Source organism: Agarivorans gilvus (assembly GCF_001420915.1).
GTDB classification, from domain to species: domain Bacteria; phylum Pseudomonadota; class Gammaproteobacteria; order Enterobacterales; family Celerinatantimonadaceae; genus Agarivorans; species Agarivorans gilvus.
Map to the genome: position 1 here is coordinate 4,127,243 of NZ_CP013021.1, position 115,343 is coordinate 4,242,585.

The following is a 115,343-nucleotide window of genomic DNA, read 5'->3' on the forward strand; positions in this document are numbered from 1 at the left end:
GAATACCCTCGGCGCTGTAACCAAAAATATAGCCAGATTCGCCGTACTCTAAACTTTTTAAAATAGGCAGTGCTTGCTCTAAGGTTCCGCCAGCTTCGTAGATGCTAGCAATAGAAGAGTAGGCTAATTCCATATAAGAGCGTAACTCTACTTTCTTTAACTTTAACATACTTTCATGAGTTGCTTGTGATTGCTCATGACTGAGTTTTTGGGTTTCTGAGGTGGTGAGCCATAGGATGATAATGGCAAAGACAAGTATGGGTGCTATCGATAGTAAGAGTAGCCGTTGGCGAATAGTTAAAGACATAGAACTGTTCTCAAATTAATTATAATTTTAGTTTTTACTTAAGTGTAGACTGCATTTACTTTGATAAATTGGTCGCTGCTAGTGTGAACTGGTAAATGTGATCAAGCTTTGTTTTAGATGGATTTTATAGTGGCTTTTTAGAGGGGATATTTTGTTGCCAAATCTTGGCCGGTACAATTTCTAAGGCCGTTTTATAGCCAATGTTGAATAAGCGTAGTTTGGCATCATCACTCAAATGAAAATCAACCGGAGAAGTATTTCCAGTGTTGACCACTATCGTGCGATGCCAAAACTTTTCGTTAACGTACTCGCGGGATATGGTAGTCATGAAGGTGCGAATTAGTAGCGAAATATAAGCGGCTAAGGGGACAAAACCATTGGTTTGCACCGGTCTAATGTCATTATCACCGCGTAGTCGAAAACAAATAACTGGAGTACCATCTTCGGCCCAGTCTTGATGAAGTGCATCTTCAGAGAGAATACTTCCATCTACCATGAGATGCTCTTGGTAGGGCTTAAAAGAAAAGATCAGTGGAATGGACATGGAAAAACGTACCGCCCTTGAGACTTTTTCATTAGGGGTTTTTAGCGCGTCAAACACGACCGGAGAGCCAGAGCGAACGTCGGTTGCTACAATATGCAGCTGCATCGGTAATTGGCTAAAGGTAACTCCCATGAGTAGCTCGTCGATCCAAGCTTCAAACTTGTCTCCCGAGCACAAGCCTCCGTTACGCAGTAGGCTAAATAAGGAAAAACCTTTGAAACGTTCAAAGTTGGTATCTAAGGCGATTTGTTTGATTTGCTGAACATCCATACCACTAGCAAATAATGCGCTAATGATGCTGCCTCCAGATACACCAACGATGTGAGAAAATTCGATTTCCAGCTCTTTTAAGCCGGCCAAAATACCGATGTGCGCAGGTAAGCGAGTGCCTCCTCCGGCAAATATAGGCACTAAAGATCTTAAGGCTTGGCATTGCGTCGTGCTGTTCATAATAAGATGATAGCCCAAGAGTGTCAGTGATGATTAAACGGCTTGTCTGGATAGACTAATTTTAGCGGATTTATGGCATTGCGGCTTGAATAAGGAGGCCCTTTGAGAAGTATTAACGTTTTCTACAAAGTCTTGTATTGCTTAACGTTCAGCAGCCTCCTTTGTTTTAGTGCTTATGCGCAATTGCCGGCTTGTAATAATCAACAGTTGAGTTATCAACCGGCCTTGTCTACGGATCTGCAAGCTTTGCCCAATGTGGATGATTTCTCGGTATTGGTATGGAATACCTACAAAGGACAAAAAAGCACTTGGCACCAACAATTAAGCCATTTAAGTCGCAATGTTGATTTCATGCTGTTGCAGGAAGTTAGCCAACGGCAAATTAATGTTTGGCCTTTAAGTGAACAGTGGTTTCGTTATCAAGCCAAGGCTTTTGAATGGCGTGGTGACCAACTAGGCGTGATGAATCTAGCCAAATTTGCCAGTGCTAAAAGCTGTTTAGTGCTAAGCCCAGAACCTTGGATTAGGTTACCTAAGTCTGCTTTGTTGCAGCTTTATCGCTGGGGCGATGAAGAATTGTTAATCATCAACGTACACAGTATTAATTTTACTTTGGGTGATGAAGATTACCAACAGCAGTTAACGCGATTGCAGGTATGGCTTAGCCATTACAAAGGGGCGGTGATTTTAGCGGGTGACTTTAATACTTGGAGTGAGGGACGTCTAGCGGTATTACAGCGGTTTGTTAGGAGTTTGCAATTGCGCGCCGCCCGTTTTGAACCGGATTTGCGCAGTCACTTTTTTGGCAAAACTTTAGATCATGTGTTCTACCGAGGGCTGGAGCTTAAAGCCAGCACCAGCATTGCCACTGATGCCTCAGATCACAATGCCTTAGTGCTGCGTTTAGGCTTTGTTAAGCACTGACCTCTGCCACGTTGACGTATAGTTTAAGGGTTTGACCTGGTTGTAAGTAATGGTTCTTATTGAGGTCGTTCCACTTTAATAGATCGGCGACTGATACTTTGAATTTTTGGGCGATGCGGGATAAGGAGTCACCACTTCTTACTTTGTAGGTGACGCTTTGAATATAGTCTTTGGCGACTTTTGACTGCTGCCAAATGACCAATTTCTGCCCCGGCTTTAAGGTGTCGGCGGGGGCCATGCCATTCCATTTAGCAATGTTGCGGTGATTCACTTTATAAGCTTGGGCGATACTCCAAAAACTATCACCAGATTTAACCGTATACTCAAGTTTGATATTGCCGCGAGGTTTGTTTTGTTGGATGGCCAAACGTTGGCTTTGACTTAAGGTATAAGCACTTTGCTTGCGCGACGATACTGGCACTAACAAGTGCTGACCGATACGAATAGTGTTGTTGCTAAGCTGGTTTAGCTCTCTAATTTGTTTGCTGGTGGTATTGTAGCGAGAAGCTATCACGCTGAGGCTGTCGCCAGACTTAACCTTATAGCGAGCCCATTGCATGCGCTCTTGTTTCGACAGTGAGGCCAGCGCCAATTCAAAATTAGCTACCCGTTTGCTGGGGATAAGCAAGTAATGCGGGCCATTAGGGGCCGTTGCCCAGCGGTTAAAGCCTGGGTTTAACTGATGAAGTTGTTTCAGTTCTATTTCTGCCAGTTCGGCCGCCAGCGCTAAATCTATTTGACTGTAGGTATCCACCTTTTCAAAGTAGGCTTGGTTGGCAATGGCTGGGATCGTGAGCTTATAGCTATCGCGATTTTGCAGCATTTTACTTAGCGCCAATAACTTCGGTACATAGGCGCGGGTTTCTCTGGGTAGGTCTAAAGACCAAAAGTCGGTGGCTTTACCGGCTTTTTGGTTGGCTCTAATGGCCCGTTTGACCCGACCCTCGCCAGAGTTGTAGGCGGCTAAGGCGTGTAGCCAGTTTCCGTCAAAGAACTTATGTAAATATTCTAAATAGTCTAAAGCGGCATGTGTTGAGGCATAAACATCGCGTCTGCCGTCATACCACCAGTTTTGCTCTAGGCCAAAACGCTTGCCGGTTCCGGGAATAATCTGCCACATACCTGCCGCTCGCCCATGTGAATAGGCAAAGGGTTGGAAGGCACTTTCAACTATTGGTAGCAGGGCTAATTCCACAGGCATTTGGCGTCGCTCGAGTTCTTCAACGATGAAGAATAAATAAGGTTCCGCTCGCTGTGATACCCGAGTCATGTAATCGGGGTGTTTTAGGAACCAATTTAACTGAGCTTGTAGCCGTTTTTTGTTTTCAGGCAAAGGCAAATTGAGCTGGGCTTCGATGCGCTGCCAAACATCATCGTAGACTATCGGTTTTGGGCTTGGCTTAGCTTCATTTTTAACGATTGTTTCAATTTCGCTGGGTTCTGCAATCGGCGATGGGCTAGGGGCTAAGTCTGTTTCGGGCGCGACTAAGGGCGTGTAATCCACCTGTTCTGACTGGGGGGAAACGAGTTGGCAAGCGCCCAGTAATAAAGTTAAAAGGCCAACAATGAGCGCTTTCATGATTTTTCCATCGACGATAAATGTAGGCTTCATGGTATTGAGCGAAAGGGGCTTTGGCAAGTCAGAAGCTATCTTTCCATGATCTCAGGCCCGCGAACACGGCTATCTCATTGTTTAGTGGTTGGCTGCTGTGTATTTCTACCGCCGCTTTCACGCTGGCCTTATCACAGCGCAAGAAAGGGTTCACTGCTAGTTGTTGCTCTAAGGAGCTGGGCAGGGTAGGTAGGCCAGATTGGCGCAGCTTGCTCACCTGTTTTTGGTAAGCCAGTAAGGCCTGATTTTCTGGTTCAACCGCTAGGGCGAACTGAACATTGGCTTGAGTATATTCATGGGCTGAATAAATTTGAGTACTTGGCTCAAGAGCTTTGAGCTTGCTTAATGAGTGGTGCATCTGCTCGGCGCTGCCTTCAAACAGACGGCCACAGCCAGCGGCAAACAGGGTATCACCAATGAACAGTTGCTGGCCGCTCAAATAGGCCACATGGTCTAGGGTATGGCCTGGAACATCGATAAGCTCAAATTGATGACTTAAGCCTTCTGGAGTGATTTGCTCACCCTCGGCCACTCCCTGATGGGGAAACGGATAAGAGCCGTGTTTAGGGCCGTAGACTTTGGCTTGTGGATAGCTGCTTAATAGCGCTGTAACACCGCCGATATGGTCGGCGTGATGATGGGTGATTAATATCGCAGATAGCCGACAGTCCATGTCGTTTAAACGTTGTTTAACAACTTCTGCATCACCCGGATCGACCACCACGCAAGCACTGGAGTCGGGCTCTTTAATTAACCAAATATAGTTGTCGTTAAAGGCAGGAATATGGAGGATTTGCATTATAATACCTCTGTCGTTAAAGTCGATGACACATTATTGCCTTAACGGCGGTAGATTGGTATGGGGAATTAATGAAACCGGCGAAAATTCGTGACGTCATTGCGAGCCCTGATTTTTGGCAAGAGTTGCCATTGGGTGATTGGTTGATGGAGCAGCAACAGAGTTTGCTGGACCAATATTTACCCGTCGCCTTTGGTTACCACATGCTAAAAATCGGTAATTTAAGCGCTCAAGTGAATTGTCATGCCTCAATGATTCGCCACCAATTAAACGTGGCGCCACAAGGGCACTTAATTGGTTTACGCGCACTGCCAGAGCAACTGCCGTTTCAAGAAAGCAGTATCGACCTGTGCTTATTGCTGCATAGCCTAGATTTCTCCAAAGATCCTCACCAATTGTTGCGTGAAGTTGAGCGAGTGTTGACCGCCGATGGCTACCTGATTGTTAGCGGCTTTAACCCCTTTAGTTTGGTAGGGCTGCGTCGCTACTTCCCTTTTCGCAAACGAGGTTTGCCTTGGTCCTGTCGTATGTTTACCCCTGCGCGGGTGAAAGACTGGTTACACTTATTGGGCTTTGAAGTGCTAAATGATGAGCGCTTTGCCTATACTTCGTTCGTTAATAGTCGCCCTGCGCCACAGTGGTTTGAGCGTTGGGGCAAGCGTTATTTTCGGCCCACTGCTTCTGCTTATTTGATTGTTGCTCGTAAACGCCGTGCTCCACTCACTCCGGTGAAAAAGGTATGGCGAGTCAAACAGCGCATTCAGGTTCCGTCTTCAATCGGCGGTTAGCTCAACTCTTCGTAGACTTGGTCTATTAAGGTGGCATTTTGTGTTGCCGCTTCGCGAGCCAGCAGATCTACGCGCTCATTTTCGGGATGACCGGCATGGCCCTTTACCCAATGCCACTCCAGTTGATGTGGCTGGCAAGCGGCATCGAGGCGTTTCCATAAGTCGGCATTTTTTACTTCAGCTTTCGCCGCGGTTTTCCAATCGCGCTTTTTCCAATTGTGGATCCACTGAGTAATGCCTTGGCGCACATACTGGCTATCGGTGGTGAGTATCACTTTGCAGGGTTGAGTTAAGCTTTCTAAGGCAACAATCGCCGCCAACATTTCCATTCGGTTATTGGTGGTAAGTCGATAACCTTGGCTAATTTCTTTTTTATGTTGTTGATAAACCAATAAAGCGGCGTAGCCACCAGGACCTGGATTACCTAAACATGAGCCATCGGTAAACAAGTGAACTTCTTTTGCCATATATTTGTTAAACTTGGGAAAGTAATGACGTAGTGTCGCATAGGAGCTGTTTTGAACCAAACTAAGAGTCACCGTTTAGTGGTTTTCGATACTGAAACAACGGGTATGAATGATACTGGAGGCCCGATTTATGAAGGTCACCGGGTGATTGAAATCGGTTGTGTTGAAGTGATTGACCGTAAACTTACCGGAAATACCTTTCACGTTTATATCAATCCGCAACAACTCATTGATGAAGAAGCCATACAGGTTCACGGGATCACCGATGAATTTGTGGCTGATAAACCTTTGTTCCGCGAAATAGCCCATGATTTTGTTGAGTTTATTCGTGGTGCAGAGTTAGTTGCACACAACGCGAACTTCGATATTAGCTTCTTGGATCACGAGTTTGGCCTAATGTCGCGGGCCTTAACTCAAGCAATGCCTAAGTGTGCCGATATTTGTACTATCACCGACTCGCTGTTAGTGGCGCGACGGGGTGAATACAATAAGCGTGAAATCCAGTTGGCAGGCAACAAGCCTTTGCCTTCGAGGAAAAACCTCGACTCTTTAAGTGACTATTACGGCGTTGACCGTTCTTCACGAACCTATCACGGCGCCTTATTGGATGCTGAGTTGCTGGCAGACGTTTTCTTAAAGATGACCGGAGGCCAGAATAAGCTCAACCTTAAACATAAAGGCAGTAGCGACGGCGTAGATGTGCGCCCAATCGATACTAACCGTCCACCACTTAAGGTGGTTATGGCAACAGGTCAAGAGCTTGAGGCTCATCAACAACGCTTAGATTTGGTAGAAAAAAAGGGAGGCCAGTGTCGCTGGCGTAATTAAATGATAAGAAAATGGCTATGTTTGCTGTTGCTAACGGTGGGGCTGCCGCTGCAGGCAACAACGATCTTCGAAAATCGAGATATCCCTTTAATCGACAATCGTTTCCGTTTAGATGAAAGCATCGATAAGGCGACCTTCCTTCTATACCGTTCAGAGGGGGCGCCAGCGGCCATTTTGGTTCGTCCTGATGGTAGTAAAATTTATGCTTGGGATGTGCCGGCCAATGTCAGTTGGCTAGAAACCGATGAATTAGACATTGTCACTATTGAGAAGCCAATGCGGGGGCCTTGGCAGGCGGTCGCTGAAAACAAAGGGCGCAACCGGATCCGGGTGCTTAGTGATATAGAGATGGAAGTAGATACCATTCCATATCAGCTATACCAAGGAGAGCGTTTAAGAATTACCGCCAGTCTCACTTCTAAGGGAGAGCGCATAGACTTAGAAGTCATGCTTCGAGAAGCCTTAATGAATGTGGCGATGCTACACGAGCAGTTGCAAGATGATCAAAGCATCGAAATGCGTCGCGATAGTTTAGGCAAATTCTATGATGATGGTAAGAACTACGATGAATACGCCAACGACGGAGTCTTCACCACGCATGTTCAGCTAGATATTAAGCCCGGTAAGTATGAAATGGTGGTTAGTACCCTAAATCAAATATTTACTCGAGCTCAGCGAACGCCTGTTTTGGTCTATCCTAATCCGGTTTCCATAGAGGTGATGTCGCCTAAAGACCAGCAGCGTGAAGCGCAAATGGCTTTGCTTATTGATACCGATGAAATCAAGCCTGAATCTGTAGTGATTAGTGGTAAAGTTTATAACAATGTGGGGTGGGAAGAGGCGTTTCAGGTGTACGGTGAGGGTGAAGAGTTTTCGGTTAACCTACCTACGCCAGCAGAGCAGGGGCGCTATCGGGTTATGGGCACCTTGCTGGCCACCACTATACAAAATCGTGAAATCGTCATCGACTTACCGGAAGAAGACTTTGTGATTTTACCTCCGCCGCCTCCACCGCAGCCGGTAGTCGAAGTAGTGGTAGTTGAAGAACCTGCCACTCCTTGGTGGTTGATAATTTTGCTCAGTGTTCTAGGGCTGTTGTTGCTTGTGGGTTTAGTCTTTGGCTTTATTTGGTGGCGCAAGCGTAAAGCCTATGCGGCAGCTCTAAAAGAAGCAAAAGCCGCTGCTAGCGAGATAAAAACCGCAGAACCTAAAATGGATGATGCCGATAGTTTACAGATGCCGCCAGAGTAAAAAAGCAGCGCCTTGGTTAAAAGCAAGGCGCATTGGCTAAAACATCGGCGGTTAAACAGTTTTTTAAAGAAATAAGACAATTCTTTGTTGACTCGTTATGGGCATAACCGTATTATCTGCGCCGCACCAGACGAGATGGTTCTGCGGAGTGGTAGTTCAGTTGGTTAGAATACCGGCCTGTCACGCCGGGGGTCGCGGGTTCGAGTCCCGTCCACTCCGCCAAGTCTGTTTTAGTCTGTGTGTAGCGTTTCGATGTAGCGGAGTGGTAGTTCAGTTGGTTAGAATACCGGCCTGTCACGCCGGGGGTCGCGGGTTCGAGTCCCGTCCACTCCGCCAACGACGAAACGATTTAATGCTTAGGAGTGGTAGTTCAGTTGGTTAGAATACCGGCCTGTCACGCCGGGGGTCGCGGGTTCGAGTCCCGTCCACTCCGCCAGCATTGAATAAAAATTGTGACTTTAGTATATGCGGAGTGGTAGTTCAGTTGGTTAGAATACCGGCCTGTCACGCCGGGGGTCGCGGGTTCGAGTCCCGTCCACTCCGCCACTACTAAACAAGGCCTCGTTAAGCGAGGTTTTTTTTGTGTCTGTAATCGGCTCAAGCCTAGCCCAATCAATCCTGATACTTTTCTCTTATTGCCATAAAATCGGCGAAATTATCTAACAGTAGATCGACCAGTTGCGGATCAAATTGCTGAGCGCGTTGCTGTTTTAAGTAGTCGATAATCTGTGGCTCTGGCCATGCATCCTTATAACAACGTTTACTGGCTAGGGCGTCAAATACATCGGCGATGGCGGTTAAGCGACCACTAAGTGGTATTTGCTCGCCTTTCAAGCCCTTAGGGTAACCACTGCCATCCCATTTCTCATGGTGAGAGCCGGCAATTTCGGCGGCTAGCTGCAATACTTCAATGTTGGATCCTTCCAGCATCTTCTCACCAATCGCCGCATGGGTTTGCATGATTTCCCATTCGTCGGGCTCAAGTTTACCGGGTTTATGTAAAATCGCATCGGGAATGGCCACCTTTCCCACATCGTGTAGCGGCGCTGCTAATTTTAGCTGTTCAATGATTAATTCGGGCAGTCCTAGTTGTTCGGCTAATAGTGCGGTAAAAAGGGCCACTCGGCGTACATGCATGCCTGATTCTTTGGAGCGAGTTTCAACAATTTCCCCCAAACGGTACAGCACTTCCTTTTGATTGGTCAGGATCAGCTCGTTAAGACGAATGTTTTCCAAGGCCACCACAATGTTTTCGCTGAGCAACTTGGTGAAATGGTGGTCTGCTTGGCTAAATGGGGCTGTGCGCGTGATGTAGAATAGCAGGTTGTAAGCACTGTTCTCACAGTAAATAACTAAGGCATTGTCGGCAAAGACGTGTTGTTTGTTGTTTATGGCTTCACTAAACAGTTGCTGCTGATGAGCGGGAAAGTCGCTAAGTTGTTGTGGCGTAGGTTTAGCCGGTTGTTTATCCCCTTGATAGGCTAATAACTGTAATTGGGTCTCATGAATTCGATAGGCATATTGCTCTACTTGGTAAATACAACTGTCCTCAAGGTTGAGCACCGCAGCTAGGTGCTCTAATACGCCTTCGACAAAGTTGAACAAGGCGTTTTTCTCGAAGATGCCTCGTGAGGCTTTAACTACTTTTTCCAAGCCTTTTTTATGTTTTTCTAAAGCACAGATGTCACGATAAGAACGCAGACTGGCACGGATTAGTGTGCGTAACTTTTGTGAAGTAAGTTCGGTTTTGTCTTTATAATCGTTGATGTCATAGTTATCTACCACTTCATCTTCTGGCGCCTGCCCTGGCTGCCCTGTGCGTAATACGATGCGCACGCTTTGGTTATGTAATTGTTCTCGAATATAACGCACTAAACATAAACCGGCGTCATCGGTCTCCATCACCACATCAAGTAAAATTAAGGCGATATCGGGGTGTTGTTTAAGCTGCTCTTTGGCCTGTTGTGCTGAATTAGCGTGAATGAACTGAATGGATTTATTATCGAAAACAAATTGTGACAAGGTCATGTTGGTGATGTGGTGAACCTCTGGTTCATCATCAACGATGAGTAGCTTCCATTGTTCCAGTAAGGCGCTGGGCTCCGGGGCTGCATCATCCAAGAGAAAAATGTCGTCACTCATTGGCTTTCCATGCTGAGATTTTTATCTAAGTAAAGAGTATTTTGGAAATAAATTCAACGCCTTGTTTTGCTTAACTTAAAAAAAAGCGAAGCTGCTCGCTTCGCTTTTATGGGCTTGTTTGGTCGCTGATTTAGGCTACCGAATCCAAACTGGAACGTTTGTCTTGGTTTTTTTCTGGGCGGTTTTCTAGTTGTTGGTGATCGAAGTCATCAACGTTGATGGCCGCTAAACGCCCTTGTTCGGTGCGCTTCATTAGCTGAGCCTCCTCAGGACTAAGCACCCCTAAGCTAAGACCTTCTTCGGCTAGTTTATCCAGCTGGGTGAAGGGGCGTTTTTCGCCTAAGGCCTGACACACCTTATCGTAAAGTGCTTCACTGGCTAATACGTCTTCTAGGGTCTGTTCTAGTTCGCCGAATACATTGCCCGCTACTCGGCTGTCAAACCGTCCTTGGCCTAGTCGCTCGCGGGTTTCGCTGGGTTGCTGCAGAATACGTGCAAGGGTGTGGTCTAATTGGTCACTCGGCGCACGTAGCGGCTTGCCTAGCGGGAATAATACCCAGTGCATAAATTTACCTACGAACTTGTTGGGGAAGTTCAGTAATAGCTCATCAAGAGCCGTTTGTAGTTGGAACAATGAGTCCTGCATGCTCCAATGTACTAAGGGCAAATCTTCGGTTTTTCGTCCTTCATCGTCGTAGCGTTTGAGCACCGCAGAGGCGAGATAAAGTTGGCTTAACATATCACCTAAGCGCGCCGATACCCGTTCTTTGCGTTTTAAGTTACCACCCAGAGTGCCCATTGCCACATCTGACAACAATGCTAGGTTGCTACTGAAGCGAGTCAGTTGCTTATAATAAATCGCGGTTTGGTCCGAATAGGGGGCGCTAATAAAGTTATTGCCACTAATGCCAAACCAGAAGCTGCGAACAAAGTTACTAAAAGCAAAGCCAAGGTGGCTAAAGAGTGCCTTATCAAAACTATGCAAGCCTTGGTTAAAGTCTGGATCTTGTGCGGCGGCCATTTCATTTAATACATAAGGATGGCAGCGGATAGCTCCCTGACCATAAATAATCATGCTGCGAGTGAGAATGTTGGCGCCTTCTACGGTGATAGCAATCGGAGCACCTTGATAGGCGCGGGCGAGAAAGTTTTTGGGGCCTAAGCAAATCCCTTTTCCGCCAACAATATCCATGGCATCTATACCAGCGCGTTGGCCGCGGTGGGTGAGATGGTATTTGACGATGGCGGAAATCACCGAAGGTTTCTCGCCTAAGTCGATGGCGCTTACGGTTAAATCCGAGGCTGCGCCCATTAAATAGGCGTTACCGGCTAGGCGTGCTAATGGCTCTTCTATGCCTTCCATTTTACCAATTGGCAGTTTGAATTGACGGCGGATCCGGGCGTAAGCACCGGTGGCTAGTGCGGCATTTTTAATCCCGCCAGTGGCACTGGAGGGAAGGGTGATGCCACGACCTACCGATAAACATTCTACCAACATGCGCCAGCCCTGACCGGCCATTTCTTTTCCGCCAATAATGAAATCAATCGGCACAAATAAATCAGTGGCACGTGTTGGGCCATTCATGAAGGGCACGTTTAGCGGGAAGTGGCGACGGCCGACTTCGACACCTTCAATGTCGGTAGGAATTAAGGCGCAGGTAATACCTAGCTCTTTTTGTTCACCCAACAAGCCATCGGGGTCAGACAGTTTAAAGGCTAAGCCAAGAATGGTTGCTACCGGAGCCAGCGTAATATAACGTTTGTTCCAAGTAATTCGCATGCCTAATACTTGCTCGCCTTGCCACTCGCCCATACACACTACGCCTGCATCGGGAATTGAACCGGCATCAGAACCTGCTTCTGGGCTGGTCAGAGCAAAACAGGGAATTTCTTTACCTTCTGCCAAGCGTGGTAGGTAGTGGTCTTGTTGCTGCTTAGTACCGTAATGTTGTAATAGTTCACCAGGGCCAAGTGAATTAGGAACCCCCACAGTACTGGATAATACTGCAGAAACACCTGCCAGTTTTTGTAATACACAGGATTGAGCGTAGGCAGAGAACTCTAGGCCGCCATATTGTTTCTTAATAATCATGGCGAAGAACTTGTGTTGTTTGAGGAAGTCCCAGATTTCCTCGGGCAGATCGGCCAACTCGTGAGTGATTTCCCAATCCCGAGTCATTGCACAGACTTGTTCAACCGGGCCATCTAAGAAAGCTTGCTCTTCTGAACTCAAGCGAGGGGCTGGGTAACTATGTAGTTTTTTCCAATCTGGCGCACCGCGAAATAGTTCGCCTTCCCACCAAGTTGTGCCTGCATCAATGGCTTCTTTTTCAGTGCGCGACATTTCCGGCATGATCTTCTTGAAGATCTTAAACAGCGGTTTAGAGATTAACTGTTGACGCAGCGCTTTAAAATTTAATCCGCCAATGATTAACAAATAAGCCAACCAAAATATTTGGCTAAAGGGGCTAACAAAACTATAGGCCACCAATAAACCAGTTAAGACCAAGCTAAAGGCCAGTAATGAAGCCCTGAAATAGGCTAATCCGCCCATTAACAGCAGCCCGGCAATTAGCGCAAAAAGTGGAAAGTAACTTTGCATCTGTATCTCCTTGAGTTTTCAAGAGGTCTGACCTCTTTGGTTTATTTGTAACGCAATGGTTAATAAATTTCAAGCTGTTTACAAAAATGTAACGCGCTTGTTTATGTAATGGATGATGAACAAAATGCAATTTGAGCCACACAGAACGCTGATCCTCGGTAAAAAAAAAGTTATAGTGTGGGGCTAATAAGCCTCGCCTAGATAAGTGAACTTAAATGAAAAATTTGATTGTTGAAGAGTTGCAAGAAGCGGCTCTGGTATTAAATGCCTTTATTGCTGATGAGAAGAACATTGCTGCGATTGAGCAAGCCGCACGTTTGTTAGCCGATAGCTTCAAGCAACAAGGAAAAGTATTGGCCTGTGGTAACGGTGGCTCACATTGTGATGCGATGCATTTCGCCGAAGAGTTAACCGGCCGTTATCGTGAAAATCGCCCGGCTTACCCAGCGATTGCGATTTCCGATCCTAGCCACTTATCGTGTGTTAGTAATGATTATGGTTACGAGTACGTATTCTCACGTTATATTGAAGGCCTTGGTCAGCCTGGTGACGTGCTGTTTGGCATTAGCACCAGCGGCAATTCCGGTAACATTGTTAAAGCGGTAGAAGCCGCCAAAGCCAAGGGTATGCAGGTGATTATTCTGTCTGGTAAAGATGGCGGCCAACTCGCGGGGCAAGCGGATGTAGAAATAAGAGTTCCGCATTTTGGCTTTGCCGACCGAATCCAAGAGATCCACATTAAAGTGATTCATATTCTTATCCAATTAATTGAAAAATACATGGCCGAATAAGGTCCGAGTGGTTATTCATTAGCTAGCGAGTAGTGGTATGTGTGAGTTATTAGGAATGAGTGCCAATGTTCCTACTGATATTTGTTTTTCGTTTACCGGCTTAGTTCAACGCGGCGGGGTAACTGGGCCGCATGTAGATGGCTGGGGAATTACTTTTTATGAAGGGAAGGGGTGTCGTAGCTTTAAAGATCCCGCTCCCAGTTGTAAATCTAAAATTGCCGAGTTGGTTCAGGCCTTTCCAATTAAAAGCCAAGCGGTGATTGGCCATATTCGTCAGGCCAATCGCGGCAACGTATCCTTAGAAAATACCCATCCTTTTACTCGCGAACTATGGGGACAAAACTGGACTTATGCGCATAACGGGCAGTTGAAAGGTTATCGCCAATTAGAGACAGGTTTTTTTCGTCCGGTTGGACAAACCGATAGCGAGCAAGCGTTTTGTTGGATATTGGAACAATTGCGCCTGAAGTATCCGCGTAAGCCGGCCAATATGCGCGCTATGTTTAAATTTGTTGCCAGCCTTGCCGATCAGCTGCGAGAGAAGGGCGTGTTTAATATGTTGCTGAGTAACGGTGAGTATGTCATGGCTTACTGTTCCAGCAATTTACATTGGATTACTCGCCGAGCACCCTTTGGTGAAGCGCAGTTGTCTGATGCCGATGTGACCATTGATTTTTGTAAAGAAACCACGCCGAATGATGTGGTGACCATGATCGCTACTCAACCTCTTACCAGTAACGAGCGCTGGCAAAAAATAGCCAGCGGAGAATATGTATTGTTCCGCGACGGAGAATTACAATAAAGTCAGAGCAATAAAAAAGCGCCAATGGCGCTTTTTTTAATTATTGGCGTAGCCACTGTCGGGCAACATCTGCCCATCTAGCCAAGCGCGACCCTCTTTCATTTCAAGCCGTTGCTCAATAAACCAACTTACCACTAAGGGGTAAATGGCATGCTCTTGAGCTTGCACTCTGGCGGCGAGTTCTTCAGCACTATCTTCTTCGAAAATAGGTACCTTGGCTTGCAGTACCACTGGGCCACCATCTAGCTCTGCGGTGACAAAGTGAACACTACAACCGTGTTCATCGTCGTTGGCATCAATGGCGCGCTGATGAGTATTTAAGCCTTGATACTTGGGCAGTAATGATGGATGTATGTTGAGCATTTTGCCTTTAAAGCGCTCAACAAAAGCTGGACTTAATATGCGCATAAAACCTGCCATCACAATTAAGTCTGCTTGTTGTTGTTCTATCGCATCGGCTAGCGCCAAGTCGTAGCTTTCTCTATCAGCATAATCTTTAGGATTAATAAAGACCGTGTTAATGGCTGCTTGTTGCGCACGTTCAAGGCCATAAGCATCGGCCTTGTTACTTATTACTGCGCTAATTGAAGCATTAATACGGCCTTCTTTGCAGGCATCAATAATGGCTTGCAGGTTAGTCCCTGAACCTGAAATGAGTACAACGATGTTGCGTGCCATTATCATCCTACTTAAATTCTACTTGGCCTTCGTCACCAGCAACATTTTCAATGTGGCCAATCTTCCAAGCAGTTTCACCGTGTTCTGCTAATAGGGCTAGGGCGGTTTCTACTTCAGCTTCAGGAAGGGCGATAACCATGCCTACACCACAGTTAAAGGTGCGGTACATTTCTTCACGCGCAACGTTGCCGTGCTCTTGTAGCCAATCGAATACTTGTGGCCATTGCCAGCTGCTTTCGTCAACTACGGCTTTTGCTCCAGCAGGTAATACCCGTGGAATGTTTTCCCAGAAACCACCGCCGGTGATGTGAGAAAGGGCATGAACTTGACACTGCTTAAGCAAGGCTAGTACCGATTTAACGTAAATTTTAGTTGGCGTTAATAAGGTTTCACCTAAGGTGCGCTCGCCTAACATTTGTTTAGTATCGGCGTTGGATACTTCCAAAATTTTGCGAATTAGCGAGTAACCGTTTGAGTGTGGACCGCTAGATGCTAAGGCAATAAGCGCATCGCCTGCGGCAACCTTGCTGCCGTCGATGATTTGTGATTTTTCTACCACACCAACACAGAAGCCAGCGATGTCGTAATCGTCACCGTGGTACATACCTGGCATTTCTGCGGTTTCACCACCAATTAGCGCACAGCCAGACTGCTCACAGCCTTGACCTATGCCTTTTACTACGTCGGCAGCGGTATCTACTTCTAGCTTACCGGTAGCGTAGTAGTCGAGGAAAAATAGCGGTTCCGCACCTTGTACAATAAGGTCGTTAACACACATGGCAACTAAATCGATACCAACGGTGTCGTGTTTTTCCAGATCAAGAGCAAGCCGTAACTTAGTACCTACGCCATCGGTACCAGCCACTAATACAGGCTCTTTATAACCAGTGGGCAATTGACATAATGCACCAAAGCCACCTAATCCACCCATCACTTCTGGGCGTTGCGTACGTTTACTTACACTTTTAATACGTTCTACTAATGCATTACCAGCTTCGATATCAACGCCAGCATCTTTATAACTCAGAGGGGTGTTTTGTTTGGTCACGGGATTACCTTGCAACGAACATGGAAAAAAATTTCGCGATATTTTAGCAGTGTTAGCGGCGCTGGAACAGCAATAAACGATAACTAAGACATTTTGTTGATTTTTGCTAACATATCCAGATTGAGGCTGAGCTACACTATTGGCTCGCAAATCGTTAAACCAAAGGAATAAAAATGAAAGTTGTTGAAGTAAAGCACCCGTTAGTTCGTCATAAAATTGGACTAATGCGCGAAGCGGATATTAGCACTAAGCGTTTTCGTGAGTTGGCTCGCGAGGTATCTGCGCTTTTAACCTATGAAGCAACAGCCAACTTGGCAGTAGAACAAGTAACGATTGCGGGCTGGAATGGCCCAGTAACGGTTGAACAAATTAAAGGTAAAAAAGCCACTGTAGTGCCTATTTTGCGTGCTGGTTTGGGTATGATGGACGGTGTGTTGGAACATATGCCTTCAGCTAAAACCAGTGTTGTGGGTATCTACCGTGATGAAGAAACCTTAGAACCAGTACCGTATTTCCATAAGTTAGTGGGGCAAATCGATGAGCGCTTAGCCTTGGTAGTTGACCCTATGTTAGCCACTGGCGGCTCAATGATTGCCACTATCGATTTATTAAAAGAGCAAGGATGTAAAGATATTGTGGTATTGGTTTTAGTAGCGGCCCCTGAAGGTTTGAAAGCGCTAGAAGCTGCGCATCCTGATTTGGTTCTGTATACTGCATCGATTGATGAAAAATTAAATGAACACGGCTATATTTTGCCTGGTTTAGGTGATGCCGGTGACAAGATCTTCGGTACTAAATAAACTGCTTTAAGCGGATTAGTTTTAGCTTTAGGAGAGTGTAGTGATTAAAAAGTGCTTGTTAGTACTAAGTTTAGCCTTGCTGAGTTTACCCCTTAGGGCCTCATTGCTAAGCGATTTATATCGAGTTGAAGCTACTGCCAGTGGCAATCAACAACAAGATCAACAACAAGCCTTTGAATTATTAATTCTGCGCTTAACTGGCGATCCCGCCAGCAAGGATGCTCCACTACTGGTGAAGGCGGGCAGTAATATTCAACCCTATATTCAGCAATTTTCTTATCGTGAAGACAGTATCTCGGTATTGTTTAACGAAGCTAAAATTAACCAATTGTTAATGCAGGCTCAATTGCGTTTATGGGGTAAACAGCGTCCCGACATAGTGCTGTGGTACGCTAACGAACAGGACTTTAACCGTCGCTTATTAGCCGACAGTTCACAGCAGTCTTGGTTGGAGAATGGCCGTAAGCAAGCGGCTTTACTCGGCTTGCCTATTCGTTTACCGGTAATGGACTTAGAAGATACCATGGCGGTAAGCGTAAATGATGTATGGGGCGGCTTTGATGGACCGTTATTGGCTGCTAGTCAACGCTATGCCACACCTTTGGTATTAAGTTTTCGTCAATATCTACAAGCTAACCAGTGGCAGATCCAGTGGCGCTTGTTAGATAGCCAAAGCCAAACTGTGTTAGACAGTGGTGTTGTGCAGGCTCCTCTAGAGCAAGTGGCCGTGGCTGCCATGAACGATGTGGGGGCCAGCTTGGCAGAGCGCTACGGTGTGGTATTAAGTCAAGGTGAACAAGCTGCCACCTTGGTGAGCTTTGCCCAGATCCACAATATGAATCAGTATGTGGAGTTGGAACGTTTTTTAAATCAGCAGCCCAGTGTCGCAAGTTTAACCTTACATCAAGTGAAGCAAGATGTGTTCACCTTTGAAGTGGAGCTGTTAAGCCCTTGGGAAGACTTAAAAGCTGCACTGGATATTGCTCCTCGGCTACAAGCAGATGACACACGCAGTAAGTACTATCATTTCCAATAGCAAATATTTCTCATCTTAATAGTGAGCTGATACAATGCCCGCAGTCTTGTATCAGCTTTAATGTATTAGTTTGAGTTTTTCCCCGCAATTATCACTTCCAGTACTGTTACCTGATGATGAAACCTTGGTGAGTTTTTACCCAGGGGATAATCAGCAGTTATTAAGTGCACTGCGTAATTTGGCTCTCGATAAAGGAGAGCGAATGATTTACTTGTGGGGCAGTGAAGGTTGTGGCCGTACTCATTTATTACATGCCAGTTGCACCGAAATGGCTGATATGGGGGCTGCTAGTGCTTATCTTCCTCTCGACATGCATGACGCTATGTCACCGCAAATGCTCGAAGGTTTAGAAAATATGGCCTTGGTGTGCTTGGATAACATTGATGCCATTGTGGGGATTAAAGCATGGGAAGAAGCCATCTTCGATTTTTATAATCGGCGTAAAGAACTCGCTGCAACCACCCGCTTAATTGTTACTGCTAGTGCTCCTGCTCCGCAACTCTCTTTTGCTTTGGCTGATTTACAATCACGGCTTAATTGGGGCGTCACCTATAAAGTTCATGAATTAGATGATGAACAAAAGCTTAGCGCGCTGCAGTTGCGCGCCGAACTACGTGGTTTGAAAATGCCTCTAGAGGTAGCGCGCTTTCTATTGAAACGTTTGTCGCGCGATATGCCAACCTTGCTGTCAAAGTTGAATGTGCTTGATCAAGCGTCCATTACCGCGCAGCGTAAACTCACAGTGCCTTTCGTAAAAGAAATATTGGAACTGTAAGTTTAAGATTTATCTTTAAGTTTCTTCAGGCCTAGGCCGAGCTCTTTGCCTCGGCATTTGGCGTATTGCAAAGCAAAGAAAAAAGCCAATAGCACCAATACTAATTCCACCGCGGCTAACCAGCGTTCTTGCTCTGATACCATTAACAAGGTCGTGCTATGTAATACATAGAGTAATAATACAAAACAGCTCCAAGCATAAGTATAAGGCTTGCCAGCAAGTATACCGCGTAGCGGAAACAGTAAGGGAAGCACCCAAAATATCAACATTAACGAGATATGAATGTCTACCGGTGGCGATAGCCATAGGTGCCAAAGCAATACCCAAGCCAGTAAGCTAAGGTAGGCGCTTTTGGCGGCGCGTAGTAGCGCCGAACTAGTCAGCTTAAACAATCTCTAGTACCTGCTCAGGTGGGCGACCAATACGCGCTTGCCCTTGCTTAATCACTATCGGGCGCTCAATTAATTTAGGGTTGGCATGCATGGCGGCAATTAATTGGGCATCGGTGAGGCTTTCATCGGCCAAGTTTAAGTCCTTATAAAGCTGCTCGCCGCGGCGCATTAATTGGCGAGGGCTTAGATCTAACATGGCGAGTATATCTGCTAGTTGTTGTTCCGAAGGAGGGTTTTCCAAATATAGAATCACTTCAGGGTCAATGCCTTTGTCTTGTAGTAGCTGTAGCGTTTGGCGGCTTTTTGAACAGCGTGGATTGTGTAATATTTTTATATCAGACATATTATTTCCTTGATTGAAGGCTTAGTTGAGTGATTCAAGCTCTTGTTCGGCCTGTTTAAATTGTTCTATTCTGGCTTGGATCCGAGCCTGTTCGAGTTTATTTTCAGTTAAGTTATAAGCGCTATGTAGCTCGTCGATGGCGCGGCGATAATCAGAATGTAAGGACAAATACTCAGCCTGTGCGACATGGCTGGCCGCCACATTGTTCAAACGCCGTTGGGTTTTGCTCAGTTGTCCCCATGCCAGCGCATCGTTGGGTTTATCTCGTAAATACCGGTCGAGGAGCTTGGCGCTTTCACTGAACTGGCCTTTTTCACTCAAGGCATAAGCCAAGTTGAGTACGATAACCTGATTATTGGTGTAGCGGGTTTGCGCCGCGCTTAAGCGTTGTATCGCAGCATCATAGTTTTTCATTGCGATATCAATATCGGTTAGGGTGTCGATAATAAACAAGTTATCTGGGTGAGTGGTGGCGAGCGCATCGATAATGGTTTTGGCTTCAGGATAGCGAGCCAAAGCAAACAAGGCTAAGGCTTTACCATATTCTGCCGCTTCCTTAATACGGTATTGTTTACGCTCTAATACCTGTTCATAATGGGCCAAAGCTTCACTTGGGCTCATGGTGCCATGGCGTACAATAATTCGGGCCTTGGCCATTTGAAAGGATAATGAAGGTGCGATGAAGCGGTGCGGATAGCGGTTAGCGCGGGCGCGCGCTTCACTGACTCGAGTATCGGGTAGCGGGTGAGTTATCAGCATTTGCGGCGGTTTGCTGGCATAGCGATACTTTTCAGATAACTTGCCAAAGAAGCTGCCCATGCCGCTGGGGTCATAGCCTGCTTCTGCCAGCGTTCTTAAGCCGATTCTATCCGCCTCAAACTCGTTAGCCCGTGTATAGTTAATGGAGTTTTGTATCCCTGCGGCCATGGTGGCCTGTAAAGCGGCAATCCCCGCTACCGGATTAGCGATACCCAGTAACAGCGAACCTAACATGCCGGCCATCGACAGGTTTTGGGCTGCCGCTTGGTTTTCAATGCTGCGGGCAATGTGTCTTTGTGTTACGTGAGCGATTTCGTGGGCAATCACCGAGGCAAACTCGCTTTCGGTATCGGCATATAAGAATAAGCCGGTATGAATTTTTACATAGCCACCTAAAAATGCGGCGGCGTTAATTTCGTTGTCGGTGACTAAGAAGAAATTAAATGGGGTTCTTACCTGGTCGGCTTTGGCGACCAAATGGTTGCCCAGCTCACTCACATATTCCGACAGTACCGGATCGTTGGTCATTTTACTGCTGGCTCGAATAATCCGCATGTAAGCGTTGCCGTAGATAACCTCTTTGTCGATAGACAGAGCTGATGCGCCGGCTGTGCCAATCTCTGGGAGTTGATTATTGGCAGACATCAGCGGCGTATAGAAGAACAACATGCTGGCAACAAAGTAGTGAGCTAGTCGGGTCATTTCATTCCGATAGGTTTGCTTTAGTATGGCGAGAATAACGCTATTTTGTTTGTTATTCAAAAGCTAAAAATTGAGTCCGAATGAATAGCCTGTAATAATGTCTTAGGTATTTTATGGTAATTAATACAAATGCTTTGCCTTGATTTGCAAGATCATGCTTGTCCCTACCCATTGTTGGAAAGCAAGCTCTGGTTAAAAACCGCTAAGGCGGGAGACAAGCTTCAGTTATTACTCGCTGATAGTGGGTCTCGCCGCGATATTCCTAAGTATTTTCGACGCTTAGGTCATGATGTATTGGTAGAGCAAGATAGCCGTGTATTTCGCGTCACTATTACCGCTAAGCCTAACAAGGATTAATGCAGTAACTATGTTTAAAGTCTTATCAAATTGGTACCACAGAACCTTTACCGATCCTGAAGCGGTGGCTATGGCCTTGGTGTTGCTGATTGGTTTTACCTTGATTTATTTTATGGGCGATTTGCTGGCCCCCTTATTAATTGCTTTGGTGCTTGCCTATTTGCTGGATTGGCCAGTGAGCTTTTTAGCCAATCATGGTTTTAGGCGCGGCTTGGCCAGCGCATTAGTGTTGTTGGTGTTCTTTCTAATTGCCACCTTCGCCGTATTACGGATATTGCCTACAGTATGGGGCAGGGGGTGAACTTATTAAGTGAATATCCGGTGATGTTAAATAGTTCGCAGCAATGGTTAGAATCACTGCCGCAACGTTATCCAGAATTCATCGATGGCGCCTTAATTGAAGCGGTGGTGAGTAATGTTCGCAGTCGCTTAATGGGGGTAGGCGAGCAGTTACTCCAGTCTTCGTTTTCTTCCATCGTTAACCTTGCCACCGTGATGGTATACAGCGTGCTGGTTCCCTTAATGGTGTTTTTCATGTTGAGTGATAAAAAGACCTTATTGGGCAGCGTATCTCGATTCTTACCTAATGATCGCCGCTTAATTGTGCAAGTATGGGCTGAAATGAATGGCCAAGTGGTCAATTACATTCGTGGTAAAGCCATAGAAATATTGGTAGTGGGCTGTATTAGTTATGTGGTATTTGCGGTAATGGATTTACGCTATTCCGCTTTATTAGCGGTATTGGTGGGCTTATCTGTGCTGATTCCTTTTATTGGTGCTTTTGCTGTGACCTTGCCGGTGGCCATGGTGGGCTTGTTTCAATGGGGAGTCAGTCCACAGTTTGGTTATTTGATTTTAGCTTATGGGGTTATTCAAGTAATTGACGGCAATGTCTTGGTTCCCTTGCTGTTTTCCGAGGCGGTAAACTTGCATCCGCTGGCGATTATTATGGCGGTATTAGTGTTTGGCGGTTTGTGGGGGTTTTGGGGAGTGTTCTTTGCTATTCCCTTGGCGACCCTAGTGAAGGCCGTCATCAATGCTTGGCCGCATCATAATGCTCAGCCTGAGGAGCAGAGCCCTCAGGCTTAAGGGCTTTATTGGTTTAAATAGTCGAGCACCACTTGATGGTGCTCTTTAGTTTTGAACTTATCGAATACTTTTTCAATCACGCCTTGCTCGTTAACTAAAAAGCTAATTCGGTGAATACCGTCGTATTCTTTGCCCATGAACTTCTTCAATCCCCAGACTCCGAATTGCTCGGCAACCGCATGATCTTCATCAGACAGTAAATCAAAGTTAAGCTGGTGCTTTTCTATAAATTTAGGCAGGCGTTTAACCGGATCGGGGCTCACCCCAAACACTACAGTATTGGCTTCAGCTAATTGCTCAATACTATCGCGTAAACCACAAGCTTGGGTTGTACAGCCGGGTGTTAACGCTTTAGGGTAAAAATACACCAGTACTTTTTTCCCGGCGTAGTCACTGAGTTTAATCCGTTTTTCGTCTTGGTTCGGCAAGTCAAATTGTGGGGCTGCTTCTCCAGCGGTCAACGTTTTCATTGAGTATTCCTTGTGGTGGCTAGTTTGACAAAATATGCAGATTAAATTGTTGGCAGCCCAGTTCTTGACACAGCTTGGCAAAAGCCTGCTCTATTATTTCAGGCTGATGTTCGCTGCTAAGTTTGACTTCAAACTCGGCGTGCAGCATTTCTTGCTGATCATCGGTAAACAAATTCGATTTCAATCCCATCATACTCATTTGATGATCGCTGATAAATTGCGTCACTTGGCTAATGACTCCCGGCGCATCGGGCAGGGTTAATTGTAATACTGCTGTATGAGAGTAATCGATTAACTCGTGTCGCGAGGTTTTCTTCAGCACGGTGAGCAATTGCAGTTCTTGGGCGCTAACCGGAAGGCGCGTTTCAATTTGAATGATGGCGTTGTGAGAGCCTGAAACTAGCATGATGAGAGTGAACTCTGAGCCAAACAAGGCCATTCGGCTATCAACAATATTGCAACCGCAACTAGATACCAGTTGGGTAAGCTGATTTACAATGCCGGGGCGGTTGGTTCCAACGGCAGTAACAACAAGGTGTTGACTCATATTTGTTTTTATTGATCCTGCAAGATTTTAACGCTCAGGATACTTGCTTCAAGCAGCGAATTCTAGCGCTTCACTTATTCTCTCCACTTAAAAGCGGAGTTTGTATCAAGCCCTGAGGGTTTTCATCTTGTGTTTATCAAGGTGGCTAAGTAGTATAGCGCCCTTACTCTGGATTGATTTTGCTTATTAAGATCGTTTACCAGTTCATCTTTATCTTGTTTGTAAATGTAGTGGGATATGCAACTAGTTTCTTTTCAAACGATGAAAATCGTAGTTTTGGGCAGCCTAGTGGCCACTCTAGCAGCGTGCTCCGATGGCGTAGAGAAGCGTCGCCAAGCGGAACGTAATTTTGATTATTTAGAAGTTTCACAAATTGAACCATTAAAAATCCCACCGGGTGTGACGGCTCCAGAGCAAAGCGCAGAATTTGTGATTCCGAACATTACGCCAGACAACCAAATGTTATTGGGTCCACAGGTAGATGTTCGCGCACCAGTTCAGGTGATTCCATTAATCGCCGGTAGCCGGATTGAGGACACTGAAAATGGTCTGATTTTTTGGTTCGATATTTTAAGAGCACAATCAGCCGCCGAAACCAAAGACACAATGATGCGCACCATTGGTGAATACCTCGCTTACCGTAAATCAGGTATTTTGAATCAAGACCCTCAGCAATCTTTGATTGAGTCGGACTGGTTGGTTGACCAAGAAGAAATTGAAGGCAGTATTTTCTTTACCGACAAAGTGGTTGAGCAACGCCAAAAATTTGCTTATCAACTTGATGTTAAGCCACATGGGCGTACCGCAGGCTTGAAGGTGAGCTTTGTTGATGCTCAGTTGTATCGTGATACCAGTGATTCGGTCGTTGAATTAGATGCTTTTGATAAACAGCGCTTAGCCGTTATTGAGCTAAATCGTTTGATTGGCTATGTCAGTGAGCGTCGTGCTGAGCTTGAAGCTCAGCTAGAAGAGCAGCGCCAACAAGCGAAATTGGCCACAATGAGTGAAGCTGAGAAAGAGCAGCTTTACGATGAGACGGTTAACTTATTATTAGTTAATGAAGGTGGTGCAGCCTACTACCGAGCCAAAGCAAATATGGAAAAAACCATGAAGCGCTTGCGAGTCGTATTGCCTTTGGCTGGCTTTACCATTACCGATTACATCGAAAACTCTGGTAGTTTGTATTTAACTTACGAGCGCCCACCAGAGCAAATTCTAGAAAATTATGGTTTAAGTACCATGCAGTTTGCTGAGAAAAACTACATCTTTACTGTGGGGTCAAATGGCGACGTAACGCAAATTACTTTAGCCGACGAAGAAGGCATTGTATTGAAGCCAAGCGAAGTGAAGGCCTTGTATCCTTATCTTGCTATCTTGATGAAGATGGGGCTAGATACTACCGAGAGCTTATCTCGTTAGCGCTTTCAACTGATAAAAAAAGGTCCCTGAGGGACCTTTTTTTATGCCTGAGGGCTAGTCAACAGCTAGTCTTGCTGTTTGTCTTGTTGGTCTAAGGCATCGGCTTTGCGATTGTTTTGCTCAATCTTTTTGCGCAGTTCAGGGCTGATATTAAACCGGCCCATGTGCTTTAGCATCATGATATTGCCAACAATAAACCCCAATACCAAGACGATAAGAAGAATTAGATAGGGTGTGCTCATGCGAACCTCGTCAGCCTGCTTATAAGTGGATAGCTTGTAAACTAATGTTTGAAATTAAACTCATAAACGCCACTGCTAGCAACAAAGCTGCGGGCGGCGCAGTTTGGTAAAACTGAGGACTTAACCATAACAGGGTTGCCGCGAGTAAACTGACGCTCATGATCACGAATTGCTTCACGGTTGCGGTTTGTTCAAACAATGCGGGGTTAAGCATCAAATAGCCACAAACAAGGATGAGACTGAGCATGGCCGCAGCGAGTCCGATTAAGGGCAGCAATCTATCGAAGCTGCTAAGCCGGTGTTTGGCTTTTACCAGCAGCCAGTGGGCGATAGCCGCGCCGCAGGCAAGGAAGCTAAATAACCATAAGCTGTGCTGAATGATAAGCCATAGGGCGGCCAGCAACAGTGGAATGGCCATTATCCACCAAGACTTAAGTGACAAACTGCGTTTTTGTTTTAGCTTATTGAGGCGATAGCATAAAAACCAGCCGACTAGGGCACTGGCGAATACTAGCGCCACTAAATAGGGGTTTTGCTGGCTTTCAAAGCCACTTAAACCTGCGAGGCTGATAAAACTCACCAAGGTGGCCAGTTGTCGCTGAATGCGCGCGCTCTGCCCTCGGCATAGCTGCCCCTTATGTAATACCAAGGCTAAGATCAGAAAACTAAGCGCGGAGCAACTGACTAAACTTACAAACAAGGTGGCATACAGGTTCGGCATTATTTCTCCGGTAAACAAATATTTCTTACGTATTGAGTCATGATCTGCTCAATGTTTTGCTCAATGCAGCTAAAGCCTGCTGCATTTGCCTCTTTTAAGTGCTGCAGAATTTGCCTCGCATCCAGTTCGGCCAGTAATTTCTCGCTACTGGGCCAATGGCTGAGGTGCCATGGTTCAAACTCTACTCCACCTTGAAAGCGTCGGTAAGGGTAGAAGAAGTGATAGTCTGCGGCGTTTGCTTGTAACCATTCAGACAGCGAGTTTTGGCAGCCGCCAATTGCATATTCTTGGGGACCAGCTGCAGAGTTTCTCCTTTGGGGAGCAAACTCGGATCGTAAAAATCGAAGTCTGTACCCCAATGATGGCGACTCGCACCGGGCAAGGCTGACCAACGCAAGATAGCCTGCATTTTTTGCTGGTCGCTGAGCTGCGTTATGTCTAGGGCCTGGCTGTTGGCGTCGAGGATGGGCCGTTGCCCACGCCATTTGTTATTCCAGATAGCCAATTGTTGATGGAAATCGCGATAGCCACTGTAGACTTGCAAGTCGAATCCAGCGGCCTTCGCGGCTAAATGTAAGTCGCTTAAGTCTTTAAGCACTTCTGGATGAACCCAAGCAAACTGCGGGTCCTTGAGCAGTTTGCTTGAGTCTAAGCCATACAGAGAAAGCTGTTTATGGGTTTGTGGCATGGTTACCTAATACATTTACCAACAGTTCATAATACATGTCGGTCAGTTGCTCTAAATCGGCCACTTTGACACATTCGTTGACTTTATGAATAGTCGCATTCACTGGGCCTAGCTCAACAACTTGAGTGCCCATTTTGGCGATGAAGCGGCCATCCGATGTGCCGCCAGTGGTTAATAACTCCGGCGCTTGTTTGGTTACTTTGCTGACCGCGTCGCTCACCGCGCTTAAAAAACTGCCTTCTTCAGTGAGGAAGGGCTGGCCGTTATACGTCCAATCCAGTTGGTAGTCTAAGCCATGGCTGTCGAGAATATTATGGACTCGTTTAACAATATCTTGGTCGGTGAGTTCGGTTGAATAACGGAAGTTAAACTGCACTGCCAACTCGCCAGGAATCACATTCGATGCACCTGTACCAGCGTGAATGTTGGCGATTTGAAAACTGGTTGGCGGGAAGAATTGATTGCCATCGTCCCAATGCATTGAGGCCAACTCGGCTAGAGCAGGGGCCGCTTGGTGGATGGGGTTATTCGCCAAGTGAGGATAGGCTACGTGGCCTTGAATACCTTTTACTGTTAAGTCACCGGTAAGTGAGCCTCTACGGCCATTTTTCACTACATCTCCCACTCGATGGGTAGACGACGGTTCACCGACTAAGCACATATCAATCAACTCGTTACGTGCTATTAGTGTGTCTACCACACGGGTTGTTCCGTTGATAAACGGGCCTTCTTCATCGGAGGTAATTAAATAAGCAATTGAGCCTTGATGATCGGGGTAGTCTGCCACAAAACGCTCGGTGGCTACTACCATTGCGGCTAAAGAACCCTTCATATCGGCGGCGCCGCGACCATGTAATACACCATCAATCACGGTGGGTTCAAATGGCGATGTATGCCACTTCTCGGCAGGGCCTGAAGGAACTACATCGGTATGTCCGGCAAAGCAAAATAACGGGCCGCTATTGCCTTTACGGGCCCACATATTGGTGGTGTCTTCGAAAATCATGGCTTCGATATTAAAGCCTAAGGGGCTTAAGCGCTCCGCCATCAGCGTTTGGCATTCACAATCTTCAGGGGTGACTGAAGGTCGGCTAATGAGGTCTTTTGCAAGTTGCAAAACGGGACTGTCTGACATGGTGCTTATGCTTCCGAAGTGAAAAGTTGTTGATAGGTATCGGCTTTAAAACCTAGTGTTAAGCTATCGTTTATTTGCAGTAAAGGACGCTTAATCATTGCTGGATACTCACTGAGCAGTTGAATTGCGGTTTGTTGATTAAGGCCGGCTTTTTGCTGCTCACTAAGTTGTCGGTAGGTGGTGCCACGTTTGTTAAGTAGCGCTTCCCATCCTAGTTGTTCACACCACTTGGAGATTTGTTCGCTGCTCACGCCATCTTTACGATAGTCGTGGAATTGAAATTCGATGTTGTGTTCGTCTAACCAACGGCGCGCCTTTTTAATGGTATCGCAGTTGGGAATACCATACATGATGATGTTGGTTGCTGGCATAGTGCTTCCCTTTTAATATTTTGGGCTAAGAATACCAGAGCTGAAGCAAAAGCTCATTGCCAATTGGGATTGTTTTGTAGCTGGTGGTGCAGATATGGGCAGGCAAGAAAAAGCCACGCCCTAGGGCGTGGCTTTGGGGGGTGGAATAAATCAGTTACTTGATAATAGTTAGCACTGGTGTTTCACCAATGGTCACCGCACCTGATTTTTTCACTAGCTCTTTGATTTCGTCCATGTTTGAAATAACAACAGGAGTCAATGTTGATTTTGCTTTCTCTTCTAAAACGGCTAGATCGAACTCGATGATAACATCACCTTGTTTTACTTCTTGGCCTTCAGCAGCGATGCGAGTAAAGCCTTCGCCTTTTAGTTCTACAGTGTCGATACCGAAGTGAACGAATAGTTCGATGCCGTCGGTAGACTCTAGTGAGAAAGCGTGATTAGTTTCGAAAATTTTGCCGATGGTGCCGTCACAAGGGGCCACCATTTTGTTACCACTTGGCTTAATGGCAATACCATCACCAACGATTTTTTCAGCAAATACAACATCAGGCACTTCTTCAATAGGAATGATTTCGCCTGATAGCGGAGCGATAATATCGATACCGCTTTTGCTTGAACTATCATCCGAAACCATTTTTTTGAATTTGTCGAATAGACCCATTGTGGCGCTCCTAAATTCTTAATTATTGTGCAATTGCAACTATCTTAACAGACCGAATTTTGTTTAACAAAAGTGTCAACTAGCGTGGCAATTTCGGCTGCTGTTGGAGCAGCTAAAGCTTGATCGGCTAATTTCTTTGCATCAGCATAGTTCGAATTACGGATCAGTTTTTTGATCCGAGGTATAGAAATGGCACTCATTGAAAATTCATCTAGGCCCATTCCCATTAATAACAGGGTAGCGGCTTCGTCACCGGCCAATTCACCACACATACCTGTCCATTTGCCTTCAGCGTGAGAAGCATCAATAACCTGTTTAATCAAGGTTAATACTGCAGGTGACATAGGGTTGTAGAGGTCGGAAATAAGCTCGTTACCGCGGTCAACTGCTAAAGTGTACTGAGTTAAGTCGTTAGTGCCAATACTAAAGAAGTCCACTTCTTTAATTAGGTGATGCGCAATCGCAGCTGCGGCTGGTGTTTCCACCATTACACCCACTTCAACTTTTTCGTCAAAGGCGATGCCTGCTTCACGTAATTCGGCTTTTAGCGTGTCTAATACGCCGTTTAGTTTGCGGATTTCTTCTACTGCAATCACCATCGGGAACATAATGCGAACCTTACCAAAGGCAGAGGCACGTAATAGTGCTCGCAATTGCGTGTTCATGATCTCTTCGCGGTCAAAGAAGATGCGAATCGCACGCCAGCCTAGGAATGGGTTCATCTCTTTGGGAAGATCTAAATAAGGTAGATCTTTGTCACCGCCGATGTCCATGGTACGAATAATCACTGGGTGACCTTGCATCGCTTCAACCACAGCTTTGTAGGCTTCGAACTGCTCATCTTCTGTAGGTAGTGAATCGCGGTCCATGAACAAAAATTCGGTACGGTATAAACCTACACCTTCCGAACCATTGCGGTGAGCGCCGTCAACATCTTTAATGGTACCGATGTTGGCACACACTTCTACTTGGTGACCATCAAGAGAAACAGCAGGTAAGTCTTTCAACTTAGCCAGTTCTGCTTTTTCTTCTAAGTAGCTTTGTTGACGTTGTTTGTAAGTCGCTAGTTGCTCTTCACTTGGGTTAATAATCACTTCGTTGTTAATTGCGTCTAGAGCAATAATATCGCCATTGTTCACTTGCTTAGTGATGTCGTTGGTGCCGACAATCGCAGGCAATTCTAGTGAACGCGCCATAATTGAAGTATGTGAAGTACGACCACCAATATCAGTGACAAAACCCAACACTTTATTTAAGTTAATTTGAGCGGTTTCTGACGGGGTAAGGTCGTTAGCAACTAGGATTACTTCATCAGTAATAGTGCTTAAGGAAACGATTTCAATTCCAAGAATGTTTTTGACTAAACGTGAGCCGATGTCTCTAAAATCGGTAGCGCGTTCTTTCAAATACGGGTCATCTAGTTCCGATAGCATTTGCGCATTTTGCTCGATAATCGTGCTGGTCGCTTTGTCTGCGCTCATTAAGCTGTCTTTAATGCAAGCTAGAATCTCTTCTTCTAACTCTTCATCTTCCAACAACATAATGTGGCCTTCGAAGATAGCTTCTTTTTCTTCGCCGAAGGTTTTACCTGCCATTGTCTTAATTTCTTCGAGTTGAGCCGATGTTTTTGTGCGGCCATCGAAGAAACGTTGAACTTCGTTATCTATTTGCGATGCTTCGATTTTTTCTTGGTTAATAACCACTTCTTGCTCGGCTAGAAGTAGTGCTTTACCAATTGAAATTCCTGGTGACGCCAGAATACCTGAAATCATAACCTGTACCTATTTGGTTGAACTGAATAAAAAGAAAAAAAACGACTGGCTTATTCAAGCTCATCCATTAATGCAACAAGCTTTTCAACCGCTGCGTTTTCATCAGCACCCTCGGCACGAATTACCACGCTAGTGCCTTTAGTTAGACCTAAGGTTTGTAGTTTGAATAAGCTTTTAGCGCTGGCTGATTTGCCGTTGCTTTCTACGGTGATGTCGCTAGAAAAGGCTTTTGCTTCTTTTACGAACTGGGCGGCTGGGCGAGTGTGAAGGCCATTCTCAGCAGTAATTACAACAGATTTTTCAAACATATTATCATTCCTCAATATTAATAATTATGTCGCCTAAAACTTGCTATAAGCTTAGACGTTTATTAGTAAAACGTTTTCGAGAAAAAAATAACGTAAAAATAGACTGTGAAGTTTAATCTACGTCAAATTTTCAGGTTAAGTTGTAAGGTGTTACTAATTATTACAAACGGCTTTTTTGTTTAACTATTTGTAATTATTGTATTTTTACTAATTTATCGACGTAAACAATGTATCTGTTTTGATACCTTGTGTTACAAATGGAAACATTATAAAAGCCGATATTTGGTGGGCTGGAGTATAGTTTTTGCGGTTTTATTACACAAGAGAATGATGTTATTTTTCTTAGAAAATTAAGTCCGAATCGCAAAAAAAAGCGACCCATCAATGGATCGCCCTTTTAAGTGCTTGTTTCGCTGTTTTATTGAACGTTTTCTTGCTCTGTGAAAATGTTTGCAAACAGTGCACTTGATAGGTAACGCTCACCTGAACTTGGTAAGATAACCACTATGGTTTTATCGGCAAATTCTGGCTTTTCAGCGATGCGGTTGGCCGCAACTACAGCTGCACCCGATGAGATGCCCGCCAAGATACCTTCTTCTTCCATCAAGCGTTGAGCCATGGCAATGGCGTCGTCATTGCTGACTTGTTCAACTAGGTCCACCATGTCTAAGTCTAGGTTGGCTGGAATAAAGCCAGCACCAATGCCTTGAATTTTGTGTGGTCCAGGGGTGAGTTCTTCACCGGCCTTAGCTTGAGTAATCACTGGTGAGTCAACCGGCTCTACCGCAACTGAAGTGATTTTTTTACCTTGCTCTAGCTTGATGTAGCGACTAACGCCGGTAATGGTGCCGCCGGTGCCAACGCCCGCTACGAATACGTCTACTTCACCATCGGTATCTTCCCAAATTTCAGGGCCGGTGGTTTGTTCGTGAATTTCAGGGTTGGCTGGGTTATCAAACTGGCCAAGCAATATGTATTTTTCAGGGTTGCTGTCGCGGATTTCTTCAGCTTTAGAAATCGCGCCTTTCATGCCTTTAGCACCTTCAGTGAGAACTAAGTTGGCTCCTAAAGCTTTAAGCAGCTTACGACGCTCTAAGCTCATGGTGTTAGGCATGGTTAAAGTAATAGGGTAACCACGCGAAGCCGCAACGAAAGCCAATGCAATACCGGTGTTACCACTGGTTGGTTCAATGATTTCTTTACCAGGACCTAACAGGCCTTTTTTCTCGGCGTCCCACACTAGGTTGGCGCCAATACGACACTTCACACTGAAGCTTGGGTTACGGCTTTCTACTTTAGCCAATACGTTACCTTTGCTTACTCGGTTTAAGCGAACCAAGGGAGTGCGACCGATTGTTAGGGAATTGTCGTCGTAGATTTTACTCATTGAAGCGTCCTTTTTAGTTTATACGGGTTGCTACTCTTAGTGGTTACTTTGCACCAAGCAGCATTAACTGTAGTAATAGCATAGCGCGGTAATTACTAAGGGGAAGTAACGTTTATTTATAACGTTATGTAATTAAGAGATAAATTGATATGCCATTCATTACAATCGCCTGGTGATGTAAGGCGAGTATTAGGCTTCTCTGATGACTCGGGTATATCGGCAAACAAGGCCTCAAGCCACTGTATAAGCGCCTTGTACGAAAGGGGAGTGGAGAGGAAAGTGATTAACCAACAGCGAGTCTTTAAGCGGTTGGTTAATTTTGTCGGGGTATAGTTAGTGTCGGTATAAAATAATGGATACGCGAAAGCGGCTGCGTAATGAACTGCGTTCTATCGTATAAACCGAATAGTGGCTTGCCCCTTGAGTCGCTGCCCACTCAACTGCAGCCTGTTGCGCTAGCTCTATACTGTAGCGGTCTAAAAAAGTCTTCTGGCCTATTTTGCTTAGCTTCATCTCGCTAGCTTCACTGTAACTGACTTGTTGTAGGGGCGCTTCTGCCGCGATTACCGAAGCATTAAACAGTAATAGACAGACTAGAGCGTAAGGCATGAGATGAGTAGGTTTCATGATTATTGATCCTTTAGCATTAAGTCACGGTAACTATCTACCCATATAGCGGTGGCGCCACATACGGCTACCGGCATAATAATTAAGTTTAGTAGAGGTACGGTGCTGCAAAATAAAACGATCGCTCCAAAGCCGCTATTTCGAATTCGATCTTGCTTTAGTTGGTCACGCATGCTGGTGAAAGCGATGCGGTGATTATCGAAGGGGTAATCAATATATTGAATGCTCATCATCCAAGCGCTAAACAAAAACCACAGCAGCGGGGCCACTGTTTGGCCGATGGCTGGAATTAAAAACAGCAACAGTAAGCCCAAGGCCTTTGGTAACCAATACCATAGCTTCTGTAGCTCTCGAGAAAAAATGCGGGGCAAATCTTTAATCAGGTCGACTAACGACATTTCTTCGATGGTTTTACCACATAGGTGTTGCTCGACTTTTTCTGCCAGTAGGCCATTAAAAGGCGCAGCAATCCAGTTGCCAATGATGCTAAAGGTAAAACCAAATATCATAAGAATGGCTATGATGGCGGTGGGCCAAATAAGCCAACTCAGCCAATCTAACCAGCTTGGAAAATAGCTGAGGATATCGTTTATCCAAGAACCAAGTTGCTGATATAGGTAAATAAATGCGGCACCAAATAATAATACATTGGCAATCAGAGGGATCATTACAAAAAGGCGTAGGCCGGGCTGAGTAATTAAATGAAAACCTTGTACGATGTAGGAAATTCCGCTGCGTGAGGCAAGCGTATTTTGGGTCATTGTTGTGATCTCTCAGTTGTTTATAGATGGACATATTACAAAGCGTCGGTAGCTCTGGTAAAGTCTTGACTAATAATAGCTATTGAATGAAGCTCACTTTGTTATGCGTTTGAAGCAAATCCGTTTAGCCGGATTTAAATCTTTTGTTGATCGCACCACTATTCCTTTTCCCACCGATATGACGGCCATTGTGGGGCCCAATGGCTGTGGTAAGTCTAACGTGATCGATGCGGTGCGCTGGGTATTGGGCGAAAGCAATGCGCGTAATTTACGTGGCGGCTCGATGACCGATGTGATTTTTAATGGCTCAACTAAGCGTGCGGCGGTGTCAAAAGCCATGGTTGAGCTGGTATTTGATAATCAGCAAGGGCGAATTGGCGGTGAATTCGCTAGCTATAGTGAAATTGCGGTGCGCCGAGAAGTGACTCGAGACGGGCAAAATAACTACTTATTAAATGGCGCCAAGTGTCGTAAGCGTGATATTACCGATTTGTTTCTGGGTACCGGTTTAGGCCCGCGTAGTTACGCTATTATCGAACAGGGCATGATCAGCCGCTTAATCGAATCTAAACCTCAAGAGCTTAGAGTGTTTATTGAGGAAGCGGCTGGCGTGTCGAAATACAAAGAACGACGCCGTGAAACCGAGCTGCGAATAAAACACAGTAACGAAAATATTTTGCGTTTGCGTGATATCGAATCGGAGTTAGCCCAGCAGGTTAATAAACTCAAAACCCAGGCCCAGGCCGCTAAACGTTATCGTCAGTATCGAGAGCGCTATCGAGAGTTAAAGGCGCTGATTTGTTTGCAGGAACTACGTCAACTAGATGCCAGCATTGACGGCGCCGATCAGCAGCATCAGCAGGCGGAACAGCAGCAAGCTCTTGCCGAACATGCGATTACTCAAGCTGAAAATCAATTATTGCTGTTAAGTCATCAACTGACTGAGCAGCAAGAGTTAGCACAGCGCTTACAAGGGCAGGCTTTTGAAGTTAAAACTGAATTAGCGAAATTAGAACAACAGCAACAGCACATTAAGCAGCAGCAAAACCAATCTCAGCAGGCCAGACAGCGGAATTTAGAGCAGCAAGCCAGTATCAAACAAAGCTTAGAAGAGCTCGAGCTGCAGCTAGATGAGCAACAGCAACAGCTTGAGGATTTAGCGCAGCAACAGGAAATGCAACAGCAGTTGCTACTAGAACTTGAGCCTCAACTAGAGCAAGCCGAGCAGGCTTATAATCAGGCGCAAGCCGAGCAAAATTCCTTCGCCAATGAATCTCAGCAAGCTAAGCATGAAGCGGCTCAATTGCAATCGCAGTTGCAACATAGCCAGCGTTTGCAACAGGGACATCAACAACAATTAGCTCAGGCGCAGCAGGGCTTAAACCAGTTAAGCAGCCAAGCTGAGGAAGAAATTGCCCAGCTTAAGCAACAGTTGGCTGATGCTGAGCCGCAGCAGCAACAGCTTAATCAGGGGCGACGAACACTCAGCGAGCAAAAGCAGCAAGTTAGCAGTGATTTACAGGCTCTTGAGCAGCAGCTACAACAGTTAAAGTTACAACAAACCGCCGAACAAACCCGCTTACAAGGTGTGGAAAAATTGCTTTCTCAATTTAGCTGTAGCGCTCAGTTGCCCTTAAGTGAGGTGATTGGAGTGAATTCAGGTTGGGAGTTGGCCGCAGACACGGTATTAGGCACTTGGTTGCAAGCTGAGTGGAGCGAAAATTTATCACCCGAACAAAGTCTGGCGCTAAGTGCCGTGAGTGAGGCTTATGATTATCAGTTTGCCGAGCCGCTACGTCATTTACCTAGTTTGGCTTCGCAGTTAAACCAGGTCGAGCTTAGCTTCTTATGTGGTCAGGTATTACTGGTTGAAAGTCTAGAGCAAGCCTTTGCCTTGCGTCAGTACTTACGCCCAGAGCAGTCTCTGATTACCGCTAAAGGCGAATGGCTGGGTAAATATTGGCAGCAGCTTCGACCACAGCAATACCAGCATTCCTTATTGAGCTTACAACAAGAGCATCAGCAACTTAGTGAGCAGCTACAGCAGGTGGAGGCCAGTTTAGCTGAGCAGCAGCAAGGCCAACAAAATTTGGCTGACACCGAGCAAGCCTTAGCTAAAGAGCTTGAACAGCAAACCCAGCTGCAGCAAAACTTAGCCAGTCAAATTCATCAATGGCAGAGCCGCTTGGCTTTATTAGAACAACAGCAGCAATTTGCCGAACAGCAACGAGAGCAGTATCAGCAGCAAGTTGAAGAACTGTCGATATTATTGGAGCAAGAACAAGAAGCGCAGCTGTTATTGGAAGAGCAGCTAGAAGAAGCCCGCTTTCAGCAACAGCAGCAAAGTGAGCAGCAACTGCGTTTAGCTGAGCAGCTTGAGTTAAGTAGCAAGCAAGTAAAACAAGTACGCCAAACTATTCAACAGCAACAGCATAGTGCCCATCAACAACAGTTGGCTATTCAGCAACAGCAAGCCGCCATTCAAGCAAGTTCGCAGCAACAGCATTACCAGCAACAAAAGCTGGATGAATTGCTCGCCCAGCTGAGCCACGCGCCAGAACAACATCAAGATGAACTGGAATTACTGGCTGAGCAAATAGAGCAATTGTTAGAGCAGGCGTTAGTGCTAGAAGAGCAACAAGCGCAGGCGTCTCAAGCTCATCAGCAAAGTGTTCAGTCTCAGCAGCAACAGCAACAGAACTTAAAACAAGCTCAGCAGCATTTACAACGTTTGCAACAGCAAGATACTGAGCAAAGAATTCAGCAACAGAGCTTGTTGGCGCGCCGAGCTGTCTTGTTAGAGCAATTGGCTGAACAAGGCGAAAACTTGAAACATTTGGAGCTGTCTTTGCCCGAGGCCAGCTTGGAAGATGACTATGCCAGCGAACTGGCGCAGGTTGATGCACGCTTAAAACGTCTTGGCGCAGTGAACTTAGCCGCTGAAGCAGAATTTGAGCAGCAAAATGCGCGTTATCAAGAATTATGTGAACAGTTAGCCGATCTTGAAGCGGCGATTGAAGTATTGCAGGCGGCGATTGCAAAAATTGACCGCCAAACCCGCTCTAAATTTAGTGAAACTTTTGCTAAAGTAGACGCGGACTTACAGCAGCTTTTCCCGAAAGTCTTTGGCGGAGGGAAAGCTTGGTTGGAATTATCGTCAGATGACTTGCTGGAAACCGGGGTGACAATTATGGCTCGGCCTCCAGGTAAAAAGAATGCTAGCATTAGCTTGCTGTCGGGCGGAGAAAAAGCACTCACTGCTTTGGCCTTGGTTTTTGCGATTTTTCGTCTAAATCCTGCGCCATTTTGTATGTTAGATGAGGTGGACGCACCGCTTGACGAAGTAAATGTGGGACGCTTTGCTGATTTAGTGCATAGTATGTCCGATAGTGTCCAATTTATATTTATTAGTCACAATAAAGTGACAATGGAAAAGGCCTCGCAGCTTGCTGGGGTCACCATGCAGGAGCCTGGGGTGTCCCGCTTGGTCGCAGTGGATATCGAAGAAGCGATAGCCATGGTTGAATAACAGCTTTAGAGAACAGTTAAATGCAGGAATTACGCATCGTACTAATCGTTGTAGGTATTATTTTAATTATTGCCTTACTCGCTCATGGATTTTGGAGTAGTCGCAAACAACGACCTGAAAAACTGCTTAATCCTAAACAAAAAATAGCGCCTAAAGAGTCCGGCTTAAATAGAGACGAACAGGGTTTTGACGACTTAGGTGTGGGTGAGGCTAGGGTTATTGGTGATCCGCTAGAAGATGCGATGGCTAAGTTTGACGATAGTGAAGCCAAGCCCGCCGTTAAAGCTGAGCCGGCTGTAAAACCGAGTGAAGAAAAGCCGCAGCCAGTGCAACGTAAAGAGCCGGAGTTTCATTTTTCGGCAGTGGATGACGCACCGCAAATCGCGGATGACCAAGGTTTAGCGGGTTTAGATGCCGAGCCACAACTGGCACCGGAAACGCCTCCGCTTGCAGCTGATGAGGAGCCCCTAGTTGAGCCAAGTGCTGAGCCTGAATTTGCCTATTCTGAAGAAGAAGCAAGATCTGCGGAACCCGAACTCGAGTCCGAGCCAAAGAAAGACCCTAATGCCCCTGATGATGTGTTTATTGTGAACGTGATGGCGCAGAGCGGCCGTTACTTAAAAGGCCCAGCTTTGTTAGCCAGCTTAAATAAAATTGGTATGCGTTATGGCGATATGAACATCTTCCATCGTCATTTGGATAATAGCGGTACTGGCCCGGTTATTTTTAGTTTGGCTAATATGGTGAATCCTGGCACCTTCGATCTGGATAACATCGAGCAATTAGAAACCCGCGGCGTAAGCATTTTTATGACGGTTCCGTGTAAAGGCGAGCCCACTAAAAACTTTGCCTTGATGTACAAAGCGGCTTCAACTTTAGCTAAAGAGTTGGATGCGATCATGTTAGATGACCAACGCAATCCTTTAACCAAACAAACGGTTAATCACTACGAACAGCGCGTACGCGAATATGAGCGTAAGCAACTACTGGTAAACTAACTTTATTTCAGCAACATTTAGCCTTTCCAAGTCACTCATTTGGGAAGGCTTTTTTATTTAAAGGTCTTGCATGACTCAGCCAAAACAACAAATAGATCAACTCATCGAACAATTAGAACAGTATAACTACCAGTACTATGTGATGGATCAGCCTTCGATTCCTGACGCCGAATATGACCGCTTGTTTAAGCAACTCAAAGCCTTAGAAGCGCAATATCCAGAACTGCTGCGCGGTGACTCTCCTACACAGCGCGTCAGTGGTGCTCCGCTGGCGGCTTTTGAACAAATTCAGCATGAAATGCCGATGTTGTCTTTAGACAACGTATTTAGTGAAGCTGAACTCAGTGCTTTTAATAAGCGAGTGCAAGAGCGTTTAAAACGCAGCGAGCCGGTGAACTATTGTGTTGAACCTAAATTAGATGGCTTAGCCGTGAGCCTGCTGTATGTTAACGGCCAATTGGTTCAAGCCGCCACCCGCGGTGATGGTAGCACCGGTGAAAATGTCACCGATAATGTCAAAACCATCCGCTCCATTCCCTTGCGTCTGCGAGGGAGTGATTGGCCGCAGCGTTTAGAGGTGAGAGGGGAAATATTCATGCCCAAGGCTGGTTTTGAAAAGCTTAACCAGCAGGCCAGAGAAAATGGCGAAAAAGGCTTTGCTAACCCAAGAAATGCTGCCGCAGGGAGTTTGCGCCAGCTAGATTCAAAAATTACCGCGACGCGCCCATTGGCTTTTTATGCCTATTCTTTAGGTGTAGTCAGTGACAGCCTTGGTGATAGCCACTATCAAAACTTACAACGCTTAAAAGATTTCGGACTGCCAGTGTGCCCCGAAGTTCGGGTGGTGCAGGGCAGTGAGGCTTGTTTGGCTTATTACCAAGAAATTGGTGAGCGACGTAATGCCTTAGCCTACGAAATTGATGGGGTGGTGTACAAGGTTGATGAGCTTGCTTTACAACAGCTCTTAGGCTTTGTGGCGCGCGCTCCACGCTGGGCCACGGCGCACAAGTATCCGGCGCAGGAAGAAGTTACTGTACTACGTGATGTTGAGTTTCAGGTAGGGCGAACTGGTGCTATTACTCCGGTAGCAAGGCTAGAGCCGGTATTTGTGGGTGGGGTAACGGTCAGTAATGCTACTTTGCACAATGCTGACGAAATTGAACGCTTAGGCGTAAAAATCGGTGATAGCGTGGTGGTGCGTCGCGCTGGGGATGTGATCCCTCAGGTGGCCAGTGTGGTGCTAGAGCGCCGCCCTGATGACGCCAAAGAGGTGGTCTTTCCGCAAAATTGCCCAGTGTGTGATAGTAAAATTGAGCGGATTGAAGGTGAAGCGGTGGCTCGCTGTGTGGCGGGTTTACAGTGTGCAGCACAACGAAAAGAAGCCTTAAAACACTTTGTGGCTCGTAAAGCCTTAGATATCGACGGGATTGGCGACAAATTGGTAGAACAGTTGGTTGAGCAGAACTTGCTAGAAACGCCGCTGGATCTGTTTCGCCTGAAAGATCGACGTGAGCAGTTGTTGAAGCTAGAGCGAATGGGCGAGAAATCGGTGGATAAGCTGCTTGCGGGCATAGAACAAGCGCGTCAAACCACTTTACCTCGCTTTATCTACGCCCTCGGTATTCGAGAGGTCGGAGAGGCGACCGCTAGCAACTTAGCGCTGCATTTTAAGCAGCTTGAGGCCATCGCCACAGCCAGCGTAGAACAGCTGTTAGCGGTGCCCGATGTGGGTGAAATTGTGGCTAAGCATATTCGCTTTTTCTTCAATCGCGAGTTGAATGCTCAGCTGGTGGTCGACTTAGCTGCTCAACTAAGCTGGCCAGCCATTGAGCAGCCAGCTGCTGAGGAGTTGGTGCTTGACGGCAAGGTAATTGTATTGACTGGCACCTTAAGCCAACTGGGCCGCAGTGAAGCGAAACAAGCACTGCAAGCTTTAGGTGCTAAAGTCACTGGTAGTGTGTCGAAAAAAACCGATTTGCTGATTGCCGGTGAAGCAGCCGGTTCTAAATTAAGTAAGGCCCAAGAATTGGGCATTGAAATATGGGACGAGCAACAGCTGATTGATTTACTGCAGTCCCAAAGTTAGTCAAGCATTGATTGCCTCGTTCCGGTGCAGCATGGTATTTGGGCTAGCGCTGAGTTGGGGCAATCAGGCTGGTGGCAAAGCTTGTTGCCAGCCGAAATCTGCATGTGTTGTCTAAATGGCAAGCAAAATCCTAGTTAAGCCACTTAGTTTGTCTATATACCAGACAATTCACTGAATGTTATCCATATTTGGTGTATATTTTGCTTCGTTGCTTAGGCAAGTTCTTGCTGTTATTAGGATTTTAGGTAGTTATGTCGGTTCTCTCTCCAAATAGTGTGTTTACTTCGTTACAGCAAGATGGGCCATTTGCGGTCACTCGTGATGCTGTGGTCGCCCATCCTTTTTCCCAGTCGGTACGCGACTGGGTGAAAAATGTGCAAAAAGACGCCAACAATGTGTCTAAATATCGTGCTCTACGCAGTCAGATTTTTGAGTTTTTGGGAATTGATAGTTTCTCGCAGATCCAAGCACTTATCGAAGACGAGGAACTGCGTGAGCAACGTAGTGAACGAGCGCTTTACCTATTGGGTAACATGTTTGGCATTAACGGCAATCTAAATGAAATTGAAAACCGAATAGATGAGTATGCGCGCACTGCCGACGCCGTTATTCACTCGATTAAAGGTAAAATTCTAGCCCCTTATGCTTCGCATATTGAAAATACCAACGAAATTGAAGTCACCAATAATCCAGTAGAATTATTGCTGATTATGTTTAACAACAAATATCATAAGAAGGCCCGTTTTGAAGCTCGGCGTAAGCTGATTTTAATGACCTTAGCGGGCAGTATTGAGCAGCGGGAAAGAGAGACCGAAATCGAAACTAAATTCTCTGCTTTCTTAGCCTTTTTAAATGGTTATGTATGGAGTCGTGAGCTAAAAATTGGCGAGCTGGATCCGGTTTATTTACACTCTCATCACAGTGAAGAAGATTACTCATGCTCTGAGGTAGCGGTACTGTCTCCTCAACAAGCTAAGCTGGTGCAGTTAAATAAGCGTGAGCAACTCACTCTGTTGAAACGCCGAAGCTTTACCGTAGGGGAGCGGCAAATTCCTATTTATGTATCAATACGGAAAAAGCCGCCCGAGGCTAAGGTCTTAAAACTATTACGTAAAAACCAAAAGAATCCGGCGGTAGCGGTGGATGATGAATTGGGTTTAATGGCGGTGTTGGATTCGGTGAGTGATATCAAGGCTTTTCAGAAGCATATGACACGCAGTGCCTCGCAAGCCAACTCATTAATGGTATTGGAAGATATTTCCGACTCTTTAACGGAGCGTAGCGAATACCATAGCCGTGCTGTAGGCTCTAGCTCTAAAACACCGATGATGAAGTTTTTTGCGCGACTTGGTGGAATGCGGGTGGAGTTTATTATTCATACTAATCGCACCTGGTTAAATTATATGTATCAACGAGATGTGGCGCATAACGAGTATGAGGTAAAACGAATGTTCGATACCGGAGTGATTGAACTGCTTTTTCCTATGGACATTTTTCATTTGAATCATCGCAAGACTCGCGATGAGATGATTCAGTTCTTCCGTAAGCAAATAGAATCTTAAGTTTTAAAGTTTGAGTGGCCTGAATCATTCAGGCCACTCAAACTTAGCTTTGCTCAGCCAAGGCTTGCGGTTTAGCCAAACTTACCGTCACAAACACCACTAAATTAACCACTAGAGTGGGAACGATGGGGTGAATCCCAGCCATGTCGGGCTTTAGCCACATCAAAGCGATATAACAAATAAGCCCGCTTAACATAGAAGCAATGGCTCCATGGGCAGAGGCTTTTGACCAATAAAGGCCAAACACTAAAGGCCACAGAAATACCGCCTGCAGGCCTCCCAGAGCGAGTAAATTAAGCCAAATAATCATATCGGGTGGCTTAGTGGCTGCAACGAATACCAGGCCAGCAAAGATGGCTGTAACCCATAGTGAGCTGCGACTCAAACGTCGCTCGGCATTGGCGCCTTCAACTATTTCAGGGTTGATGTAGTTGATATAGAGATCTTTTAGTAGTGTGGCTGACGCTTGAATCAGCTGAGAGTCGATGGTGGACATAATCGCAGCCATGGGTCCTGCGAGGAAAATGCCCGCCAGCATGGGCGGTAATACTGTCATCATTAAGCTAGGCATGATTTGATCAGGGCTTTCTAGCTCTGGCACAATTACCCGCCCCAAGGCGCCTGCTAAGTGGGTACCAAGCATTAATACGCCCATCATCACGGTACTGATGATCATGCCTTTATGCAGAGAGCGGCTGTCTTTGTATGACATACAGCGCACCGCGGCATGTGGCAGGGCAATTACCCCAAAACAGACCAGTACCCAAAAGCTTAAAATAAATGGTTGGCTAATAAACCCATCGGGGCCATAGGGCTTAACTAAACCGGGATCAATAGCATGTAATTGGGTCACCAGTTGCGACAGGCTGCCGCCGGCATGGATCACCCCAGCCAATAGCAATAAGGTACCAATTAACATCATGACGCCTTGCACGGTATCGGTGAGCACCACCGCGCGAAAACCGCCAATGGTGGTATAGACACCAACTGTGGCAGCAAAAATAAATAAGCCTTGAAAATAGGAAAGTCCAGTGACGGTTTGCAGCAGCCTTGCGCCACCGACAAACTGCACCACCATGGTTCCGAAGAAGGCCAGTAGTAGCGCTAAAGAGGCTAAAATGACTACGCTTCGGCTTTTATAGCGGGCGTATAGCATATCGTTTAAGGTCAAGGCATTATGGCGGCGAGCTTCAATAGCAAACTTCTTGCCTAGTACGCCAAGGGTTAGCCAAGCGGCTGGTAGTTGCACCATTGCCAGCAATACCCAACCTAAGCCCATTTTATAGGCCGCTCCAGGGCCACCAATGAAGCTACTGGCACTGGCATAGGTGGCCGCAAGCGTCATGGCTAGCACAAAGCCTCCCATGCTGCGGCTGCCAATGAAATATTCGTTGAGAAAGCTCCCTGCTTTATTATGCCGACGAGTAAAAAATGCTAGGGCGAATACAATCAGCAAATAGCTGATTAATGGAATGATCAGAGATTTATTCATGATGCTCTTTGGGATCTAATGGTAGATCTTGGTAGCAGTACTTAACCATCAGTGCGCACAGTACTGTAAAGATGATGGGACCTATTACGCAGGACATTAAAAACCACAGCGGCAGACCCCAATAGAGTTCAGGCAAATTTGTTTGTTCCATCGCTGGGGCTAAACCATAGGCACTGCAGTACCACCAGACAAAGTAGGCCATGGCGAGCAATAGCGCCATCGCCGCTTCGCGGTTGGCTTGCTGATAATAAGCCGGTTGTTGCGGCATCATCTACTCCTAGTTTTGGCGGCTAAAACTTAAAAGGCCACCTATAAGGTAGCCTTTATCGACGCATTTTTACCATAACTACCAGCATAAACACAGGTTTTTAATACAATTGAGCTGCTTATTGTTAGTCGCATTGGATGGAGAGTTAATTGCTTGTTTAGCTGAAACCATAAGCTAGCGGGTAATTAAGGTCTTAAAATGAAGGGCTGAGCTATAACTGGCATTGTTTATCATGCAAAGAGTAGGGCGATGTTGCAGCGCTTTTGCATTTAATGTTCAGGCACAAAAAAGCCCGCATTGCTGCGGGCTTAATATTTGCTGGTCGCTACTGGGCTTGAACCAGTGACCCTCGCCCTATAAAGAGTAGGGCGATGCGGCATCGCTTTTGCTTTTAATATTCAGGCACAAAAAAGCCCGCATTGCTGCGGGCTTAGTATTTGCTGATCGCTACTGGGCTTGATACCGGCGACTCTCGCCTTATAAAGAGTAGAGCGATGCGGCATCGCTTATGCTCTTTATATTCAGGTAAAAAAAGCCCGCATTGCTGCGGGCTTACTATTTGCTGGTCGCTACTGGGCTTGAACCAGTGACCCTCGCCCTATAAAGAGTAGGGCGATGCGGCATCGCTTATGCTCTTTATATTCAGGTAAAAAAAAAGCCCGCATTGCTGCGGGCTTATTATTTGGTGGTCGCTACTGGGCTTGATACCGGCGACTCTCGCCTTATAAAGAGTAGGGCGATGCGGCATCGCTTATGCTCTTTATATTCAGGTAAAAAAAAGCCCGCATTGCTGCGGGCTTACTATTTGCTGATCGCTACTGGGCTTGATACCGGCGACCCTCGCCATGTAAAGAGTAGGGCGATGCGGCATCGCTTATGCTCTTTATATTCAGGTAAAAAAAAAGCCCGCATTGCTGCGGGCTTACTATTTGGTGGTCGCTACTGGGCTTGAACCAGTGACCCTCGCCTTGTAAGGGCGATGCTCTCCCAACTGAGCTAAGCGACCGAATTTTATGACTGGCTTGTACCAGTGTATGGTCGGGTTATTAAGAGGTGGGCGATTTCGCCTTTGCTCTGTTTAATACCAAACCTAAATATGGTGGTTGCTACTGGGCTTGAACCAGTGACCCTCGCCTTGTAAGGGCGATGCTCTCCCAACTGAGCTAAGCAACCTAATTGTAAAATGGTGGTCGCTACTGGGCTTGAACCAGTGACCCTCGCCTTGTAAGGGCGATGCTCTCCCAACTGAGCTAAGCGACCAAATTTTATGACTGGCTTGTACCAGTGTATGGTCGGGTTATTAAGAGGTGGGCGATTTCGCCTTTGCTCTGTTTAATACCAAACCTAAATATGGTGGTTGCTACTGGGCTTGAACCAGTGACCCTCGCCTTGTAAGGGCGATGCTCTCCCAACTGAGCTAAGCAACCTAAATTGTAAATTGGTGGTCGCTACTGGGCTTGAACCAGTGACCCTCGCCTTGTAAGGGCGATGCTCTCCCAACTGAGCTAAGCGACCAACTTGTGGAGGCGTATTATAGGGAGCTTCGCAGAGGTGTCAACGCAAATTTTAAGGAAACTGACTGCTTGCACAAATTCTCGTCAAAATGGCGATTTAGCGAGCTTGCTGGCCTTAAAAATAAGCAAACCAAGATGATTTAGCCTGTTGCTCTTATCTGGCGAATTTTGACGGGTGTGGTAAAATCCGCGCCATTCAATTGGTCAATTACTTTAATTAGAGAATCAAGATGACAGTTCGTACTCGTGTCGCTCCTTCACCCACTGGTGACCCCCATGTAGGCACCGCCTATATCGCACTATTTAACTACTGTTTTGCTAAGCAACATGGTGGTGAATTTATTCTGCGTATCGAAGATACCGACCAAGCACGTAGTTCTCGAGAATCTGAGCAAGCTATTTACGATAGCCTAAAATGGATTGGCTTAAATTGGGACGAGGGCCCGGATTGTGGCGGGCAATATGGCCCTTATCGTCAAAGTGAGCGTAGCGATATTTATAAAAAATATGCGCAACAGCTAATTGACGAGGGTAAAGCCTTTTACTGTTTTGCTACTGCAGAAGAGCTAGATGAAATGCGTCAGCAACAAATGGCCGAGGGTTTGCAACCTAAATATGATGGCCGAGGCTTAGCGCTGAGCAAAGAGGAAATTGAAGCCAATTTAGCGGCCGGCAAGCCTTACGTTGTGCGGATGATGATCCCCGAGAGCGGCAGTTTTAAGTTTGACGATTACCTGCGTGGCGAAGTGGAGATCCCATGGGAGCAAGTAGACATGCAAGTCTTACTTAAAGCCGATGGCCTGCCTACTTACTTTTTAGCGAATGTTGTTGATGACCATCTAATGGGCATTACTCACGTATTTCGTGGTGAAGAATGGCTAAACTCTGCGCCTAAACTATTAAAGCTCTACCAAGATTTAGGTTGGGAAGCACCCGTTCTAGGACACATGCCTTTATTACGTAACCCTGACAAAAGTAAACTGAGTAAGCGTAAAAACCCAACCAGCATTAATTACTACCGCAAAATGGGTTTCCTACCTGAAGCGATGCTGAACTACTTGGGCCGCATGGGGTGGTCTATGCCTGATGAGCGAGAAAAGTTTACACTTGCGGAAATGGTCGAGCATTTTGACATGAAGCGGGTATCGCTGGGCGGTCCGGTGTTTGACGTAGATAAGTTGAAATGGTTAAACGGTTTATGGATCCGCGAAGAGCTTAGTGATGAGCAATTAGCCCAACGTTTGGTTGAGTGGGCATACAACCAGCAAACCTTGATGAGCATTCTGCCGCAAGCTAAAGCTCGTTTAGAAGTGATGAGTGACCTAGCGCCTTTAGCTGGTCATTTTGTTTCTGGTATGCCGGAATATGACCCAGAATTGTTAACCGCGGGTAAGTTAGAGCTTGAGCAGGTTCGCACCTTATTACAATTATTTATCTGGCAATTGGAAGAGCAACGCCAGTGGGATAAAGACGTGGTATTTGCGGTTGCCAAGCAGTTGGCTACGCATTTAGATGTGAAGATCCGTGATTTTCTAGAACCTATTTTTGTTGCCATTACCGGTAAAACTAGCTCTATTTCGGTGGTTGATGCAATGGCTATTTTAGGCTCAGATATGAGTCGCGCTCGTTTACGTTTTGCGCTTAACCAAATTGGCGTAAGTAAGAAGCAAGCTAAGTCTTTAGATAAAGCCTACCGAGCTTATAAAGCGACTTGGTAAGGGCGTATAAACGCAAAAAAGCCAACTCTTAGAGTTGGCTTTTTTATTTATTCTGAAAATCTATACTAACAGCATGCTGCCACAGGCTGCGATTAAAAAGCCGAGTGCTAGTAAGAACTGTAATTGTAGTTTAATGCCCATCTGCTTCCCTATCTGTATTTGATGTTGGCTCATCTTGCCCGAAGCGCCTAAGTCATTACTATGAATTGGCTCACATAACTTTTTTTAAGCAAGTTTTTAATGATAAAAGTTCTTGATGGATCGCATTTATTTAGTGTTTCATGGTGAGTAAAAGAGCACGGTTGAACAAATAAATGTGAGCTTCATGGCATTCACCTGTTTCTCTGAAGAAACTGGCTAGTTACTAAAAAATAATGATATTTTTGTAACTAATGGTTTGGTTCAATATTTTTTAATGCTTTACTAGTTATTGATAACTTATTTAGGGCTTAGTCGCAGTAGCTCAAGGAGGAGGTGCAATGTCTATTAGTAGTCTGTTGAATCAACAGTCTGGCCAATTGATTATCAGTGTAACGGGGCGTTTTGACTATTCATTGCACCGTGATTTTAGGGCTTGTTATGAGCACGTTGCCATTGAAGGCTTGCAACTGGTGTTAGATCTCAGCAAAGCCGAATACATGGACAGCTCAGCCTTAGGTATGATGCTGCTGTTAAAAGAGCATGCCGAAAAATGCCAAGCTCTCGCTTTAACAGTGAGTAAACCCTCTCCAGCGGTGTTAAAAATTCTGGAGATTGCCAATTTTGATAAATTATTACAAATTGAAAACTAGTGAAAGACCTAGAGGCTGCTGAGTTTTTAAGTCGTGCGGTTAAGGGTAATGCCCTGGTGGCCGATGACGTATCTTTACATCGTTTGATGTTGAGTGAGGTACTCAGCGAGCTGGGTTATCAAGTATTTAGTGCCGCAGACGGGCAACAGGCCCTAACTTTATTTAAACAACACTCCATCGATATTGTTTTTCTTGATGTTCACATGCCGGTGATGGACGGTTACCAAGCTGCTAGTGAAATTAAACGCTTAAGCGGCTCTCGTTTTATTCCAGTGATTTTTGTGACGGCCCTTAATGAAGTCGATGCGTCGGTAAAATGTATTGCTTGTGGGGGCGATGACATCCTTTTCAAACCGATCGAGCATGCGGTACTTAAAGCAAAAGCCTTGGGTTTTGAACGAATAAAGGCGGTCCATCAAAAGATCAGTTTGTTAGAAACTCAGCGTCAGCAAGAAGAAATACTGGCCGAGAGAATACTCAGCGGTGCCATCGCTAATTCCCAATGTGCCGATCAAGAGTTGCTGATTTGGTTAAATAGTGCTTCCACTTTTTCTGGGGATGTGGTGTTTGCTGAGTACCGCCCCAATGGTGATATTTACGCATTGTTGGGGGATTTTACCGGACATGGATTGCGTGCCGCGATTGGCGCAATGCCAGTGGCGGAGATTTTTCGCAGCATGACGCGTAAGGGCTATTCTGCCGAAGCCTTATTGCAGCAAATTAACCGGCGTTTACATCGTTTGTTGCCCACTGGCATGTTTTTAGCCGCCACCTTTGTGGAGCTTTCTTTTCAACAGCGGAGCATTGGTGTTTGGAACGGAGGCATGCCTGATTTGCTGATTGTTGATGGTGTAGGCGATACGCTGCGCCAACGTGTTCCCGCTAGTTCCATCGCGTTGGGGATCCAAGCTCAACTCGATATTCATTTAACCACGCTAGAGTGGACCGTCAATGACCACATCTTGTTGTTTAGCGACGGTATTTTAGATGCGGTTAATTTGGCTGGCGAGATGTTTGGTGAAGCCCGCTTGCTACAAGCTATAACTGAGAAGGCGGAGCAAATATCGTATATTGCCTCGGTACAAAAACACTTAAGCGCGTTTTGTCAGGGGGCTGAACAGGCCGATGATATTAGCTTGGTAGAAATCCCTAATTTATTAGCCAGACCCCACCCCAAGCAATCCGAAGCTTATGCGGCGCGTCCGTTGGCCAAAGCTCAGTGGCAATGGCAATTAGAATTGGATGTATTGAGCTTGAAGTCGCTCAACCCAGTACCTTTATTTATGAATACTCTAGATGAACTAAAAGTGAATCAAGTTGATAGAAATACTTTGTTTACCGTAGTGGGAGAACTATTTAATAATGCTTTTGAGCATGGCGTATTGCAGCTTGACTCCTCGATCAAACATTCAGCCGAAGGCTTTGAAGAGTACTATCGGCTGCGCAAACAACGGGTTGAGCAACTTAATCAAGGTTGGGTAAAACTGGCCATTCGCTATGATGGCTCAAGTGAAGTGGGTCAATTTACTATTGATATTGCAGATAGTGGTGCTGGTTTTGATGAGGCCTTAGTAACAGGGCAGGCTAAACCAAGTCACTACTATGGACGTGGATTGCATATAGTGCGTAGCTTGTGTCAACAATTGTCATTTAGTCAAAGTGGCAGCAAAGCAACAGCCGTTTATTGCTGCAAAAGCGAGTAATTTTGCATAATACGCCGCTAATTGTTGGCTAATTGAGCAAGTGAACCGTTTCTTTATAAAAACGGTTGACACTCATCTCTAGGCTGCTTAGAATCCTGCTCGTTTTCGGGATTTACTGCTCGAAAATAGTGTGACTTGGGGCTATAGCTCAGCTGGGAGAGCGCTTGCATGGCATGCAAGAGGTCCGCGGTTCGATCCCGCGTAGCTCCACCAAATCACACCCTACCGTTTATCGGGGCTATAGCTCAGCTGGGAGAGCGCTTGCATGGCATGCAAGAGGTCCGCGGTTCGATCCCGCGTAGCTCCACCAATTTCCTATCTCTATTAGTTTGTTTCAAGTTAGCTTGAAATATGCTGTCGCTTGTTTTTAGTTGTTTAGCATTTTGGGCTTACTTAGGCCTTTTTTAATATTCTTATTGTTAGTAATAGATTGACTTATATAACAAATTAACCGCAGTTAGTGGAACAATAGGGGCATATACAGCCATACTACTAGGTAAAGTCGGGTAAATTTGCAAAAAATGAATAAAAGCACCTATGGTACCCAACAGTGGTTGGAGAAAATCAGTAAACATGAGTTGCCGGCTTTAGCTGCGACGGTTCGCCTGTTGGAGAAAATTGCCCAAGATGAAACCTCTTCCTTGTCTATTCTTGGGCAGTCGGTATTACACGATCACGGCTTAACCTCACGTATTTTGAGGGTGGTGAATAGTGTTAATTACAATCGCAGTAATAACCAAATTACCACCGTTAGCCGCGCCGCGGTTATTCTGGGTTATGACCAACTTAAGCGCATCTGCATTACCGCACGGATGATAGATAGCTTGCTGAACAATAAAAATATCAGCGAAGCTGTGTATCAACGAGTATTAATGTTGATGGCGCGCTCGTTTCATGCCGCCAGGTTAGCGAAAATGATGCTTAAAGGTTATGCCGAAGATACTCAGGAAGAGGTGTACATTGCGGCCTTGTTACACAATCTAGGCGAAGTAGCATTTTGGACCATGGGTGGCCAAATTACCGAGCAATTAGATGAGCTGCTTACTGAATCGTCAGAACCCAGTGGCGATGTGGTTTACCAGCTGTTAGGAACCCGCTTTGAGCAGCTTAGTGTGGGCTTGGCCAGTAATTGGAATATGGGCTCGATGTTGGTGAAATCCTTAGGTGATCCTAATACTCGTACTCCTGAGTTACGTAGTATTCATCTGGCGCATAAATTTAGCCAGGCCATGGTTGAGGAAGATGAAGTTGCACGCAAGAAAAGCCTGAAAGGTATTGCCGAACAAATGAAGTTGCCGTTGCCAGAGGTGCAGCGAATGGTGATTAAATGCACCGATGAAACCCTGCAACTGGCACGCTCTTATGGCGCAGGTGTATTAGAGCCTTATCTTGATCATGGCAGCAAGCACACCAACGATGCTACAGAGGAAGAACCCGCTCCTATCCAAAGTAAGCAGAGTCTACAACTACAACTATTGCGAGAACTCACTCTGGTGGCTACAGAGACACCCGATCTTAATTTGGTGATTCATACCGCAATGGAAGGCATTCAACGTGGCATAGGCCTCGAGCGAGTAATGGTATTGATGGTTAATCCCAGTTATGAATATCTATTACCGCGTTTTGTGACCAGTGATAGCCCAGAGCAAGACAAACAAGATTTTAAATTAAGTCTAGTGGGCGCGGAGACTATCTTCAGCACGGCTTATAAAGAGCGCAGGCCTATTTGGTACAAGGGGCCACAACACCAGCGGTGGGCTTCATTAATCAATAATCAAATTCGCCGTATAAGCAAAGGACAAGCCTTTTTTCTGGCTCCTATTGTAATCGAAGGGCGCTGTATTGCCTTAATCTATGCAGATAGCATGGAGAACCAGGAAAAACTAAGCCAAGATGACTTTGATATGTTTACCCATTTTGCACAACAAACAGACTTATGTTTGTCGGTAGTATTACGGCTTAACCGCTAATCTAGCTAGGTAAAGCTAAAAAATATCAGGGAGGCGAGCTCCCTGATTCGGTATTTAGAGCACCATAGATAGGAATTGTTTTAACCTTGGGTGGCTAGGTTTATCAAAGAACTCATCTGGAGACGCTTCAACTAATAGCTCGCCATCTTCCATAAACAGCACTCGGTCTGCTACCTCTCGAGCAAAGCCCATTTCATGAGTAACCACCACCATGGTCATGCCATCTTTGGCTAGGCCTTTCATTACGTCTAGCACTTCGCCTACCATTTCTGGGTCAAGTGCGGAGGTGGGCTCATCAAATAACATGATATTGGGTTGCATGGCCAATGCGCGTGCAATGGCTACCCGCTGCTGTTGACCACCAGACAAGTGGGAAGGGTAGTTGTTCATACGATCGGCTAGGCCAACCTTAAGTAATAGGGCCTTGGCTTCGTCCTCTGCTTGTTGCTTATTACGCTTGGCGACTTTTAAGGGCGCAAGCATAACGTTGCCTAGCGCCGTTTTATGTGGGAACAAGTTAAAGTTTTGGAATACCATGCCCACTTCTTCGCGTAGGGTATTGATATTGGTGTCTTTGGCATACATGTCTGTACCATCGATGTGGATCGAACCACTGCTGATGGTTTCTAGTTGATTGAGGGTACGCAAAAAGGTTGACTTACCCGAGCCCGAAGGGCCAACAATAACTACTACTTCGCCCCGCGAAACAGTGGCCGAGACATTTTTTAAAGCATGACAGCCATTGGGATAAATCTTATTGATGTCTTTTGCAACGATCATATCGTTGCCTTGGTAATTTTTAGTCACTGGCCGCTAACCTCTTTTCTAAGCGTTGAATGGCCCAAGATAGGCTGCTAGTAAGTACGAGATACAATAAGGCAACTGTAAACCAGACTTCAAAAGGGGCAAAACTGCCACTGACGACTTCTCGGCCCGCTTTGGTTAAGTCGGTGATGGAAATAACCGATACCAAAGAGGAGTCTTTAATCAAGTTGATAAACTGGCCAGCCATCGGCGGTAAGGTGCGCTTGAAGGCTTGCGGCAAGATGACATTAATCATTGCTTGCGGGTAATTCATACCGAGTGAACGCGCAGCTTCCATTTGCCCCTTGGGAATAGATTGAATGCCTGCTCGAATAATTTCGGCAACGTAGGCGGCGGTAAATACTGATAGTGCGATGACCCCCGCAGTGAAACGTTCTAAATCGAAAACCGTACCGATGAAGAAATAAACAATGAATATTTGTACCAGTAGCGGGGTACCACGAATAATTTCGATGTAGGTGACGGCTAGTTTATGCAGGGCTGGGTTACTGGCTATCCGCATTAAGCCAATAATTAAGCCGAGCAGAATAGCGAAAAACAGCGACCAAATAGAAATTTTGATGGTAACAATTAAGCCTTCGGTAAGCGGACCGATTCGCCAATGCTCTGAAGCGGCCAGTTGGTCGCCTTCGAACACCAGGTCGCCTTCATAAACGCTGATGTTTTCATATTTAGCTAGGTCGACTAGTACCTCGCCGCTGTCGGAAACTAATTTCAGTTTACCGGCCGCAGTCTTAACGATACTGCCATCTTGTGGGGCGGTAACACTGGAGGCTTCGTTATTAACGATGTAAGGAACAACGCGCTGCCAGTTCCAGTTGTAGTCGATTTTCTCACCGGAAAGATAAATAAGGCCACACAGGCTAAGTAAAATGGCGACAAAAACACCATTCCACAATAATTTGCTTGCTTGAGTTTGCATCTGAAGCTCTTTTTTAATTTAGGTTTTACTTTATTCCTGGTTAAGCACTCAGTGATAAAGCAAAGTGGCTGCGAGGCAGCCACTTGAGTCTTACTATTGAACTTGTTTTAACCAAGCGTCATCTTTGAACCATTTGTCATAAATGCGCTCGTAGGTGCCATCACCTTTAATTTGGCGAAGGTAGCCATTTAAAAAGTTTAGGAAGTCAGGGTCGCCTTGGCGAACTGCCCATCCTAAAGGTTCAAAGGTGAAAGGTTGGTCTAGGTGAACTAATTGACCTTGGTGCTCAGCTGCGTAGATAGCATTGAATGGTAGGTCGTAGATAAAGGCATCGGCTTTGCCGTTGGTTACTTCAAGAACCGCTTCAGATTGGGTTTCAAACAGGTTCACTTTAGCTTTTGGTAGGTAACGCTTAATGGCGCCTTCACCCGTGGTACCTAATTTGGTCACTACGGTGAACTCTTCGCTGTTTAGGTCGCGGTAAGAGCTTACTTTCCCTTCTAATTTAGGGCTTAGTAGGATCGACTGACCAATCACTACGTAAGGGTCGGCAAAGTTAACTTGCATGTTACGTTGTGGAGTAATGGTCATTCCGCCCATGATGAGGTGACATTTACCGGTGAGTAGAGTGGGAATAATGCCATCCCAAGCGGTGTTAACTGGAACATATTTTACGCCCATAGCACGCGCCATTTGTTTGCCTAAATCAACGTCAAAGCCAATAAATTGGCCATTTTTGGCTTTCATTTCAAAAGGCATGTAACCGGCATCAAAACAGGTGCGTAGTTCACCCGATTCGGTAATTTCTTGGAGCAGAGTTTGTTGGGCGAATGCTGCACTAGATAATAGCGCGACTGCGGCAAGCGCAGATTGAATGACACGTTTCATAATAGTCCTTGTTGTGTTTGTTGTTACTTATAATTTTTTGAGGTCATATTCTGCACAATCCTCGCAGAATAGAGTTAATCCTCAGTGTTTCAGGCAAGTTATAGCAGAATCGACTAAGGAAAAATAGCGGTGTTTTACTGCAAGGTGGCCGCTCTATTGGTCATTTGGGCTTGTCGATATGGCCGCATGGACGTCTAAATCCCCGTCACACAAGGATTTTGTTAATACTCCAGCTTAGCCGGAACACTGACTAATAAAAGGATAATTTTTTTCCTTGGCTTTACCGATTTAACGCGCTGTTGGCTTGCTCAGTTCGATGATAGTCACCCCTTGCTTATTAGCGGTGGCGTTCAGAGCACTTATTGAGCTTGCACTTTATTGTGTCAAGCTCCATGCTGTGGGAACCAAGGATGGCTAAGGAAGAACAATGGCTGATAGTTTTTTACTGTTTGAAGTCACTGACAGTGAATTGGTGAGTAGTAAAATTTTACCGCTGTTTGAGCAAGTGGTATTGCCCAAATCTTGGCAGCAGGAGCAGCCACCGCAACTCGATGCACAAAGTGTGGTTTATTGTTACTTGAGTGATTCTGCCTTGGCCAAGGTATTGGACTTGGCAATACAACAGCAATGGCTGGTGGCGATATTACCTCATCCGCAAGCTAGCCATGCACGGCGTGGCTTTAGCTTACTCGGCGGTATTGAAGCTGCAATACAAGACTATCAACAAGCTAAGGCGCTAACAGTAGATATACTGCGCTGTAATCAGCACTTGGTATTGAATCATTTGGTGGTAGGGCATAGTTTTAATTTGCGTCCCGGTGGGCACAACGCGCCTTGGCGGGAGCGCTTAAAGCAAACGTGGCTCAATATCGGCAAAATTGGTCAGATAAAACCCTTAAAGCTATCGCTGCAAACCGCTGGTGAATGTAGTTTCTCTACTGCGGTGGTAGGCTTGGTGGTGATTGAACACGCGCATGGCTCGATGCTGTCGAAACGGATACTGCCCGATACTCACTGTAATGATGGCATGTTAGAAAGCATGTTAATTGCGCCAAGAAGCATTATGGAAATGTGCCGCTTCTTGTTTTTAGCCATGTTTGGCCGAGTAGTTAGAAAACCGCCATTTCTTGGATTAATCAAATCCAAGTCTCTGTCTTTGGAGGCTGAGCGGCCCTTTAGCTTTTGGTTAGATGGTATTGAGAGTCAAGCTCGGCGCTTAGAGTTACGCTGTGAACATCGCAGCTTACAGTTATTGCCAAGCAAGGCGATGATATTTCAAGATGAGGCCATAGCGCAAAAGGAAAGCCGTAAAATGGCCCACTTGCCAGAGGGTGAGGCGATAAAAGGCTTGGCTGAAAAGCCTCTGCCGTGGATAGCCCATGCCGCTACTGAAGAGTTTAAAGAGCTGTATCAGCTGCTAAGAGATAATGCCCGTATTACTCCAGCCTTTATCACCTTGATGATCTTGTCTACCTTGCTGGCCACTATTGGCCTGTACGCCAGTTCTGCTCCGGTGATTATCGGTGCGATGATACTGGCGCCACTAATGGCACCGATTATCTCACTATCAATGGCATTGACTCGCCAAGATCCCAGCTTAACCACCTCCAGTAGCTTTACCTTATTGGTGGGTCTTTGTGTTGCATTAGGCTTTGCTGCAGGAGCCAGCTTTATTATTCCCATGGAACTCATTACCCCTGAAATTGCGTCGAGAATGAGCCCGAATTTGCTGGATTTGGGAGTGGCGATTATTTCGGGGGTGGCAGGGGCTTACGCTCACGCTCGTGTTGATGCTGCTAAAAGCTTGGCGGGGGTAGCGATAGCCGTAGCTTTGGTGCCTCCTTTAGCGGTCACTGGAATAGGTTTAGGTTGGCTTGACGTCAGTGTGGCTTGGGGCGCGTTTTTGCTGTTTCTTACTAACCTTGCTGGCATTGTTTTTTCCGCTGCCGTGTGTTTTTTAGCCTTGGGTTTTGCGCCCTTTACTCGGGCTAAAAAAGGTTTGGCCATGGCGCTGGTGGCGGTGGCCTTAGTGAGTGTACCGCTGTTCTTTAGTTTTAGCCGATTAGCTGAGGAAGCCAACATTGTACAGCGGCTTCAGGGAAAAACCTTCAACCAAGTATTGCTCAGAACAGTGCAGGCCCGTGGTATAGAGCCATTGGTATTACGGGTGCAACTAGTGAGTGAGCATGCGCTAACGAACCAGCAATTAGATAGCCTTAAACAGAGCATCGAGCAACAACTTGGGCAGGCCGTGACCTTAGAAGCGTCGATTATTATTCGCCGTTAGTGGCGGCTTGACGCTCTTGAGTGGATTATTCCAGTGTGGCTGCTTTCACTTTATGGATGGCTAAGTTTACAATAATGCACATCATTAGCAGCACTGAAAGACCTAAGGAACAATGACTTTGCTTGAAGATTTTTCCTCGATTTGGCAGCGCGCAGCCGAGCGCAAAGGCGGTGACGCCGCTTTACAGCACTTATTAACGCCTCCTTTAAGCGCCGAGTATTTAGCCGCCGTGTCAGACGACCGCTGGTTATCGATGCTGACTAAAGTGATTTTTCAATCGGGTTTTGTGTGGCGGGTGGTAGAAAATAAGTGGCCTGACTTTGAGCGGGCATTCTTTGATTTTGTGCCGGAAAAGATGGTGTTACTCGATGACAGTCATATTGAGCGTTTGTGTAACGACCCCAGTATTATTCGTAATCGGCAGAAAATTATTACCGTGCCAACTAATGCCCAGATGATTTTGGATTTAGCCGCTGAACACGGCAGTTTCGCTAAGTTTATCGCAACTTGGCCTAGCGACGACATCGTCGGTTTATGGCGTTATTTAAAACAACACGGCGCCCGTTTAGGTGGTAATTCGGCGGCTTATGCCTTACGCAGAATGGGCAAGGATACCTTTATTTTATCCAATGACGTGGTGGCATACTTAGTCAGTCGTGGAGTTGTGACCAAGGCTCCTACCAGTATTAAAGGGCTAAATGCGGTGCAACAGGTGTTTAACAGCTGGCAATTACAAAGTGGTTTACCCTTGGCGGTAATAAGCCAAACAGTGGCTTATTCAGTCGGTGAAAACTATCTATAAGTCATATTCTTTTATGCGCTTAGTTACGCAGCAATATTTCCTTCAGTGCATGTTCAAGCTTGGTAAAGCGAAAGCTAAAACCGTCATTAAGGAGCCGAGTAGGAAGCACTTTTTGCCCGCCAGTGATAAGGCTCGCCATCTCACCAAGCGCACTATTTAGTAGCCAAGCTGGGGTGCGCATAAGACAAGGGCGGTTAAGTTGATGGGCCAGGGTCTGACTAAACTCTAGATTGCTCACCGGTTGTGGTGAGGTTAAGTTGTACACTCCCTGACAGTGTTTGTTATTCAATAGGTAGATAATGGCGTCAACCATGTCACTGATATGGATCCAAGACATTTGCTGTTGTCCATCACCGATGGGGCCACCTAAGCCTAGGCGAAAGGCCGGTAGCATCTTGGCCAGTGCGCCGCCTTCAATGCCAATAACAATACCAGTACGTAATAGGCAAACTCGAGTTTGCTCAGAGGCGGCTTGTAAGGCTAATTGTTCCCATTTGTGACAGACTTGATGAGGAAAAGAGGAGTCGCTTATTCGCTTAGATTCGTCTACTTCCTGCTGGCCTTGCTCACCGTAATAGCCAATGGCGCTGCCGCTAATAAAGGTGGCTGGTGCTTGCTCGCTTTGGGCAAATAATGTGCTTAACTGAGAGGTAAGCTGCCAGCGACTGTCACATATTTTTTGTTTTTGTTGTTTACTCCAGCGTTTATTGGCGATGGGTTCGCCAGCTAAATTTATTACCGCGTCGTAATCGTTTAGGTTGTTGATGTCGTTTAATGAAGGAATGGCCAGAAGATTATGCCCTAATTTTTGGTAAGCTTTTACCGGTGTGCGGGACAACACGGTAAGTTGATGGTTGAATTGCAGGTGTTTGACTAAACGGCTGCCAATAAAGCCTGTGCCACCAGTGAGCAAAATTTTCATAATGGTAATCCGTCCTTCTTAAGGGCGTGTGGTTACTCTTTGATTTACTTAACAATAGCAGAGAATTTTCGGATGGAAAGCAAGATGAAGACAGTTTTAATTACTGGGATTGGTAGGCGCTTAGGTTTTTTTCTTGCACATCAATTTGTTGAGCTCGGTTATCAGGTGATTGGTCAATATCGCAGTGAACGTGAGGACTTAGCCCAGTTAGAAGCGCTAGGGGTGAAGTTATTTCAAGCTGACTTTAGTCAGCGCCAGCAGCTTAGTGATTTTTGCCAGCAGTTACAGCAGTTTGAGCGAATGGATGTAGTGCTACATAACGCTTCGACATTCATTGCTGATCAGGCAGAACACAGTGTAGCGCAACAAATAGAATTGTTTGATGCCATGTATATGGTGCATATGCTGGCGCCCAAGCTGATTAACGAAAGCTTATACCCTGCCTTAAAACGTGCTCAGGGCTGCGTGGTGATGATGACCGATATCTACGCCGAGCAACCGCATGCGCAGTTTCGTTCTTATTGTGCTTCAAAAGCGGGTTTAGCCAATATGTTGAAATCTTATGCCACATTTTGGGCTCCTGATGTGCGAGTCAATGGGATTGCACCCGGCCCAATGCTGTTTTTAGATGAACACGATCAGCAACATCGACAAAAGGTCTTGGCTCAAACTCCACTAGCTAAAGAAGGGGCTTAGAGCCAGTGTGGCAAGCAATTAGTCTGTTGGTTAACAATGACTATTTAACGGGTTGCTCGATTAAAGTGGATGGTGGTCGCTCGTTGGCCCAGTGGTAAACAGTGCTGCGCAGTGAGTTGGATTTCTAGCTTAAGGGCATCTTCAATTACTGGAGAATGAGTATCAAATAGCTGTTGATGTAAGCGGCTTAAAAAAGGCTCTATAGGGACGAGGCTTAGTTCTTCAAAACTGTCTGCGAAATGCACTACATCAATATCTAAACAGCGGTCTTTTGCGCTAGATAGCGGGTCATGGCGATTTCGACCGTGACGCGCTTCTAGTTGATTAAAAAAGCGCTTTAGCTGGGCTGGGCTTTGTTGGCTTTCAAACCAGGCCAAGCCATTAACAAAATGATTGTTGGTGGCCATGCCCATGGGCTCTGTTTGAATAAACGAGCTGAAAGTGATGACTGGAATACGTTCACAAAGCTGGCGTACACAAAGTGGAACATGTTGTAGCGGCTCGATGTTACTGCCTAGACTGCATAAGTAGAGCATGGTTGTTCTCCTGGGCACTTTTGCCACATTTAGCCTTTTCGCTGGCACGGATGCAAGCTAAACTGCTGAGCACTATCAGTTATTTGTGAGGAGTAAGTGGTGAATCAACCCACTTCCATACGTCAAGGATTGGTCACTGCCGCTGCCTTAGTGGTGCTATTAGCGGGGCTGAAGGCTGCGACGCCAATACTTATTCCATTTTTAATGTCGATGTTTATCGCCATTATTGCCAGTCCGATTGTGAACTTTCTTTCGCGTTTTCGCATTCCTCGAGTTGTTTCAGTGTTTTTAGTGTTGTTGCTGATTATTTGCGTGGTCTTGCTGTTAGCTGGCGTGGTGGGCAGTTCTATCAGTGACTTCCGTTCTTCCATCCCGAGTTATCGAGAGCAACTGCTGGTGCACTTAGCGGGTTTAGTTGATTTTGCTGCGCGCTTCGATATTGACTTGTCGATGCGGGTGGTTACCGATTATTTTGACCCCGGGATTATTCTTGGCTTGTTTGCCAATACGTTAACCGGCCTAAGCGGCGCGGCGGCCAATATTTTCATCATTCTACTGGTCGCAATATTTATGTTACTAGAAGCCGATACTATGCCGCAGCGCTTACATGATGCTATTCACAATCCTGATGTACGGATGTCGCAAGTGAGTAAGTTTCTAAAGGCGGTGAATAGCTACATAGCGGTGAAAACCTTAGTGAGCTTATTTACTGCCATCCCCATCACCATTGTCTTGAGTTTATTGGATTTAGATTATGCTATTTTGTGGGGGATCTTAGCCTTCTTGCTTAACTATATTCCCAACGTGGGCTCGCTGATTGCAGCCGTACCGCCGGTATTACTTGCCTTGTTACAGTTAGGACCCAGTCACTCATTGGCCGTAGCTGGTCTATATGTGGGGGTGAATTTGGTGATGGGAAATATCGTTGAGCCCAGAATCATGGGTCGAGGCTTAGGGCTTTCTTCTTTGGTGGTGGTATTATCATTGATCTTCTGGGGCTGGCTATTTGGCAGTGTTGGTATGCTGCTGTCAGTCCCGCTCACCATGATCATAAAAATTGGTTTGGAATCCAGTAATAGCGGGCATTGGTTTTCGCGCATTCTGAGCCATCCTGACGACTTAAAAAAAGAGAGAAGCTAAGTAGATGAGCTTTGAATTTCCTGCGCTTGACGATCAAGCTCAAAGGGTATTGCACGGCCGTGGTGGCTGTATAGCGGGTGCGGAGGCCTTCAATATTGAGTGGCTACCACCAATTATGTTGATTGTGGCTTATGCCCCTTTAGCTGAGAAGCTGCTCGCAGACTTGTTGCAAGACTTAACTCAGCAACCCTTGGTTAAAGGGGTGTTTTTACAGCAGCGAGATCAAGCCATGGCTCCGGTTACGCATTTATGGGGACAACAGCAGACTCCTAGTGAAGTGACTGAACTGGGTTTACGCTACAAGGTAGATATTGGTAAACACCAGAATTTTGGCCTGTTTCTCGATATGGCCAAGGGGCGTGAGTGGGTAAAGACGCATGCTCAAAACAAAAACGTACTTAATTTGTTCTCTTATACCTGTGGTTTTGCTGTTGCTGCTATCGCTGGTGGTGCACAGGCGGTGGTGAATATAGACATGAGTAAGGCGGCCTTAAGTGTGGGTCGTGATAATTTACGTTTAAATAATTTGGATGATAAAAAAGCGCGATTTTTTGGCCATGATTTGTTTAAGTCATGGGGGAAATTGCGCAAACACGGCCCTTATGATTTGCTTATTGCCGATCCGCCTTCCATGCAAAAGGGGAGTTTTTTAGTGGAAAAAGACTACCCACGTATTATTCGTCAGCTACCCAGTTTGCTGAAGCCCGAGGGCATTGCCATGTTATGTCTTAATGCACCTTGGTTAAATCGGCAGTTTTTGATTGATGCGGTAGCCAGCGAAGCCCCTCAGTTGAGTTTGCTCAGCAGTTTATCCCCGCCGCCAAGTATTCAGGAACGTAGTCCTGATGACGGTTTAAAAATTCTTATTTTTCAAAACAAGGCCGCTGAATAGGCATCCTTATCACAATTTATAGGCTTTGTTCGGCGAGTGAACAAAGTCTTTATCTGGCTCTGCTAAGCTTGTATTAGTCCTTTAGAAAAAGCGAATATAAGGAACAAATATGGGCTTTCGTCTTTCTCATTTTGCTTCCTCCTTATTAAAAAGCCTACGCGATATTTCTCCTATTATTATCGTCATTCTGTTCTTTCAAGGCTTTGTATTAGACAGTAGCTTACCCAATTTATGGGATATTTTATTTGGCACCTTATTGGTTGTGCTGGGCTTAAGCTTATTTGTTATGGGCTTGGATCTGGGGCTGTTCCCCATAGGCGAAAACTTAGCCCATGCCTTTGCCAATACCGGTAACTTAATTGCCTTGCTAGCGTTCGCATTTTGTTTGGGCTTTGGTACCACCATTGCCGAGCCGGCTTTAGTTGCTGTGGCTAAAGAAGCCGCCGAAGTTGCAGCTCAAGCTCAGCACATTAGTGCCAGTGAATCTAGCATGCAGGAATATGCTGCAGGTTTGCGCTTGAGTGTGGCGGTGGCGGTAGGTGTGGCCATCGTTATTGGCGTGCTAAGGATCATTAAAGGTTGGCCCTTATACCTAATCATTATTGCTGGTTATTCGCTGATTGTGCTGTTTACCCCCTTTGCCCCGCAGGAGATTATTGGTATTGCCTATGATTCTGGTGGGGTAACCACTTCGACTATTACCGTGCCTTTAGTGACAGCCCTAGGGGTGGGCTTGGCTTCATCGATCAATGGCCGTAACCCTTTGCTTGATGGCTTTGGTCTGATAGCCCTGGCCTCACTGACCCCGATCCTGTTTGTGATGTTGTATGGGATGGTGTACTGATGCAGGCATGGGTTGAATTTCTGGAAGTCTTGTTTAGCACGCTTGGTGATATTTTACCGATAGTGTTAACCATTTTGGTATTTCAGTATTTGGTATTACGCCAGCCATTACATAAGCCCAAACAGCTGCTACTAGGTACTCTGTTGGTTTTATTGGGGATGGTGTTGTTTTTACTTGGCCTTGAGCAAGCACTATTTCCTTTGGGCGAGTCTATGGCCAAGCAGCTAACCAGCGCCAGCTTTTTGGAAATAGAGCCCGATGCAGAGTATCTGGTATCTGAGCATTGGACTGCCTATGCTTGGATTTATTGCTTCTCTGCCGCGATTGGTTTTAGCACCACAATTGCCGAGCCCTCGTTATTGGCAGTAGCGATTAAAGCAAACAGTGTGTCGGGGGGCGCTGTGTCAGTGGGCGGATTACGTATCTCAGTCGCCTTTGGCGTGGCCTTGGGTTTGGCTTTGGGCAGTTACCGAATTGTTGTGGGCGACCCGCTGCATTACTACATTATTGCCGGTTATGTACTGGTAGTGATTCAAACTCTGTTTGCCCCTAAACCGATTATTGCGCTCGCCTATGACAGTGGAGGAGTAACCACTTCCACAGTAACCGTGCCCTTAGTGACCGCTTTAGGTCTAGGTTTGGCTGAATCTGTACCGGGACGTAGCCCGCTGATAGATGGCTTCGGATTAATTGCCTTTGCAAGTTTATTTCCGATTATTGCAGTACTGGCTTACGCACAAGTGACTCATTTTTTAGCAAGATCGACTTTGTCAGGAGATGACGATGAAATTTAAATTGATACTCGCCTTCGTTGATGATCAAAAAACCAGTTTAGTGTTGGACTCCGCTCGTGCAGCTGGCGCCACCGGTGCTACGGTAATTAACAATGCGCGGGGTGAGGGCGTTCACCGCAAGAAAACCTTTTTTGGGCTTAACTTGGAAGCTCAGCGAGATGTATTGCTATTTGTGGTTGAGAGTCATTTGGCAAAACCCATTCTGAATACCATCAGTGCGGTGGCCGAGTTTGATCAAGAAGAAGGGCAAGGTATAGCGGTATTACTGGATGTGGAGGATGCGGTAGGGGTCGCCCATCAAATTCGCGCCTTAACCCACAAAGTGCCTTTTGATGACGAAGCTTAGCTGGGTGTGAATAAATCGTGATTGTCAATTAAAAAAATGTCAAATTCTGTGTATAACTAGGGCTTGGTTATGTTTTTATCCACACTTTCTGTGGATTAAAGTGTGTATGGAACGGATGTTTATAGCTATCTTTATGTTTTTAAATGATTTTTATAGTTGGGTAAAAAAGAAGCGATAAGGCCCAGTGAGATGATTTTTAACTAAGCATACCTTTTTGCTAGCCATCGTTTTTAGCTGAACTTAGCTATTTAGAGATAAAAAAACCGATCAAAAAGATCGGTTTTTTCCGTTTTGTTGACTAAACGCTAATTGGCTATTAAGCCTTGGTTTGGTCAGCTTGAATGGCCGTGAGTGCGATGGTGTAAACAATATCATCGACTAAGGCGCCACGAGACAAATCATTAACCGGTTTAGCCATGCCTTGAAGCATTGGACCAATACTGATTAAGTCTGCACTTCGTTGTACCGCCTTGTAGGTAGTGTTACCAGTATTCAAGTCAGGGAAAATAAATACTGTAGCCTTACCTGCAACAGGGCTGTCTGGTGCTTTGCTCTTGGCTACGTTTTCCATAATTGCTGCATCGTATTGTAGCGGCCCATCAATAATCAATTCAGGGCGGCGCTCTTTGGCTATCTTAGTGGCTTCACGCACTTTTTCCACGTCAGAACCAGAACCTGAGCTACCGGTTGAGTAGCTGATCATGGCTACGCGAGGCTCAATGCCAAAGGCTTCTGCAGACTCGGCTGATTGAATAGCGATATCGGCCAATTGCTCTGCTGTTGGGTCTGGGTTAATAGCACAGTCACCGTAAACCAATACTTGGTCTGGCAGCAACATGAAGAAAATAGAGCTTACTAGGTTATAACCTGGTGCGGTTTTAATCAGTTGCAGTGGCGGACGAATAGTATTGGCAGTGGTATTTACTGCACCTGAAACCAAGCCATCAACTTCACCATTGGCTAGCATCATGGTACCAAGTACCACATTGTCTTCTAGCTGCTCTGCAGCTACCACTTCAGTTAGGCCTTTACCTTTACGTAGTTCCACCATCGGTGCGACGTATTTTGGACGAATATCGAGAGGATCGACGATTTCAACATTCTCACCCAAAACCACACCTTGTTGGCTGGCTGTGCGTTGAATGATATCCGGATTACCAATTAGTACCGGGCGAGCGATGCCCCGTTGCGAACAAATTGCAGCAGCAGCAATGGTGCGTGGCTCTTCGCCTTCGGGTAATACAATGCGTTTATTGGCACTGCGGGCCATTTCGGTGAGCTGGTAACGGAAGGCTGGCGGCGATAAGCGGCGAGCGCGAGCAGAGATAGCGGTTAGCGACTCAATCCAATGTTTGTCGATGTGTCCCGCTACATAGTCTTGCACTAAATCAATACGTTTCGAGTCATCCACTGGAATTTCAGCATTGAAGGTCTGCAGTGCTAAAGAAGTTTGCCAAGTATTAGAGTTGATTAACATCACTGGCAAGCCTGTAGCAAAGGCACGCTCACATAGTTTTAATACTTGAGGCTCAGGTTGATAGCCACCAGTAAGTAGTAATGCACCGATTTTTACCCCATTCATCGCGGCTAAACAGGCTGACACTATCACGTCTGAGCGGTCACCAGAAGTCACCAGCAAGCTGCCCGCATTGAAGTGTTCCACCATGTTAGGAATACTACGAGCACAGAAGGTTACGCGACCAAGACGAGTATCCATGTCACCTTCATTAATGATGGTGGCATTTAGGTGTAGCGCTAAATCTTTGGCTCGAGGTGCTACTAAAGGTGCATTCCATGGAATGCAACCAAGAATACGCAATGGGCTTTTGCCAAACATTTGCAGTACTTCTAGGTTGGTCGAGTTGTCTGATTTGTTATCAAACATTTCGGTGAGATCGGGACGGGTAATCTCATGCTCGTCGATTGGCGCGCCCACTTTGTTGATAATACAACCGATGATGCGTTTATTTTTCAAACCACCGAAGTTGTTACAGGCGATCTCCATGCGTTCTTTAAGTTGCTGAGAGGTGTCGCTACCTGGATTGGTAACAAATACCATGTCTGCATCTAAAGCCTTAGCAATACCGTAGTTTACATTGTTGGCATAAGGCGATTCGTGGGTGGGGACTAAGCCTTCAACCACGACAATTTCAGCACCGCTGGTTCCAGAGTTAAATCGAGCCACAATGCCTTCTAGCAAATCATCGATGTGATTAGCACTGATAAGGTTTTCAGCATAGGCTTGAGTGAAGGGTTCTGGAGGGATAATGTTGGATGCTTCACGAATGATTGCGGTTGAGCGTTCTGCGCCTTTTTCGCGGCTTTTAGGCTGCGCAATAGGTTTGAAAAAGTTAACGTTTACGCCATTACGCTCCATGGCGCGAACCATACCAAGACTGACGGATGTTACACCAACACCTACGCCAACTGGGATTAACATAATTGTACGAGCCACAGCTGTACCTCTTAAGTTAGGTTATAGAACAAAGCTGGCTTGCGCCAGCTTTGGTTGAAAGTCGATTTATTGCGCTAGCGCTACGGCGTCTTGGGCTATCACCATTTCTTCGTTGGTGGGGATAACTAAAATTGGACGGCTATTGCTCGTGCCAATATTGCCTGAGTTACCAAAACGCGCGTCTAAGTTTGCTTGCTCATCAAGTTCAAAACCTAGTAGCGCAAGCTTTTCGATGGTAAGTTGGCGAACTAAAGCTGAGTTTTCACCAATACCGCCGGTGAAGACTAAAGCGTCAAGCTTACCGTCCATTGCCGCCGCGTAAGACATAATGCTCTTAGCTAAGCGGTAGCAGAATACATTCATGGCGCGCACCGCCGATTCTTTACCTTCTGCATAGCCCTCTTCAGCGAAACGACAATCGCTGCTGGCTTCAGTTAAGCCCATCAATCCTGATTGCTTATGCAGCATATTGTTGACTTCTTTTAGGGTGTAGCCTTCGCGGTCAACCAAGTGGAAAATAATGGCTGGGTCGATGTCGCCACAGCGAGTGCCCATTACTAGGCCTTCAAGAGGAGTTAGACCCATGCTGGTGTCAAAGCTCTTGCCATTTTTAACGGCACAAATTGAAGCACCATTACCTAAGTGAGCGGTAATCACGTTGGTTTCTTCAACTGCTTGGTTGAGCATTTTAGCCGCTTCGCGAGAGACAAATAAGTGGCTAGTACCATGCATGCCATAACGGCGAATGCCTTTTTCGCGATACAGTTTGTAAGGCAGGGCGTAAAGGTAAGAGCTTTCAGGCATAGTTTGGTGGAATGCTGTATCAAATACCGCAACGTGTTTCTGCTGGGGGAAACAGGCAATTGCTGCACGAATACCAATTAATGCAGCTGGATTATGCAACGGTGCTAGGCCTGAACACTCTTCAATTCCTTCAATCACACTTTCATCGATGATTGCAGAACGGGTGAATTTCTCTCCACCATGAACGATACGATGGCCTACTGCCACAATCTCGTTTAATACTTCAGGGTTGGCTTCTAAAATATTTTTTACAATAAATTCGATGGCTTCGCGGTGGGCAGAATACGCGCCTAAGCTAGACTCGTTTTTGTCTCCGTGACTTTTCCATTTAATGCGTGCATCTTCCAAATTAAAACATTCGGCCAAACCTGAAATAATCTCTTCGCCATTTTCGGCGTTAAGTACTGCAAATTTAAGAGAAGAGCTTCCACAGTTTAGGACGAGTACCAGCTTGTTGCTCATGTATAGACACCTGTTGTTGAATTGGTTCAATTATAGACAGCGAAGGCAAAACGTTGAAGATGAAGAGACACGTTTTGACTCTATATTTTCGTCTCTGGCTAGGCGATTTAGATTTACCTAGTTCCTCAGTCTCAATCAGGCTACACTTAAAGAGTGAGCTGATATATATAAAAACCTTTTGTTTGATCTATGATAACTGAAAGCGCGTTTTATTCATATATGTCATACTAATAAGTCAGTAAAAATGTAAAAAAATTACTAATTTATTGGTTTAAGTCAATTTTAGGTCGTGAGGTGCTTTATGGGCAAATTTTCAGAAATGGTCAGCGATGGCCGCGAGTACATGAAGCGTTGGCCTCAGCAGCGTGTCTTGGCTCCCATGTTTCCTGAAAATCGCGTTATTTTAGCCACGTCTTTAGCGATGAAAACCATGCCTGCGGTGGCAGTCGTGACCGTAATGATGCCCTATATGGCTAATTTGAATGAAATATTACCACAATCGTTCATGATGGCGACGGTGATATTTCTGATGCCACTTCATGGTTTGTATTGGTTAGGTAAGCGTGCAAACTCCTTATTACCTCCGAGTTTAGCAACATGGTATCGTGATTTGCATCACAAATTGTCAGCGGCGGGAGAACGAGTTGCTCCCGCGGTGACTCAGCCTCGTTATGCCGAATTAGCTGACTTATTAGCGAAGGCCTTTAAGCGATTTGATAAAAGCTTTGTGCTTAACGATGAGTTAGATGGTTAAGCTCGTTGATATAATTGTAATACAAACTCAAAATCCATATCGAACACTGCTTCACTAGCTAACAGCTGTTCAAGTTGTTGGTTCTTCTTCCAAGCAAAGGGTGTCATTGCCGCTAAAGCCTGCATTTCTTGCTGTTTTAGTTTCACTTGCTGAGTTATTTTTTGCTGATTAAGCAGTTGCCATCCGGCCATGCTTTCAGCTTGTTCAAGGTGCTCTTGAAGTTCTTTATATAGCTGTTTACGTAGTTGCCACAGATGTCTTGCTCCGGGAACCACTTTAAGTAAGTAGGCTCCGGGGCGGCTTACCCGAAGTAGCTCTTGCTGGTCACTTGGGGCAAAGATGCGAACTACACAATCAATGCTGTGATCGGCTAAAGGTAGGCGGTGGTTACTCGCAACAAAAAACTGCGCTTGTTGGCAGCGTTTAGCAGCCATTTTTATGCCGTCTTTGGAGATGTCGATGCCGATGACATGCTCTACTTGAGTTTGCTGTTGGCATAGTTGCTGGGTGTAGTAGCCTTCACCGCAGCCAATATCTAGTATTTGCTTGAGTGCTAGGGGGGCAAGCTGTTGATTGACTGCATCTGCTAGAAAGGCAAAATACCCTTGATTCAAAAATGCGCGGCGCGCTTGTAACATCGCTTTACTATCGCCAGGGAGTTTTGAATGCTTGTGTTGCACTGCGAGTAGGTTGGTATAACCTTCTTTAGCTTGATCGAAACAGTGGCCATTGCTGCATGACCACTGTTTATTCTGTTTACTAAGCGAGGCTTGGCAAATAGGGCAAATGATTATTGATGAAGAAATTTGCTTAGTCTCTTAATAAATCACTTTAGAGTGATATTGTTGCAAAATGGCTTTAATTTTTTCCATGGTTTCTTTGCTAGGCGGCTTTACTCCAGCCAGTGGATAGTCTTCTCCAAGAGCTGTCCATTTATGCTTGCCTAATTCGTGATAGGGCAGCAATTCAATTTTTTCCACATTATCGAAAGGCGCTAAAAACTCGCCCAAGTCGTGAGCCGATTGCTCATCGTCGGTAAAGCCCGGTACTATCACGTAACGTAGCCAGGTTTTTTGGCCAATTTTATGTAAATAACGAGCAAAGTCTAAGGTGCGCTTATTACTCACACCCACTAATTCTTGGTGAACATCGTCGTGAATTTGTTTGATATCTAACATCACAAGGTCTGTAACGTCCATCAATTGGTCAATCACTTCAGTATGTTTGCGCACGTACCCATTAGTGTCTAAACAGGTGTGGATCCCTTGTTCTTTACAGGCGCGAAATAAATCCCGAACAAATTCAGCTTGTAAAATGGCCTCGCCACCACTGGCCGTGACTCCGCCGCCACTGGCGTTCATGAAGCGTCTGTATGGCGTAAGGTCATTCATCAAGTCGTTAACGCTGACTTCTTTACCGTCGTGTAAATCCCAAGTATCACGGTTATGGCAGTATTGGCAGCGCATAAGGCAACCCTGCATGAAGACAATAAACCTGATCCCCGGTCCATCAACGGTTCCGCAAGACTCTGTAGAATGAATACGCCCAAGTTTTGACATGTGTTTCTCCAAAAAAAAACCTTGCCTAAATAGTTTAGGCAAGGTCCATTATAACCGCAGACTGCTATTTAGCAGAACTACTTAAGGCGAGATTAAATACTTTGAGTGAAAGTACGAGTAATCACGTCTTGTTGTTGCTCAGCGGTAAGCGAGTTAAAGCGCACTGCGTAGCCAGATACACGAATGGTTAGCTGAGGGTATTTCTCAGGGTTTTCCATTGCATCAACTAACATTTCACGGTTCATCACGTTAACGTTAAGGTGTTGACCGCCTTCTACATCAGCGTTGTGATAGAAGTAACCATCCATCAAGCCTGCTAGGTTCGCTTTTTGGGTATCATCATCTTTACCAAGTGCGTTTGGCACGATAGAGAAGGTGTAAGAGATACCGTCTTGAGCATTAGCAAAAGGTAGTTTAGCAACCGAAGTTAATGACGCTACAGCACCTTTCTCATCACGGCCGTGCATTGGGTTTGCACCAGGAGCGAAAGGAGCACCCGCTTTACGACCATCAGGAGTAGTACCTGTTTTCTTACCGTAAACAACGTTAGAAGTAATGGTAAGTACAGATTGAGTTGGGATGGCGTCACGGTAAGTTTTCAACTTACGGATCTTGTTCATGAAACGCTCAACCAAGTCAACAGCAATGCTGTCTACGCGATCATCATTGTTACCAAATTTAGGGTAGTCGCCGTTAATTTCAAAATCGACTGCGATGCCATCTTCGTCACGAATTGGCTTCACTTCAGCGTATTTAATGGCTGAAAGTGAGTCAGCGGCAACAGATAGACCGGCAATACCACAAGCCATAGTACGAAGAACGTCACGATCGTGAAGCGCCATTAGTGAAGCTTCGTAGCTGTATTTGTCGTGCATGTAGTGGATGCAGTTAAGTGCAGTCACGTATTGCTCGGCTAACCAGTCCATGAAGTGATCTAGGCGATCCATGATGTCGTTGTATTCAAGTACTTCTGAAGTCACTTTTTCAGTTACTGGACCAACTTGAATTTTTAACTTCTCATCCATACCACCGTTCATGGAGTACAACAAGGTTTTCGCTAGGTTGGCGCGAGCACCAAAGAATTGCATTTGTTTACCAACAACCATTGGTGATACACAACAAGCGATAGCGTAGTCATCGTTGTCGAAATCGGTACGCATTAGGTCATCGTTCTCATATTGAATTGATGAGGTATCGATAGACACTTTGGCACAGTATTTCTTGAAGTTAATGGGTAGTTTCTCTGACCAAAGTACAGTGATGTTTGGCTCAGGAGAAGGTCCCATTGTGTATAGTGTGTTCAAGAAGCGGAAAGCGGTACGGCTCACTAGAGTACGACCGTCAACGCCCATACCACCGATAGATTCAGTTGCCCAAATTGGGTCACCAGAGAACAAATCATCGTATTCAGGAGTACGTAGGAAGCGAACCATACGAAGTTTCATTACTAAGTGGTCAACTAGCTCTTGTGCTTCTTGTTCAGTTAAAGTACCCGCTTTTAGATCGCGCTCAATGTACACGTCTAAGAAAGTAGTAGTACGACCAAAAGACATGGCGGCACCATTTTGTGATTTAACCGCAGCTAGGTAGCCGAAGTAAGTCCACTGTACTGCTTCTTTAGCGTTTGCCGCTGGGCGAGAAATATCACAACCGTATTTAGCTGCCATTTCTTTAATTTGAGCTAATGCGCGGTGTTGTTCGCTGATTTCTTCGCGTAAACGAATGGTCGCTTCTAAATCTGCGCCACCAACAAGGTCTTTTTCTAAAGAGCGGTGTTGTTTTACTTTGTCAGCCATCAAGAAATCGATACCGTAAAGTGCTACGCGGCGGTAGTCACCGATAATACGTCCACGGCCGTAAGCATCAGGTAAGCCGGTTAGTACACCAGACTTACGACATTTCATGATAGCGCCAGTGTATACGTCAAAAACACCTTGGTTGTGGGTTTTGCGGTACTCACTGTAGATTTTGCTCACTTGAGGATCAAGTTCGCGGTCATAGGCTTTACAAGAGCCTTCGATCATGCGAATACCGCCGTTAGGGATAATCGCACGTTTTAGCGGAGCTTCTGTTTGTAAACCAACAATTTGTTCTAGATCTTGGTCAATATAACCAGCATCGTGAGCAGTGATGGTTGAAATTACTGAGGTATCGAAGTCTACCGGCGCGTGAGTGCGGTTTTCCTCTTTAATGCCTTCCATAACTTTTTCCCAAAGCTTATCCGTAGCTTCGGTCGCACCCGTTAGAAAGCTCTCATCGCCTTCATAAGGAGTGTAGTTAGTTTGAATAAAGTCACGAACGTTAACTTCATTTTGCCATTCGCCGGCCTGAAAGCCTGTCCAGGCACTAGCAAAAACATCGTTCTTCTCTGCCATTTCTTGTCCCACCTATAAGTTGGTATACAAATGAATATTTTATGGTTCAGACAATAGCACCTAAGGTGCTATCTCCAGCTCATGGAACAAGTATAGTGCTTGTTCCATGAGGTATTACTTTAAAACTGTAACAGTGCTGGAATGCCGTATTTACCTTCCAGCATACCTACTGCCAACATAGCCGCTGCGCAGATAATTAACACAACAGTTGGAATCACAATGCGGTCTAAAGAGCTGAGTTTCTTAGGACGCTCTTTATCACCAATTAAGCCGTTGTTATCTAGTAACATTGTAAGAGCCCAAGCTAATACAGGGTTAGTTACCATCGCGGCAAAAACACAAATACCAGCAGATTGTGAATCTTTAGAGTCTTTAATCATCTGCATGCCTGCCTCTAATAGGGGTAAAGATACACCTACTAATAATGCAATACGCATAACTGGTGGCCAGACCGCAGCATCCATTGGGTAACCAACGATGGCGATTAGCATAACTAAAGAACCTAGTAAGATAGCGCCGCCAGGGATAGGGCGTTTGGCAATGGCTGCTGGGATCATATAAGTACCCCAGCTAGAAGTAATGTTACCGCCGCCTACCGCTGTACCTACCATTTGACGAATTGAACACATGGTCATGGTGTCATCCACGTCCATTAATACTTTTTCGGTTTTTTTCGGGTAGTTTAACTCTTGGAAAATTCGGTGACCTAGGAAATCAGGAGACCACATAGCTACAGCCAAGATGGCAAAGGGTAGTGATGCAATAAAGTGCTGTAGGTTAGGTAAACCTAGTTGCCAACCTTGTTCCGTTGAACCCCACCAGTAAACAGGGTTTAAGTTGGGTAAACCTGGTTGAGTGGTAAAGTTTAAGTCAAAACCTGCGCCTGCTAACATCGCAACCACGAAGCCGGTTACCGCACAAAGGGGAATGGCCAACCAGCGCTTGCCTAGCTTAGCCAACACTGCATAAACGATAACCGTGATGGCGAGTACGATTAGGGCGATGTAGCCTAAGTCGCCAGCGGCGATGCCTTCGGCTTCGTTAGTTAAGCCATTAGACCAAGCGATTAAAGAATCGATTTGGCTCACTGAACCGGTGAAACCTAAGAATACCAGTAGGCCGCCGGCTACCCCTTCACTGGTCAGGTTAACTAAGCGAGAGCCACCTTTAATGGCACTTAAGATTAAACCAAATACACCAATCAAAATCGCAAGAGCTAGTGGGTGAGCACCGGCCATAGCAATCATGAAAATCATTGGAATCATTGGGCCGTGGTTACCGGCGAGGTTGGCTTTAGGGTTGATAAATCCTGAAGCTAAAATACAAAACAAAAAGGCGGGGATAATCATCTCCACACGAGCAACTTCAATCGCGAAGTCGACGCCAAGGCTGAGGTCCCACTTTTCAGAGAGGCCTGCTGCCCAAGCCATCATTACCGCAGAATACATCGCGATAATACCAATGGTACCTGCAACAGCGGGTACTAAGTCTTCTATTTCGAAACGGAAGTCTCGGCCGGGTAAATTTAAACCGAAGCGGCGAGGCTTCATTATTTGTAGTTCATGGTCTAAATAGTCTGAACGAGAGGCAAATTCTGATGCTGGGCGGTGGGCTTCTGAATAGCTTAGCTCTTCTTCGTTTTGAGACTGTTGATTGTTACTAGACATAGTTTCCTCAAAAAACAAAAATTAAAACTAGTTAATCGCAGAGCTTTGCTTATGTGCTAGGCCTGAGATCCTTCTCACTTGCGATAATCGTCTCAATCAGACGAACAACTTAAGGAATAGTGAGTTTATCAACTTGTCATGCCAGGTGCCGTTTAGCCGAAAGTTCGCCCTACAGTATCAAATAAACTTGATAAAAGTACCTAGTTTATCTATTGGTGTGGTGGCGTGTTGTTTAGAACGAACCAAAATGGTAATTACACCATTTTGTCACTAAATCGTTACCTGTCACTTTAGTTAGCAAAATTGTAGCAAAGTATGTTCATTTTCAAGTTTGATCCTAGTCAATAAATGCCAAATATTTGTAATTTTACTACCTTTTTTGCCGAGTTAAGGCCAAATATGCGCATGTATTATTGCGAATCTTGTAATTTACTTACTAAAAAACCAGCTGGCAGACTGAGAGCTAGATCACTTAACTTAGTGAAAATAACTGCTGGATTTTACACGGTATTAACATTGTTAGCGGTTTCGTCCAGATACTGTTTTTAATCAATGAGTCACCTCAATTAACAGTCTACAATTGTGATATTGAAATTAAATTCGCTAGCTTGGCTCTTATGAGCGTATCTATGCAGTAAGCTTGAATATAAAGATGCTGACAAAATGCCTTAATAGGGTGTTTTGTAATCATAAGTGGAGCAATCGCCCCATAAAATGTTGAGTTTTGTCTTTCTCGATGGTACTTTTTCTGGAGTTAGACGTGTAACAAATTCTTTAACATCAAAATGTGCCTCGGGAATTAGGCTAGGTTGCTTTAGCAATCTTTAACAGGGTAGAACAAAATGAACAGTGATGTGGCCGCACTAGAGGCATCTAATATCCATAAAGTCTTTGGTGATAACGAAGTGCTTAAAGGCATCGACCTTACCGCAAATAAGGGCGATGTGATTTCTATTATCGGCTCTTCCGGTTCAGGTAAAAGTACTTTCCTACGTTGTATGAACTTACTCGAGATCCCCACTCAGGGCGATATTTTGCTGCATGGTGAGCAAATTGGCTTTAAACACTTACGAAACGGTGAAAGACAGCCTGCCGATAATCGTCAAGTTGAGCGAATCAGAGCCCGCTTATCAATGGTATTCCAAGGCTTCAATCTTTGGTCGCATATGACCGTATTAGAAAATATTATCGAAGCTCCCGTCCACGTTTTAGGCATTTCTAAAAAGGAAGCGCTTGAGCAGGCTGAAAGTTTGTTAGAGCGCGTGGGTTTGTTTGATCGCAAAGACTACTACCCAGCACATATGTCCGGTGGACAACAACAGCGAGCCGCCATTGCCCGTGCTTTGGCAATGAATCCAGAGGTAATGCTATTTGATGAACCGACTTCTGCACTTGACCCTGAGTTGGTGGGTGAGGTGCTAAAGGTGATGCGTAGCTTAGCCGAAGAAGGTCGAACCATGTTGGTAGTCACCCACGAAATGGCATTCGCGAAAGACGTGTCAAATAAGGTGTTATTTCTTCATCAAGGCATTGTTGAAGAACAAGGTTCGCCGAAGAAGGTGTTCGAAAATCCAGATTCAGAGCGCATGAAACAATTCCTTGCGCCTAAATACTAAAATCCAAAAAGGGAAGACAAGCGTTAACCCGCTTTATGCAAACAACACGGAGTAATAAAATGAAAAAAACACTAGTTGCGATGATGGGTGCTCTAGCATTGGCTAGCACTGCAGTAGACGCCAAAGATTGGGATGTAGTGCGTTTAGCTGTCGATGTGCCTTATGAACCTTTCGAATATAAAGCGCCAGACGGCACCTTAACCGGTTTTGAAATCGATTTGGGGAACGCAGTTTGTGAAGAAATGAAAGTAAAATGTGAGTGGGTTGTGCAAGCTTGGGATGGCATTATCCCTGGTCTACTAGCACGTAAGTACGACGCTATTTTCTCTTCTATGTCGATTAATGAAGAGCGTGCCAAAAAAGTACTATTCTCTGAAGCTTACTACAATACTCCAACTGGTTTCTTTGGCCCTAAAGCCAGCCAAGTTGACCCTGCCAATCCTGATACGCTTAAAGGTTTAGTGGTTGGTGTTCAACGCGGTACCATTCAAGATACTTACGCCACAGAAAACTACAGCAAAGTAGCCGAAATTAAGCGCTACACTACAGGTGATGATCTCATTAATGATTTACGTGGTGGTCGTCTGGACGTAGTGGTTATCGATTACCCAGTGGGTATGAGCACTATTATCGATGTTGAAGGTGGCGATGCATACAAAGTGCTAGGTGATAACGTTCAGTTAGGTGAAGGCGTGGGGGTAGCAGCCCGTAAGCGTGACAAAGACTTAATTGAAATGTTTAACAAGGCCTTGGCTACAGTTAAAAGCAACGGCACTTACGACAAAATCAATGATAAGTACTTTGATTACAGTATTAAAAAGTAAGGCTTGCACTACCATTAACCCGAGCCTAGCTCGGGTTAACTTTTTAAGAGACTCACTATGTTAGATCTGCACGGTTACGGTCCCTCAATATTTGTTGGCGCGATCCTCACTATCGAAGTGGCGTTTTTATCCTTGGCGGTGGCCTTAGCGTTGGGAATGTTGGCGGCTGTCGCGCGTTTATCCAAAAACAAGTTTGCTAATGCAATAGCTGTCGCTTATACCACGGTGATTCGTGGGGTTCCTGATTTAGTATTAATGCTACTGATTTTTTTCGGTGCCCAGATCATGATGAACAATTTATCTGATTGGCTCTACGATACTTTTGAAGTCGATTACTACATTAATATCAATGAGTTTGTGGCAGGGGTTACCACTATCGGTTTCATCTTCGGAGCTTACATGGCGGAAACTTTTCGTGGTGCATTTTTGGCTGTTGATAATGGTCAGATAGAAGCGGGTAGAGCTTATGGCATGAGTTCTATGCAAGTGTTTCGTAGAATTACTGTGCCGCAAATGATGCGCCATGCGATACCGGGTATTGGTAATAATTGGTTGGTATTGGTGAAAACCACGGCTTTAGTCTCGGTAATCGGTTTGGCCGATATGGTTCGTCTAGCCAAAGAAGCGGCGGGGGCTGTGCACGAACCTTTCTTGTTTTTTATTCCGGTTGCCTTTGTTTATTTAGCGCTTACCAGTGTGTCTGAGATAATTCTTAAGCGCCTAGAAATTCGTTTTAGCGCCGGTACGGTAAGGTCTTAATCATGTACGAAACCATCGAGAGCTTACTCGCAAATAACGAAATATTTACCCTAAGCACCTTATTAGGGTATTGGGACGGTCTAGTGATGACCGTTCAATTGGTATTTCTATCGCTGATTATTGGCTTAATGCTGGCGATTCCCTTAGCGATTCTTAGGACTTCAGATAACTGGTTTATTAATCGTGGAGTTTGGCTGTTTACCTATGTATTTAGAGGTACTCCTTTACTGATTCAGCTATACATCATTTATTACGGGGTGACCTATATCGAAGGGATTCAAGACTCCATGTTTTGGCCCATCGTAAAAGACGCTTTTTACCCTTGTTTATTGGCTTTTGTGCTAAATACAGCGGCTTATACTACGGAAATTTTCCGTGGTGCTATCGTGGCCACCCTCGTGGTGAAATTGAAGCGGCAAAAGCCTACGGTATGTCTAATGCCAAAGCGATGCGTAGAATTATTCTTCCTAGTGCTTTGCGCAGAGCTTTGCCTGCTTATAGTAACGAGGTGATTTTCATGCTTCACGCTAGCTCCATTGCCAGCGTAGTAACTATTATTGATTTGACCGGTGCCGCTCGTGATGTTTATGCGCGGTTTTACGCGCCATTTGAAGCCTTCACCTTTGCCGCATTAATCTACTTATCTGTGACCTTTATGTTGGTGTTTGGTTTTAAACAGTGGGAAAAACGCTGGCATCGACATTTACGGCCACTTAGTTAAATTAGTTAAGGGGCTGCGGCCCCTTCTTTTTCATCTTACTAAAGGCAAAATATGCTGACTCTTTTGAAAAATGCTCAGGTGTATGCTCCAGAGTCTTTAGGTTACAACGACCTATTATTGGCCAACGACAAAATTGTCGAGATTGCGCCTAGTATTCGTTTAGACAGCAATCTAGATATTGTGAAGGTTCAAGATATGGCGGGGGCGCTTGTGGCGCCAGGCTTTGTTGATGCTTTAGTTCACTATACCGGGGGAGGAGGCGAAGGCGGCTTTGCCCACCGTACAGCAGAACTTAATTATCAGGATGCTATTGCTAGTGGTGTCACCACCATGGTTGGTGCTTTGGGCACGGATAGTATTACCCGAACACCGGTACAAGTACTCGGTAAGGCGCGAGAGCTGAGTGCACTGGGCTTAACTTGCTACTGCTACACAGGCTCTTATCATTTACCGGTAAAAACCATCACTGGCTCGGTGGAACAAGATATAGTGCTGATTCCGGAAATGATTGGTGTAGGTGAAATTGCGATTTCTGACCACCGTGCCAGTCAGGCTTCATTACAGTCCTTTATAGAGCTCGTCGCCGAAGCAAGAGTGGCGGGGCTATTAGCCGGGAAGAAAGGTATTAGCTTTTTCCATGTAGGCGATGGTAAACGCAAGCTTTCGATGCTACGCGACATAGTCAAACATTCAGATATTCATATTTCTCAGCTCTACGCGACACATTGCAATCGTAATCAGGCTCTTTTTGAAGACGCGCTAGATTTTCTGCAAGAAGGCGGTGCGATAGATTTTACCACCAGTACTATTCCGCAATTTATTGAGGAAGGTGAGGTGAGCTGTGGGCTGGCTCTCAAAACGATTTTAGATAGGGGGTTGGATTGGCAAAGGGTGAGCTTTAGCTCTGATGCTAACGCCAGTTTACCTTTGTTTAATCAAGCAGGTGAGCTATGTGGAATGCAGGCTGGTCAGTTAACGAGTTTGTATCAAGCGGCTTTGGAAGCGGTACAGCATTATCAAATTCCCTTAGCCATGGCTTTGTCGGTTATCTCCAAAAACCCGGCTCAAATATTGGGCTTAAAAAATAAAGGTCAATTAGCTAAGGGCTTTGATGCCGACTTAGTTAGCTTAAATCCGAATACACTGCAAATTGAACAGGTTATTGCTAAGGGAAAAACCATTTGGACGGCCAAGTAAGCCGTCTTGGCTCGTTTTTGGCTTGGGGCTAGGGCATAATGAGTCATCTTTATCTATTTCAGTAAGTGGCTCTATGACGTTTAAAGGATTTACAACCCAGCTGGTACATTGTGATCGCCTCGCTGGTGTGGAAGAAGGCGCGGTTCATGCGCCCATTCATAATTCAGTGCCCTATGCTTATGCTGCTACCCAAGACTTAGTCGACGTTTTTCAAGGTAAACAGTATGGTCATGCCTATGCGCGACAATCAACACCTACCTTAGACTTCCTGCAACGAAAAATTGCGCTGCTTGATGATAGTATTTCTTGTTTAGTTTTTGGCACAGGCATGGCGGCCATTGGTACGGTATTTTTAACCTTGCTAAAGGCTGGCGATCATATTGTGGCTAGCCGTTTCTTATTTGGTAATACCAGCAGTATTTTTGGCACCTTAAAGGGTTATGGCATTGAGGTGACTCTAGTTGATGCGACTAGCAAACAAGCTGTAGCTGAAGCCTGCCAAGCCAATACAAAAATGGTGTTTGTTGAAACCATTGCTAATCCTGCTACTCAAATTGTTGATTTAGTTGGAATTGGCGAGCTTTGTCAGCAGCTTGGCCTGGTTTATGTAGTGGATAATACCCTCACTTCTTCGTATTTATTCCAGCCTAAATCCGTTGGCGCTAGCCTAGTGGTTACTTCTTTGTCTAAGTATTTTGGTGGACATGGCAATGCGCTAGGTGGCTCGGTGAGTGATACTGGATTATTTGATTGGTCACAGTACCCTAATATTTTTGAGTCCTATCGTAGTGGTGACCCCAAGATGTGGGGCATTAATCAGATGAAAAAGAAAGGCTTACGTGATTTTGGTGGCGCTTTAAGCTCGCAAACAGCGCATATGCTGTCGATGGGGGCTGAAACCATGGCACTACGTATGGAGCGCCAATGTGCGAACGCTCAAGCTCTAGCTGAAATGCTCGACGCACACCCTAAAGTGGCGAAGGTGTATTACCCAGGTTTGGCAAGTCACCCGCAACATCAGCGGGCTAAGCAACTGTTCAAACATTTTGGCGCCTTAATTAGCTTTGATTTGGTTGACGGAATTGATTGTGCGGCCTTTTTGGATAAAACCCAATTGGTATTAAATGCCACTCACCTAGGCGATAATCGGACTTTGGCCTTGCCGGTCGCGCAAACCATATACTATGAGATGGGCTTGGCCGGGCGGCAAGCCTCGGGGATCAGTGAAACCATGATCCGTTGCTCTATCGGCATAGAGGACAGTGAGGATTTACTGAGCGACTTCGAGCAAGCTCTAGCCCAGTTTTAAGCTCTGGTAAAAAAGCCTTGGTTTTTTGCCAAGGCTTTTTATTAGGGGTTGTCTATCGACAATAATTCTACGTCGAATATTAATGTTGAACCGGCCGGAATAGATGCCACACTGCGGTCACCGTAAGCTAGTTGGCTAGGTATGAAGAAGCGAAATTTTTCGCCAACATGCATATATTGCAGGCCTTCGGTCCAACCTGCGATGACTTGCCCCAGAGGAAATTGAGCAGGGCGGCCTCGTTCTACCGAGCTGTCAAAGACCAAACCATTTAGCAAGGTTCCGTGGTAATGCACGGTGACGGTGCTAGTTGGAGATGGCGTGTCTCCAGCCCCTTCAACCACGTCTTCTAGAACCATATACTGCAAGCCCGAGTCGGTGGTAATCACGTCTTCTTTTTGGCTGTTTTTATCGAGAAATGCTTGGCCCAGTTGACGATTTTGTTTAATGGCTTTGCCATTGTTATTTGCTCTAAGTAAAAATAGCACCACAAATATGGCCAGTATGGCTAGAACCACAAATTTCAAAGTAAAATCCTTCTGCATGATCAATGAAAGCTAGCTGCACTTTACGAAACTAGCGGCGAAAAAGCACTTCATTTTATGTTATTAACGGGTCATTTTTTTCACAAAGACCACCACAAACAAGGCAATAATAAAGCTACCGCTAAAGGCTTCAATAGCGGCAAATACACGAGAAACCCCTACTGGTGTAAAATCACCATAACCGAGGGTCGTAAAGGTGACCACGCTGTAATAGAGGCACTCAGCAAAGGCTATTAGGTTTTGTTCAAGGCTGTGGTCTAGATTTAGGGCAACGATATTGCCGTTGAAATGAATACCAGTAAAAAAGTAAATCAAGGCGCAGCTTAATATGATCATCATTGAGGTGACGACAACCCGCATGGGTAATTCTCCGTAACCACATACCCAATCAACGAGTTTCGATATTCCTCTTTGGTAGGAGTATTCAGGCATTTGGTAGCGTCGCATCGTTAGTTCTTTGCGTAAAAACTGTCCCGCGGTGGTAAACAGCCCTTCGGCCTCGGTCATTTTTCGCAGGCTTCGGTATATTTCCTCTGCTTGTTGGTAGTAGTCTGTCATGGCTTCAAGATCTTGTTGTTTATTCGCTTCCTCGGCCCATTGCTCTTGTAACAGCTGATTGCCAACGCGAAGACTATCGCATTTACAGTGGTCTAATTTGCAGCCCAATAAGTTGCTTAGGCTTAGGTCGGCATGATTGAGATTGGCATTGCGTAAATCCGCTTTCATTAAGCTGCCGTGGCTTAGCTGTAGGTTAAATAAGTGGGCCCCATTGAGGTTGGCTCGATATAAGTCTGCGCCAGTCATATCATAGCCTTGCTTACTATTGTATTTGACCAAGTTGATACCAGCTAACTGGGCGTTTTGAAGTTGCAGCCCACGTAATAAACCGCCATTTTGAGCATAGCTTTCTAATTGTGCTTTGATGTGCTCGCCACTTTTATCTGCTTCGGGATCGTGCCAAAAACACAAGCCGTGTTCCTGCGCAGCTGCGCTGCAGCATGCACCGGAACTATCTTGGTAACGACAGCTTGCAGATGAAGTCATCGCTGATCTTCCTCATGTAGAGCAACAGGTTGATCTATAGCCACTTTCTATAGTGGTGTAGTGTTTAATTGTATTGTATATGGGAAATTTTGCGAGTGTACTAAGAGTAGCCGCCGGGATTGCTGATACGCTTAAACGGCAAACGAGTTACTTTTTGCTGCCTAATTGCTGAAATTCATTTTTTAAGGTGGAATAGCGCTCTGCATGGTTATCATTGAGTTTTAAACCATCTAGTTGTTTTATGGTTGTTTTACATTCGTTCAGTAGTTGCCCGCTCATCGCTTTGGGATTAAGGCTAAGCTGCTTCAGTATCGCTTGAATTTTATTAAGTATGGCGCCGGTATTGCCCGGTGCGACAAGCAGAGCTTTATCAAAGTAATTAATGGCATCTTGATAGCGGTGTTCCTCATAAGCCTCAATCCCCATTTTGTTGTACTCACGAAATTGCCCCAGTTTTAATTCAAAATCTTCAGCTTTAAGCACTTTTTGGGCCGATTGAAGAGAGACTGGATCAATGCCTTGGCGTTTTTCTAACTCTTCGGCAAAGGGCATTGCGTACTCAAATTCGCCGACAGAATTTAAGGTAAGGAAGGTGTCGGGTAATAGCTCTCCGCTGACTTTGTTCGGGGTGTCTAATAAACCGTCGTGGCTATCAAAAAGCAGCCGTTTGGCCTTGTTTAACTCGCCTTTGGTGGCGTGGACTCGAGCCTGACTAATGCCTTCAAAAGCATCAAAGTTGAAGTCATCATCTTTACCTTCTTCACGTCTGGCGTGAAATAACACTGAATTCACTTCTTGTAATAAGCGGTTTTTTCTATATAAATCATCTTCGCTTTGCGCTTCATCAATCAGGCTGCGAACATAGTTACATAGGTGATGGGGCCACGGTGAATAGAGCGGCGCGCCAGTTGTAAGATGGTAGAAAAGGTTTCTTTGGCTAGGGTGAGATCGCCGGACTCCATGGCTAACTCGGCAAGCAATTGTTGTCGCTCTAAGCTGTTTACCGCTAGTTTAGATGCTTTAAGTACGGTGTCTAGGGCTTTATCTAGTTCACCCTCGGCTCGGTAAGCGCGAGCCAACCAATCGTAGGCGGTAAGTAACAGCGGGCTTTCTGCCACTGAGCGATTTAAGGTTTCAATGGCATTTTTGTTGTCATTTAACAGTAAATACACCCGTCCTAAAGTGGCTTTAGCCCATGTTTGTTTGCGCTCTTTTAATATTTCTTCTAAAGCGTCTTTAGCTGCGCTGTATTCCTCTAGCGCAATTTGCGCTTCCACTCGCAGGTTTCGGCAATAATTACTGTAGCGGCTGTCTTGTTTGATTTGTTCATCGCACAGTTCGATAACTTTGTGATACTTTTTTTCGGCTAAGGCTTGGTATATGCCGCGGAGGCTTTGACGTTTTAGGTTGGCGCGGGCTAAACGGTTGTGCAGTTGAAACTGAGAAAACGGTTTGGTGATAAATTCATCTGGTTCCATTTCTAGCGCACTCAACACCATGCTTTTGTTGTTATCACCACTAATAATGAAAAATAGAGCATCCACATCCAACAGTTTACTAACACGCAGTTCTTCAAGCAGCTGGCCGCCATTTTTACCGGTTCCCAAATTGTAATCGACCAATAAAATATCAAACTTACGTTTACGGCAGGCTTTTACCGCAGCTTCACCGGTATTAGCAAAATATACATCAGTTGCGCCAAAGTTTTGCAGCATGGCTTTTAGCATTACTTGAAAGGCTCGTTGATCATCAACAATGAGTATCTTCTTGTCGCTGTAATTATATTGCGTCGCCATTACTGAGTTTTTTATCCTTTTTACTCGCTTAGGTATAAGCTGCTTGCCGCCAAACAAAGTAGTGTAAGTATAGACAGTTAGCTCAACAATAGTATCGTCTATTAACCCTTGCAAAACTAGCCTTGGTTGATTTAATATTAAGCGGTTGGTAAGGCTTCTGGTCGTATCAACGCTGAGTCAAAGCCAAACTTGGAGTGATCCAAGGTCGGAAAGTTACAGGTCTTAAGAGTTTTCTTAAGATGGCTGGACCGCCTTAGTTGAGTAGTAAATTAAACCCTTTAGGTTTCATTTGCTGCTTAGTAAGTTAGTCTATTTACCGTTTATTACTTTCCGTATTTGGTTGGAACGCCAAGCTGATATTTAGCTTGGCGTATTTGTTTCTGCCGCCGCAATTTTTTTCTTTTCTTGTTTATTCTTGTTCTGCGCTTCCATTGCTGCCTAAGTCGTGCGGTTTTGTTTATCTTGTTAATTGCAGACCAAGTGGTACTAAACCGAATTTTAGGCATAAAAAAAGACATCTTAAAGATGTCTTTTTTTATCAATATGGTGGAGGGAGGTGGATTCGAACCACCGAAGCTTTCGCGACAGATTTACAATCTGTTCCCTTTGGCCACTCGGGAACCCCTCCTGCTTGTGGGGCGGAATATTACCAGAACTTAGGGGGCTGTAAAGTAAAAATCGCAACATTTTCTGTTGAGACGAACTGTTTGCTTATTATCTGTTCGCTTGCGCTGGAATAGCTAAAGTTTTGTTCAATAAAACCGATATAGAAGAGGTAATCGGAGGACGAAATGTTAGTTGATAAAATTAGAAACAATAGCTTATGTGACGAGCTGCAGTTGGGCGATACGCTCAACCAAAGTGCTGCGCATGGCCAACGTGCTCGTTTTCAACTACTACTGAGTATGCTGAGTCAAAACGTTTGTGATCAAGCGCAATTCTCTATGATTAAGCAGGCTCCAACGCAAATTGAACAGGACTTGCGTAGCCGTTTTCAACTTCCTGTTAGTCGCCCATTAAAGGCGCAAGCCGATGAATATGCTGTTCAAGCTAGATGGAGTGAATCACTTCAAGCCGGCGATGTGGCGAAGATAAGATTAGAACAGGCCTTGGGGGGCTATGCCGCTTGTGCCGAAGAGAAGGTTGATGGACTGGCCGAAGAAGTGATTAACAATCTAGATTTATTAACTCGTCTAAAGCACCAACTCAGCCAACCGGAACAAAGTGATATTAATACTGAAGTTAGTGGAGTAGAAATGTATAAAATACTAAGTGACTTTGATTACTCTAAGCCACTTAGCGTACGGTACTTTAATTAACGGAACACCACTGTGCGGTTGCCGTAAACAAATACTTTTTCATCGAGTACTTGCTGCAAAGCTTTACTCAATACCGCTTTTTCAACGTCTCGACCTGCTTTGGCCATTTCTTCTGCGCTGTAGGTATGATCTACATGAATCACATGCTGCTCAACAATTGGACCTTCATCTAAATCGTTGTTCACAAAGTGGGCGGTAGCGCCGATGATTTTCACCCCACGATCGTAGGCCTGTTGGTAGGGTTTTGCCCCAATAAATGCCGGTAAGAACGAGTGGTGAATATTGAGGATTTTATTGCTAAAAGCTTCAACAAAAGCAGGGGTAAGAATACGCATGTACTTAGCCAATACCACGTAATCAGGTTGGTATTGCTGTACTACTTCAATCACCTGTTGCTCATGTTCTTCTCGGCTGAGGTCCACGTGAGTAATGTGATGGAAGGGAATATCAAACCTCTCAGTGAGCTGACGTAAGCTGTCATAGTTACCCACCACGGCAGCAATTTCTACGTCCATATCACCATACACGGCTTTCATGAGTAAATCGCCCAAGCAGTGAGCTTCTTTGGTGACCATAATCACGATGCGTTTGCGCCCGGCGCTTTCTAAGCGACGGATACTGCCTGTAGGCAAGGCGTTGTCTAAATCGGCCAACAGTGTTTGGTCGTTAAAGTAACCTTCAAGTTCGGTGCGCATAAAAAAGCGATTTGCTTGATGATCTACGAACTCATTATTTTTAATAATGTTAAGTTGGTGTTTGGCACAGATGTTAGTGATGGTTGAAATCAAACCTTTCGCATCTGGGCATTCGGTTAATAGAATTTTTCTTTGCATGATCTTTTCGATTTTTCTACTTTAAAGTTAGGATTTGTTACAGCACTGCTTAAACTTTTTACCGCTGCCACAGGGGCACATTGAATTGCGCTCGAGGGCTTTAGGCGCAAATTCACCATCGGTATAAAACCAGCGCCCTGCGACTTTTTTGAAGTTAGAGCGCTCGTGCAAAATTTGCAGTTGTTGGTTCTCTCGGTAGTAGGCTTTAAACTCAACCATGCCATCTTGGCCATTAACAAAGTCACTACTGAACACAATCGTTAATTTTTCCCACTGTCCTAGATCTTCTGGCTGAGAAGGCACAGGTGGCTCTGCGCCTTGCCGATAGTCTGGATGATGGCTTTGCCAAAGGTAGCGAGCGTTACCCAGTGCAAAGGCACTGTAGCGAGAACGCATTAATTGCTCGCAGCTAACTGGTATTGATGTACCGTCGATAAATGGCTGACAGCAATGCGTAAATTCTACGCCGCTGCCGCAAGGGCAAAGCAACACGGGGATCCCTCAAATTTAATAAAGGCGAAGTGTAGCAAGAAGCAACAAATAAGGCAGCTGTAAATTGCGCAGTTGCCTTAGTTGAAGCCTAACTATGAGGCCTTTTTTTAGTGTTTAACCAAAAATGTGGCTAGTTGTGGGTCTATTCGTTGCCCTGTAGCCTGTTGCAGTTGTTGAGTGAAGTTCGCTTGGTGAGCGTGTTCGGCATAAAACACCGCGAGTGCAACAATACGTGCGTAAAGGTGAATCGTGTCTCCGGCTAAACCTAAAGGCAGGCCACTTCCATCCCAGTTTTCCCTATATTGGTAAGCAACGATGAGTGCATTATTGATTTGTTGCTGGACCGCTGATGATTTTAGATGTTCGGGAAGGGCGTAGTGCTCGGCGATGCATTTCCAGCGCTCTGCGCTTAATAAACTACAGTTTAGCACCACGTCAGGCAGACCTAATTGGCTTAAATCGTAGAACGCAGCCACTTGACTGAGCTGTTCTGCCTCCTCAGAGCTCAAGCCCGCTTGAACAGCAAGTTGTTGAGTTTGTTGCTGCACAATATGCAAGTGTTCATCGCTGGCTGGCGGTTGTTGTATTGCCTGGTAAACCATGTCTAGTAGTTGTAACTGCCCATAGGCCAGTTGGCGTTGTAGCAGGCGGTTTTCCATGCGTATGGCTGTGGCTTGAATATACAGTTCTAAGGGTTCAAATTGAGGGGCTTGGTTTTCTTGCCAACCTTCAACATAAAATAGTAGCGGATGCAGCTGTCCATTAGCCAAATAGAACACACTTTTTCCTTGCTGGTGCACATGCTCGCGTTGCTCTAAGGCTTGGCGCAGCATCGCTTGTATTAGCTGGGGAAAATCCTCCAGTTGACGGCAATCTTGCAGCTCGGCTAGTGTCCCCTGGCTATGCAATACTCGCAATTGACGATGGCATAAAGCTAAAGCGAAACCACTAAGTGCTTGATGGGGGAGCTGTTTAGTTAGCTGCTTCGTTATTTCCTGATAAACACTACTGGCTAAGTGTTGTTCATCATGGCAGTTGGCGACAACGCTAGAGGAATGAATAGCGGCTCGCAGGTTGTTTTGTTGTAGGTGCAATTCGCTAATTTCTTGGTAGGCGCGCAGTGAGGCGCACATTAGCGTATCGAGATTAACATCGCTTAATTCGGTTTTATTTTTATAGTCGCTAACATCATAGCGCCGTATCACTTCTCTAATCGGGGCTAAGCCGGGTTGCCCAGTACGTAAAATCAAGCGAATATCGTGGTTATTAAGGCGTTCGCGAATATCGTCAATCAGTTTGAGTCCAGCATCATCACTTTCCATCACCACATCAACTAGAGCGATAGCTACGTCTGCATGTTGGCGGAGTAATTCAAAGGCTTCTGCCGCATTATAAGCATCGATGAAGCTGAGCTTGCGTTGTTGGTAGGAAAAATTATTAAGGACTAATTTGGTGACGGTGTGCATTTCGCTATCGTCATCGACGATTAGTACTTTCCAGGGACTAGGTTCGCTGGAAAGGCTCTCAATATCATCGTCATCATCAAACAGGAATAGTTCAGAACTATCGCTCATAACAAGCTCCTAACGATTGGTCGGTCCGCATGAGTCAGTATAGTAAATACTGATGTCCTTTCTGATATTTTTCTTAAAAGCGGCCAATAAACAGGTTAAGCTTAGCGCATTGCCAAAATACTGCTAGGAAATTGATTTGCATAACAAATTTATCATCGAGGCGCTAGATGAGGGCTTAGCCGAAGCGCTGATGGAAAAAATTAATTTAAAAACTAAGCCTCCCGGCTCACTCGGCGTGTTGGAGGCTTTGGCTTGCCAACTAGGGCAAATTCAGCAGACCTTGAGTCCCCAAATTTGCCAACCTAAGATGATTGTATTTGCCTCCGACCATGGCATAGCCTTGGAGGGCGTTAGCGCTTTTCCACAAGAGGTAACCGCGCAAATGGTACAAAACTACCTTGCTGGCGGGGCCGCGGTAAATGTGTTTTGTCGCCAACATGCTATTGCGCTTGAAATTGTGGATCTTGGGGTTAAAAACTTGCCAGCGGCTGAAGGCTTGGTGAGTCGCAAGGTTGCCGAATCCACTCAAAGCTTTTTGCAGGCCGATGCGATGACGCCTGCTCAGTGTCAGCAGGCGATATCGGTAGGTGCCGAGCGGGTAAGCTTGGCGGCCAAACAGGGCTCCAATGTGGTCGCCTTTGGTGAAATGGGTATTGCCAATACTGCTAGTGCTGCTGCCGTAATGGCTGGGTGTTTGAATATTGATGTGGCAGAGTGTGTTGGTCGTGGTACCGGGCTAGATGATAAGGGCCTGCAACATAAAACTGCCGTTTTGCAACAGGCTATGGCTTATCATCAAGGTGAGCATACTCCAGAGCAGTGGCTGGCCAAGGTTGGTGGTTTTGAGTTAGCGGCTATGGTTGGCGCAATGTTGCAAGCCGCACAACTACGGATGACTATCATGGTGGACGGTTTTATTTGTTCTGCTGCGGCCTTGGTTGCCAGCCAGATTGCGCCGTTGGTGACCCAATACATGGTGTTTTGCCATCAAAGTGCCGAACAAGCTCATCAACGTTTATTAGATGTGCTAGGTGCTAATCCGCTGTTGGGCCTAGCGCTACGTTTAGGAGAAGGCAGTGGCGCGGCTTTGGCTTTTCCCTTAGTTCAATCGGCATGCTTGTTTTTAAATGAGATGGCTTCTTTTGCCTCTGCTGGAGTGAGTCGTGAACATGACTAAGCGGCTTAGGCAGCAGCTTAATTTGTTGTTTAATGCCTTTAGTTTTTTTAGTCGAATCCCGGTGCCAAAGTCGGTGACATATAGCGGGCAAAGCTTAAGTCAATGTGTCGCTTATTTTCCTCTAGTTGGCTGGATGGTCGCCGCTGTAAATGCAGCAGTGATATGGCTGCTACTGCCAATTTTGGGGCCTGCCCTGGCCATATTATTAGCCATGGTGGTGAGCTGTTGGACTACCGGCGCTTTCCATGAAGATGGCTTTGCCGACTGTTGTGACGGTTTTGGTGGCGGCTATCAACGTGAGCAAATTTTACAAATAATGAAAGACTCACGCCTTGGTACCTATGGGGTGCTGGGGCTGTGCAGTATGCTGGCACTAAAATTTACTGGCTTATTAGGCTTGATAAATGGTTTGGCAATCACTGAGTTTTTACTATTACTATGGTGGGCGCATAGCTTAAGCCGTTGTTCTGCGGTGTTATTGATTTGGCGTATGTCTTATGTGCGTGAAACCAATGAAAATAGCAAAGCTAAGGCAGTGGCTCAGTCGATTGGGCTTAAGGAATTAGCGCTGGCGACGGTGTGGCTACTGCCCCCGCCTTGTTATTATCGACTACTTTGCTTTGGGCTTCGCTGTTGGCTTGCGCCGTGGTGACTTTGTTATGGGCTCGTTATTTGAAGCTGAAGTTGGGCGGTTATACTGGCGATGCGCTTGGGGCTCAACAGCAGCTGAGTGAACTGTTCATCTATTTGAGCGCTTTAGCCATGTTAAATACCGGAGGCTTAGCAGGGTGAGTCGGGTGATATTTATCCGCCATAGCCAGCCTGATATTGCAGATAACTGCTGTTATGGGCAGTTAGACATGGCTGCAGAAGCCACGCAATTAGCGCTGGCGGTGGAAAGACTCGCCCCGTTATTAACCGCCTATCAAGTTGAAAAGATCCTCTCTAGTCCTTTGTTGCGCTGCCGCCAGTTGGCTGAAGCGCTTTATCCAGATGCGACTATTCACTTTTATCCAGAGCTGAAAGAAATCGATTTTGGCCGGTGGGAAGGTTGTAGTTGGCAGCAGATCCCCAGAAATGAGCTTGATGGCTGGGCGAATTCTTTTCTTAATTACCGCTTAGGGGCGGTGGGCGAAACTGTGGCTGAGTTTAATCAGCGAGTGACTGACTTTTGGTTGACGCTGCAACAACAGCTTAATGCCTCTGGCCAGTCGCAAACCTTGCTGTGTTTTTCTCATGCCGGGGTTATTCGCTGTATATTGGGCCAAATACAAGCTTTAGGTTTAGCTGAGTCGAGCCAGTTGCCGCTTAGCATGGGCTCGATAACCAGTATCAAACTTGCCACAGAGGGAGCTCAAATTGAATTTGTTAACCGTTAAGGCTTTTGCGCACTGCCGTTGGCTTATATTACTTGGTACTTATGGGTTGATGAGTTTTCATGCTAGTGCGGCTGCGCAGCAACCTAGCAATGTATGCTGGCAGCAGGCTAGCAGAGCTGAGCTTAACCGCTGCTTAGAGCAAGAACTGGCGACACTTGAGCAACGACAGCAACAATTAGTGTTGCTGCTACAACAACAGGCGGCGGAGCTGGAAGCTATTAGTGAAGGAGCCAAAGGCTTGGGCTTAACTTTAAGCCAAGCCAGCGATGATTTTGAGCGTTTTCGCGATAGCTATTGCCGCTGGGAAATGAAGATGATGGCCAGTGGTAGTGGGGCTGGCAGCCAATACTTGCTATGCAAAATTAAACTCACCGAGAATAACTTAAGCCATTTGCAGCAGTGGCTTAAGCCTTCTCGTTAAAAGCCGCAGAACGGCCGCTAAGTTTAGCCGCTTAGGCCTTTGCGTAAGCTCGTTGGCAGCCTTTAATGGCTGGCTCTAAGAGCTCTAAAGCCGTTTTATCACAAGGGCTTAGCTCTGCACTGCTTGGTTGTAGTGGCGTTACTCGTTGGCCCCAACGAAGCACCGCCGCTCCCCAAGTTAAGCCGGCACCAAATGCTGCTAATAATAAGTTGTCGCCAGGTTTTATACGGCCTTGTTCTAAGGCTTCACAAAGTGCTACTGGAACGGTTGCTGCTGAAGTATTACCGTATTTCTCAATGTTAATCATGATGTTGTCGTACGGGGCTTCAATGCGTTTAGCTAGCGCATCGATGATCCTTAGGTTGGCCTGATGGGGCACAATGAAGTTGAGCTGTGAAGGGGTTACCTCTGCCTGCTTTAATACATTGCTCGCGGCTTCACCCATGCCTTTTACCGCCCGTTTAAATATTTCGGGGCCTTCAAATTGAAAGCTATACAGGGTATCGACGCCGCAGAAGCGAGGGCGGTCGGTGCCGAAATCGGCAATCGATAGGATCTCGCGTTTTTCACTATCACAGCCCAATTTGGCGGCTAAGAATCCGACTTTTTCCGTATCGCTATTGGCTTCTAGAATCACCGCACCCGCGCCGTCACCAAACAACACTGCGGTATCGCGTTTGGTCCAATCCAGTACTTGACTTAAGCGCTCTGCGCCGATCAGTAAAATACGTTTCATGGCGCCACTTTGAATTAGCGCTGCCGCAGTTTGTATACCGTAAACAAAGCCACTGCAGGCGGCGTTCATATCAAATACCGCAGCTTGTTTGGCCTTTAATAGTTGTTGCACTCGGCTGGCTGTACTAGGTACCGTGGTACCGGGTGTGCAAGTACATAAAATAATGGCGTCCAGTTGCTCGGCTTGTAAGCCTGCCGCGGCGAGGGCGTGTAAACCCGCATTAGCGGCTAAATCGGCGAGATCAACATGGGAAATACAGCGCTCTTTAATGCCGGTGCGGCTACTAATCCACTCATCGGATGTGTCGAGAAAAGTGCTTAAATCGTGGTTAGTAAGGCGGGCTGGTGGCATACATTTGCCCCAACCGGTAATTTCGGCATTATACATAGGCTGTATTTTCTCTGGCTGATTTTGCAATGCTTTGGATTATGCCTGATGCATTACAAATAGCAAAACAAGACGAAAAACTAGTCTTAAACTTGTGATTATCGTAGCTTTATTCAAGATACTATAATTAGCGGGTGTTTTAATGATGAACTTGTGTGATAATTAGTCTAATTTGATGGACTTGACCTGAAATTAGTAAGGGCAATTTATGTAACAGGGATGCTTGGTTTTTCTCTGATTTACGTAAAGAAGGTCTGTTATGACTAGTGATGCTCCTCATTTAGGCCCGTGCCTAGCAACGAAGAATAGAACAAAAACGCTCAGTTTTACTGATAATACACGTTTTTTCGAACTAACCGTTGATTTATATGCCGATCCCTTAACCTTGTTGGCCTTTGGTGGCGAGGTTGTGGGTGATGTAGCGCCTAAAAAACATGTGGCGGTGAATGGCCAGATTGATGACATTAAGGGCTTTTTCAAGCAGCAGTTCATTTGGCAGTTTAAGGACATTTGTGAGCTCAGCGGCCAAGAGGCCAGAGCGGTAGATGAGTGGCTGGTATTGAATACTAATTAGCTAAATTGGCGAGGGACAAGGCCAGCGACCTTGTCCGCATCGTTTACAAATAGCGAGAGCGTAAGTGCTGTTGGAAATACGCTGGATTTAAGCTTTCACCGGTGGCTCTTTCGACTAGCTCATCTGTTTCATACAGGCTAGCCTGAGACCAAATATGTTGTTTTAGCCAAGCAAATACGCCACTGTAGTCACCTTTAGCCACCGCATCTGGGGTATCGGGTTTCGCTTTTACTAGTGCGGCGTGGAACTGCGCCGCATACATCGCACCTAGTGAATAGGAAGGGAAGTAGCCAATCAGGCCCGCTGGCCAGTGTACGTCTTGCATGCAGCCATTCTTATCATTGCCTTTCGTCGATAGTCCCAAGTATTGTTGCATTTTTTGATCCCATAACTCAGGAATGTCGGCCACTTTTATCTCTTGATTAATCAAGTCTCGCTCTAACTGGTAACGCAACATAATATGAGCAGGGTAGGTCAGCTCGTCGGCATCTACCCGTATGTAGCCGGGCTTAACGCTAAGGTAGTGCTGCTGCAGTTCGCTAAGTGGCATGTTCTTAGCCTGTGTTAAGTGCTGTTTAACTAAGGGATGTAGCTGTTCTACGAAGGCTTGGCTGCGCCCGAGTTGCATTTCAAAGAATAAGCTTTGGCTCTCGTGGATCCCCATGGAGCGGGCTTGACCCACTGGTAAGTCAACTAAGTCGAGAGGCAGGTTTTGTTCATAACGGGCATGACCAGTTTCGTGAACTATTCCCATTAGTGAGCGAGTAAAATCTTCTTCTTCATAACGGGTGGTAATTCGAACATCGCTGGGCACGCCTCCACAGAAGGGGTGAGCACTTACATCTAAACGACCATGCTTGAAATCAAACTGTAGTTTTTGCATTACCGCTAGACCCAGTTGCTTCTGTTGCTCGCTGGGGAAATTGCCATATTGCTTTAATTTAGGCCAAGAGGCTTGTTTATCTACCACTTCTTGAATTAATTGCGGTAGCCAAGTTTGTAATTCACCAAACACTAGGTCTAAGCGTTGCATTTGCATGCCTGGCTCGTAGAGATCCAGCATGGCATCGTAGCGGCTCAAGCCACTTTTATCGGCGCGGATCTGCGCTTCTTCTATGGCTAATTGCATCACTGCTTGTAAGTTCACTTGAAAGGCTTGCCAGTTATTGGCTTTTCGCTGTTCTCGCCAGGCGTGCTCGCAGCGCGCCGTTGCTAGCGACTTGGCCTTAACCAAATCGGCGGGTAGGGCGGTGCTATTGCGCCAGCTACGTTCCATTTCACGTAATGAGGCTTGTTGAACTGAGGTTAAGTTTTGCGATTTAGCTTGCTCTAGCCATTCTTCAAGTTGAGGCTGAGTTGATTTTTCATGGATGATCACCGCCAGTTCGGCCAGTGCTTCGGCACGCGCCTGATTGCCGCCATCGGGCATCATGGTGGCTTGATCCCAGCTAGTAATAGCGTTTAAGTGGGACAGTTTTGCAAGCTGCTGAAAATGCTGGCTGAGTTGCTGATAAGCATTGGGCTTATTCATAATGGTTCCTTATACTGCTTAGTTTAGGCTAAGCGGCGAGCGTGGCGCTCGCGATTATCAAGTTTTTGTTGCTCATTCTTTTTAAGCAAAACGTAGATGGCTCCACTTCCGCCATGCATGGCTTGGGCACTGTGAATGGCTAGCACTGCATCTATTTGTGGTAGCCACTGACTCACATAACTTTTTAATAGTGCTGGTGGCGCACTATTGTGGCCTTTTCCGGGAATGATCAAGGCACTACGAATGTTGAGTTGCTGGCATTGCTTAATAAAATTAACAATCTCATTTCTAGCCTGTTCTAAGCGAAACTTATGTAAATCTAAAGTAGCTTGAATGGGGTACTTACCTAAGCGTAGCTTTTTAAATACGCCTTGTTGTAAACCGGTCTTTTTAAATGACACGATGTCATCAGGATGAAGTAGCTTAACCTGATCTAGCGAGAGATAATCTTGGGCGGTGGCACGGTGCTGCTCTGCGGCTTGTTGTCTGGCCTGTTTGGCCGCCTCATTTAATGCGGCATTAGCCGACATTACGGCGTCTTGTTTTAGCGGTTTTATTCCGGCAACTTCTTGCTGAAACAGATCAAATTCATCAGACATAAAAGAACTCCTGAACATCGAAGTTCCTTCTTTATAGATGACTGGCGCCAGCGGTGCAACCGCTGAAATAGCTTATTTGTGTGAGTCGTCGCTTTGACGGATTTTTTTAATAAAGTAGTAGCTGTAAAAAATCATAAGGGCGATGGTGCAAGTGATCACCCCTATCGACATTAAACCGATGCTGTTGCCAAATAGTAAATCTAACCAAAGGTCCATGATAGCTGCTCCACTGTATGCCTTAGTTGAGCATAAAACCACCAGCAGAAAACGAATTGATATGGCTCAAAGATGTTTTGGATCGACTTCACGAATTACATAACCCAGCTGTGTAAGCTCGTTGAGTAAGCCTTTTTCGCCATACAGATGCATTGCACCTACAACGACAAAACTGGTGCCGTTTAGTTGAGTGAGCTGGCTGATCCAGTGGCGATTGCGCCGGTATAACAACGCTTCAGAAAGCCATTCTGCATCTTGCTGGAACATGGGGTCGTCTTTGAGTAGCGCAAACAGCTGTTGATTATCCCTTCGTTCCAGTAAGCCACTAATTGTTCGAACACTTGCGGAATATGTTCAAAATCGTCGATGGTTTGCTCGAGTAATGAAGTTTGAATATGGCTTAGCTGCTGAAGGGTAGTCAGCTGCTCGGCAAAGCTTTCTAGCTGATAAATCGGCGTATTGTTATGCCTAGCTTGTTCAATGAAATGCAAATCTAAGCCAAGCTCGGTTTGATAACCTAGATTTTGCATTTGTAGCTGGCTAAGCATGATGGCCACATACCAAGCCTGCATGTTGTCAAACATACTAGGGGAAAGCCCCAATTGTTGGCTAATTTTTGCCAGCTTCTGTTGGTAGTCTGGGCTGATATCGTCGGCTAGAGTGTGGCCGCTTGCTTGTTGAGTGGTTTGCTGTAACAACCTGCGGTCGTTGGTACTTAGGCTGCTGACATCGGTTTCGATCACTAAGCGTTGGCTGCGTTCGAAAGCCTGGATAAAAGTGTCTGGCAGTGGGTAAAACTGTTCGCTGCCGATATGAATAGAGCCAAATAAATAGAGTTGTTGTTGGTTTTTAGTGGCTAGCCAGAGAGAGGGCTCGGCGGCCAATTGGCTACTTGTTAATACCAGTAGTAAGGAGCTAAGGCGGCGCATCCAAGGTTTCATAGTGAGTCCATTGAGCAAGTGATTTATGCAACTTTATCATGCGCATTGGATTCAACCAGCTTAAATTGTGAGTACCATATTTGGGGGGCTAAGTGCGATGCTTAGAATCTGAAACGCGCTATTTTTTGCTGCATCTCTTTCATTACGCTGGCGAGTTTGGCTCCGGTATCGGCCAGCTGTTGTACTCTTGAGGTATTGTCTTCAGAGACTTGGTTGATATTGTCCATGTTCTGGTCTATTTCGTTGGCCACGGCGCCTAACTGCTCAGAAGCGCTGGCGATTTGTTCATTCATGCTGGTGATGGTGCTAACCGACTGTTTTACGCCAGACAGGGCCTCGTCTACTAAGCTGACTTGGGCAACACCGTTTTGGGCTAAGCCAGCCGTTTCACCAATTACCTCAACGGCTTGATGGGAACCTTGTTGCAAGCCTGAAATTATCTCGGTGATTTGTTGGGTTGATTGTTGGGTGCGTTGAGCAAGGGAGCGAACTTCATCCGCTACCACAGCAAAACCGCGGCCTTGCTCTCCCGCTCGGGCGGCTTCTATTGCCGCATTGAGTGCCAATAAATTGGTTTGTTCGGCAATACTGCCTATTACCTCAACCACGGTGCCTACTTGTTCACTGCGTTCACTTAAGGAGTCGATGACTTCGGTGACCTTGGTCACTTCATTGGCTAGGTTTTCAATTGTTGCTACCGCTTGCTGTACCGTATGACGTCCATTCTCTGCTAATTGATCTGCTTGTTCGGCTGCATTGGCTGCTTGTTGGGCATTTTCGGCTACCGAATTTACCGTTGCCGACATTTCGGTGATCGCTGTAGCGGCTTGGGCGGTTTCTGCTTGTTGTTGCTCCACTCCATGCTTAGTTTGTTCCGATACTGAGATAATGCTTGTGACCGCTTGTTGGGCTTGCGAACTTGATACCGAAACATCGCTAATCAGTGTTTTTAAATGGCTGTTCATGGTTTGCAAGGCGCCGCTCAGTTGGCCAATTTCATCTTTACTCTGACTCTGTATGGTTTGACTTAAATCGCCTTGGGCGATGGCGCGCGAGAAGCCCAGTGCCGTGTTGAGCTCTGCTATCATTTTTGAGGACAACCACAAGGCAAGCATAATACTAACGATCACTGAAATAACGATTAGGATAGAAAGGTTAATTATTGCGCTGTTTCTTTGGTGATTGATGTTTTGCATCGCATGTTGCATGGATTGCTGCACGGTTGTTTCGGCATTGTCAGCTTGCATAATAAAATGAGCAAAGGCTTGGTCGAATTGTTCAGTTAATTGCTCCGATTGTTGGGTTTGTGCTAGATAAGTATCGAGTCGATGTTGTGAGGTGGCAATGAAGGCTTTTAGTTGAGTAAGCAGTTTGCTTTTGTCGACGGCGGGACTCGCGCTCGCTTTCGAGATGGCTTGTTCGGCTTGATGAAAATTTGTCAATATACTCTCGGGAGTGTTTTCATCATCTCCCGAGAGGCGCTCTTCTAAAAACAGGTGACCATTTGCCAAGAGATAGCGTGCATCACCGAGCAAGTTAACATTTTTCAATAGAAACTGTTGTTTTGACAGTTCTTTCCAATCGACTAAGACGGTTTGTAGCTGCTCGTAGAGTTGATCAAATTGTTGATCTTCACTGCTGCCTGCCGATGTGGAGTTTGCATAATTTTGGTAGCGTTGCTGCGCTACTTGGGTAAATACTTCAATATCTTTAATGACTTCCAGCATTGATTGCCTCACTTGGGGATCGCTGCTGGCGATGAAGTCGCCTTCGTCGTTACTTCCGCCGTCTAATAGTGCTTTGGCATACCAATGGGCTTGTTCGAGAAGAGACCAAACTTGTGTAATATTTTTTTTGCTTTCGCCACTAATGATATCTTTAAACAGCAGGTGGGCTTCGGTGGCCTGTAGCTTTATCTCCATCGTGGCATCAACTTGAGGAGCGAAGGTCATACCGGCATTTTTTCCAGATTCTCCCACTTGGTTAATGTATTTAAGACCAATCATGCCGCAACTAATAATGAGTAAGGTGAGTAATAAGGAGAAGAATAGGAATTTGCCACGTAAAGAATGGTGAGTGGCTACTTTTTCGGTGGCGGGCTTAGTGGCGGACATCGTTATAGTCATTCCTCATCTCTGCCTTAGCTCATATGGCATAGTCATTAGCAATTAAAGCCTTATTATTTATAAGGTTATGGCTTAATTTTAGGGCTGAAGGGTGTTTTTACAGTGTAGTATAAATGTTGCTAATGTGTTGCGAGCAGGCTTGTTTGGTGAGTATTGGCCAGTGAGCTATATGTCCCCAGCCATGCTGGTTTAGCTTTTCTTTAAGATGGCATCCAATAATGAGACCGGTAATATGCGGCGTAAATAGGCAAACAAATGAGTAGGAAAGGTGACGTAGTAACGTGCTTTGGGGCGAGGTGACTCGATGGCGTGTAATAGGGCTTTATATACGGCGCTAGGAGGGAGCGTGAAACGGGTGCTGGGGCCTTCCTTATCCAAGCGCTGTAAGGTGTTTTGGTAAGCACTATGGTGGCGAGACTGCTCGACCTTAACATGTTCTAAAAATGCTGCTTTGGCATTTTGTCTAAAGGCGCTGGTAATGGGGCCTGGCTCGATTAGTGATACCTGTATTGGAGTATCGGCTAACTCTAAACGGAGCGTATCTGTGTAGCCTTCAATTGCAAACTTACTGGCGTTGTATGCGCCGCGATATTTCATGGCAACTAGACCTAATACCGAGCTGTTTTGAATAATTTTACCCTGCTGTCGCGCCAACATATGGGCGAGGGCGATTCGGCTTAAATGATGCCAGCCAAAGAAATTACTGTCGAACTGTTGGCGTAGTGCCTGCGTGGGCAGATCTTCTAAAGCGCCGGGCTGACCATAAGCACCATTATTGAATAACACATCGATTTTTCCTTCAGCCAGCTTTAAGGCTTGTTGCCAGCCTTGTTCAATAGAACTCTCAGAGGCTAAATCCAGCTGAATCGCTGGCAGTCCAGTTTGTTGCAGTCTTTCTACATCGCTTAGTTGGCGACAAGAAGCGATTACTCGGTGGCCTCGTTGCTGCAGTTGGCTAGCACAATAGAGTCCAATGCCGCTGCTACAGCCGGTAATCAGGATGGTTTTAAAGGAAGGGTTCAAGCTATGTCCTGTATTGTTTGTCATAAGGGCTTATTAAGCCCTTGATTTTCAATTTGTCTTAATAAGTGACTAATGTTGAATGAACTAGTGATTTAGTGCAAATTGATTACGCCTATTGGCTGTGTTTTTATCTGGCTGTGAGGGGGACCGCCTTGTCTTATTTTGGAAGTTGCTAGTCGCGGTGTTTTGTCGTTAAGCAAAGAGATATTGAGTTGACAGGCGGCTTTGGGAACAAATTTACAACCCAGATTGGCAGAGAGCTTTTCGACGCCTTTTGGTATGCGTTTGGCGTTTAGCTGAAGAGCGAGCAGTTGACTGATTATGCTTGAACCTAAGCACAAAAATCGATTAGCGGGCATCAACATGAATAATGAAAGCGGGCGCTCACTTCTGTGCTTTCATTATTCATGGATGCTCGCTTTTGCACTAAGGCTTGGTAAAAGGTAACTAATGTCATCTTTTTAGCTATTTTTGCCAGAAAGGCTTAGTGGCTTCATGTTGCGCTTCTGCGCGTGTTACTCCAATGTCTTTTAATAAGTAGTCGGGCAAGCTGGCAAGAGTTCGCCGAGTTTTTCGTCTTAGCATCAGTTCGCTTAACCCACAGATAGATTTGGCTAACTTTAGTTTAAGTAACTCGAATGCATTGTTATCAGTTTTGTTGGTATGTTGACAGATAGTATTCATAGTAGTTCTCCTTGTTGAGGGTTTAAAAATTAACCCTTAATGAGCTAAACTGACAAACGATGAAAATTGACACTGAGTTAAGGAAAACTTAAGTGAGTGAGCGCATGCCACCCTTACAAGGGCTTTATTATTTTTATATGGCTGCCGAACTAGGTAGTTTTAAAGCCGCCGCGGCTCGCTTGTATGTGAGTGCTGCGGCTATGAGTCAGCAAATTCGCCAGTTGGAAGAGCGCATGGAACTGCGCCTGTTTGAGCGGCAACATCGAAAAGTTGTTCTCACTGCCGAAGGTCAAATTCTTTATCACTACACTCAGCAGGCATTTCGTCAGCTACAAGATGGAGTTCGCCAGCTTAGCCAAGATCCCGAACCCAATAGCTTGTCGTTGTCGGTATTGCCATCTTTTGCACAACATTGGCTAGTGCCTCGTTTGGGGGAGTTTAGTCAGCAGCACCCAGAGTTATCGGTAATGTTAATGCCTAAAGATAGCTTGGTTGATTTTCGCCAAGAGCGAGTTGACCTGTGTGTGCGCTACGGTAAAGGGCAGTACCCAGATTTACAGTCGATAAAGCTGATGGACGATCACCTTTATCCGGTGTGTCACCCACTGTATTTACAACAGCATCCTAGCTTGTCTTTGAATGACTTGAGTTCAAATACTCTCATTGAAGATACAAGGCCTGACATGGATTGGCAGTATTGGTTGAAATTGGCGGGTTTTGACCATCGTAAGGCGAAAGCCAGTTTGAAATATCAGGGTACACATATGGTGATTGAAGGCGCTTTAGCAGTACAAGGCATCGCTTTGGTTCGCCACAGTTTGGCTTGGAGATATATTCAGCAAGGTTTGTTGATTAAACTGGCTAAGGTCGAGGTAAAACCACCATACAGTTACTATTTGGTGGCACCAGAGCCGTATTTTAACCGTGATAAAATTAAACAGTTTAACGCTTGGATAAGCCAACAAGCGCTAGAGTTTTGGGCTGAAAGCGAATCGCAACGCCAACAAAGCCTGATTATAGATGCCCAACAACAGGGCGGTTGCGGTGAAAGCTAGGGCGCGGTTTGCGCTAGTTGGGAGTCTGCTTTAATGTCGATGCGAGTCGCTTCCAAACTTGCCCACGTACTGCCGTTACGTACTATTTCAGCTTTAATTAATTGATAATCTAGCTCGGGTGCCAACCATAACCAAGTGCTGCGGTTGTCGCCTTTTTTTTGTTCAATTTTAAGCGTGTCAAAGGTACCTAAACCGGTGGTAATAGCCTCTTCGGCAATTACATGAAAACGATAGTTGTCTACTTCATCGATAACGTTGTAATAGTAATGAAGATCGGTGAGGCCTTTCTTTAAATCATTTTGTAGTTGCACCGAAAAACCTGCGGCATCAAGCAGTTGATGAACGTTTTCTGGAGCTTCGAAATGGTGGTGTGTACCGTCGACTTGAACAATTAGTCCACCATTTCTGTCGGGGTGGCCGATGGCTTGCAGGCTACTAAATAAGCCTTCCTGCTTATGCACAAAGCCTAAGCTTTTTACATTGCCCTGATAATAGGTGAAGCGTGAAGTATCGTCGTACTTAAGCCCACCGGCGAGTGCCGTAGCGGTGCTTCTAATCTGATAAATGTTATTGCCCAAATCCAACAATTGCCGATAGCCTTTGGCTAGAGGAATACCTTTAAAATCAGCTTGGTATTCAGCCTCAAAAGGAAGGATTTGGCTGTATCCGGAAGTGCTAAAACATAGCCAACAAACAGTAACAAATTTTAATAAGCGCATAATACAGACTCATTGTGCAACTATAAGATTATAGTCTCTAACAGGGCCCGAAGCAGTGTAGCGTTTCCAAATATTAGTACGCAAGTACTTAATAATGCCTTTCTATAGCTAGATTTATTTTATGAAATGGATTCTTTCTTAAATAAATATATTTCAAAGGTAATCTCTCTCTCGAAGCGACTACACTTAACTAGTTTTAGGCCTATTACTAGTTTGTTAATGGTGGCTTTCAAGTAGATAAAGAGGTTGTATATGAAATGGAAGTTGTATGCATCATGTGTATTTGCTGGCCTTTTGCTTAGCGCCTGTAGTGATGATAGCTCAAGTCTTAGATTTACTCCGGATCCCTCTCCTGAAGTTCCTGGTGACGAAACTGTCGAATTTCGCGCAGGTGGGGTTGATTTACTCGCCGTTAAGCAAGAGATAGAGGTGACGGCCTTAGATGGTCTGCAAACTTCTCGCACTGTTGAAGCGATTAAGGGCATTCCCTATGCCCATGCTGAGCGCTTTGAGCATAGTCAAGTGTTACCCATGACCAGCTTAGCGGCATTAAGCCAACCAGTTGATGCCACTAAATTCGGGGATGTTTGTCCGCAGCCAGAAACCGAGCTACCAAATTCAGAAGCCTGTTTAAATTTAAACATTTGGCGTCCCTCTGGCACTTCTGCCTCAGATAGCTTACCGGTTTATGTATATATCCATGGTGGGTCGTTTGAAGTGGGTTCTGGTCAGGCGGCGGATATTATTCCCGATGTGGTGGTGGCTCAAAGTATCTTAGATACCGATAAGGGCGAGCGCAGCAGTCCTTTTATAGCGGTGACCTTTAACTATCGTCTTGGTTTGTTGGGGAGTTTATGGATTGACGATAGCGGCGATACCAAGGGTGGAAACTTTGGTATTGGTGACCAAAAGCGCGCACTCCAGTGGGTTAATGAGTACATTAAGTACTTTGGTGGTAATCCCGATGATGTGACGGTATTTGGTCAAGGCGCTGGTGCTACCTCTATTAGTGTATTACAGCAAACGCCCGATCCGGCTCTAGACACCTTAGGTGAGGATGATGTAGCTGGCGTCTACTTTCACAAAGCAATAATGCAGAGCTTACCGTTTGGCTTGCCGTTTCGTAGTTATGAACTTGCGGAAAGAGGTTCAGTTAGTGTGGAGGATGCCCTTGCTGAATTGTTCCCTGACAGAGAACTCAGCGAGCTCACTATCGCCGAGTTGTTAGAGCTGCAGGCAAAAGTTAAATCAGAGCTTACTGGTCGTTTATTTGGCTTGCCTGATGGCTTGATTGAAGAGCTGGTGAGTGATGTATTAGACGGCATTGACGCCGGTGATGATATGGCAGTGATAGGGGCACGTTTGGCCTTGAAATATGGGGCTGACATTGCTGGCATTGAACCACGAGCTAAGATGTTGGCGTTTGCGCCTTATCTTGAAAGTCACAGTGAGTGTATTCGTGAAGGTATTTTAGGCTGTAGAGAGTATGCCGATTACTTGGGTTACCATGTCAGCGAACAAGCGATTGATAGTGACTTGAAGGTGCCCTCGGTCGTGGGCTTTAATAGCGATGATTCAAACTCATACACTGCAGCTTTTAAAATTCCCTTTGTGATTAACCTTGAAATTGCCGGCGCTAATCTGCTGGATATTATTATGTCTTTGTTGGGTAGCGCGGTATTACCGGCTGGCATCGATGACTTTATCCCTTATAGCGATGACAGCATTAATATTCCAGTGTATGCGATTTTGTCATCGATTATTCATCTAGACCATACTTCAGCTTTAGACCTACAAGATTTTACGCCAGTAAATGATGATACCAACCTAGCTGGCGTTACCGAGAATATGAGCAAGTTCAACGCATTAAATAATGAGCTGATATTTAAGTGTGCCGCTAGGGATTACGTGCAACGCAATGCCGATAATGGCTTAGCGACGCTTTACCATTTCGATTATCAAGCGAGTTTTAATACCAATGTGGTGGACGATTCGTTTTTCGGCACTTTGGGTAATTTAAGTTGTTTTGGCGGCAAACCTTGTAATAAAGCCGAGGTGCCTTTTATCTTTAATCGCTTATACAACGAGCGTGGCACCGAAATTGTGCCAAGCGAAAAAGATAAAGACTTAATGAAAACCGTGTCGCGCCTGTGGTTTAGCGAAGCCCTTTTCCAAGATTACATTTATAACTCAACCACAGATAACGTATTAATGGTGCGAAATGTCACTGTGGATGCACAAGAGCAAGGCGAAGTGGCCACCGTCAACGATTGGGAAAGTAGTGTGAATGCAGGGGTTGACCCCGATGCCATGGCGGGGATCTGTGAAGCGATTTATTAGCATTGCTTAGTGCTAAAAACACGTTTTGAGATTTAGTTTTATTGGGCTTAAGTCTAGTTAGCTGGCAAATTTATCCACGGAGGGTATATGGTGTTGTCATCATATCTACATAAAAAAATATACTTGGCTATGATAGCCAAAGTCACCGCTATTTGTCTGACGACAATGTTTTTATTACTGGCTGCGCCTTTAAGAGCGGAGCAAAGCACTAACGACACCAATGTCGATGTGTTTAAGCAATATGGTATCCCCAAGGAACTACCCAAATTTGGCTTGAGCTCTTTAAGTCAAGGTGATCACATCGTTGAACATGTACTTAAAGATGTCACGGTGGGGGAGGAGACTTCTGAATCGAGCTTCTTTCTCGTGCAAAGCACGGATAAAAAAGGAAATATTGATTTACGAATCAAATATTTTGAGGATGATATTGATGGCGAAGGGGACGAACCTACTTTAAATGAAAGCAATTCTTTAAGTTCTATAGAAAATTTGACGAAGACAGAATATAAGCTGCGTCAATATGCCGAAAGCTTCGACCGTTCAACAGTTAAAGTGACAGAAGTTGACGAGCGTACCGTATTAGTTTCCTTCCAGTATTCCAAATATGCGCTACCGCAAGATATAGCCTACTTTCGTTTCATGCATGTGCAAATTAAAGTGCTGGAAGGCCAACCTGTGGCGATGACTATCACCAATAGTCAGCCCTTTGAATATGGAAAATATCAGGTTGAACAATATCAGCAAGCCATCGTGTTCGATAACCTTGCCGATGGTCGGATCATTGTTAAAAGTAAAGTGGTGACTGCTACAGGCTCTTTCAAATCTAAACCCGCTAGTTTGAAGGTAGTTGTTACTCCAGTGGCGTTCTACGATGATGTTTTAGGCACTGTTGTTCAAGATGATGAGAAACTTAATTATGTTTCTGATCCTCGTATCTTAGAAAAACGGGTTAATGTGGACCGAATTTTTCCATTTATGGGGGATTTAGTTCGTCGACAAGGTATCGATCTGCCTTTACCTTACGGCATTTCAGTGGCTTACCGTAATCAGCAGATGAACTTTGGCTTTTCATCTTTTGATTTAGGTTTAGGTTCGCTGGGCATGGTGAATCTAGACAAGGATTTTGATCCGGATAAGAGTTTTGCCGAGGTGACTGCTGAAAGTTTCAGTTTGCGTGGTGATGTTTACATCTTACCTTTTTGGAACGTCTATGGCCTCTTAGGTAAAGTGAAGGTTACCGCCGAGATTGACGCCGACTACACCGCTAATACCATGAATGAGGTTAAGGATACGTTAAATAGTCGCGTTCCGGGTTTAGGTACTGGTGTGTGTAATACTTTGGCGGAAAATGGTCTGCCGTTTTGTGATGCTGGCCGCTTAAGGGTACCACTGAATTTAGATTATGATGTAGTGGGCTTAGGCACCACTCTAGCCGTTGGCTATCGTGAATATTTTGCCTCGTTAAATATGACTTGGGCTGCAACGCGTTTAGAGGGGCTGAATGACTGGGGTGACACCTTGTTTTCTGCGCAACCAATGCTGGGGTATCAGTTTGTCGACTATCGTGCCCAGTTCTTAATTGGCGCCGAGTACCAAGCGTTAGATGCGAAAATGACCGGCAGCTTAGGTAACGTTGACGCTTTAAATGGTGAGTTTCTTTACGACATTGGGGTTAAACTCAATTCATGGGCCTACTTGATTGGCTTTAATAAGCAGCTTGGCAAGCACTACAATATCACAGCGCTTTATAATAAAGGTGAAACTCGAGATGCTGTGACCTTGAGTTTTGGTTACCGCTTTTAATTAGCTTATTTGTACTGGGAAGGGAGCGAGTCGCTCCCTTTTTTTGTCTTTAATGTTGTTGCTTACATTTCCTCTTTCTTATTTCTACCTTTTTTAGCGAGCTCTACCTAAGCTAAGCCTGTGTTGGCTTTAATTGCCGTGGTGGGGCTAAGCGAGTGTTCCGCTATAGCACAAGGCGATCCAATTCGCTTCTAGCATCAAACTGTTTAGCGCTAAGGTTTAGGAGCTAAGCGTATTCAGCAGCCGTTTAAACGCGGTGATTCAAATACCTTGAATTCTCATTTACAGATTGCTGCGGTGGCGCAATAGAGTAGGGCGAGGTATGGCGGTAAGCCTAAGAAGCCACTGTCATCTTGCAATGGTGAATGGATATGAGCCGCTAAGTTTAAGGGTATAAAACTCATGCTGATGGAGAGGGGCTTTGAGAAAGTGCTAAGGGAAGGCTTAAAGCATTAACAAGGTAAGCGATAAAGCGGCTTAGCGAGTTTGATCTAGGCATAAAAATGTATGGTCCGCCTCGTTATTGCAATGATAATTTTCGATAACGGGGTTGGTTATGCGCTAATGTATTCGGAGTCTAATTAGGCGCTCTCGCCACCTGCTCCACGATGAGTTCCGCGCTGGATTATCCTCAAAAAAGCCGAAAGCTTTTATAAGCTGTTTTTTATGTCAGGTTTTAATCCAGTGGTTCTACCGTTTTCGTCATCTCTATTCTCATTGCAAACTCGGTGCTAACGCCTTACTGTTAAATGCTTGTTTCGTCTTCATGACTGCCCAGGCTATTCGGGCAAGCTTGTTAGCCAATGCAACGGTGACAACATTAAATGGCTTAGTCGCTCGCAAGTTTATCAGCCACTCCCCATAAACCTTACCTGTCTTATCCGGCCTCGACATCACGGCTCTGGCGGCATGAATAAACAAGGTTCGAAGTGCTTTGTTACCTCGCTTACTTATTCCTAATAATTTGGGCTTACCACCTGTTGAGTATTGCGCTGGAATAAGTCCTAACCACGCTGCCATGTTTCTACCGTTTTTAAAATCAGTAGCACTGCTGATGTTGGCAAGACAAAGACTTGCTGTCATATCTCCAATACCCGGTATGGTTTTCAGGAGTTGACCTATCGAGTTCGTTTCAACCAGTTGCTTTAGCTTTTTATCTTGTTTCTCAATGTTGCCATTGAGAAACAGGTAATACTCATGCAGCTCCATTAGCTCTTGCATGAGTAACATTGGCAGCACCTGCCTTTGCTGAGCAAGCCAGTTGAACAGTTGCTTCATCACGCTATGGCCTGTAGGAAGAGCAATACCAAACTCCAGCAGTAATGAACCGATGCGGGACATGCAGGCCGTTCGGTCTTTGATATAGCCGTGTCTCGCCTTATGAATTGCTGAAATAACTTGAGCTTCTTCTGACTTTACGCTGACAAAGCGCATATTAGGTCTTATTGATGCTTCACATATGGCCTCTGCATCAATGAAGTCATTCTTATTACTTTTAACAAAGGGCTTTACATATTGCGGAGGGATTAATCTGACTTTATGTCCCATCAACTCACATTGCCTGCCAAGCCAATGCGCACCGCCACAAGCTTCGAAAGCAATGGTGCAGGGCTTTAATTGGTGAAGATAGTGAACTAATGCTGAACGAGAAAACTTTTTACGGATAACTTGGTTATCAGAATAATCACGGCCTATCACGTGAAAAGATGATTTGCCTAAATCGATACCAAGAACTTTAATTGTAGACATGATGGTTCGCCTCTTTGTTTGCCAAACTCTAAGACTAGCTTAGAGGTGAGGCGGACCATCTAATTAAACCGAAGCCTACAGAGACTTCGGTTTTTAAAGCTTGCTAGCTAATCATCTTAGCTAGCGAGTCATGCTGTTAAGCTTTAGACTTTGTCGCTTTTTTTACAGCTGGTTTTTTAGCCACTTCTTTGGCTAATGCGTCAGCACTGTCTGGACCTTCGGTGTATGGGCGACCGTAGTAAGAATCAAGTAGAACTTGTTTAAGTTCGCTGATTAATGGGTAACGTGGGTTAGCACCAGTACATTGGTCGTCGAACGCGTCTACCGCTAGTTCGTCAACTTTAGCTAGGAAGTCAGCTTCGTTCACGCCTGCATCTTTAATAGATAGAGGAATGTTCAATGCTACTTTCAACTCTTCTAACCAAGTTAGTAGGGCATTTAGTTTCGCTTCGGTGTTACCTTCACGGAAACCTAAGTGCTCAGCTACTTCTGCGTAACGAGCGCGTGCTTTAGGACGGTCGTATTGAGAGAACGCAGTTTGTTTAGTTGGCGTATTAGTTGCGTTGTAACGAATCACGTTGGTTAGCAATAAAGCGTTAGCTAAACCGTGTGGTACGTGGAACTCAGCACCTAGTTTGTGAGCCATTGAGTGACAAACACCTAGGAAAGAGTTAGCAAATGCGATACCAGCGATGGTTGCAGCGTTGTGTACTTTTTCACGAGCGATTGGGTCAGCTTTACCATTCTCGTAAGAGCTTGGTAGGTACTCTTTTAGCATCTTAAGTGCTTGTAGAGCTTGACCGTCTGAGTATTCGTTAGCTAGTACAGAAACGTAAGCTTCCATAGCGTGAGTAACCGCATCGTAACCACCGAAGGCACATAGTGACTTAGGCATATCCATTACTAGGTTAGCGTCAACTACCGCCATGTTTGGAGTTAGTTCGTAATCCGCTAGTGGGTATTTTTGACCAGTCTTGTCGTCAGTTACCACCGCGAAAGGTGTTACTTCAGAACCGGTACCTGAAGTAGTAGTAATACATACTAGTTCAGCTTTTGAACCCATTTTAGGGAACTTGTAAATACGTTTACGGATGTCCATAAAGCGCATAGATAGGTCTGCGAAATCTGTTTCTGGGTGCTCGTACATTACCCACATGATTTTCGCTGCATCCATTGGTGAACCACCACCAACAGCTAGAATTACGTCTGGTTGGTAGCTGTGACACGCTGCTGCGCCTTTTTCTACGATAGAAAGTGTTGGGTCAGCTGCAACATCATGGAATACTTCTACTTCCATACCTTTATCTTTAAGGATGGCGCGTAGGTCATCGATGTAACCGTTATTGAACAAGAAGCTGTCGGTAACGATCATCGCGCGTTTCTTGCCATCTAAGTCGTCCATTGCTACAGGAAGTGAGCCACGACGGAAGTAGATAGATTTTGGTAGTTTATGCCACAACATATTTTCAGCTCGCTTAGCAACAATTTTCTTATTGATTAGGTGCTTAGGACCTACGTTTTCAGAAATCGCGTTACCACCCCAAGAACCACAACCTAGAGTTAATGAAGGTGCTAATTCGAAGTTGTAAAGGTCACCAATACCACCGTGTGAAGAAGGCGTATTAATAAGAATACGCGCAGTCTTCATTTTGTCACCGAAGTAAGCAATGCGATCTGCATTTGCGTCTTGGTCGGTGTAAAGTACAGATGTGTGACCAACACCACCGATATCTAAAACGATACCCGCTTGACGAACAGCGTCTTCAAAGTCTTTAGCTTTGTATACACCTAGGGTTGGAGATAGTTTCTCGTGAGAGAACTCATCATCGTAAGAGGCTTCTAGGCCTTCACCGATAAGGATCTTAGTGGCTTTAGGAACCGTTACGCCTGCAAGCTCAGCAATTTTGTATGCTGGTTGACCAACGATTTTCGCGTTAAGCGCGCCGTCAATCATCAGTACTTTACGTACTTTGTCTGCGTCTGCTTTGCTTAGTACAGCTGCGCCGTATTTAGCAAAGCGAGCGATAACTTCATCGTACTTAGACTCAACGATAATGGCAGCTTGCTCAGAAGCACAGATAACGCCGTTATCGAAAGTTTTAGACATTAGAATTGAAGAAACAGCACGTTTAACGTCAGCAGTTTCGTCAATAACTACAGGTGTGTTACCCGCACCTACACCAATTGCAGGCTTACCTGAAGAGTAAGCAGCTTTAACCATGCCTGGACCACCAGTTGCAAGGATAAGAGCGATATCGTCGTGCTTCATTAGTGCGTTTGAAAGCTCTACAGAAGGTTGGTCAATCCAGCCAATGATGTCTTTTGGCGCACCGGCAGCTACTGCTGCATCTAGTACTAATTTAGCTGCGAAGTTAGTCGCGTTTTTAGCACGTGGGTGTGGAGAGAAAATACAACCGTTGCGTGTTTTAAGGCTGATAAGCGCTTTAAAGATAGCAGTAGAGGTTGGGTTGGTGGTGGGTACGATGGCACAAACGATACCTACTGGTTCAGCGATAGTAATAGTACCGCCTTCGTCGTTGCGCTCGATAACGCCACAAGTCAAAGTATCTTTATATTTGTTGTAAATGAACTCAGAAGCGAAGTGGTTTTTGATCACTTTGTCTTCCATAATGCCCATGCCAGACTCTTCAGCGGCCATGCGAGCTAGTTCAATACGTGCTGTAGAAGCAGCGAGTGACGCAGCGCGGAAAATTTTGTCCACTTGCTCTTGGCTGTAAGAAGCGAATTCAGCTTGCGCTGCTTTCACTCGTGCAACCATTGCGTTTAACTCATCAATATTACCTACAGGCATCCTGTTCTCCTCATTTAAACTAAAACTAATTAGTAAACCTACACTGAATGTTTAACCGCCAAAGTATAGTCTGTAATTTACCGTGCGATTGGTTTAGTAATTAACTTTCGCTGGCAATTATAGGTAGCCCTTTGGAGGTACAGCTTGATCCAGATCATGTGTTGCTAAGTTACAAATGTAAATAAATCACTAGAAAATATTACAACTATTTCTGTTATTTATGGCATCTCAGCAAAAAATGTAAATTATTTACTGAAAGTCTATATTTGATTGTTAAGTCAATAGTGACTAGGTTGTATGTAATGTGACTATTCTGTTTGATTAAAATTTCACATCCTAGCTTAACTCAGTGAATTAATAATAAAAACCCGCTATTCAACAAGAATTATTGAGAGTGAGACTAGATAAATTGCAACGGATTATTTGTTGTTTTTTTGATTAGGGTGTAGCATCTTGCGTTGAAGTGTGTTTTTTTAGAATAATGTACTGATTTAATATTCATGTAAAGTGAATGGAAATTTCGTTGTTGTTTTTCTCGCAACACGTAAATATGGAGATGATAATGAAAACTGCTAAATCTTTAGCTGTCTGCCTGATTAGTGCTGCTGTACTAAGCTCATTCGCTACTAATTCGTTTGCTGCCGACGTGCCTGCGGGGGTAAAACTTGCCGCTGTTCAGGAGTTAGTTCGCGGTAATGGCGCAGAACCCGCCTCTTTAGACCCCCATAAAACTGAAGGTGTGCCAGAGTCAAATATAATTCGTGAACTACTGGAAGGCCTAGTCAACCAAGATGGCGATGGCAATTTGGTACCTGGTGTTGCAGAGTCATGGGAAACTAAAGACAACAAGACTTTTGTTTTTCACCTACGCAAAAATGCCAAGTGGTCAAACGGTGACCCTGTGACAGCCCACGATTTTGAATATAGCTTTAAACGCGCGGTTGACCCTAAAACTGCAGCTCCCTATTCGTGGTTCTTAGAAATGACCACCATGGTTAACGCCGCAGACATTATTGACGGAAAAAAACCAGCCTCAGAACTAGCGGTAACAGCGCTAGATGACTACACCCTCGAGATTAAATTAGAACAAGCGCTGCCTTATTTCGTGGCGATGACTTCACATACCACTTTAAAACCAGTGCACCGCGCCACTGTAGAAGAGTTTGGTGATAAGTGGACACTACCAGAGCACTTTGTCGGTAATGGCGCGTATAAAGTAGCCGAGTGGGTGGTGAACGAAAAAATTGTGATGGAACGTAACGAGCACTACTGGGATAACGCGCACACCGTTATTAACAAAGTAACTTACCTGCCCATCGAAAACCAAGTGACCGATATGAACCGTTTCTTGGCGGGCGAAATTGACATGACTTACGAAATGGCCAATGAGCACTTCAAGCGTATGCAAAAAGAGCAGCCTGAGTCGTTGAAAGTAACCCCGTACTTATGTTCTTACTACTACGGTTTTAACAATAAAAAAGCGCCATTTGATGATGTTCGAGTGCGCAAAGCATTGTCTTACGCGATTGATCGTGATGCTGTGGCTAAGTACATCGTAGGTAAAGGTGAGCTACCCGCTTATAACTTCGCTCATCAGAAAGTCGCGGGCTTGCACTTCGATACCCCTGAATACGCAACCTGGACGCAGAAAGAGCGCAACGCCAAAGCGGCAGAGTTGCTCGCTGAAGTGGGTTACGGCAAAGACAAGCCTTTAGAATTCACTTTGCTTTACAATACCAGTGAAAACCACAAGAAAATCGCTATTGCGGTGGCATCAATGTGGAAAAAAACCTTGGGGGTTAAAGTTAACTTAGAAAACCAAGAGTGGAAAACCTTCCTCGATAATCGCCGTAATGGCAATTACGACGTGACTCGCGCCGGTTGGTGTGGTGATTACAATGAAGCGTCTACCTTCTTATCGTTGATGCAAAGCAATAATGGCAATAACGACCAATTCTACAATAGTCCAAAATACGATGGCTTCATGAATGCAGCGATGGCTGCGGTGGATGACGCTGTTCGTGCTGACAACTATCGTCAAGCCGAAGCGCAGCTCGCTCAAGACATGCCGTTGGCCCCGATTTATCACTACGTAAATGCGCGTTTGGTTAAACCTACCGTAGGTGGTTACCCAATGAACAACGCCGAAGATAAAATTTACTCTAAAGACCTTTACATCATCGCTGAATAGTTGATGGGTATTTGATAGGGCACCTTGCATGCAGGGTGCCTTATTTTGTTGTTGCTAAAATGTTTGCGTAACAACAATACAAAAGCTGGAAAATCGTATGATTAAGTTCATCTTAAAACGAATGTTAGAAGCCATACCAACGTTGTTGGTATTGATTACTATCACCTTTTTCATGATGCGTTTTGCCCCGGGAAGCCCTTTCTCAGGTGAGCGCTCACTACCGCCTGAAGTACTGGCTAATATTGAAGCCAAGTACGGTTTAGATAAGCCAGTCTTAGAGCAGTATTTCTCTTACTTGGGCAACTTGGTTCAAGGCGATCTAGGACCATCATTTAAATATAAAGATTACAGTGTGAATGAGTTGGTTGCTCAGGCCTTGCCGGTGTCTGCCAAAATTGGCTCGATCGCTTTCATCTTTACCATATTAATGGGGGTGTCGGTGGGGACATTGGCAGCCTTAAAACAAAATACTTGGATGGATTTTACCATTATGTCCACGGCCATGGCCGGGGTGGTGATGCCTTCCTTTGTGCTCGCGCCGACCTTGGTATTCATTTTTGCGATTAAGTTGCAATGGCTGCCAGCGGGCGGCTGGAACGGTGGGCATTGGCAATACATCATTTTGCCCATGTTGGGTATGTCGTTGTTATATGTTGCCTCGTTTGCGCGGATTATGCGTGGCAGCATGATTGAAGTGCTTAGCTCTAACTTTATTCGCACCGCCAAAGCCAAAGGTCTTCCTTACCGCTATATCATTCTGCGCCATGCTTTACGTCCGGCCTTGTTGCCCGTGGTGTCGTATATGGGGCCAGCCTTTGTGGGCATTATTACCGGTTCGGTGGTGATTGAAACCATTTTTGGCTTACCTGGTTTTGGTAAGTTGTTTGTTAATGGTGCGCTTAACCGAGATTATTCTTTAGTACTGGGATTAACTATTTTGATCGGTACTTTCACTATTGTATTTAACGCGATCGTCGACATTCTCTATGCCTTCATCGATCCGAAAATCCGCTACTAGGAGGCTGCTATGTTAGATAATAAACAGAACAGCGAAGCCATTAGTGAGTTCGCTGATAAGTTAGAGATTGAAGGCCGTAGCTTGTGGCAGGACGCGCGCATGCGCTTTATGCGTAACCGTGCCGCGATGGTGAGCTTGGGCATTTTATTGCTCATTACCCTGTTAGTGGTTTTTGGTTCTCACTTAAGCGAATTTGCTTTTGACGATACTGACTGGGGTGCCATGCATCAGGGGCCTTCGATAGAAAGTGGCCACTACTTTGGTACTGACTCGCTAGGTCGCGATATGTTTGTTCGTACCTTATTAGGTGGGCAAATCTCGCTGATGGTCGGGGTGATGGGCGCTTTTGTAGCAGTACTAATTGGTACGCTTTACGGTGCAACCTCCGGATTTTTAGGCGGAACTGTTGACCGAGTGATGATGCGTTTGCTGGAAATTCTTTACGGCATTCCCTTCATGTTTTTCGTGATTTTGTTGGTCACTTTCTTTGGCCGCAATATTTTCTTGGTATTTGTTGCGATTGGTGCGGTGTCATGGTTAGACATGGCGCGGATAGTTCGTGGTCAAACCTTGAGTTTGAAAAACAAAGAGTTTATTGAAGCGGCCGAAGTGTGTGGGGTATCTAAGTGGAAGATTATTACTCGCCACATCGTGCCTAATGTACTGGGTATTGTGGCGGTTTATGCCACCTTGTTGATACCGCAAATGATCCTCACCGAATCGTTTTTGAGCTTCTTAGGTTTGGGGGTACAAGAACCCATGACCTCTTGGGGCGCCTTACTACAAGACGGTTCGCAAACTATGGAAATCGCTATTTGGCAGTTGCTTTATCCTGCGGCCTTCATGGTGGTGACCTTGTTTAGTTTTAACTATGTGGGCGACGGTTTACGTGATGCCTTAGATCCCAAAGATCGCTAGGCCAGGGGAAGAGTAATGAGTTTATTGAATGTTAAAGACCTTCGAGTGGAGTTTTCTACCCCAGAAGGCAGCGTTACCGCAGTCAATGATTTAACCTTCTCTCTGGAGGCAGGACAAACCCTCGGCATTGTAGGGGAGTCTGGCTCGGGTAAAAGCCAAACCGCCTTTGCCTTAATGGGCTTATTGGCTAAAAACGGCACCATTAGTGGTGAAGCCTTGTTTAATGGCCAGCAGGTGTTAAACCTACCAGAGCAGCAACTCAATGCGATTCGCGCTGAAAAAATTGCGATGATTTTTCAGGACCCGATGACCTCACTCAACCCCTATATGAAAGTAGGGGAGCAGCTTAAAGAGGTATTGCGTCTGCACAAAGGCATGAGCAATCAGCAAGCTCATGTTGAGGCGGTAAAAATGCTGGATGCGGTGAAGATGCCTGAGGCCGAAAAGCGCATGGCGATGTACCCTCACGAATTTTCTGGTGGCATGCGCCAACGGGTGATGATTGCTATGGCGCTTTTGTGTCGCCCACAATTGTTGATTGCCGACGAACCTACCACCGCTTTAGATGTGACGGTTCAAGCTCAGATCATGGAGTTATTAAACGAACTAAAACGCGAATTTAATACTGCCATTATTATGATTACCCACGACTTAGGTGTGGTAGCGGGCTTATGTGACAAGGTATTAGTGATGTATGCCGGGCGTACCATGGAATACGGCACCGCCAAAGAAGTGTTTTATCAACCTAGCCACCCCTATACCGAGGGCTTGTTAAAAGCGATTCCTCGTTTAGATACTGAAGGTGAAATCTTACCGACTATTCCGGGTAATCCACCTAACTTATTGAAGCTTCCTCAGGGTTGTCCTTTCCAAGACCGCTGCCACCGCGTTAGTGAGCGTTGCCGCCAAGAAACGCCAGCGCTTACTCAGTTTGCTGGACAAAGGCAACGGGCTTGCCATGACAATTTCCATTTAGAAGGAGGCTTATAAGATGAGTGATAAAGCCTTATTGCTAGACGTGGTGGACTTAAAGGTTCATTTTAAAATAAAAAATGCCAAGGCCTTACCCTGGACTCCTCCCGCCACGCTAAAGGCGGTCGATGGTGTATCTCTGAAATTATATCAAGGGGAAACCCTTGGTGTAGTGGGCGAGTCAGGTTGTGGTAAATCTACCTTTGCTCGAGCGGTGATTGGTTTGGTGCCAGCCGAGGCCGGAAAGGTAGTATGGTTAGGTCAGGATCTTACCGAATTAGACCAAAAGCAGTTGCGTGAAAAGCGCAAAGAAATTCAAATGATTTTCCAAGATCCTTTGGCGTCGCTGAACCCGCGAATGACCATTGGCGACATCATCGCGGAACCATTGCGCACCTTTTACCCCAAGCTAAGCAAAGTTGAAGTGAAGCAAAAGGTACAAAAAATGATGATGCGAGTGGGCTTATTGCCCAACGTGATCAACCGTTATCCGCATGAGTTTTCTGGTGGTCAGTGTCAACGTATCGGGATTGCCCGAGCATTGATTCTTGAGCCTAAGATGATCATCTGTGATGAGCCGGTATCGGCCTTAGATGTATCGATTCAGGCGCAGGTGGTTAACTTGCTTAAAGAGCTGCAAAAAGAAATGGGCTTGAGTTTAATTTTCATCGCTCATGACTTATCGGTGGTTAAGCATATTTCTGATCGGGTATTGGTGATGTATTTAGGTAACTCGGTGGAGCTGGGCACGGCCAAAGCCTTGTTTGACCAGCCAACCCATCCTTATACCAAGGCCTTGATGTCTGCAGTGCCAATTCCCGACCCGGATTTGGAACGCAATAAAACCATCGAACTATTGGAAGGGGATTTACCCTCGCCAATTAATCCACCTTCTGGTTGTGTATTCCGCACGCGCTGCCCAATCGCCACCGAACAGTGTGCTAAAA

Annotated in this window: 105 protein-coding genes, 12 tRNA genes, 4 pseudogenes and 1 riboswitch (2 of these 122 running past the window's edge); of the genes and pseudogenes, 57 read left to right on the top strand and 64 right to left on the bottom strand. The window is 45.5% G+C overall.

From position 1 onward, the window contains the following. Window positions 1–307, bottom strand: partial view of a methyl-accepting chemotaxis protein gene (locus AR383_RS19675; protein ID WP_055734671.1) — the beginning only. The gene continues 1,355 nt to the left of window position 1, outside the view; the window shows 307 of its 1,662 coding nt (coding positions 1–307); it begins with the start codon at window positions 305–307; its stop codon lies off the left edge, out of view. Between the two features lie 124 nt (window positions 308–431). Continuing rightward, entirely contained in the window at window positions 432–1,301 is an 870-nt protein-coding gene (locus AR383_RS19680) for a patatin-like phospholipase family protein (RefSeq protein ID WP_055734672.1), read from the bottom strand. A gap of 102 nt (window positions 1,302–1,403) precedes the next feature. Here AR383_RS19680 and AR383_RS19685 point away from each other — a divergent pair, with 102 nt between their 5' ends. Further along, window positions 1,404–2,225, top strand: a complete 822-nt coding sequence (locus AR383_RS19685) for an endonuclease/exonuclease/phosphatase family protein (RefSeq protein ID WP_055734673.1) — start codon at window positions 1,404–1,406, stop codon at window positions 2,223–2,225. Here the strand turns inward: AR383_RS19685 and AR383_RS19690 are convergent. Continuing rightward, window positions 2,215–3,804, bottom strand: a complete 1,590-nt coding sequence (locus AR383_RS19690) for a lytic transglycosylase (RefSeq protein WP_055734674.1) — start codon at window positions 3,802–3,804, stop codon at window positions 2,215–2,217. The two genes, AR383_RS19685 and AR383_RS19690, sit on opposite strands and share 11 nt — an antisense overlap. Before the next feature lie 61 nt (window positions 3,805–3,865). Then, window positions 3,866–4,636: a hydroxyacylglutathione hydrolase gene (gloB, locus tag AR383_RS19695; RefSeq protein WP_055734675.1), complete on the bottom strand. Its 771-nt coding sequence runs from the start codon at window positions 4,634–4,636 to the stop codon at window positions 3,866–3,868. Between the two features lie 71 nt (window positions 4,637–4,707). On the opposite strand from gloB, the gene AR383_RS19700 reads away from it, so the two are divergent. Then, complete coding sequence (locus AR383_RS19700) at window positions 4,708–5,424, top strand: methyltransferase domain-containing protein (RefSeq protein ID WP_055734676.1); 717 nt, start codon at window positions 4,708–4,710, stop codon at window positions 5,422–5,424. Here AR383_RS19700 and rnhA read toward each other — a convergent pair. Continuing rightward, entirely contained in the window at window positions 5,421–5,891 is a 471-nt protein-coding gene (gene rnhA, locus AR383_RS19705) for a ribonuclease HI (RefSeq protein WP_055734677.1), read from the bottom strand. The two genes, AR383_RS19700 and rnhA, sit on opposite strands and share 4 nt — an antisense overlap. Before the next feature lie 51 nt (window positions 5,892–5,942). Between rnhA and dnaQ the strand changes: the two genes are divergently transcribed. From dnaQ to AR383_RS19735, 6 genes are all read left to right on the top strand, one after another. Further along, window positions 5,943–6,719: a DNA polymerase III subunit epsilon gene (gene dnaQ, locus AR383_RS19710; RefSeq protein WP_055734678.1), complete on the top strand. Its 777-nt coding sequence runs from the start codon at window positions 5,943–5,945 to the stop codon at window positions 6,717–6,719. Beyond that, the gene (locus AR383_RS19715; RefSeq protein ID WP_055734679.1) at window positions 6,720–7,970 is read left to right on the top strand and encodes a TIGR03503 family protein; all 1,251 of its coding nucleotides are present in this window, start codon (window positions 6,720–6,722) and stop codon (window positions 7,968–7,970) included. A gap of 145 nt (window positions 7,971–8,115) precedes the next feature. Then, a tRNA-Asp gene (locus AR383_RS19720) sits at window positions 8,116–8,192 on the top strand. 37 nt (window positions 8,193–8,229) lie between these two features. Further along, window positions 8,230–8,306, top strand: a tRNA-Asp gene (locus AR383_RS19725). 23 nt (window positions 8,307–8,329) lie between these two features. Beyond that, window positions 8,330–8,406 (top strand) — tRNA-Asp (locus tag AR383_RS19730). Window positions 8,407–8,439: 33 nt separating this feature from the next. Beyond that, window positions 8,440–8,516, top strand: a tRNA-Asp gene (locus AR383_RS19735). A 66-nt stretch (window positions 8,517–8,582) separates the two neighbouring features. Here the strand turns inward: AR383_RS19735 and AR383_RS19740 are convergent. Both AR383_RS19740 and fadE read right to left on the bottom strand, forming a co-directional pair. Beyond that, window positions 8,583–10,112, bottom strand: a complete 1,530-nt coding sequence (locus AR383_RS19740; RefSeq protein WP_055734680.1) for a response regulator — start codon at window positions 10,110–10,112, stop codon at window positions 8,583–8,585. Window positions 10,113–10,242: 130 nt separating this feature from the next. Continuing rightward, window positions 10,243–12,714, bottom strand: coding sequence for an acyl-CoA dehydrogenase FadE (gene fadE / locus AR383_RS19745; RefSeq protein ID WP_055734681.1), 2,472 nt, complete (start codon window positions 12,712–12,714; stop codon window positions 10,243–10,245). A 215-nt stretch (window positions 12,715–12,929) separates the two neighbouring features. On the opposite strand from fadE, the gene lpcA reads away from it, so the two are divergent. Together lpcA and AR383_RS19755 are read left to right on the top strand one after the other, a co-directional pair. Next, window positions 12,930–13,505: a D-sedoheptulose 7-phosphate isomerase gene (gene lpcA / locus AR383_RS19750; protein ID WP_055734682.1), complete on the top strand. Its 576-nt coding sequence runs from the start codon at window positions 12,930–12,932 to the stop codon at window positions 13,503–13,505. 37 nt (window positions 13,506–13,542) lie between these two features. Further along, complete coding sequence (locus tag AR383_RS19755) at window positions 13,543–14,307, top strand: class II glutamine amidotransferase (protein WP_055734683.1); 765 nt, start codon at window positions 13,543–13,545, stop codon at window positions 14,305–14,307. A gap of 36 nt (window positions 14,308–14,343) precedes the next feature. Here AR383_RS19755 and purN read toward each other — a convergent pair whose 3' ends face one another. Beyond that, window positions 14,344–14,985: a phosphoribosylglycinamide formyltransferase gene (gene purN, locus AR383_RS19760; protein WP_055734684.1), complete on the bottom strand. Its 642-nt coding sequence runs from the start codon at window positions 14,983–14,985 to the stop codon at window positions 14,344–14,346. 7 nt (window positions 14,986–14,992) lie between these two features. Beyond that, window positions 14,993–16,033 carry a phosphoribosylformylglycinamidine cyclo-ligase gene (purM, locus tag AR383_RS19765; RefSeq protein ID WP_055734685.1) on the bottom strand — a complete coding sequence of 347 codons (1,041 nt, stop codon included), beginning with the start codon at window positions 16,031–16,033 and terminating at the stop codon, window positions 14,993–14,995. A 173-nt stretch (window positions 16,034–16,206) separates the two neighbouring features. On the opposite strand from purM, the gene upp reads away from it, so the two are divergent. The 3 genes from upp (at window position 16,207) to hda (ending at window position 18,644) form a co-directional block, all read left to right on the top strand. Beyond that, window positions 16,207–16,833, top strand: coding sequence for a uracil phosphoribosyltransferase (upp, locus tag AR383_RS19770; protein WP_055734686.1), 627 nt, complete (start codon window positions 16,207–16,209; stop codon window positions 16,831–16,833). Window positions 16,834–16,873: 40 nt separating this feature from the next. Next, complete coding sequence (locus AR383_RS19775) at window positions 16,874–17,869, top strand: DUF2066 domain-containing protein (protein WP_055734687.1); 996 nt, start codon at window positions 16,874–16,876, stop codon at window positions 17,867–17,869. Between the two features lie 70 nt (window positions 17,870–17,939). After that, window positions 17,940–18,644, top strand: a complete 705-nt coding sequence (gene hda / locus AR383_RS19780; protein WP_055734688.1) for a DnaA inactivator Hda — start codon at window positions 17,940–17,942, stop codon at window positions 18,642–18,644. 2 nt (window positions 18,645–18,646) lie between these two features. Here hda and AR383_RS19785 read toward each other — a convergent pair whose 3' ends face one another. From AR383_RS19785 to bepA, 3 genes are read right to left on the bottom strand one after another with little or no spacing between them, the layout of a single operon-like run. Beyond that, window positions 18,647–19,036 carry a DUF2069 domain-containing protein gene (locus AR383_RS19785; RefSeq protein WP_083481711.1) on the bottom strand — a complete coding sequence of 130 codons (390 nt, stop codon included), beginning with the start codon at window positions 19,034–19,036 and terminating at the stop codon, window positions 18,647–18,649. Continuing rightward, window positions 19,029–19,379, bottom strand: a complete 351-nt coding sequence (gene arsC / locus AR383_RS19790; protein ID WP_055734689.1) for an arsenate reductase (glutaredoxin) — start codon at window positions 19,377–19,379, stop codon at window positions 19,029–19,031. Before arsC ends, AR383_RS19785 begins: the two co-directional genes overlap by 8 nt. 21 nt (window positions 19,380–19,400) lie before the next feature. Continuing rightward, a complete protein-coding gene (gene bepA / locus AR383_RS19795) occupies window positions 19,401–20,840 on the bottom strand; it encodes a beta-barrel assembly-enhancing protease (protein ID WP_055734690.1) in 1,440 nt (479 codons plus the stop codon). Window positions 20,841–20,969: 129 nt separating this feature from the next. Here bepA and AR383_RS19800 point away from each other — a divergent pair, with 129 nt between their 5' ends. Both AR383_RS19800 and AR383_RS19805 read left to right on the top strand, forming a co-directional pair. Then, a complete protein-coding gene (locus AR383_RS19800; protein ID WP_055734691.1) occupies window positions 20,970–21,197 on the top strand; it encodes a sulfurtransferase TusA family protein in 228 nt (75 codons plus the stop codon). A 10-nt stretch (window positions 21,198–21,207) separates the two neighbouring features. After that, a pseudogene (locus AR383_RS19805) lies at window positions 21,208–22,286 on the top strand (AI-2E family transporter). 5 nt (window positions 22,287–22,291) lie between these two features. On the opposite strand, the gene bcp reads toward AR383_RS19805, so the two are convergent. Then, window positions 22,292–22,756: a thioredoxin-dependent thiol peroxidase gene (gene bcp, locus AR383_RS19810; protein ID WP_055734692.1), complete on the bottom strand. Its 465-nt coding sequence runs from the start codon at window positions 22,754–22,756 to the stop codon at window positions 22,292–22,294. A gap of 19 nt (window positions 22,757–22,775) precedes the next feature. Further along, window positions 22,776–23,303 carry a glycine cleavage system transcriptional repressor gene (locus AR383_RS19815; protein ID WP_055734693.1) on the bottom strand — a complete coding sequence of 176 codons (528 nt, stop codon included), beginning with the start codon at window positions 23,301–23,303 and terminating at the stop codon, window positions 22,776–22,778. A 237-nt stretch (window positions 23,304–23,540) separates the two neighbouring features. Here AR383_RS19815 and bamC point away from each other — a divergent pair, with 237 nt between their 5' ends. Beyond that, window positions 23,541–24,722, top strand: a complete 1,182-nt coding sequence (gene bamC / locus AR383_RS19820) for an outer membrane protein assembly factor BamC (RefSeq protein ID WP_055734694.1) — start codon at window positions 23,541–23,543, stop codon at window positions 24,720–24,722. Window positions 24,723–24,787: 65 nt separating this feature from the next. On the opposite strand, the gene AR383_RS21430 is transcribed toward bamC, so the two are convergent. From AR383_RS21430 to cysZ, 12 genes are all read right to left on the bottom strand, one after another. Further along, the gene (locus AR383_RS21430; protein WP_083481712.1) at window positions 24,788–24,964 is read right to left on the bottom strand and encodes a DUF2897 family protein; all 177 of its coding nucleotides are present in this window, start codon (window positions 24,962–24,964) and stop codon (window positions 24,788–24,790) included. A 19-nt stretch (window positions 24,965–24,983) separates the two neighbouring features. Beyond that, window positions 24,984–25,685: a hypothetical protein gene (locus tag AR383_RS19825; protein ID WP_055734695.1), complete on the bottom strand. Its 702-nt coding sequence runs from the start codon at window positions 25,683–25,685 to the stop codon at window positions 24,984–24,986. Next, a complete protein-coding gene (locus AR383_RS22735) occupies window positions 25,685–25,963 on the bottom strand; it encodes a D-alanyl-D-alanine carboxypeptidase family protein (protein WP_417858496.1) in 279 nt (92 codons plus the stop codon). The genes AR383_RS19825 and AR383_RS22735 overlap by 1 nt, the downstream gene beginning before the upstream one ends. Continuing rightward, on the bottom strand, window positions 25,867–26,373 hold the full coding sequence (locus AR383_RS22285) for a M15 family metallopeptidase (RefSeq protein WP_055734696.1): 507 nt from the start codon (window positions 26,371–26,373) through the stop codon (window positions 25,867–25,869). The genes AR383_RS22735 and AR383_RS22285 overlap by 97 nt, the downstream gene beginning before the upstream one ends. Beyond that, entirely contained in the window at window positions 26,357–27,517 is a 1,161-nt protein-coding gene (gene dapE / locus AR383_RS19835) for a succinyl-diaminopimelate desuccinylase (protein WP_198150267.1), read from the bottom strand. The genes AR383_RS22285 and dapE overlap by 17 nt, the downstream gene beginning before the upstream one ends. Then, window positions 27,514–27,879 carry an ArsC family reductase gene (locus tag AR383_RS19840; protein WP_055734698.1) on the bottom strand — a complete coding sequence of 122 codons (366 nt, stop codon included), beginning with the start codon at window positions 27,877–27,879 and terminating at the stop codon, window positions 27,514–27,516. The genes dapE and AR383_RS19840 overlap by 4 nt, the downstream gene beginning before the upstream one ends. A gap of 154 nt (window positions 27,880–28,033) precedes the next feature. Next, window positions 28,034–28,543, bottom strand: a complete 510-nt coding sequence (crr, locus tag AR383_RS19845) for a PTS glucose transporter subunit IIA (RefSeq protein ID WP_055734699.1) — start codon at window positions 28,541–28,543, stop codon at window positions 28,034–28,036. Between the two features lie 44 nt (window positions 28,544–28,587). Then, complete coding sequence (gene ptsI / locus AR383_RS19850; protein WP_055734700.1) at window positions 28,588–30,315, bottom strand: phosphoenolpyruvate-protein phosphotransferase PtsI; 1,728 nt, start codon at window positions 30,313–30,315, stop codon at window positions 28,588–28,590. Between the two features lie 50 nt (window positions 30,316–30,365). Continuing rightward, entirely contained in the window at window positions 30,366–30,623 is a 258-nt protein-coding gene (locus AR383_RS19855; protein WP_055734701.1) for an HPr family phosphocarrier protein, read from the bottom strand. 418 nt (window positions 30,624–31,041) lie between these two features. After that, a complete protein-coding gene (cysK, locus tag AR383_RS19860; RefSeq protein ID WP_055734702.1) occupies window positions 31,042–32,010 on the bottom strand; it encodes a cysteine synthase A in 969 nt (322 codons plus the stop codon). A 333-nt stretch (window positions 32,011–32,343) separates the two neighbouring features. Beyond that, window positions 32,344–32,637 carry a hypothetical protein gene (locus AR383_RS19865; RefSeq protein ID WP_055734703.1) on the bottom strand — a complete coding sequence of 98 codons (294 nt, stop codon included), beginning with the start codon at window positions 32,635–32,637 and terminating at the stop codon, window positions 32,344–32,346. A 2-nt stretch (window positions 32,638–32,639) separates the two neighbouring features. Beyond that, complete coding sequence (gene cysZ, locus AR383_RS19870) at window positions 32,640–33,398, bottom strand: sulfate transporter CysZ (RefSeq protein WP_055734704.1); 759 nt, start codon at window positions 33,396–33,398, stop codon at window positions 32,640–32,642. A gap of 103 nt (window positions 33,399–33,501) precedes the next feature. Between cysZ and smc the strand changes: the two genes are divergently transcribed. The 4 genes from smc to AR383_RS19890 all read left to right on the top strand — a co-directional run bounded on the left by smc (window position 33,502) and on the right by AR383_RS19890 (window position 41,573). Further along, a complete protein-coding gene (gene smc / locus AR383_RS19875) occupies window positions 33,502–36,927 on the top strand; it encodes a chromosome segregation protein SMC (RefSeq protein WP_055734705.1) in 3,426 nt (1,141 codons plus the stop codon). A 20-nt stretch (window positions 36,928–36,947) separates the two neighbouring features. Continuing rightward, complete coding sequence (zipA, locus tag AR383_RS19880) at window positions 36,948–37,925, top strand: cell division protein ZipA (RefSeq protein WP_055734706.1); 978 nt, start codon at window positions 36,948–36,950, stop codon at window positions 37,923–37,925. 70 nt (window positions 37,926–37,995) lie between these two features. After that, a complete protein-coding gene (gene ligA, locus AR383_RS19885; RefSeq protein WP_055734707.1) occupies window positions 37,996–40,011 on the top strand; it encodes an NAD-dependent DNA ligase LigA in 2,016 nt (671 codons plus the stop codon). 251 nt (window positions 40,012–40,262) lie between these two features. Continuing rightward, on the top strand, window positions 40,263–41,573 hold the full coding sequence (locus AR383_RS19890) for a hypothetical protein (protein ID WP_055734708.1): 1,311 nt from the start codon (window positions 40,263–40,265) through the stop codon (window positions 41,571–41,573). A gap of 43 nt (window positions 41,574–41,616) precedes the next feature. Here the strand turns inward: AR383_RS19890 and panF are convergent, their stop codons facing one another. Both panF and AR383_RS19900 read right to left on the bottom strand, forming a co-directional pair. After that, entirely contained in the window at window positions 41,617–43,065 is a 1,449-nt protein-coding gene (gene panF, locus AR383_RS19895; RefSeq protein WP_055734709.1) for a sodium/pantothenate symporter, read from the bottom strand. Further along, entirely contained in the window at window positions 43,058–43,336 is a 279-nt protein-coding gene (locus AR383_RS19900; protein ID WP_198150185.1) for a YhdT family protein, read from the bottom strand. Before AR383_RS19900 ends, panF begins: the two co-directional genes overlap by 8 nt. Window positions 43,337–44,072: 736 nt before the next feature. On the opposite strand from AR383_RS19900, the gene AR383_RS21435 reads away from it, so the two are divergent. Then, on the top strand, window positions 44,073–44,285 hold the full coding sequence (locus tag AR383_RS21435) for a hypothetical protein (RefSeq protein WP_083481713.1): 213 nt from the start codon (window positions 44,073–44,075) through the stop codon (window positions 44,283–44,285). Here the strand turns inward: AR383_RS21435 and AR383_RS19905 are convergent. From AR383_RS19905 to AR383_RS19925, 5 genes are all read right to left on the bottom strand, one after another. Continuing rightward, window positions 44,264–44,339: transfer RNA gene (locus AR383_RS19905), tRNA-Val, on the bottom strand. The two genes, AR383_RS21435 and AR383_RS19905, sit on opposite strands and share 22 nt — an antisense overlap. A 91-nt stretch (window positions 44,340–44,430) precedes the next feature. After that, window positions 44,431–44,506: transfer RNA gene (locus tag AR383_RS19910), tRNA-Val, on the bottom strand. An 11-nt stretch (window positions 44,507–44,517) separates the two neighbouring features. Further along, window positions 44,518–44,593, bottom strand: a tRNA-Val gene (locus AR383_RS19915). A gap of 91 nt (window positions 44,594–44,684) precedes the next feature. After that, window positions 44,685–44,760: transfer RNA gene (locus AR383_RS19920), tRNA-Val, on the bottom strand. 12 nt (window positions 44,761–44,772) lie between these two features. Further along, window positions 44,773–44,848, bottom strand: a tRNA-Val gene (locus AR383_RS19925). Between the two features lie 229 nt (window positions 44,849–45,077). Here AR383_RS19925 and gltX point away from each other — a divergent pair. The 6 genes from gltX (at window position 45,078) to AR383_RS19955 (ending at window position 51,029) form a co-directional block, all read left to right on the top strand. Beyond that, window positions 45,078–46,565: a glutamate--tRNA ligase gene (gene gltX / locus AR383_RS19930; protein WP_055734711.1), complete on the top strand. Its 1,488-nt coding sequence runs from the start codon at window positions 45,078–45,080 to the stop codon at window positions 46,563–46,565. Between the two features lie 479 nt (window positions 46,566–47,044). Further along, the gene (locus AR383_RS19935) at window positions 47,045–47,356 is read left to right on the top strand and encodes an STAS domain-containing protein (protein ID WP_055734712.1); all 312 of its coding nucleotides are present in this window, start codon (window positions 47,045–47,047) and stop codon (window positions 47,354–47,356) included. After that, a complete protein-coding gene (locus AR383_RS19940; RefSeq protein ID WP_055734713.1) occupies window positions 47,356–49,059 on the top strand; it encodes an ATP-binding SpoIIE family protein phosphatase in 1,704 nt (567 codons plus the stop codon). The genes AR383_RS19935 and AR383_RS19940 overlap by 1 nt, the downstream gene beginning before the upstream one ends. A 137-nt stretch (window positions 49,060–49,196) precedes the next feature. Further along, window positions 49,197–49,272, top strand: a tRNA-Ala gene (locus AR383_RS19945). A gap of 21 nt (window positions 49,273–49,293) precedes the next feature. Then, window positions 49,294–49,369, top strand: a tRNA-Ala gene (locus AR383_RS19950). Window positions 49,370–49,580: 211 nt separating this feature from the next. Further along, window positions 49,581–51,029: an HDOD domain-containing protein gene (locus AR383_RS19955; RefSeq protein WP_055734714.1), complete on the top strand. Its 1,449-nt coding sequence runs from the start codon at window positions 49,581–49,583 to the stop codon at window positions 51,027–51,029. A 54-nt stretch (window positions 51,030–51,083) separates the two neighbouring features. Here AR383_RS19955 and AR383_RS19960 read toward each other — a convergent pair whose 3' ends face one another. The 3 genes from AR383_RS19960 to AR383_RS19970 all read right to left on the bottom strand — a co-directional run bounded on the left by AR383_RS19960 (window position 51,084) and on the right by AR383_RS19970 (window position 53,664). Next, window positions 51,084–51,809: an amino acid ABC transporter ATP-binding protein gene (locus AR383_RS19960; protein WP_055735105.1), complete on the bottom strand. Its 726-nt coding sequence runs from the start codon at window positions 51,807–51,809 to the stop codon at window positions 51,084–51,086. 19 nt (window positions 51,810–51,828) lie between these two features. Continuing rightward, window positions 51,829–52,776 carry an amino acid ABC transporter permease gene (locus AR383_RS19965; RefSeq protein ID WP_055734715.1) on the bottom strand — a complete coding sequence of 316 codons (948 nt, stop codon included), beginning with the start codon at window positions 52,774–52,776 and terminating at the stop codon, window positions 51,829–51,831. A gap of 93 nt (window positions 52,777–52,869) precedes the next feature. Continuing rightward, a complete protein-coding gene (locus tag AR383_RS19970) occupies window positions 52,870–53,664 on the bottom strand; it encodes a transporter substrate-binding domain-containing protein (RefSeq protein WP_055734716.1) in 795 nt (264 codons plus the stop codon). 427 nt (window positions 53,665–54,091) lie between these two features. Between AR383_RS19970 and AR383_RS19975 the strand changes: the two genes are divergently transcribed. Together AR383_RS19975 and AR383_RS19980 are read left to right on the top strand one after the other, a co-directional pair. Beyond that, window positions 54,092–55,951, top strand: a complete 1,860-nt coding sequence (locus AR383_RS19975; RefSeq protein ID WP_055734717.1) for a TIGR00341 family protein — start codon at window positions 54,092–54,094, stop codon at window positions 55,949–55,951. A 112-nt stretch (window positions 55,952–56,063) separates the two neighbouring features. Next, window positions 56,064–56,753: a DNA-3-methyladenine glycosylase I gene (locus AR383_RS19980; RefSeq protein WP_055734718.1), complete on the top strand. Its 690-nt coding sequence runs from the start codon at window positions 56,064–56,066 to the stop codon at window positions 56,751–56,753. A 19-nt stretch (window positions 56,754–56,772) separates the two neighbouring features. Here AR383_RS19980 and AR383_RS19985 read toward each other — a convergent pair whose 3' ends face one another. After that, on the bottom strand, window positions 56,773–57,675 hold the full coding sequence (locus tag AR383_RS19985) for a TIGR01777 family oxidoreductase (protein ID WP_055734719.1): 903 nt from the start codon (window positions 57,673–57,675) through the stop codon (window positions 56,773–56,775). Window positions 57,676–57,759: 84 nt separating this feature from the next. On the opposite strand from AR383_RS19985, the gene AR383_RS19990 reads away from it, so the two are divergent. Next, complete coding sequence (locus AR383_RS19990; protein WP_198150186.1) at window positions 57,760–58,371, top strand: SDR family NAD(P)-dependent oxidoreductase; 612 nt, start codon at window positions 57,760–57,762, stop codon at window positions 58,369–58,371. 44 nt (window positions 58,372–58,415) lie between these two features. On the opposite strand, the gene AR383_RS19995 is transcribed toward AR383_RS19990, so the two are convergent. Further along, complete coding sequence (locus AR383_RS19995; RefSeq protein ID WP_055734720.1) at window positions 58,416–58,907, bottom strand: 2-amino-4-hydroxy-6-hydroxymethyldihydropteridine diphosphokinase; 492 nt, start codon at window positions 58,905–58,907, stop codon at window positions 58,416–58,418. Window positions 58,908–59,006: 99 nt separating this feature from the next. On the opposite strand from AR383_RS19995, the gene AR383_RS20000 reads away from it, so the two are divergent. From AR383_RS20000 to AR383_RS20020, 5 genes are all read left to right on the top strand, one after another. After that, window positions 59,007–60,047, top strand: a complete 1,041-nt coding sequence (locus AR383_RS20000) for an AI-2E family transporter (protein ID WP_055734721.1) — start codon at window positions 59,007–59,009, stop codon at window positions 60,045–60,047. 4 nt (window positions 60,048–60,051) lie between these two features. Further along, entirely contained in the window at window positions 60,052–60,939 is an 888-nt protein-coding gene (locus AR383_RS20005) for a class I SAM-dependent methyltransferase (RefSeq protein WP_055734722.1), read from the top strand. Window positions 60,940–61,048: 109 nt separating this feature from the next. Next, entirely contained in the window at window positions 61,049–61,783 is a 735-nt protein-coding gene (locus AR383_RS20010; protein WP_055734723.1) for a DUF1538 domain-containing protein, read from the top strand. After that, window positions 61,783–62,577 (top strand): DUF1538 domain-containing protein, encoded by a 795-nt coding sequence (locus AR383_RS20015; RefSeq protein WP_055734724.1) that lies wholly within the window; start codon window positions 61,783–61,785, stop codon window positions 62,575–62,577. The genes AR383_RS20010 and AR383_RS20015 overlap by 1 nt, the downstream gene beginning before the upstream one ends. Then, complete coding sequence (locus tag AR383_RS20020; protein WP_055734725.1) at window positions 62,567–62,923, top strand: P-II family nitrogen regulator; 357 nt, start codon at window positions 62,567–62,569, stop codon at window positions 62,921–62,923. Before AR383_RS20015 ends, AR383_RS20020 begins: the two co-directional genes overlap by 11 nt. A gap of 316 nt (window positions 62,924–63,239) precedes the next feature. Here the strand turns inward: AR383_RS20020 and pta are convergent, their stop codons facing one another. Further along, window positions 63,240–65,378 (bottom strand): phosphate acetyltransferase, encoded by a 2,139-nt coding sequence (pta, locus tag AR383_RS20025; protein ID WP_055734726.1) that lies wholly within the window; start codon window positions 65,376–65,378, stop codon window positions 63,240–63,242. 66 nt (window positions 65,379–65,444) lie between these two features. Continuing rightward, the gene (locus tag AR383_RS20030; RefSeq protein ID WP_055734727.1) at window positions 65,445–66,644 is read right to left on the bottom strand and encodes an acetate kinase; all 1,200 of its coding nucleotides are present in this window, start codon (window positions 66,642–66,644) and stop codon (window positions 65,445–65,447) included. Window positions 66,645–66,945: 301 nt separating this feature from the next. Between AR383_RS20030 and yfbV the strand changes: the two genes are divergently transcribed. Beyond that, window positions 66,946–67,398, top strand: a complete 453-nt coding sequence (yfbV, locus tag AR383_RS20035) for a terminus macrodomain insulation protein YfbV (RefSeq protein WP_055734728.1) — start codon at window positions 66,946–66,948, stop codon at window positions 67,396–67,398. Here yfbV and rlmA read toward each other — a convergent pair. From rlmA to AR383_RS20055, 4 genes are all read right to left on the bottom strand, one after another. After that, window positions 67,395–68,204, bottom strand: coding sequence for a 23S rRNA (guanine(745)-N(1))-methyltransferase (gene rlmA, locus AR383_RS20040; RefSeq protein WP_083481714.1), 810 nt, complete (start codon window positions 68,202–68,204; stop codon window positions 67,395–67,397). The genes yfbV and rlmA overlap by 4 nt on opposite strands. Before the next feature lie 12 nt (window positions 68,205–68,216). Continuing rightward, a complete protein-coding gene (pflA, locus tag AR383_RS20045; RefSeq protein WP_055734730.1) occupies window positions 68,217–68,957 on the bottom strand; it encodes a pyruvate formate lyase 1-activating protein in 741 nt (246 codons plus the stop codon). A 92-nt stretch (window positions 68,958–69,049) separates the two neighbouring features. Continuing rightward, window positions 69,050–71,332, bottom strand: a complete 2,283-nt coding sequence (pflB, locus tag AR383_RS20050) for a formate C-acetyltransferase (protein WP_055734731.1) — start codon at window positions 71,330–71,332, stop codon at window positions 69,050–69,052. A 119-nt stretch (window positions 71,333–71,451) separates the two neighbouring features. Then, on the bottom strand, window positions 71,452–72,999 hold the full coding sequence (locus AR383_RS20055) for a DUF3360 family protein (RefSeq protein ID WP_055734732.1): 1,548 nt from the start codon (window positions 72,997–72,999) through the stop codon (window positions 71,452–71,454). An 842-nt stretch (window positions 73,000–73,841) separates the two neighbouring features. Here AR383_RS20055 and AR383_RS20060 point away from each other — a divergent pair. From AR383_RS20060 to AR383_RS20085, 7 genes are all read left to right on the top strand, one after another. Beyond that, window positions 73,842–74,615 (top strand): ABC transporter ATP-binding protein, encoded by a 774-nt coding sequence (locus AR383_RS20060; RefSeq protein ID WP_055734733.1) that lies wholly within the window; start codon window positions 73,842–73,844, stop codon window positions 74,613–74,615. Between the two features lie 59 nt (window positions 74,616–74,674). After that, window positions 74,675–75,439 carry a transporter substrate-binding domain-containing protein gene (locus AR383_RS20065; RefSeq protein WP_055734734.1) on the top strand — a complete coding sequence of 255 codons (765 nt, stop codon included), beginning with the start codon at window positions 74,675–74,677 and terminating at the stop codon, window positions 75,437–75,439. Window positions 75,440–75,496: 57 nt separating this feature from the next. Then, complete coding sequence (locus AR383_RS20070; RefSeq protein WP_055734735.1) at window positions 75,497–76,198, top strand: ABC transporter permease; 702 nt, start codon at window positions 75,497–75,499, stop codon at window positions 76,196–76,198. A gap of 2 nt (window positions 76,199–76,200) precedes the next feature. Further along, window positions 76,201–76,710 (top strand): ABC transporter permease subunit, encoded by a 510-nt coding sequence (locus AR383_RS20075; RefSeq protein ID WP_232304770.1) that lies wholly within the window; start codon window positions 76,201–76,203, stop codon window positions 76,708–76,710. Continuing rightward, window positions 76,647–76,919, top strand: coding sequence for a hypothetical protein (locus AR383_RS22290; RefSeq protein ID WP_232304771.1), 273 nt, complete (start codon window positions 76,647–76,649; stop codon window positions 76,917–76,919). Before AR383_RS20075 ends, AR383_RS22290 begins: the two co-directional genes overlap by 64 nt. 51 nt (window positions 76,920–76,970) lie before the next feature. Then, window positions 76,971–78,116 carry a beta-aspartyl-peptidase gene (gene iadA / locus AR383_RS20080; protein WP_055734736.1) on the top strand — a complete coding sequence of 382 codons (1,146 nt, stop codon included), beginning with the start codon at window positions 76,971–76,973 and terminating at the stop codon, window positions 78,114–78,116. 73 nt (window positions 78,117–78,189) lie between these two features. Beyond that, complete coding sequence (locus tag AR383_RS20085) at window positions 78,190–79,425, top strand: cystathionine gamma-synthase family protein (RefSeq protein ID WP_055734737.1); 1,236 nt, start codon at window positions 78,190–78,192, stop codon at window positions 79,423–79,425. A gap of 41 nt (window positions 79,426–79,466) precedes the next feature. Here AR383_RS20085 and AR383_RS20090 read toward each other — a convergent pair whose 3' ends face one another. The 5 genes from AR383_RS20090 to AR383_RS20115 form a co-directional block, all read right to left on the bottom strand. Continuing rightward, window positions 79,467–79,949 carry an FKBP-type peptidyl-prolyl cis-trans isomerase gene (locus AR383_RS20090; RefSeq protein ID WP_055734738.1) on the bottom strand — a complete coding sequence of 161 codons (483 nt, stop codon included), beginning with the start codon at window positions 79,947–79,949 and terminating at the stop codon, window positions 79,467–79,469. Between the two features lie 81 nt (window positions 79,950–80,030). After that, complete coding sequence (locus AR383_RS20095; protein ID WP_055734739.1) at window positions 80,031–81,011, bottom strand: ion channel; 981 nt, start codon at window positions 81,009–81,011, stop codon at window positions 80,031–80,033. A 147-nt stretch (window positions 81,012–81,158) separates the two neighbouring features. Next, complete coding sequence (locus AR383_RS20100; RefSeq protein WP_055734740.1) at window positions 81,159–81,794, bottom strand: tetratricopeptide repeat protein; 636 nt, start codon at window positions 81,792–81,794, stop codon at window positions 81,159–81,161. Between the two features lie 65 nt (window positions 81,795–81,859). Then, window positions 81,860–82,807, bottom strand: coding sequence for a response regulator (locus AR383_RS20105; RefSeq protein ID WP_055734741.1), 948 nt, complete (start codon window positions 82,805–82,807; stop codon window positions 81,860–81,862). 172 nt (window positions 82,808–82,979) lie between these two features. Then, window positions 82,980–83,063: riboswitch (cyclic di-GMP riboswitch) on the top strand. A gap of 288 nt (window positions 83,064–83,351) precedes the next feature. Further along, window positions 83,352–83,435, bottom strand: a tRNA-Tyr gene (locus AR383_RS20115). A gap of 163 nt (window positions 83,436–83,598) precedes the next feature. Between AR383_RS20115 and AR383_RS20120 the strand changes: the two genes are divergently transcribed. Continuing rightward, complete coding sequence (locus AR383_RS20120) at window positions 83,599–84,126, top strand: VC2046/SO_2500 family protein (protein ID WP_055734743.1); 528 nt, start codon at window positions 83,599–83,601, stop codon at window positions 84,124–84,126. On the opposite strand, the gene purU is transcribed toward AR383_RS20120, so the two are convergent. From purU to AR383_RS20135, 4 genes and pseudogenes are all read right to left on the bottom strand, one after another. Continuing rightward, a complete protein-coding gene (purU, locus tag AR383_RS20125; protein WP_055734744.1) occupies window positions 84,123–84,959 on the bottom strand; it encodes a formyltetrahydrofolate deformylase in 837 nt (278 codons plus the stop codon). The two genes, AR383_RS20120 and purU, sit on opposite strands and share 4 nt — an antisense overlap. 27 nt (window positions 84,960–84,986) lie before the next feature. Next, complete coding sequence (locus AR383_RS20130) at window positions 84,987–85,355, bottom strand: YchJ family protein (RefSeq protein ID WP_055734745.1); 369 nt, start codon at window positions 85,353–85,355, stop codon at window positions 84,987–84,989. A 42-nt stretch (window positions 85,356–85,397) separates the two neighbouring features. Continuing rightward, window positions 85,398–85,451: pseudogene (locus tag AR383_RS22740) on the bottom strand (SEC-C metal-binding domain-containing protein); the annotation flags it as partial. A 107-nt stretch (window positions 85,452–85,558) separates the two neighbouring features. After that, window positions 85,559–87,025 (bottom strand): DUF3369 domain-containing protein, encoded by a 1,467-nt coding sequence (locus AR383_RS20135; RefSeq protein ID WP_055734746.1) that lies wholly within the window; start codon window positions 87,023–87,025, stop codon window positions 85,559–85,561. Between the two features lie 136 nt (window positions 87,026–87,161). On the opposite strand from AR383_RS20135, the gene cobT reads away from it, so the two are divergent. From cobT to AR383_RS20155, 4 genes and pseudogenes are all read left to right on the top strand, one after another. Further along, window positions 87,162–88,202 carry a nicotinate-nucleotide--dimethylbenzimidazole phosphoribosyltransferase gene (gene cobT / locus AR383_RS20140; RefSeq protein ID WP_083481715.1) on the top strand — a complete coding sequence of 347 codons (1,041 nt, stop codon included), beginning with the start codon at window positions 87,162–87,164 and terminating at the stop codon, window positions 88,200–88,202. Next, a pseudogene (locus AR383_RS20145) lies at window positions 88,195–88,994 on the top strand (adenosylcobinamide-GDP ribazoletransferase). The gene cobT and the pseudogene AR383_RS20145 overlap by 8 nt, the downstream one beginning before the upstream one ends. A gap of 5 nt (window positions 88,995–88,999) precedes the next feature. Continuing rightward, window positions 89,000–89,581: a histidine phosphatase family protein gene (locus tag AR383_RS20150; RefSeq protein ID WP_188407456.1), complete on the top strand. Its 582-nt coding sequence runs from the start codon at window positions 89,000–89,002 to the stop codon at window positions 89,579–89,581. Next, window positions 89,562–90,002 (top strand): lysozyme inhibitor LprI family protein, encoded by a 441-nt coding sequence (locus AR383_RS20155; RefSeq protein WP_055734749.1) that lies wholly within the window; start codon window positions 89,562–89,564, stop codon window positions 90,000–90,002. Before AR383_RS20150 ends, AR383_RS20155 begins: the two co-directional genes overlap by 20 nt. Before the next feature lie 31 nt (window positions 90,003–90,033). On the opposite strand, the gene AR383_RS20160 is transcribed toward AR383_RS20155, so the two are convergent. Then, window positions 90,034–91,125 (bottom strand): ketoacyl-ACP synthase III, encoded by a 1,092-nt coding sequence (locus AR383_RS20160; RefSeq protein ID WP_055734750.1) that lies wholly within the window; start codon window positions 91,123–91,125, stop codon window positions 90,034–90,036. Between the two features lie 259 nt (window positions 91,126–91,384). On the opposite strand from AR383_RS20160, the gene AR383_RS20165 reads away from it, so the two are divergent. Further along, complete coding sequence (locus AR383_RS20165) at window positions 91,385–91,699, top strand: hypothetical protein (protein ID WP_055734751.1); 315 nt, start codon at window positions 91,385–91,387, stop codon at window positions 91,697–91,699. A 43-nt stretch (window positions 91,700–91,742) separates the two neighbouring features. Here AR383_RS20165 and AR383_RS20170 read toward each other — a convergent pair whose 3' ends face one another. From AR383_RS20170 to AR383_RS20195, 7 genes and pseudogenes are all read right to left on the bottom strand, one after another. Beyond that, complete coding sequence (locus AR383_RS20170; RefSeq protein WP_055734752.1) at window positions 91,743–93,230, bottom strand: carboxypeptidase M32; 1,488 nt, start codon at window positions 93,228–93,230, stop codon at window positions 91,743–91,745. A gap of 23 nt (window positions 93,231–93,253) precedes the next feature. Beyond that, window positions 93,254–93,829, bottom strand: coding sequence for a DNA endonuclease SmrA (gene smrA / locus AR383_RS20175; protein ID WP_055734753.1), 576 nt, complete (start codon window positions 93,827–93,829; stop codon window positions 93,254–93,256). A 72-nt stretch (window positions 93,830–93,901) separates the two neighbouring features. Next, complete coding sequence (locus AR383_RS21440; RefSeq protein WP_083481716.1) at window positions 93,902–94,045, bottom strand: DUF3149 domain-containing protein; 144 nt, start codon at window positions 94,043–94,045, stop codon at window positions 93,902–93,904. A gap of 66 nt (window positions 94,046–94,111) precedes the next feature. Beyond that, window positions 94,112–94,986, bottom strand: a pseudogene (locus tag AR383_RS20180) (TraB/GumN family protein). A 101-nt stretch (window positions 94,987–95,087) separates the two neighbouring features. Then, on the bottom strand, window positions 95,088–97,112 hold the full coding sequence (locus AR383_RS20185; RefSeq protein WP_083481718.1) for a methyl-accepting chemotaxis protein: 2,025 nt from the start codon (window positions 97,110–97,112) through the stop codon (window positions 95,088–95,090). Between the two features lie 189 nt (window positions 97,113–97,301). Further along, window positions 97,302–98,135, bottom strand: coding sequence for an SDR family oxidoreductase (locus AR383_RS20190; RefSeq protein ID WP_229711194.1), 834 nt, complete (start codon window positions 98,133–98,135; stop codon window positions 97,302–97,304). A gap of 465 nt (window positions 98,136–98,600) precedes the next feature. Next, window positions 98,601–98,819: a DUF1127 domain-containing protein gene (locus tag AR383_RS20195; RefSeq protein WP_055734757.1), complete on the bottom strand. Its 219-nt coding sequence runs from the start codon at window positions 98,817–98,819 to the stop codon at window positions 98,601–98,603. Between the two features lie 92 nt (window positions 98,820–98,911). Between AR383_RS20195 and AR383_RS20200 the strand changes: the two genes are divergently transcribed. Next, window positions 98,912–99,874 carry a LysR substrate-binding domain-containing protein gene (locus AR383_RS20200; protein ID WP_055734758.1) on the top strand — a complete coding sequence of 321 codons (963 nt, stop codon included), beginning with the start codon at window positions 98,912–98,914 and terminating at the stop codon, window positions 99,872–99,874. Here the strand turns inward: AR383_RS20200 and AR383_RS20205 are convergent. Then, window positions 99,871–100,593 carry a DUF3108 domain-containing protein gene (locus AR383_RS20205; protein ID WP_055734759.1) on the bottom strand — a complete coding sequence of 241 codons (723 nt, stop codon included), beginning with the start codon at window positions 100,591–100,593 and terminating at the stop codon, window positions 99,871–99,873. The genes AR383_RS20200 and AR383_RS20205 overlap by 4 nt on opposite strands. 252 nt (window positions 100,594–100,845) lie before the next feature. Here AR383_RS20205 and AR383_RS20210 point away from each other — a divergent pair, with 252 nt between their 5' ends. Both AR383_RS20210 and AR383_RS20215 read left to right on the top strand, forming a co-directional pair. Then, window positions 100,846–102,933, top strand: coding sequence for a carboxylesterase family protein (locus AR383_RS20210; RefSeq protein WP_055734760.1), 2,088 nt, complete (start codon window positions 100,846–100,848; stop codon window positions 102,931–102,933). A 165-nt stretch (window positions 102,934–103,098) separates the two neighbouring features. Then, the gene (locus AR383_RS20215) at window positions 103,099–104,736 is read left to right on the top strand and encodes a hypothetical protein (RefSeq protein ID WP_198150189.1); all 1,638 of its coding nucleotides are present in this window, start codon (window positions 103,099–103,101) and stop codon (window positions 104,734–104,736) included. A 714-nt stretch (window positions 104,737–105,450) separates the two neighbouring features. On the opposite strand, the gene AR383_RS20220 is transcribed toward AR383_RS20215, so the two are convergent. Both AR383_RS20220 and adhE read right to left on the bottom strand, forming a co-directional pair. Next, on the bottom strand, window positions 105,451–106,485 hold the full coding sequence (locus AR383_RS20220; protein WP_055734565.1) for an IS110 family RNA-guided transposase: 1,035 nt from the start codon (window positions 106,483–106,485) through the stop codon (window positions 105,451–105,453). A 136-nt stretch (window positions 106,486–106,621) separates the two neighbouring features. Next, the gene (adhE, locus tag AR383_RS20225; RefSeq protein WP_055734762.1) at window positions 106,622–109,297 is read right to left on the bottom strand and encodes a bifunctional acetaldehyde-CoA/alcohol dehydrogenase; all 2,676 of its coding nucleotides are present in this window, start codon (window positions 109,295–109,297) and stop codon (window positions 106,622–106,624) included. Window positions 109,298–109,859: 562 nt separating this feature from the next. Between adhE and AR383_RS20230 the strand changes: the two genes are divergently transcribed. From AR383_RS20230 to oppF, 5 genes are all read left to right on the top strand, one after another. Next, the gene (locus tag AR383_RS20230; protein ID WP_055734763.1) at window positions 109,860–111,488 is read left to right on the top strand and encodes an ABC transporter substrate-binding protein; all 1,629 of its coding nucleotides are present in this window, start codon (window positions 109,860–109,862) and stop codon (window positions 111,486–111,488) included. Between the two features lie 97 nt (window positions 111,489–111,585). Next, window positions 111,586–112,506 carry an oligopeptide ABC transporter permease OppB gene (oppB, locus tag AR383_RS20235; RefSeq protein WP_055734764.1) on the top strand — a complete coding sequence of 307 codons (921 nt, stop codon included), beginning with the start codon at window positions 111,586–111,588 and terminating at the stop codon, window positions 112,504–112,506. 9 nt (window positions 112,507–112,515) lie between these two features. Further along, window positions 112,516–113,424 (top strand): oligopeptide ABC transporter permease OppC, encoded by a 909-nt coding sequence (gene oppC, locus AR383_RS20240; RefSeq protein ID WP_055734765.1) that lies wholly within the window; start codon window positions 112,516–112,518, stop codon window positions 113,422–113,424. A gap of 15 nt (window positions 113,425–113,439) precedes the next feature. Continuing rightward, the gene (gene oppD, locus AR383_RS20245; protein ID WP_055734766.1) at window positions 113,440–114,414 is read left to right on the top strand and encodes an oligopeptide ABC transporter ATP-binding protein OppD; all 975 of its coding nucleotides are present in this window, start codon (window positions 113,440–113,442) and stop codon (window positions 114,412–114,414) included. A 1-nt stretch (window position 114,415) separates the two neighbouring features. After that, window positions 114,416–115,343: the 5' portion of a murein tripeptide/oligopeptide ABC transporter ATP binding protein OppF gene (oppF, locus tag AR383_RS20250; protein WP_055734767.1), read on the top strand. Its footprint extends 65 nt past the window's final position; only the first 928 of its 993 coding nucleotides appear in the window; it begins with the start codon at window positions 114,416–114,418; the stop codon falls past the right edge of the window.

Excerpts from the sequence above, each read along its gene's own strand:
- AR383_RS19680 (WP_055734672.1), bottom strand. The coding sequence starts at position 1,301 with ATGAACAGCACGACGCAATGCCAAGCCTTAAGATCTTTAGTGCCTATA.
- AR383_RS19690 (WP_055734674.1), bottom strand. The coding sequence starts at position 3,804 with ATGAAAGCGCTCATTGTTGGCCTTTTAACTTTATTACTGGGCGCTTGC.
- gloB (WP_055734675.1), bottom strand. The coding sequence starts at position 4,636 with ATGCAAATCCTCCATATTCCTGCCTTTAACGACAACTATATTTGGTTA.
- AR383_RS19700 (WP_055734676.1), top strand. The coding sequence starts at position 4,708 with ATGAAACCGGCGAAAATTCGTGACGTCATTGCGAGCCCTGATTTTTGG.
- rnhA (WP_055734677.1), bottom strand. The coding sequence starts at position 5,891 with ATGGCAAAAGAAGTTCACTTGTTTACCGATGGCTCATGTTTAGGTAAT.
- AR383_RS19715 (WP_055734679.1), top strand. The coding sequence starts at position 6,720 with ATGATAAGAAAATGGCTATGTTTGCTGTTGCTAACGGTGGGGCTGCCG.
- AR383_RS19740 (WP_055734680.1), bottom strand. The coding sequence starts at position 10,112 with ATGAGTGACGACATTTTTCTCTTGGATGATGCAGCCCCGGAGCCCAGC.
- fadE (WP_055734681.1), bottom strand. The coding sequence starts at position 12,714 with ATGCAAAGTTACTTTCCACTTTTTGCGCTAATTGCCGGGCTGCTGTTA.
- lpcA (WP_055734682.1), top strand. The coding sequence starts at position 12,930 with ATGAAAAATTTGATTGTTGAAGAGTTGCAAGAAGCGGCTCTGGTATTA.
- AR383_RS19755 (WP_055734683.1), top strand. The coding sequence starts at position 13,543 with ATGTGTGAGTTATTAGGAATGAGTGCCAATGTTCCTACTGATATTTGT.
- purN (WP_055734684.1), bottom strand. The coding sequence starts at position 14,985 with ATGGCACGCAACATCGTTGTACTCATTTCAGGTTCAGGGACTAACCTG.
- upp (WP_055734686.1), top strand. The coding sequence starts at position 16,207 with ATGAAAGTTGTTGAAGTAAAGCACCCGTTAGTTCGTCATAAAATTGGA.
- arsC (WP_055734689.1), bottom strand. The coding sequence starts at position 19,379 with ATGTCTGATATAAAAATATTACACAATCCACGCTGTTCAAAAAGCCGC.
- bepA (WP_055734690.1), bottom strand. The coding sequence starts at position 20,840 with ATGACCCGACTAGCTCACTACTTTGTTGCCAGCATGTTGTTCTTCTAT.
- AR383_RS19800 (WP_055734691.1), top strand. The coding sequence starts at position 20,970 with ATGCTTTGCCTTGATTTGCAAGATCATGCTTGTCCCTACCCATTGTTG.
- bcp (WP_055734692.1), bottom strand. The coding sequence starts at position 22,756 with ATGAAAACGTTGACCGCTGGAGAAGCAGCCCCACAATTTGACTTGCCG.
- AR383_RS19815 (WP_055734693.1), bottom strand. The coding sequence starts at position 23,303 with ATGAGTCAACACCTTGTTGTTACTGCCGTTGGAACCAACCGCCCCGGC.
- bamC (WP_055734694.1), top strand. The coding sequence starts at position 23,541 with ATGCAACTAGTTTCTTTTCAAACGATGAAAATCGTAGTTTTGGGCAGC.
- AR383_RS21430 (WP_083481712.1), bottom strand. The coding sequence starts at position 24,964 with ATGAGCACACCCTATCTAATTCTTCTTATCGTCTTGGTATTGGGGTTT.
- AR383_RS19825 (WP_055734695.1), bottom strand. The coding sequence starts at position 25,685 with ATGCCGAACCTGTATGCCACCTTGTTTGTAAGTTTAGTCAGTTGCTCC.
- AR383_RS22285 (WP_055734696.1), bottom strand. The coding sequence starts at position 26,373 with ATGCCACAAACCCATAAACAGCTTTCTCTGTATGGCTTAGACTCAAGC.
- AR383_RS19840 (WP_055734698.1), bottom strand. The coding sequence starts at position 27,879 with ATGCCAGCAACCAACATCATCATGTATGGTATTCCCAACTGCGATACC.
- crr (WP_055734699.1), bottom strand. The coding sequence starts at position 28,543 with ATGGGTCTATTCGACAAATTCAAAAAAATGGTTTCGGATGATAGTTCA.
- ptsI (WP_055734700.1), bottom strand. The coding sequence starts at position 30,315 with ATGATTTCAGGTATTCTGGCGTCACCAGGAATTTCAATTGGTAAAGCA.
- AR383_RS19855 (WP_055734701.1), bottom strand. The coding sequence starts at position 30,623 with ATGTTTGAAAAATCTGTTGTAATTACTGCTGAGAATGGCCTTCACACT.
- cysK (WP_055734702.1), bottom strand. The coding sequence starts at position 32,010 with ATGAGTAAAATCTACGACGACAATTCCCTAACAATCGGTCGCACTCCC.
- AR383_RS19865 (WP_055734703.1), bottom strand. The coding sequence starts at position 32,637 with ATGAAACCTACTCATCTCATGCCTTACGCTCTAGTCTGTCTATTACTG.
- cysZ (WP_055734704.1), bottom strand. The coding sequence starts at position 33,398 with ATGACCCAAAATACGCTTGCCTCACGCAGCGGAATTTCCTACATCGTA.
- smc (WP_055734705.1), top strand. The coding sequence starts at position 33,502 with ATGCGTTTGAAGCAAATCCGTTTAGCCGGATTTAAATCTTTTGTTGAT.
- zipA (WP_055734706.1), top strand. The coding sequence starts at position 36,948 with ATGCAGGAATTACGCATCGTACTAATCGTTGTAGGTATTATTTTAATT.
- ligA (WP_055734707.1), top strand. The coding sequence starts at position 37,996 with ATGACTCAGCCAAAACAACAAATAGATCAACTCATCGAACAATTAGAA.
- AR383_RS19890 (WP_055734708.1), top strand. The coding sequence starts at position 40,263 with ATGTCGGTTCTCTCTCCAAATAGTGTGTTTACTTCGTTACAGCAAGAT.
- panF (WP_055734709.1), bottom strand. The coding sequence starts at position 43,065 with ATGAATAAATCTCTGATCATTCCATTAATCAGCTATTTGCTGATTGTA.
- AR383_RS19900 (WP_198150185.1), bottom strand. The coding sequence starts at position 43,336 with ATGATGCCGCAACAACCGGCTTATTATCAGCAAGCCAACCGCGAAGCG.
- AR383_RS21435 (WP_083481713.1), top strand. The coding sequence starts at position 44,073 with ATGCGGCATCGCTTATGCTCTTTATATTCAGGTAAAAAAAAGCCCGCA.
- gltX (WP_055734711.1), top strand. The coding sequence starts at position 45,078 with ATGACAGTTCGTACTCGTGTCGCTCCTTCACCCACTGGTGACCCCCAT.
- AR383_RS19935 (WP_055734712.1), top strand. The coding sequence starts at position 47,045 with ATGTCTATTAGTAGTCTGTTGAATCAACAGTCTGGCCAATTGATTATC.
- AR383_RS19955 (WP_055734714.1), top strand. The coding sequence starts at position 49,581 with ATGAATAAAAGCACCTATGGTACCCAACAGTGGTTGGAGAAAATCAGT.
- AR383_RS19960 (WP_055735105.1), bottom strand. The coding sequence starts at position 51,809 with ATGATCGTTGCAAAAGACATCAATAAGATTTATCCCAATGGCTGTCAT.
- AR383_RS19965 (WP_055734715.1), bottom strand. The coding sequence starts at position 52,776 with ATGCAAACTCAAGCAAGCAAATTATTGTGGAATGGTGTTTTTGTCGCC.
- AR383_RS19970 (WP_055734716.1), bottom strand. The coding sequence starts at position 53,664 with ATGAAACGTGTCATTCAATCTGCGCTTGCCGCAGTCGCGCTATTATCT.
- AR383_RS19975 (WP_055734717.1), top strand. The coding sequence starts at position 54,092 with ATGGCTGATAGTTTTTTACTGTTTGAAGTCACTGACAGTGAATTGGTG.
- AR383_RS19980 (WP_055734718.1), top strand. The coding sequence starts at position 56,064 with ATGACTTTGCTTGAAGATTTTTCCTCGATTTGGCAGCGCGCAGCCGAG.
- AR383_RS19985 (WP_055734719.1), bottom strand. The coding sequence starts at position 57,675 with ATGAAAATTTTGCTCACTGGTGGCACAGGCTTTATTGGCAGCCGTTTA.
- AR383_RS19990 (WP_198150186.1), top strand. The coding sequence starts at position 57,760 with ATGAAGACAGTTTTAATTACTGGGATTGGTAGGCGCTTAGGTTTTTTT.
- AR383_RS19995 (WP_055734720.1), bottom strand. The coding sequence starts at position 58,907 with ATGCTCTACTTATGCAGTCTAGGCAGTAACATCGAGCCGCTACAACAT.
- AR383_RS20005 (WP_055734722.1), top strand. The coding sequence starts at position 60,052 with ATGAGCTTTGAATTTCCTGCGCTTGACGATCAAGCTCAAAGGGTATTG.
- AR383_RS20010 (WP_055734723.1), top strand. The coding sequence starts at position 61,049 with ATGGGCTTTCGTCTTTCTCATTTTGCTTCCTCCTTATTAAAAAGCCTA.
- AR383_RS20015 (WP_055734724.1), top strand. The coding sequence starts at position 61,783 with ATGCAGGCATGGGTTGAATTTCTGGAAGTCTTGTTTAGCACGCTTGGT.
- AR383_RS20020 (WP_055734725.1), top strand. The coding sequence starts at position 62,567 with ATGAAATTTAAATTGATACTCGCCTTCGTTGATGATCAAAAAACCAGT.
- AR383_RS20030 (WP_055734727.1), bottom strand. The coding sequence starts at position 66,644 with ATGAGCAACAAGCTGGTACTCGTCCTAAACTGTGGAAGCTCTTCTCTT.
- yfbV (WP_055734728.1), top strand. The coding sequence starts at position 66,946 with ATGGGCAAATTTTCAGAAATGGTCAGCGATGGCCGCGAGTACATGAAG.
- pflA (WP_055734730.1), bottom strand. The coding sequence starts at position 68,957 with ATGTCAAAACTTGGGCGTATTCATTCTACAGAGTCTTGCGGAACCGTT.
- pflB (WP_055734731.1), bottom strand. The coding sequence starts at position 71,332 with ATGGCAGAGAAGAACGATGTTTTTGCTAGTGCCTGGACAGGCTTTCAG.
- AR383_RS20055 (WP_055734732.1), bottom strand. The coding sequence starts at position 72,999 with ATGTCTAGTAACAATCAACAGTCTCAAAACGAAGAAGAGCTAAGCTAT.
- AR383_RS20060 (WP_055734733.1), top strand. The coding sequence starts at position 73,842 with ATGAACAGTGATGTGGCCGCACTAGAGGCATCTAATATCCATAAAGTC.
- AR383_RS20065 (WP_055734734.1), top strand. The coding sequence starts at position 74,675 with ATGAAAAAAACACTAGTTGCGATGATGGGTGCTCTAGCATTGGCTAGC.
- AR383_RS20070 (WP_055734735.1), top strand. The coding sequence starts at position 75,497 with ATGTTAGATCTGCACGGTTACGGTCCCTCAATATTTGTTGGCGCGATC.
- AR383_RS20075 (WP_232304770.1), top strand. The coding sequence starts at position 76,201 with ATGTACGAAACCATCGAGAGCTTACTCGCAAATAACGAAATATTTACC.
- AR383_RS22290 (WP_232304771.1), top strand. The coding sequence starts at position 76,647 with ATGCGTAGAATTATTCTTCCTAGTGCTTTGCGCAGAGCTTTGCCTGCT.
- iadA (WP_055734736.1), top strand. The coding sequence starts at position 76,971 with ATGCTGACTCTTTTGAAAAATGCTCAGGTGTATGCTCCAGAGTCTTTA.
- AR383_RS20085 (WP_055734737.1), top strand. The coding sequence starts at position 78,190 with ATGACGTTTAAAGGATTTACAACCCAGCTGGTACATTGTGATCGCCTC.
- AR383_RS20095 (WP_055734739.1), bottom strand. The coding sequence starts at position 81,011 with ATGACTTCATCTGCAAGCTGTCGTTACCAAGATAGTTCCGGTGCATGC.
- AR383_RS20105 (WP_055734741.1), bottom strand. The coding sequence starts at position 82,807 with ATGGCGACGCAATATAATTACAGCGACAAGAAGATACTCATTGTTGAT.
- AR383_RS20120 (WP_055734743.1), top strand. The coding sequence starts at position 83,599 with ATGTTAGTTGATAAAATTAGAAACAATAGCTTATGTGACGAGCTGCAG.
- purU (WP_055734744.1), bottom strand. The coding sequence starts at position 84,959 with ATGCAAAGAAAAATTCTATTAACCGAATGCCCAGATGCGAAAGGTTTG.
- AR383_RS20130 (WP_055734745.1), bottom strand. The coding sequence starts at position 85,355 with ATGCGTTCTCGCTACAGTGCCTTTGCACTGGGTAACGCTCGCTACCTT.
- AR383_RS20135 (WP_055734746.1), bottom strand. The coding sequence starts at position 87,025 with ATGAGCGATAGTTCTGAACTATTCCTGTTTGATGATGACGATGATATT.
- AR383_RS20160 (WP_055734750.1), bottom strand. The coding sequence starts at position 91,125 with ATGTATAATGCCGAAATTACCGGTTGGGGCAAATGTATGCCACCAGCC.
- AR383_RS20165 (WP_055734751.1), top strand. The coding sequence starts at position 91,385 with ATGACTAGTGATGCTCCTCATTTAGGCCCGTGCCTAGCAACGAAGAAT.
- AR383_RS20170 (WP_055734752.1), bottom strand. The coding sequence starts at position 93,230 with ATGAATAAGCCCAATGCTTATCAGCAACTCAGCCAGCATTTTCAGCAG.
- smrA (WP_055734753.1), bottom strand. The coding sequence starts at position 93,829 with ATGTCTGATGAATTTGATCTGTTTCAGCAAGAAGTTGCCGGAATAAAA.
- AR383_RS21440 (WP_083481716.1), bottom strand. The coding sequence starts at position 94,045 with ATGGACCTTTGGTTAGATTTACTATTTGGCAACAGCATCGGTTTAATG.
- AR383_RS20185 (WP_083481718.1), bottom strand. The coding sequence starts at position 97,112 with ATGACTATAACGATGTCCGCCACTAAGCCCGCCACCGAAAAAGTAGCC.
- AR383_RS20195 (WP_055734757.1), bottom strand. The coding sequence starts at position 98,819 with ATGAATACTATCTGTCAACATACCAACAAAACTGATAACAATGCATTC.
- AR383_RS20205 (WP_055734759.1), bottom strand. The coding sequence starts at position 100,593 with ATGCGCTTATTAAAATTTGTTACTGTTTGTTGGCTATGTTTTAGCACT.
- AR383_RS20210 (WP_055734760.1), top strand. The coding sequence starts at position 100,846 with ATGAAATGGAAGTTGTATGCATCATGTGTATTTGCTGGCCTTTTGCTT.
- AR383_RS20215 (WP_198150189.1), top strand. The coding sequence starts at position 103,099 with ATGTTTTTATTACTGGCTGCGCCTTTAAGAGCGGAGCAAAGCACTAAC.
- AR383_RS20220 (WP_055734565.1), bottom strand. The coding sequence starts at position 106,485 with ATGTCTACAATTAAAGTTCTTGGTATCGATTTAGGCAAATCATCTTTT.
- adhE (WP_055734762.1), bottom strand. The coding sequence starts at position 109,297 with ATGCCTGTAGGTAATATTGATGAGTTAAACGCAATGGTTGCACGAGTG.
- AR383_RS20230 (WP_055734763.1), top strand. The coding sequence starts at position 109,860 with ATGAAAACTGCTAAATCTTTAGCTGTCTGCCTGATTAGTGCTGCTGTA.
- oppB (WP_055734764.1), top strand. The coding sequence starts at position 111,586 with ATGATTAAGTTCATCTTAAAACGAATGTTAGAAGCCATACCAACGTTG.
- oppC (WP_055734765.1), top strand. The coding sequence starts at position 112,516 with ATGTTAGATAATAAACAGAACAGCGAAGCCATTAGTGAGTTCGCTGAT.
- oppD (WP_055734766.1), top strand. The coding sequence starts at position 113,440 with ATGAGTTTATTGAATGTTAAAGACCTTCGAGTGGAGTTTTCTACCCCA.